General features: G+C 65.9%; 153 protein-coding genes and 2 pseudogenes (1 of these 155 running past the window's edge). 132 read left to right on the top strand and 23 right to left on the bottom strand.

Features of this window, described 5'->3' with window-relative positions; genetic code table 11:
- Positions 1-45 precede the first annotated feature (45 nt).
- Positions 46-906 (top strand): LysR family transcriptional regulator, encoded by an 861-nt coding sequence (locus BO226_RS19885; RefSeq protein ID WP_019290565.1) that lies wholly within the window; start codon positions 46-48, stop codon positions 904-906.
- Between the two features lie 70 nt (positions 907-976).
- A complete protein-coding gene (locus BO226_RS19880) occupies positions 977-1,471 on the top strand; it encodes a hemerythrin domain-containing protein (RefSeq protein WP_006550785.1) in 495 nt (164 codons plus the stop codon).
- Here BO226_RS19880 and BO226_RS19875 read toward each other — a convergent pair.
- Complete coding sequence (locus BO226_RS19875; protein WP_006550784.1) at positions 1,464-2,147, bottom strand: hypothetical protein; 684 nt, start codon at positions 2,145-2,147, stop codon at positions 1,464-1,466. The genes BO226_RS19880 and BO226_RS19875 overlap by 8 nt on opposite strands.
- Before the next feature lie 85 nt (positions 2,148-2,232).
- On the opposite strand from BO226_RS19875, the gene BO226_RS19870 reads away from it, so the two are divergent.
- A complete protein-coding gene (locus BO226_RS19870; protein WP_064256840.1) occupies positions 2,233-3,534 on the top strand; it encodes a glutaminase in 1,302 nt (433 codons plus the stop codon).
- A 180-nt stretch (positions 3,535-3,714) separates the two neighbouring features.
- The gene (locus tag BO226_RS19865) at positions 3,715-4,587 is read left to right on the top strand and encodes an alpha/beta fold hydrolase (RefSeq protein WP_041803497.1); all 873 of its coding nucleotides are present in this window, start codon (positions 3,715-3,717) and stop codon (positions 4,585-4,587) included.
- A gap of 301 nt (positions 4,588-4,888) precedes the next feature.
- On the opposite strand, the gene BO226_RS19860 is transcribed toward BO226_RS19865, so the two are convergent.
- The 8 genes from BO226_RS19860 to BO226_RS19825 form a co-directional block, all read right to left on the bottom strand.
- Positions 4,889-5,362, bottom strand: coding sequence for a hypothetical protein (locus BO226_RS19860; RefSeq protein WP_019290568.1), 474 nt, complete (start codon positions 5,360-5,362; stop codon positions 4,889-4,891).
- A gap of 95 nt (positions 5,363-5,457) precedes the next feature.
- Positions 5,458-6,132, bottom strand: a complete 675-nt coding sequence (locus BO226_RS19855) for an ABC transporter permease (RefSeq protein ID WP_006550780.1) — start codon at positions 6,130-6,132, stop codon at positions 5,458-5,460.
- Positions 6,129-6,773: an ABC transporter permease gene (locus BO226_RS19850; RefSeq protein ID WP_064256791.1), complete on the bottom strand. Its 645-nt coding sequence runs from the start codon at positions 6,771-6,773 to the stop codon at positions 6,129-6,131. The genes BO226_RS19855 and BO226_RS19850 overlap by 4 nt, the downstream gene beginning before the upstream one ends.
- A complete protein-coding gene (locus BO226_RS19845) occupies positions 6,770-7,879 on the bottom strand; it encodes an ABC transporter ATP-binding protein (protein ID WP_064256792.1) in 1,110 nt (369 codons plus the stop codon). The genes BO226_RS19850 and BO226_RS19845 overlap by 4 nt, the downstream gene beginning before the upstream one ends.
- A 16-nt stretch (positions 7,880-7,895) precedes the next feature.
- A complete protein-coding gene (locus tag BO226_RS19840) occupies positions 7,896-8,807 on the bottom strand; it encodes an ABC transporter substrate-binding protein (RefSeq protein WP_064256793.1) in 912 nt (303 codons plus the stop codon).
- Positions 8,808-8,890: 83 nt separating this feature from the next.
- Positions 8,891-9,391: a cysteine dioxygenase gene (locus tag BO226_RS19835; RefSeq protein WP_064256794.1), complete on the bottom strand. Its 501-nt coding sequence runs from the start codon at positions 9,389-9,391 to the stop codon at positions 8,891-8,893.
- Between the two features lie 206 nt (positions 9,392-9,597).
- Positions 9,598-10,491 (bottom strand): amidohydrolase family protein, encoded by an 894-nt coding sequence (locus tag BO226_RS19830; protein ID WP_064256795.1) that lies wholly within the window; start codon positions 10,489-10,491, stop codon positions 9,598-9,600.
- A gap of 48 nt (positions 10,492-10,539) precedes the next feature.
- The gene (locus BO226_RS19825) at positions 10,540-12,615 is read right to left on the bottom strand and encodes a sensor histidine kinase (RefSeq protein ID WP_064256796.1); all 2,076 of its coding nucleotides are present in this window, start codon (positions 12,613-12,615) and stop codon (positions 10,540-10,542) included.
- A 287-nt stretch (positions 12,616-12,902) separates the two neighbouring features.
- Here BO226_RS19825 and BO226_RS19820 point away from each other — a divergent pair, with 287 nt between their 5' ends.
- Entirely contained in the window at positions 12,903-13,826 is a 924-nt protein-coding gene (locus tag BO226_RS19820) for a LysR family transcriptional regulator (protein ID WP_064256797.1), read from the top strand.
- A 71-nt stretch (positions 13,827-13,897) separates the two neighbouring features.
- Here the strand turns inward: BO226_RS19820 and BO226_RS19815 are convergent, their stop codons facing one another.
- Genes BO226_RS19815 through BO226_RS19800 form a run of 4 tightly spaced genes read right to left on the bottom strand, consistent with a single transcriptional unit; the run spans position 13,898 to position 18,552 of the window.
- Positions 13,898-14,755: an SRPBCC family protein gene (locus BO226_RS19815; protein WP_064256798.1), complete on the bottom strand. Its 858-nt coding sequence runs from the start codon at positions 14,753-14,755 to the stop codon at positions 13,898-13,900.
- A 55-nt stretch (positions 14,756-14,810) separates the two neighbouring features.
- The gene (locus tag BO226_RS19810; RefSeq protein ID WP_064256799.1) at positions 14,811-15,665 is read right to left on the bottom strand and encodes an FAD binding domain-containing protein; all 855 of its coding nucleotides are present in this window, start codon (positions 15,663-15,665) and stop codon (positions 14,811-14,813) included.
- On the bottom strand, positions 15,662-18,061 hold the full coding sequence (locus BO226_RS19805) for a xanthine dehydrogenase family protein molybdopterin-binding subunit (protein ID WP_071935968.1): 2,400 nt from the start codon (positions 18,059-18,061) through the stop codon (positions 15,662-15,664). Before BO226_RS19805 ends, BO226_RS19810 begins: the two co-directional genes overlap by 4 nt.
- Before the next feature lie 2 nt (positions 18,062-18,063).
- Entirely contained in the window at positions 18,064-18,552 is a 489-nt protein-coding gene (locus BO226_RS19800; RefSeq protein ID WP_006550769.1) for a (2Fe-2S)-binding protein, read from the bottom strand.
- Positions 18,553-18,724: 172 nt separating this feature from the next.
- On the opposite strand from BO226_RS19800, the pseudogene BO226_RS27270 reads away from it, so the two are divergent.
- A pseudogene (locus BO226_RS27270) lies at positions 18,725-18,838 on the top strand (SDR family oxidoreductase); the annotation flags it as partial.
- A 38-nt stretch (positions 18,839-18,876) separates the two neighbouring features.
- Positions 18,877-20,265, top strand: coding sequence for a recombinase family protein (locus tag BO226_RS19790; protein WP_071935960.1), 1,389 nt, complete (start codon positions 18,877-18,879; stop codon positions 20,263-20,265).
- Here the strand turns inward: BO226_RS19790 and BO226_RS28770 are convergent.
- A complete protein-coding gene (locus BO226_RS28770; RefSeq protein ID WP_156895362.1) occupies positions 20,228-20,728 on the bottom strand; it encodes an ImmA/IrrE family metallo-endopeptidase in 501 nt (166 codons plus the stop codon). The genes BO226_RS19790 and BO226_RS28770 overlap by 38 nt on opposite strands.
- On the bottom strand, positions 20,682-21,104 hold the full coding sequence (locus BO226_RS19780; protein WP_071935958.1) for a helix-turn-helix domain-containing protein: 423 nt from the start codon (positions 21,102-21,104) through the stop codon (positions 20,682-20,684). The genes BO226_RS28770 and BO226_RS19780 overlap by 47 nt, the downstream gene beginning before the upstream one ends.
- A gap of 108 nt (positions 21,105-21,212) precedes the next feature.
- On the opposite strand from BO226_RS19780, the gene BO226_RS19775 reads away from it, so the two are divergent.
- The 66 genes and pseudogenes from BO226_RS19775 (at position 21,213) to BO226_RS19485 (ending at position 65,658) form a co-directional block, all read left to right on the top strand.
- On the top strand, positions 21,213-21,464 hold the full coding sequence (locus tag BO226_RS19775; protein ID WP_232238002.1) for an XRE family transcriptional regulator: 252 nt from the start codon (positions 21,213-21,215) through the stop codon (positions 21,462-21,464).
- A 233-nt stretch (positions 21,465-21,697) separates the two neighbouring features.
- The gene (locus BO226_RS19770) at positions 21,698-22,006 is read left to right on the top strand and encodes a hypothetical protein (protein ID WP_071935957.1); all 309 of its coding nucleotides are present in this window, start codon (positions 21,698-21,700) and stop codon (positions 22,004-22,006) included.
- Positions 22,003-22,215, top strand: a complete 213-nt coding sequence (locus BO226_RS19765; RefSeq protein WP_071935956.1) for a hypothetical protein — start codon at positions 22,003-22,005, stop codon at positions 22,213-22,215. Before BO226_RS19770 ends, BO226_RS19765 begins: the two co-directional genes overlap by 4 nt.
- A gap of 193 nt (positions 22,216-22,408) precedes the next feature.
- Positions 22,409-22,666, top strand: a complete 258-nt coding sequence (locus tag BO226_RS19760; RefSeq protein WP_071935955.1) for a hypothetical protein — start codon at positions 22,409-22,411, stop codon at positions 22,664-22,666.
- Entirely contained in the window at positions 22,663-22,851 is a 189-nt protein-coding gene (locus BO226_RS19755) for a hypothetical protein (RefSeq protein ID WP_071935954.1), read from the top strand. The genes BO226_RS19760 and BO226_RS19755 overlap by 4 nt, the downstream gene beginning before the upstream one ends.
- A complete protein-coding gene (locus BO226_RS19750; protein ID WP_071935953.1) occupies positions 22,848-23,078 on the top strand; it encodes a hypothetical protein in 231 nt (76 codons plus the stop codon). Before BO226_RS19755 ends, BO226_RS19750 begins: the two co-directional genes overlap by 4 nt.
- A 379-nt stretch (positions 23,079-23,457) precedes the next feature.
- Positions 23,458-23,631, top strand: coding sequence for a hypothetical protein (locus BO226_RS27265; protein WP_156895290.1), 174 nt, complete (start codon positions 23,458-23,460; stop codon positions 23,629-23,631).
- 48 nt (positions 23,632-23,679) lie between these two features.
- Positions 23,680-24,498 (top strand): hypothetical protein, encoded by an 819-nt coding sequence (locus BO226_RS19745; protein ID WP_071935952.1) that lies wholly within the window; start codon positions 23,680-23,682, stop codon positions 24,496-24,498.
- On the top strand, positions 24,495-24,875 hold the full coding sequence (locus tag BO226_RS19740; RefSeq protein WP_071935951.1) for a hypothetical protein: 381 nt from the start codon (positions 24,495-24,497) through the stop codon (positions 24,873-24,875). The genes BO226_RS19745 and BO226_RS19740 overlap by 4 nt, the downstream gene beginning before the upstream one ends.
- On the top strand, positions 24,872-25,651 hold the full coding sequence (locus BO226_RS19735; RefSeq protein ID WP_071935950.1) for a hypothetical protein: 780 nt from the start codon (positions 24,872-24,874) through the stop codon (positions 25,649-25,651). Before BO226_RS19740 ends, BO226_RS19735 begins: the two co-directional genes overlap by 4 nt.
- Entirely contained in the window at positions 25,648-25,893 is a 246-nt protein-coding gene (locus BO226_RS19730; protein ID WP_156895288.1) for a hypothetical protein, read from the top strand. Before BO226_RS19735 ends, BO226_RS19730 begins: the two co-directional genes overlap by 4 nt.
- Entirely contained in the window at positions 25,890-26,018 is a 129-nt protein-coding gene (locus tag BO226_RS28470) for a hypothetical protein (RefSeq protein ID WP_269666618.1), read from the top strand. Before BO226_RS19730 ends, BO226_RS28470 begins: the two co-directional genes overlap by 4 nt.
- The gene (locus tag BO226_RS19725; RefSeq protein ID WP_071935948.1) at positions 26,015-26,290 is read left to right on the top strand and encodes a hypothetical protein; all 276 of its coding nucleotides are present in this window, start codon (positions 26,015-26,017) and stop codon (positions 26,288-26,290) included. The genes BO226_RS28470 and BO226_RS19725 overlap by 4 nt, the downstream gene beginning before the upstream one ends.
- Complete coding sequence (locus tag BO226_RS19720; RefSeq protein ID WP_071935947.1) at positions 26,287-26,541, top strand: hypothetical protein; 255 nt, start codon at positions 26,287-26,289, stop codon at positions 26,539-26,541. The genes BO226_RS19725 and BO226_RS19720 overlap by 4 nt, the downstream gene beginning before the upstream one ends.
- Positions 26,538-26,750, top strand: a complete 213-nt coding sequence (locus tag BO226_RS19715; protein WP_071935946.1) for a hypothetical protein — start codon at positions 26,538-26,540, stop codon at positions 26,748-26,750. Before BO226_RS19720 ends, BO226_RS19715 begins: the two co-directional genes overlap by 4 nt.
- Positions 26,747-27,115, top strand: a complete 369-nt coding sequence (locus BO226_RS19710) for a hypothetical protein (RefSeq protein WP_071935945.1) — start codon at positions 26,747-26,749, stop codon at positions 27,113-27,115. The genes BO226_RS19715 and BO226_RS19710 overlap by 4 nt, the downstream gene beginning before the upstream one ends.
- On the top strand, positions 27,112-27,384 hold the full coding sequence (locus tag BO226_RS19705; RefSeq protein WP_071935944.1) for a hypothetical protein: 273 nt from the start codon (positions 27,112-27,114) through the stop codon (positions 27,382-27,384). The genes BO226_RS19710 and BO226_RS19705 overlap by 4 nt, the downstream gene beginning before the upstream one ends.
- On the top strand, positions 27,381-27,809 hold the full coding sequence (locus tag BO226_RS19700) for a hypothetical protein (RefSeq protein WP_232238001.1): 429 nt from the start codon (positions 27,381-27,383) through the stop codon (positions 27,807-27,809). Before BO226_RS19705 ends, BO226_RS19700 begins: the two co-directional genes overlap by 4 nt.
- The gene (locus BO226_RS19695) at positions 27,806-28,126 is read left to right on the top strand and encodes a glutaredoxin family protein (RefSeq protein WP_083543689.1); all 321 of its coding nucleotides are present in this window, start codon (positions 27,806-27,808) and stop codon (positions 28,124-28,126) included. The genes BO226_RS19700 and BO226_RS19695 overlap by 4 nt, the downstream gene beginning before the upstream one ends.
- Positions 28,123-28,245, top strand: a complete 123-nt coding sequence (locus BO226_RS28465) for a hypothetical protein (protein ID WP_269666617.1) — start codon at positions 28,123-28,125, stop codon at positions 28,243-28,245. Before BO226_RS19695 ends, BO226_RS28465 begins: the two co-directional genes overlap by 4 nt.
- Complete coding sequence (locus BO226_RS19690; protein WP_071935943.1) at positions 28,242-28,436, top strand: hypothetical protein; 195 nt, start codon at positions 28,242-28,244, stop codon at positions 28,434-28,436. The genes BO226_RS28465 and BO226_RS19690 overlap by 4 nt, the downstream gene beginning before the upstream one ends.
- A 41-nt stretch (positions 28,437-28,477) precedes the next feature.
- Positions 28,478-29,269, top strand: a complete 792-nt coding sequence (locus tag BO226_RS19685; RefSeq protein ID WP_071935942.1) for a phage antirepressor KilAC domain-containing protein — start codon at positions 28,478-28,480, stop codon at positions 29,267-29,269.
- Positions 29,266-29,493: a hypothetical protein gene (locus BO226_RS19680; RefSeq protein WP_071935941.1), complete on the top strand. Its 228-nt coding sequence runs from the start codon at positions 29,266-29,268 to the stop codon at positions 29,491-29,493. Before BO226_RS19685 ends, BO226_RS19680 begins: the two co-directional genes overlap by 4 nt.
- Positions 29,490-29,834 (top strand): hypothetical protein, encoded by a 345-nt coding sequence (locus tag BO226_RS19675; protein WP_071935940.1) that lies wholly within the window; start codon positions 29,490-29,492, stop codon positions 29,832-29,834. Before BO226_RS19680 ends, BO226_RS19675 begins: the two co-directional genes overlap by 4 nt.
- Positions 29,834-30,025 carry a hypothetical protein gene (locus tag BO226_RS19670; protein WP_071935939.1) on the top strand — a complete coding sequence of 64 codons (192 nt, stop codon included), beginning with the start codon at positions 29,834-29,836 and terminating at the stop codon, positions 30,023-30,025. The genes BO226_RS19675 and BO226_RS19670 overlap by 1 nt, the downstream gene beginning before the upstream one ends.
- A gap of 52 nt (positions 30,026-30,077) precedes the next feature.
- Entirely contained in the window at positions 30,078-30,992 is a 915-nt protein-coding gene (locus BO226_RS19665) for a hypothetical protein (protein WP_071935938.1), read from the top strand.
- Between the two features lie 38 nt (positions 30,993-31,030).
- A complete protein-coding gene (locus BO226_RS19660; RefSeq protein ID WP_071935967.1) occupies positions 31,031-31,954 on the top strand; it encodes an HNH endonuclease domain-containing protein in 924 nt (307 codons plus the stop codon).
- 314 nt (positions 31,955-32,268) lie between these two features.
- On the top strand, positions 32,269-32,997 hold the full coding sequence (locus tag BO226_RS19655; RefSeq protein ID WP_071935936.1) for a hypothetical protein: 729 nt from the start codon (positions 32,269-32,271) through the stop codon (positions 32,995-32,997).
- Complete coding sequence (locus tag BO226_RS19650; protein ID WP_071935935.1) at positions 32,994-33,440, top strand: DUF6221 family protein; 447 nt, start codon at positions 32,994-32,996, stop codon at positions 33,438-33,440. Before BO226_RS19655 ends, BO226_RS19650 begins: the two co-directional genes overlap by 4 nt.
- Complete coding sequence (locus BO226_RS19645; RefSeq protein ID WP_156895284.1) at positions 33,437-33,625, top strand: hypothetical protein; 189 nt, start codon at positions 33,437-33,439, stop codon at positions 33,623-33,625. The genes BO226_RS19650 and BO226_RS19645 overlap by 4 nt, the downstream gene beginning before the upstream one ends.
- Positions 33,615-33,980, top strand: a complete 366-nt coding sequence (locus tag BO226_RS19640) for a hypothetical protein (protein ID WP_071935933.1) — start codon at positions 33,615-33,617, stop codon at positions 33,978-33,980. The genes BO226_RS19645 and BO226_RS19640 overlap by 11 nt, the downstream gene beginning before the upstream one ends.
- Positions 33,981-34,107: 127 nt before the next feature.
- Positions 34,108-34,290: a hypothetical protein gene (locus tag BO226_RS19635; RefSeq protein ID WP_156895282.1), complete on the top strand. Its 183-nt coding sequence runs from the start codon at positions 34,108-34,110 to the stop codon at positions 34,288-34,290.
- Complete coding sequence (locus BO226_RS19630; RefSeq protein WP_071935931.1) at positions 34,290-34,652, top strand: hypothetical protein; 363 nt, start codon at positions 34,290-34,292, stop codon at positions 34,650-34,652. Before BO226_RS19635 ends, BO226_RS19630 begins: the two co-directional genes overlap by 1 nt.
- Positions 34,653-34,774: 122 nt before the next feature.
- The gene (locus BO226_RS19625) at positions 34,775-35,161 is read left to right on the top strand and encodes a hypothetical protein (RefSeq protein WP_071935930.1); all 387 of its coding nucleotides are present in this window, start codon (positions 34,775-34,777) and stop codon (positions 35,159-35,161) included.
- Between the two features lie 55 nt (positions 35,162-35,216).
- Entirely contained in the window at positions 35,217-36,638 is a 1,422-nt protein-coding gene (locus tag BO226_RS19620; protein ID WP_232238000.1) for a terminase, read from the top strand.
- Between the two features lie 14 nt (positions 36,639-36,652).
- Positions 36,653-38,053 (top strand): annotated as a pseudogene (locus BO226_RS28765) (phage portal protein family protein); the annotation flags it as partial.
- Positions 37,959-38,630, top strand: coding sequence for a head maturation protease, ClpP-related (locus BO226_RS26790; protein WP_156895296.1), 672 nt, complete (start codon positions 37,959-37,961; stop codon positions 38,628-38,630). The pseudogene BO226_RS28765 and the gene BO226_RS26790, both read left to right, overlap by 95 nt.
- Before the next feature lie 26 nt (positions 38,631-38,656).
- Positions 38,657-39,166 (top strand): phage protease, encoded by a 510-nt coding sequence (locus tag BO226_RS26785; protein ID WP_198040579.1) that lies wholly within the window; start codon positions 38,657-38,659, stop codon positions 39,164-39,166.
- 1 nt (position 39,167) lies between these two features.
- Positions 39,168-39,608: a hypothetical protein gene (locus tag BO226_RS19605; protein ID WP_071935927.1), complete on the top strand. Its 441-nt coding sequence runs from the start codon at positions 39,168-39,170 to the stop codon at positions 39,606-39,608.
- A gap of 28 nt (positions 39,609-39,636) precedes the next feature.
- On the top strand, positions 39,637-40,575 hold the full coding sequence (locus BO226_RS19600) for a phage major capsid protein (RefSeq protein WP_071935926.1): 939 nt from the start codon (positions 39,637-39,639) through the stop codon (positions 40,573-40,575).
- Positions 40,572-40,853, top strand: coding sequence for a hypothetical protein (locus tag BO226_RS28185; RefSeq protein WP_232238003.1), 282 nt, complete (start codon positions 40,572-40,574; stop codon positions 40,851-40,853). The genes BO226_RS19600 and BO226_RS28185 overlap by 4 nt, the downstream gene beginning before the upstream one ends.
- A 156-nt stretch (positions 40,854-41,009) precedes the next feature.
- The gene (locus BO226_RS19590; protein WP_156895280.1) at positions 41,010-41,363 is read left to right on the top strand and encodes a hypothetical protein; all 354 of its coding nucleotides are present in this window, start codon (positions 41,010-41,012) and stop codon (positions 41,361-41,363) included.
- A gap of 318 nt (positions 41,364-41,681) precedes the next feature.
- Positions 41,682-42,002: a hypothetical protein gene (locus BO226_RS19585; RefSeq protein WP_156895278.1), complete on the top strand. Its 321-nt coding sequence runs from the start codon at positions 41,682-41,684 to the stop codon at positions 42,000-42,002.
- The gene (locus tag BO226_RS19580; RefSeq protein WP_071935923.1) at positions 42,002-42,409 is read left to right on the top strand and encodes a hypothetical protein; all 408 of its coding nucleotides are present in this window, start codon (positions 42,002-42,004) and stop codon (positions 42,407-42,409) included. Before BO226_RS19585 ends, BO226_RS19580 begins: the two co-directional genes overlap by 1 nt.
- Before the next feature lie 76 nt (positions 42,410-42,485).
- Entirely contained in the window at positions 42,486-43,022 is a 537-nt protein-coding gene (locus tag BO226_RS19575; RefSeq protein WP_071935966.1) for a hypothetical protein, read from the top strand.
- Positions 43,023-43,034: 12 nt separating this feature from the next.
- A complete protein-coding gene (locus BO226_RS28760) occupies positions 43,035-43,556 on the top strand; it encodes an Ig domain-containing protein (protein WP_156895364.1) in 522 nt (173 codons plus the stop codon).
- 291 nt (positions 43,557-43,847) lie between these two features.
- Positions 43,848-44,219: a hypothetical protein gene (locus tag BO226_RS19565; RefSeq protein ID WP_071935920.1), complete on the top strand. Its 372-nt coding sequence runs from the start codon at positions 43,848-43,850 to the stop codon at positions 44,217-44,219.
- A 431-nt stretch (positions 44,220-44,650) separates the two neighbouring features.
- The gene (locus BO226_RS27250; protein ID WP_156895294.1) at positions 44,651-45,055 is read left to right on the top strand and encodes a hypothetical protein; all 405 of its coding nucleotides are present in this window, start codon (positions 44,651-44,653) and stop codon (positions 45,053-45,055) included.
- Positions 45,048-51,014, top strand: coding sequence for a hypothetical protein (locus tag BO226_RS19555; protein ID WP_071935918.1), 5,967 nt, complete (start codon positions 45,048-45,050; stop codon positions 51,012-51,014). The genes BO226_RS27250 and BO226_RS19555 overlap by 8 nt, the downstream gene beginning before the upstream one ends.
- Positions 51,011-51,838, top strand: a complete 828-nt coding sequence (locus BO226_RS19550; RefSeq protein ID WP_232237998.1) for a hypothetical protein — start codon at positions 51,011-51,013, stop codon at positions 51,836-51,838. Before BO226_RS19555 ends, BO226_RS19550 begins: the two co-directional genes overlap by 4 nt.
- Before the next feature lie 6 nt (positions 51,839-51,844).
- A complete protein-coding gene (locus tag BO226_RS19545; protein WP_071935917.1) occupies positions 51,845-53,422 on the top strand; it encodes a Gp37-like protein in 1,578 nt (525 codons plus the stop codon).
- 14 nt (positions 53,423-53,436) lie between these two features.
- On the top strand, positions 53,437-53,820 hold the full coding sequence (locus BO226_RS19540; protein WP_156895276.1) for a phage gene 29 protein family protein: 384 nt from the start codon (positions 53,437-53,439) through the stop codon (positions 53,818-53,820).
- Positions 53,817-55,346 carry an N-acetylmuramoyl-L-alanine amidase gene (locus BO226_RS19535; RefSeq protein ID WP_232237997.1) on the top strand — a complete coding sequence of 510 codons (1,530 nt, stop codon included), beginning with the start codon at positions 53,817-53,819 and terminating at the stop codon, positions 55,344-55,346. Before BO226_RS19540 ends, BO226_RS19535 begins: the two co-directional genes overlap by 4 nt.
- 1 nt (position 55,347) lies before the next feature.
- Positions 55,348-55,815 carry a hypothetical protein gene (locus BO226_RS19530; RefSeq protein WP_071935915.1) on the top strand — a complete coding sequence of 156 codons (468 nt, stop codon included), beginning with the start codon at positions 55,348-55,350 and terminating at the stop codon, positions 55,813-55,815.
- 3 nt (positions 55,816-55,818) lie between these two features.
- Positions 55,819-56,103, top strand: a complete 285-nt coding sequence (locus BO226_RS19525) for a hypothetical protein (RefSeq protein WP_071935914.1) — start codon at positions 55,819-55,821, stop codon at positions 56,101-56,103.
- Entirely contained in the window at positions 56,100-56,306 is a 207-nt protein-coding gene (locus BO226_RS28755) for a DUF7620 family protein (protein WP_442977164.1), read from the top strand. Before BO226_RS19525 ends, BO226_RS28755 begins: the two co-directional genes overlap by 4 nt.
- On the top strand, positions 56,303-56,686 hold the full coding sequence (locus BO226_RS19520) for a putative phage holin (RefSeq protein ID WP_071935913.1): 384 nt from the start codon (positions 56,303-56,305) through the stop codon (positions 56,684-56,686). Before BO226_RS28755 ends, BO226_RS19520 begins: the two co-directional genes overlap by 4 nt.
- Positions 56,683-57,759 carry a glycine-rich domain-containing protein gene (locus BO226_RS27245; RefSeq protein ID WP_156895274.1) on the top strand — a complete coding sequence of 359 codons (1,077 nt, stop codon included), beginning with the start codon at positions 56,683-56,685 and terminating at the stop codon, positions 57,757-57,759. Before BO226_RS19520 ends, BO226_RS27245 begins: the two co-directional genes overlap by 4 nt.
- 1 nt (position 57,760) lies before the next feature.
- Positions 57,761-58,750 (top strand): glycine-rich domain-containing protein, encoded by a 990-nt coding sequence (locus tag BO226_RS28750; RefSeq protein WP_442977165.1) that lies wholly within the window; start codon positions 57,761-57,763, stop codon positions 58,748-58,750.
- 125 nt (positions 58,751-58,875) lie between these two features.
- Positions 58,876-59,394: a hypothetical protein gene (locus BO226_RS19505; RefSeq protein WP_071935963.1), complete on the top strand. Its 519-nt coding sequence runs from the start codon at positions 58,876-58,878 to the stop codon at positions 59,392-59,394.
- Between the two features lie 667 nt (positions 59,395-60,061).
- Positions 60,062-60,523: an SGNH/GDSL hydrolase family protein gene (locus BO226_RS19500; protein WP_071935962.1), complete on the top strand. Its 462-nt coding sequence runs from the start codon at positions 60,062-60,064 to the stop codon at positions 60,521-60,523.
- Between the two features lie 4 nt (positions 60,524-60,527).
- Complete coding sequence (locus BO226_RS27235) at positions 60,528-60,683, top strand: hypothetical protein (protein ID WP_156895292.1); 156 nt, start codon at positions 60,528-60,530, stop codon at positions 60,681-60,683.
- Positions 60,684-60,687: 4 nt separating this feature from the next.
- Positions 60,688-63,297 (top strand): right-handed parallel beta-helix repeat-containing protein, encoded by a 2,610-nt coding sequence (locus BO226_RS19495; RefSeq protein ID WP_071935961.1) that lies wholly within the window; start codon positions 60,688-60,690, stop codon positions 63,295-63,297.
- Positions 63,298-63,496: 199 nt separating this feature from the next.
- Positions 63,497-64,393, top strand: a complete 897-nt coding sequence (locus BO226_RS19490; protein ID WP_071935908.1) for a hypothetical protein — start codon at positions 63,497-63,499, stop codon at positions 64,391-64,393.
- The gene (locus BO226_RS27230; protein WP_156895272.1) at positions 64,377-64,601 is read left to right on the top strand and encodes a hypothetical protein; all 225 of its coding nucleotides are present in this window, start codon (positions 64,377-64,379) and stop codon (positions 64,599-64,601) included. The genes BO226_RS19490 and BO226_RS27230 overlap by 17 nt, the downstream gene beginning before the upstream one ends.
- Before the next feature lie 139 nt (positions 64,602-64,740).
- Positions 64,741-65,658 (top strand): tyrosine-type recombinase/integrase, encoded by a 918-nt coding sequence (locus tag BO226_RS19485; protein WP_083543686.1) that lies wholly within the window; start codon positions 64,741-64,743, stop codon positions 65,656-65,658.
- 54 nt (positions 65,659-65,712) lie between these two features.
- Here BO226_RS19485 and BO226_RS19480 read toward each other — a convergent pair whose 3' ends face one another.
- The 6 genes from BO226_RS19480 to BO226_RS19460 all read right to left on the bottom strand — a co-directional run bounded on the left by BO226_RS19480 (position 65,713) and on the right by BO226_RS19460 (position 69,158).
- Entirely contained in the window at positions 65,713-66,540 is an 828-nt protein-coding gene (locus BO226_RS19480; RefSeq protein WP_071935906.1) for an acyltransferase, read from the bottom strand.
- Positions 66,541-66,691: 151 nt separating this feature from the next.
- Entirely contained in the window at positions 66,692-66,949 is a 258-nt protein-coding gene (locus BO226_RS19475; protein ID WP_156895271.1) for a hypothetical protein, read from the bottom strand.
- Positions 66,950-67,073: 124 nt separating this feature from the next.
- On the bottom strand, positions 67,074-67,871 hold the full coding sequence (locus BO226_RS19470; protein ID WP_071935904.1) for a helix-turn-helix domain-containing protein: 798 nt from the start codon (positions 67,869-67,871) through the stop codon (positions 67,074-67,076).
- Positions 67,868-68,197, bottom strand: a complete 330-nt coding sequence (locus BO226_RS19465; protein ID WP_071935903.1) for a hypothetical protein — start codon at positions 68,195-68,197, stop codon at positions 67,868-67,870. The genes BO226_RS19470 and BO226_RS19465 overlap by 4 nt, the downstream gene beginning before the upstream one ends.
- Complete coding sequence (locus tag BO226_RS27225; protein WP_156895270.1) at positions 68,194-68,367, bottom strand: hypothetical protein; 174 nt, start codon at positions 68,365-68,367, stop codon at positions 68,194-68,196. The genes BO226_RS19465 and BO226_RS27225 overlap by 4 nt, the downstream gene beginning before the upstream one ends.
- Positions 68,367-69,158 (bottom strand): replication protein, encoded by a 792-nt coding sequence (locus tag BO226_RS19460; protein ID WP_232237996.1) that lies wholly within the window; start codon positions 69,156-69,158, stop codon positions 68,367-68,369. Before BO226_RS19460 ends, BO226_RS27225 begins: the two co-directional genes overlap by 1 nt.
- 205 nt (positions 69,159-69,363) lie before the next feature.
- On the opposite strand from BO226_RS19460, the gene BO226_RS19455 reads away from it, so the two are divergent.
- The gene (locus BO226_RS19455; protein ID WP_071935960.1) at positions 69,364-70,752 is read left to right on the top strand and encodes a recombinase family protein; all 1,389 of its coding nucleotides are present in this window, start codon (positions 69,364-69,366) and stop codon (positions 70,750-70,752) included.
- On the opposite strand, the gene BO226_RS28745 is transcribed toward BO226_RS19455, so the two are convergent.
- Together BO226_RS28745 and BO226_RS19445 are read right to left on the bottom strand one after the other, a co-directional pair.
- Positions 70,715-71,215 carry an ImmA/IrrE family metallo-endopeptidase gene (locus BO226_RS28745; protein ID WP_156895362.1) on the bottom strand — a complete coding sequence of 167 codons (501 nt, stop codon included), beginning with the start codon at positions 71,213-71,215 and terminating at the stop codon, positions 70,715-70,717. The genes BO226_RS19455 and BO226_RS28745 overlap by 38 nt on opposite strands.
- Entirely contained in the window at positions 71,169-71,591 is a 423-nt protein-coding gene (locus BO226_RS19445; protein WP_071935958.1) for a helix-turn-helix domain-containing protein, read from the bottom strand. Before BO226_RS19445 ends, BO226_RS28745 begins: the two co-directional genes overlap by 47 nt.
- A 108-nt stretch (positions 71,592-71,699) precedes the next feature.
- On the opposite strand from BO226_RS19445, the gene BO226_RS19440 reads away from it, so the two are divergent.
- The 58 genes from BO226_RS19440 to BO226_RS27215 form a co-directional block, all read left to right on the top strand.
- On the top strand, positions 71,700-71,951 hold the full coding sequence (locus tag BO226_RS19440; protein ID WP_232238002.1) for an XRE family transcriptional regulator: 252 nt from the start codon (positions 71,700-71,702) through the stop codon (positions 71,949-71,951).
- A gap of 233 nt (positions 71,952-72,184) precedes the next feature.
- Positions 72,185-72,493: a hypothetical protein gene (locus BO226_RS19435; RefSeq protein ID WP_071935957.1), complete on the top strand. Its 309-nt coding sequence runs from the start codon at positions 72,185-72,187 to the stop codon at positions 72,491-72,493.
- A complete protein-coding gene (locus BO226_RS19430; protein WP_071935956.1) occupies positions 72,490-72,702 on the top strand; it encodes a hypothetical protein in 213 nt (70 codons plus the stop codon). Before BO226_RS19435 ends, BO226_RS19430 begins: the two co-directional genes overlap by 4 nt.
- Positions 72,703-72,895: 193 nt before the next feature.
- On the top strand, positions 72,896-73,153 hold the full coding sequence (locus tag BO226_RS19425; RefSeq protein ID WP_071935955.1) for a hypothetical protein: 258 nt from the start codon (positions 72,896-72,898) through the stop codon (positions 73,151-73,153).
- Positions 73,150-73,338, top strand: a complete 189-nt coding sequence (locus BO226_RS19420; RefSeq protein WP_071935954.1) for a hypothetical protein — start codon at positions 73,150-73,152, stop codon at positions 73,336-73,338. Before BO226_RS19425 ends, BO226_RS19420 begins: the two co-directional genes overlap by 4 nt.
- On the top strand, positions 73,335-73,565 hold the full coding sequence (locus BO226_RS19415) for a hypothetical protein (RefSeq protein ID WP_071935953.1): 231 nt from the start codon (positions 73,335-73,337) through the stop codon (positions 73,563-73,565). Before BO226_RS19420 ends, BO226_RS19415 begins: the two co-directional genes overlap by 4 nt.
- 379 nt (positions 73,566-73,944) lie before the next feature.
- Positions 73,945-74,118 carry a hypothetical protein gene (locus BO226_RS27220; RefSeq protein ID WP_156895290.1) on the top strand — a complete coding sequence of 58 codons (174 nt, stop codon included), beginning with the start codon at positions 73,945-73,947 and terminating at the stop codon, positions 74,116-74,118.
- A gap of 48 nt (positions 74,119-74,166) precedes the next feature.
- Positions 74,167-74,985 (top strand): hypothetical protein, encoded by an 819-nt coding sequence (locus BO226_RS19410; protein WP_071935952.1) that lies wholly within the window; start codon positions 74,167-74,169, stop codon positions 74,983-74,985.
- Positions 74,982-75,362: a hypothetical protein gene (locus BO226_RS19405; protein ID WP_071935951.1), complete on the top strand. Its 381-nt coding sequence runs from the start codon at positions 74,982-74,984 to the stop codon at positions 75,360-75,362. The genes BO226_RS19410 and BO226_RS19405 overlap by 4 nt, the downstream gene beginning before the upstream one ends.
- Entirely contained in the window at positions 75,359-76,138 is a 780-nt protein-coding gene (locus BO226_RS19400) for a hypothetical protein (RefSeq protein WP_071935950.1), read from the top strand. Before BO226_RS19405 ends, BO226_RS19400 begins: the two co-directional genes overlap by 4 nt.
- Entirely contained in the window at positions 76,135-76,380 is a 246-nt protein-coding gene (locus tag BO226_RS19395) for a hypothetical protein (RefSeq protein WP_156895288.1), read from the top strand. Before BO226_RS19400 ends, BO226_RS19395 begins: the two co-directional genes overlap by 4 nt.
- Positions 76,377-76,505: a hypothetical protein gene (locus BO226_RS28460; protein ID WP_269666618.1), complete on the top strand. Its 129-nt coding sequence runs from the start codon at positions 76,377-76,379 to the stop codon at positions 76,503-76,505. The genes BO226_RS19395 and BO226_RS28460 overlap by 4 nt, the downstream gene beginning before the upstream one ends.
- The gene (locus tag BO226_RS19390; RefSeq protein WP_071935948.1) at positions 76,502-76,777 is read left to right on the top strand and encodes a hypothetical protein; all 276 of its coding nucleotides are present in this window, start codon (positions 76,502-76,504) and stop codon (positions 76,775-76,777) included. Before BO226_RS28460 ends, BO226_RS19390 begins: the two co-directional genes overlap by 4 nt.
- The gene (locus BO226_RS19385; protein ID WP_071935947.1) at positions 76,774-77,028 is read left to right on the top strand and encodes a hypothetical protein; all 255 of its coding nucleotides are present in this window, start codon (positions 76,774-76,776) and stop codon (positions 77,026-77,028) included. Before BO226_RS19390 ends, BO226_RS19385 begins: the two co-directional genes overlap by 4 nt.
- Positions 77,025-77,237, top strand: coding sequence for a hypothetical protein (locus tag BO226_RS19380; protein ID WP_071935946.1), 213 nt, complete (start codon positions 77,025-77,027; stop codon positions 77,235-77,237). Before BO226_RS19385 ends, BO226_RS19380 begins: the two co-directional genes overlap by 4 nt.
- Positions 77,234-77,602, top strand: coding sequence for a hypothetical protein (locus BO226_RS19375; RefSeq protein ID WP_071935945.1), 369 nt, complete (start codon positions 77,234-77,236; stop codon positions 77,600-77,602). Before BO226_RS19380 ends, BO226_RS19375 begins: the two co-directional genes overlap by 4 nt.
- Positions 77,599-77,871: a hypothetical protein gene (locus BO226_RS19370; protein WP_071935944.1), complete on the top strand. Its 273-nt coding sequence runs from the start codon at positions 77,599-77,601 to the stop codon at positions 77,869-77,871. The genes BO226_RS19375 and BO226_RS19370 overlap by 4 nt, the downstream gene beginning before the upstream one ends.
- Positions 77,868-78,296: a hypothetical protein gene (locus tag BO226_RS19365; protein WP_232238001.1), complete on the top strand. Its 429-nt coding sequence runs from the start codon at positions 77,868-77,870 to the stop codon at positions 78,294-78,296. Before BO226_RS19370 ends, BO226_RS19365 begins: the two co-directional genes overlap by 4 nt.
- On the top strand, positions 78,293-78,613 hold the full coding sequence (locus BO226_RS19360) for a glutaredoxin family protein (RefSeq protein WP_083543689.1): 321 nt from the start codon (positions 78,293-78,295) through the stop codon (positions 78,611-78,613). Before BO226_RS19365 ends, BO226_RS19360 begins: the two co-directional genes overlap by 4 nt.
- On the top strand, positions 78,610-78,732 hold the full coding sequence (locus tag BO226_RS28455) for a hypothetical protein (RefSeq protein ID WP_269666617.1): 123 nt from the start codon (positions 78,610-78,612) through the stop codon (positions 78,730-78,732). Before BO226_RS19360 ends, BO226_RS28455 begins: the two co-directional genes overlap by 4 nt.
- On the top strand, positions 78,729-78,923 hold the full coding sequence (locus BO226_RS19355; RefSeq protein WP_071935943.1) for a hypothetical protein: 195 nt from the start codon (positions 78,729-78,731) through the stop codon (positions 78,921-78,923). Before BO226_RS28455 ends, BO226_RS19355 begins: the two co-directional genes overlap by 4 nt.
- 41 nt (positions 78,924-78,964) lie before the next feature.
- Positions 78,965-79,756, top strand: a complete 792-nt coding sequence (locus BO226_RS19350; RefSeq protein WP_071935942.1) for a phage antirepressor KilAC domain-containing protein — start codon at positions 78,965-78,967, stop codon at positions 79,754-79,756.
- Positions 79,753-79,980, top strand: coding sequence for a hypothetical protein (locus BO226_RS19345; protein ID WP_071935941.1), 228 nt, complete (start codon positions 79,753-79,755; stop codon positions 79,978-79,980). The genes BO226_RS19350 and BO226_RS19345 overlap by 4 nt, the downstream gene beginning before the upstream one ends.
- The gene (locus BO226_RS19340) at positions 79,977-80,321 is read left to right on the top strand and encodes a hypothetical protein (RefSeq protein WP_071935940.1); all 345 of its coding nucleotides are present in this window, start codon (positions 79,977-79,979) and stop codon (positions 80,319-80,321) included. The genes BO226_RS19345 and BO226_RS19340 overlap by 4 nt, the downstream gene beginning before the upstream one ends.
- The gene (locus tag BO226_RS19335) at positions 80,321-80,512 is read left to right on the top strand and encodes a hypothetical protein (protein ID WP_071935939.1); all 192 of its coding nucleotides are present in this window, start codon (positions 80,321-80,323) and stop codon (positions 80,510-80,512) included. The genes BO226_RS19340 and BO226_RS19335 overlap by 1 nt, the downstream gene beginning before the upstream one ends.
- Positions 80,513-80,564: 52 nt before the next feature.
- Complete coding sequence (locus BO226_RS19330) at positions 80,565-81,479, top strand: hypothetical protein (RefSeq protein WP_071935938.1); 915 nt, start codon at positions 80,565-80,567, stop codon at positions 81,477-81,479.
- Positions 81,480-81,517: 38 nt separating this feature from the next.
- Positions 81,518-82,768 (top strand): HNH endonuclease, encoded by a 1,251-nt coding sequence (locus tag BO226_RS19325; RefSeq protein ID WP_071935937.1) that lies wholly within the window; start codon positions 81,518-81,520, stop codon positions 82,766-82,768.
- Positions 82,758-83,486, top strand: a complete 729-nt coding sequence (locus BO226_RS19320) for a hypothetical protein (RefSeq protein WP_071935936.1) — start codon at positions 82,758-82,760, stop codon at positions 83,484-83,486. Before BO226_RS19325 ends, BO226_RS19320 begins: the two co-directional genes overlap by 11 nt.
- Positions 83,483-83,929, top strand: a complete 447-nt coding sequence (locus BO226_RS19315; protein WP_071935935.1) for a DUF6221 family protein — start codon at positions 83,483-83,485, stop codon at positions 83,927-83,929. The genes BO226_RS19320 and BO226_RS19315 overlap by 4 nt, the downstream gene beginning before the upstream one ends.
- The gene (locus tag BO226_RS19310) at positions 83,926-84,114 is read left to right on the top strand and encodes a hypothetical protein (RefSeq protein ID WP_156895284.1); all 189 of its coding nucleotides are present in this window, start codon (positions 83,926-83,928) and stop codon (positions 84,112-84,114) included. The genes BO226_RS19315 and BO226_RS19310 overlap by 4 nt, the downstream gene beginning before the upstream one ends.
- A complete protein-coding gene (locus BO226_RS19305) occupies positions 84,104-84,469 on the top strand; it encodes a hypothetical protein (protein ID WP_071935933.1) in 366 nt (121 codons plus the stop codon). The genes BO226_RS19310 and BO226_RS19305 overlap by 11 nt, the downstream gene beginning before the upstream one ends.
- A gap of 127 nt (positions 84,470-84,596) precedes the next feature.
- A complete protein-coding gene (locus BO226_RS19300; protein WP_156895282.1) occupies positions 84,597-84,779 on the top strand; it encodes a hypothetical protein in 183 nt (60 codons plus the stop codon).
- The gene (locus BO226_RS19295) at positions 84,779-85,141 is read left to right on the top strand and encodes a hypothetical protein (protein WP_071935931.1); all 363 of its coding nucleotides are present in this window, start codon (positions 84,779-84,781) and stop codon (positions 85,139-85,141) included. The genes BO226_RS19300 and BO226_RS19295 overlap by 1 nt, the downstream gene beginning before the upstream one ends.
- 122 nt (positions 85,142-85,263) lie before the next feature.
- Complete coding sequence (locus BO226_RS19290; protein ID WP_071935930.1) at positions 85,264-85,650, top strand: hypothetical protein; 387 nt, start codon at positions 85,264-85,266, stop codon at positions 85,648-85,650.
- 55 nt (positions 85,651-85,705) lie between these two features.
- Positions 85,706-87,127, top strand: a complete 1,422-nt coding sequence (locus BO226_RS19285; protein WP_232238000.1) for a terminase — start codon at positions 85,706-85,708, stop codon at positions 87,125-87,127.
- Between the two features lie 14 nt (positions 87,128-87,141).
- Positions 87,142-88,437, top strand: coding sequence for a phage portal protein family protein (locus BO226_RS19280; protein WP_071935928.1), 1,296 nt, complete (start codon positions 87,142-87,144; stop codon positions 88,435-88,437).
- 11 nt (positions 88,438-88,448) lie between these two features.
- On the top strand, positions 88,449-89,657 hold the full coding sequence (locus BO226_RS19275) for a head maturation protease, ClpP-related (protein WP_071936521.1): 1,209 nt from the start codon (positions 88,449-88,451) through the stop codon (positions 89,655-89,657).
- Between the two features lies 1 nt (position 89,658).
- Complete coding sequence (locus BO226_RS19270; protein WP_071935927.1) at positions 89,659-90,099, top strand: hypothetical protein; 441 nt, start codon at positions 89,659-89,661, stop codon at positions 90,097-90,099.
- Between the two features lie 28 nt (positions 90,100-90,127).
- On the top strand, positions 90,128-91,066 hold the full coding sequence (locus tag BO226_RS19265) for a phage major capsid protein (RefSeq protein ID WP_071935926.1): 939 nt from the start codon (positions 90,128-90,130) through the stop codon (positions 91,064-91,066).
- On the top strand, positions 91,063-91,485 hold the full coding sequence (locus BO226_RS19260; RefSeq protein WP_071935925.1) for a hypothetical protein: 423 nt from the start codon (positions 91,063-91,065) through the stop codon (positions 91,483-91,485). The genes BO226_RS19265 and BO226_RS19260 overlap by 4 nt, the downstream gene beginning before the upstream one ends.
- 14 nt (positions 91,486-91,499) lie before the next feature.
- Positions 91,500-91,853 (top strand): hypothetical protein, encoded by a 354-nt coding sequence (locus BO226_RS19255; protein ID WP_156895280.1) that lies wholly within the window; start codon positions 91,500-91,502, stop codon positions 91,851-91,853.
- Position 91,854: 1 nt separating this feature from the next.
- The gene (locus BO226_RS19250) at positions 91,855-92,178 is read left to right on the top strand and encodes a hypothetical protein (protein ID WP_071935924.1); all 324 of its coding nucleotides are present in this window, start codon (positions 91,855-91,857) and stop codon (positions 92,176-92,178) included.
- A complete protein-coding gene (locus BO226_RS19245) occupies positions 92,171-92,491 on the top strand; it encodes a hypothetical protein (protein ID WP_156895278.1) in 321 nt (106 codons plus the stop codon). The genes BO226_RS19250 and BO226_RS19245 overlap by 8 nt, the downstream gene beginning before the upstream one ends.
- Positions 92,491-92,898, top strand: a complete 408-nt coding sequence (locus tag BO226_RS19240) for a hypothetical protein (RefSeq protein WP_071935923.1) — start codon at positions 92,491-92,493, stop codon at positions 92,896-92,898. Before BO226_RS19245 ends, BO226_RS19240 begins: the two co-directional genes overlap by 1 nt.
- A gap of 76 nt (positions 92,899-92,974) precedes the next feature.
- Complete coding sequence (locus BO226_RS19235) at positions 92,975-93,907, top strand: Ig domain-containing protein (protein WP_071935922.1); 933 nt, start codon at positions 92,975-92,977, stop codon at positions 93,905-93,907.
- 131 nt (positions 93,908-94,038) lie between these two features.
- The gene (locus BO226_RS19230) at positions 94,039-94,347 is read left to right on the top strand and encodes a hypothetical protein (RefSeq protein WP_071935921.1); all 309 of its coding nucleotides are present in this window, start codon (positions 94,039-94,041) and stop codon (positions 94,345-94,347) included.
- Entirely contained in the window at positions 94,344-94,715 is a 372-nt protein-coding gene (locus BO226_RS19225; RefSeq protein ID WP_071935920.1) for a hypothetical protein, read from the top strand. Before BO226_RS19230 ends, BO226_RS19225 begins: the two co-directional genes overlap by 4 nt.
- Before the next feature lie 75 nt (positions 94,716-94,790).
- Entirely contained in the window at positions 94,791-95,552 is a 762-nt protein-coding gene (locus BO226_RS19220; RefSeq protein ID WP_232237999.1) for a hypothetical protein, read from the top strand.
- On the top strand, positions 95,545-101,511 hold the full coding sequence (locus BO226_RS19215; protein ID WP_071935918.1) for a hypothetical protein: 5,967 nt from the start codon (positions 95,545-95,547) through the stop codon (positions 101,509-101,511). Before BO226_RS19220 ends, BO226_RS19215 begins: the two co-directional genes overlap by 8 nt.
- Complete coding sequence (locus tag BO226_RS19210; RefSeq protein ID WP_232237998.1) at positions 101,508-102,335, top strand: hypothetical protein; 828 nt, start codon at positions 101,508-101,510, stop codon at positions 102,333-102,335. Before BO226_RS19215 ends, BO226_RS19210 begins: the two co-directional genes overlap by 4 nt.
- A 6-nt stretch (positions 102,336-102,341) precedes the next feature.
- Positions 102,342-103,919 carry a Gp37-like protein gene (locus BO226_RS19205; protein ID WP_071935917.1) on the top strand — a complete coding sequence of 526 codons (1,578 nt, stop codon included), beginning with the start codon at positions 102,342-102,344 and terminating at the stop codon, positions 103,917-103,919.
- 14 nt (positions 103,920-103,933) lie between these two features.
- Entirely contained in the window at positions 103,934-104,317 is a 384-nt protein-coding gene (locus tag BO226_RS19200) for a phage gene 29 protein family protein (RefSeq protein WP_156895276.1), read from the top strand.
- Positions 104,314-105,843, top strand: a complete 1,530-nt coding sequence (locus BO226_RS19195) for an N-acetylmuramoyl-L-alanine amidase (protein WP_232237997.1) — start codon at positions 104,314-104,316, stop codon at positions 105,841-105,843. The genes BO226_RS19200 and BO226_RS19195 overlap by 4 nt, the downstream gene beginning before the upstream one ends.
- A gap of 1 nt (position 105,844) precedes the next feature.
- Positions 105,845-106,312 (top strand): hypothetical protein, encoded by a 468-nt coding sequence (locus BO226_RS19190; protein WP_071935915.1) that lies wholly within the window; start codon positions 105,845-105,847, stop codon positions 106,310-106,312.
- 3 nt (positions 106,313-106,315) lie between these two features.
- Positions 106,316-106,600, top strand: a complete 285-nt coding sequence (locus BO226_RS19185) for a hypothetical protein (RefSeq protein ID WP_071935914.1) — start codon at positions 106,316-106,318, stop codon at positions 106,598-106,600.
- Positions 106,597-106,803, top strand: a complete 207-nt coding sequence (locus BO226_RS28740) for a DUF7620 family protein (RefSeq protein ID WP_442977164.1) — start codon at positions 106,597-106,599, stop codon at positions 106,801-106,803. Before BO226_RS19185 ends, BO226_RS28740 begins: the two co-directional genes overlap by 4 nt.
- The gene (locus tag BO226_RS19180) at positions 106,800-107,183 is read left to right on the top strand and encodes a putative phage holin (RefSeq protein ID WP_071935913.1); all 384 of its coding nucleotides are present in this window, start codon (positions 106,800-106,802) and stop codon (positions 107,181-107,183) included. The genes BO226_RS28740 and BO226_RS19180 overlap by 4 nt, the downstream gene beginning before the upstream one ends.
- On the top strand, positions 107,180-108,184 hold the 5' portion of the coding sequence (locus tag BO226_RS27215) for a glycine-rich domain-containing protein (protein WP_156895274.1). Its footprint extends 72 nt past the window's final position; only the first 1,005 of its 1,077 coding nucleotides appear in the window; it begins with the start codon at positions 107,180-107,182; its stop codon lies off the right edge, out of view. Before BO226_RS19180 ends, BO226_RS27215 begins: the two co-directional genes overlap by 4 nt.

The raw sequence follows: 108,184 nt of genomic DNA, 5'->3' as shown, positions 1-108,184 counted from the left end.
GACGGTCGCCACGTTTTCTGTAATCGCGATTCGTGATGAAATGGGATGGTGTTCGATCCGGTGCACCTACGGAGCTTCCTGGCCGTCGAGCGGGAGCGCAGCTTCACCGCGGCCGCCCAGCGGCTCGGCCTGCGGCAGTCGACGGTCAGTCAGCACGTCGCGCGACTCGAGAAGGAGATCGGGCGCCGCCTGTTCGTACGCGACACGCACAACGTCGAGCTCACGGCGGACGGCGCCGACATGGTCGCCTTCGCCCGCGAGATCCTCGATCGCCACGATGCCGCCCGCAGGCACTTCTCGGAGTCGCCGCTCAGCGGCCGGCTGCGTTTCGGGGTCTCCGAGGACCTGGTGCTCTACGAGCTGCCGTCGATCCTCGCCGAGTTCCGGCGTAGTCATCCCCGCATCGATCTCGAACTCACGGTGGATCTGAGCGAGGATCTGCAGCGCCGTCTCGACGACAACGAGCTCGATCTGGTCTTCGGCAAGCGTCGACCGGGCAGCCGCCACGGTGAAATGATCTTCAGCGAGCGTCTCGTCTTCCTGTCCGCCCCCGATTACGTCCTCGATCCGGACGAGCCGACACCGCTGGTGTCCTATCCGTCGCCGGCCCTGACCCGCGACATCGCGCTCGAGGTCCTCCAGCGCAGTGGGCGCGGTGTCCGCGTTGCGTGCACGACCGACAGTCTCAACGGTCTGCGCGCTGCAGCGCTCGCGGGACTGGGCGTGGTGCTGCACGCCGAGCGGCTTCCACCACCCGGTCTCGTCCCGGTGCGCGATCCCCAACGATTGCTTCCCGGTGCGGGTGAGATCGAGTTCGTGCTCATGGCGCGTCGTTCCGTACTCAACGGCCCGGAGGCGGCACTGCGGGCGGCCATCCTCGCGAATGCGGATCGTGTGCGCGTGTGACGGTGTCGCGGACGGGTATTCCTGTGCCACGCCCGCTGGGGGCGGCAATGTTCACGCCGCAGGAGGAACCGTGTCCACAGACGCGATCGTGTTGCTGAAGGAAGACCACAAGGAGATCAAGAAACTCTTCCGCGACTTCCGGAAGGCCGAGGGGGAGAAGGAGAAGGGCAAGATCGTCGACAAGATCATCGAAGCCCTCACCGTGCACACCTATCTCGAGAACGAGTGCATGTACCCCGAGGTGCGTTCCCTGCTCCCCGATCTCGAGGACGACATTCTCGAATCGTACGAGGAGCACCACGTCGCCGACGTGCTCGTCATCGAACTGGCCGGGATGAAGCCCGACGCAGAGCGTTTCGACGCGAAGACGACGGTCCTCATCGAGAACGTCGAGCATCACATCGACGAGGAGGAGGACGAGTGGTTCCCCAAGGTGCGCGAGGCGCTCGGCCGTAAGCAGTTGCAGGACATCGGTGCCCGCATGCTCGAGATGAAGGAGGGCGCCCCGCGGTCACCGGCGCAGCCGTCCGCGCTGAAGAAGACGATCGACGCGGTGATCAGCTGACGGTGTGCTGCGGCCGGGCGAGGAAGGCGCCTCGTCCGGCCCGGCTCGCCCGGTAGGCGTCGCGCCGCGTCTCGACGAGCCATCCCGGCCACGGATCGACGAATCCGGGGCAGTGGACGGTCGGATCGAATGACGGCTGCTCCGAATCCTTCTCGGGCAGGTGGCGAGTCAGCGTCAGACGTCCCGCCGCTTCCAGAGGCCCGCGGGCGGAACCCACCAGGAGAGAGAACTCGAGCGGTATCTCGAGTGCCTGCACGGAGGTCGTCGAGGACGGTTGTCGTCCGCGCGGAACGGCGGTGATCCACCGCGGCGCGGGGTCGCTGTCGGTCCGATAGGCCATGAGCGTGCTGTAGCGGGCACTCGACCACGAACGGGCCGGCAGCAGCGCCACCCGGGCCGGCAGATGAGCCGATGCGAGCAGGACGTCCCACGGGCCGGTCTTCGTGGCGAAGCGCACCGCGAGACCGAGCACGTCCGGCATGCCGTCCGGTGTGCCGATGGCCCGCGACACCCGGGCGACGACAGGAGTAGGGCGGGGAATCTGCCGCGGCCACCAGGACGACTCGAGTTCGGCAACCCCTTCGAAGGTCGCACCGCGCGGGTGGAACACGCGTGCTCCGCGCAGCGCGGATCCCACTCGGAACGGCACGGACAGCGCCGACGACAGAGCAGTCATGGGGATGGCATACCCGCGATCCGCCGGTTCAATCGCCTTCGTCACTCCTCACCCCGGCAGCGTCCGATTCGGTCACGATGAATACATGCGTTCACCGTTGCCGGATTATCTGACCGAAGTGCTCCGAGGATGCGCCGACAGTTCGGGCGCCCTCGCCGACTACATCCCGGAACTGGCGAGGGCCGACCCGGACCGGTTCGCCCTCACCCTCGTGACCGCCGAAGGTGCGGTGTACTCCGTGGGCGACGACCACACCGAGTTCACGATCCAGTCGATCTCGAAGCCCTTCGTCTACGGTCTTGCGCTGCAACAGAGAGGCTTCGACGCCGTGCTCGACGTGATCGATGTCGAACCCTCCGGGGAGGCGTTCAACGAGGTCTCGCTCGAACGCAACACAGGCCGTCCGCTCAACCCGATGATCAATGCCGGTGCGCTCGCCGCACACGCCCTGGTGCTCGACGGACGGCAACCCGAGGCCTCGGTGGAGGACATCCGTTCTCTGCTGTCGTCCCTGGCCGGTCGCGAGCTGACGATCGACGAGAAGGTCGCATCGTCGGAGCTCGAGAACTCCTATCGCAATGTCGCCATCGCCAATCTCCTTCGGGGGTACGAGGTTTTCGAGGACGATCCGGACGAGATCGTCGAGGGGTACATCCGGCAGTGTTCGGTGACGGTGACGACCAAGGATCTCGCGATGATGGCCGCGACGCTCGCGGCGGGCGGTGTGCAACCCGTGACGTGCGAGGAGATCTTCTCGCGGGACGTGGTGCGTCAGGTGCTGTCGGTGATGGCGACCTGTGGGATGTACGACGCGGCGGGGGACTGGCTCTCCACCGTCGGTATCCCCGCCAAGAGCGGCGTGTCCGGAGGAATCATAGGAATCCTACCGGGACAGTTGGGTATTGCCGCATACTCGCCGCGCCTCGACGACCACGGCACCAGCGTCCAGGGGGTCGCCGCCTTCGGTCGTCTCTCCCGCGACATGAACTTGCATCTGATGGACGCGCCGATGGTCGCACACTCGGTGTTACGCAGAAGACATGTCATCGGCGAGGGTGACGAGTCTCTCACCCTCCTCGAGTTGCAGGGCGACCTCCAGTTCACCAGTTCCGAGGGTCTCGTGACGGCCGTGGTCGACGAGCCTGTGGAGACGAAACGCCTGGTCTTCGACCTGTCCCTCGTCCGTACCATCCTGCCGGTCGGCCGAAGGATGTTGCTGGAGATGATCGGTCGGCTCCACCGGGACGGCGTGGAGGTCGTCGTGATCGACCCCGAAGGGCATCTGCCCGAACCCGACACCGGCTACGGCTTCCGACCGCAGGTTCACACCTCGTGGGAGACCTGGAGGCGCAGGGGTGAAAGGGCATTCGGCACGAAAGTGACGTGAGGGACGGCTGTGAAGTTTTCCGGAACCACGGGTGGCGTCCACACCGAGCACTGGGCTACGGTGTCGTGCGGTGTGCCCGAGGTTGGTCGGCGAAAGACGCTCGTACCCCACGAAAGAAGATCCATTCATGCCGTTCCGTGAATCCCTCGTCGTCCCCGGAATCGTCCGGGTAGGAGGATGATGGCGTTGCTGACACGTTCGCCCTACCGCTGCCCCGGAGACGGCAGCGTGATCCACCACGCGTGCGCAGGACTGCTGACCTACTGGGAGCGTCCCGTCGAGGAGCACGTCGCCCGCACCTCGCTGGGTGACACCTACGTGCTCACCACGGGTCCTGCGACCGCACCGCCGATCGTGGTGCTCGCGGGTGGCGATCTCCCGGCGGCGGGGCTGCGTCTGCTCGCCGAGCAGTTCGGCGAGCGCCACCGGGTGGTGCTCGTGGATGTCCCGGGCCTTCCCGGTGCGAGCGCGGGCAGCCGGCCCGACAGCCGGATCCACAGCGTCTACGGCCACTGGCTCGTCGAGGTGCTCGATGCACTCGGCGTCGAGCGGATTCCCGTGATCGGTCTCGGCTGGTCGGCCTCCGTGGCCGCTGCGGTGGAGGATCTTGACCGGATCGAGAAGCTGGTGATCGCGGCGCCGCTGGGTCTCGTCCCGCGCGTCCGGTGGAACCGCGCCCTCATCCCCGGCCTGCAGTGGCGCAACGAGCCCAACTTCGAGAACACCGAGCGGTACCTTCGAGCACTCGCGGGATACGACTACCGGCCCGACGAACAGACCCTGCGGTGGTCCTGCCGCGTCGGTGCGTATTGCACGTCGCTGACGAACATGCCCCGCATCGATCGGGCCGTGCTGCGCCGCTGGCGCGGGCGTCCGGTCGAGGTCGTCGTGGGAAGCAAGGACCCCCTCGTACAGGTGGACGCGCTGAACAAGCTGGCCGACGACATGGGTGCTCATTTCGTGGCGCTTCCCGAGGTGGGTCATCTCCTCGCGGTCGAGGCGCCGGCCGCTCTGGCGGCGACGGCCGCAGCCGCAGCGGTAACGGAGAACTGAGAACCGGGACTCGGAAGAGTCCGGTCCCGGAGAGTGTGGGTCGAAAGTGGCGGTGCCGGGCTGCCCCCGACGGGCGTAGCTGTCAGTCCGGCATCGCCACTTCCGGTCACCCTCCCAGTGGAACCCGAAGGCTTGAGTACCCACACCAGGGCTGCGATAATCCCCGAATTATTACGTTTTGGTCACGGGGACGCCTACGACCGTACCACCTGAATGCTGTGTCGTTGCAGATGTGTGTATCGGCGCGTCACACATCCGCGATTGCGGGGACGCGATCACATCACGCCACGGCTCTGTCGGATCACGCCACAGCGGGGCTCCAGTCGACCACCACCGACCGTGCTCCGATGTATTCCAGCAGGTCGCGGACCGGTCCGCCGAAGCGGAGCTGACGGGCGACCTCCAGTTCGTCGAGGTCGTCGTTCTCCGTGCCGACGAGGATCCCATCGATCATGCTGCGGGCCGCGGACACGACGAGCGTCTCTTCCTCGGCCACCCGGACCGGTACATCGTTCTCGCCCGCCACCGCGCCGACCGCCACGGCCACGTAGTCCCTGTCCTCGTCCGCGTCGTGATACGCGACCAGACGGCCATGCAGCACGGACTCGGGCAGGATGCGGTCGAGCGTTACGCCCGAGGGAACGCGCTCGTCCTCGGGACGGATGCTCGGGCCGGATGCGGCCGGTGTGGCCGGGGATGCCGTGGGCTGCGCGGCTGCGTACAGGGGTACGCGCCGAGACGTCCAGCCGAAGTAGGTTTCGCGTTGCGCATACATCGCACCTGCGCCTCCTCGATAGGACTTCGTCTCGACCTCCAGTGTGCTCCGGGCCACCGACACGTTTGTCGGTTCCGAAGGAGGGATCGTACGAGCTAGTCGCGCGAGGCCCGGACGCCGGGTGAGACGAGCAGTCGGCCGAGGACCGCGAAGAGCGCGAGGATCACCAGCGAGCAGATCCCGGCGAGGGCGGCACCGCCCACGACCAGGGCGTAGTCGCTGCGCGCGAGACCGTCCACGATGGGCCTTCCCACCCCGCCGAAGCTCACTGCCGCGGCGATCGTGGCGGTCGCGACGATCTGCACGGCGGCGGTGCGCAGGCCGACGAGGATCAGCGGCAGAGCCACCGGCAGCTGGGCCCGCAGCAGGATCTGGGACGAGGTCATCCCCATCCCGCGGGCGGCGTCGGTCAGCGCCGGGTCGATCCCGCGGATCCCTTCGTAGGAGTTCAACAGGATGGGTGGGATCGCGAGTGCCACCAGCGGCACCATCACCGGAACGAGCCCGATCCCGTACAGCACGACCAGCAACACGAGCAGGCCGTAGGTGGGGAGGGCGCGTGCGGCGTTCGCTGTGAGCGACACGAGCACACCGCCGCGGCCCGTGTGCCCGGTCCACAGGCCGAGCGGCAACGCGAGGAGCACGGAGATCACGAACGCGAGCAGGGTATAGCCGAAGTGCTGGGCCAGTCGCGTCGGGATCCCGGACGCGCCCGACCAGTTCGCGGAGTCGCCGAAGTATTCGGCCAGATAGTTCAGCAGCGTCGTCATCGGCGCACCTTCGAGGTGCGGTGCATCCACGGCGTGGCGAGACGCTGGACGAGCACGAGCACCGCGTCGACGACCAGTGCCATCACGACGGTCGCGATGATGCCGATGATCGCCAGACCGAGTCGGTTGAGCTGCACCGAGGCGGTGAACAACGCGCCGAAGGCACCCATGCCGATCAGCGCTCCGACGCTCACCATGCTGATGTTCGCGACCGTCGCGACCCGCAACCCCGCGATGACCGCCGGGATCGCCAGCGGCAGGTCGACGGTGAGCAACCGGCGCGGCGTCGAGAATCCCATCGCCACCGCCGACTGGCGGACACTGTCGGGCACAGCACGCAATCCGTCGACGACGTTCGGGACGAGGCCCGCCAGCGCGTAGACGGCCAGCGGGAGGATCACGGTCGTCCGGCTGATCCCGGTGAACGCGATGAGCAGGACGAAGAAGGCAAGCGACGGAATCGAATACAGGACACTGCAGACCGCGAGTACCGGGGCGTACACCCGCGGCCACCGCACGCACGCGAGGCCCAGCGGCAGAGCGAGGACGAGGCCGAGCAGCGACGCGCCGAGGGCCATGACGAGATGATCGCCGAGCAGTTCCCAGAACGTCCCGAGATAACCGGGAATCCGCAGGCTCACCGCAACTTCCGCATCGCGAGCGGAGACGGGGTGCCGGCCTCCCTGTGGTTGTGCGCCGCGCGGACCGCCGCGGTCACCTCTTCGCCACTGATCACCCCGAGCGCACGTCCGTCGTCGTCCACCGCCACGGCATGGCCCGACGGTGAGAGCACGGCCGCGTCGAGCACGACGCGCAGCGGATCCCGCCCGGGAACGAACGGCTTTCCGGCCGGCAGGAATTCCGCATCGGCACTGCCGTCGCGCCACCCCGTCGGGCGTCCGTCGTCGTCGACGACGAGAAGCCAGCCGTCGCCGACGGCGAGTTCGGCGGCATCGCGGGTGACGATCGGATCGGTTCGCAGCGGCAGGTCGGCGGACGAGAAGAACGACATGAGTCGCACACCGCGGTCGACGCCGAGGAATCCGGCGACGAAATCGTCGGCGGGGGAGGTGAGAAGATCCTCCGGAGTAGCGTACTGAGCGAGCGCCCCGCCCGGCCGCAGGACGGCCACGCGGTCGCCGAGCTTGATCGCCTCGTCGATGTCGTGGGTGACGAGCACGATCGTCTTGGCCAGCACCGATTGCAGGCGCAGGAGTTCGTCCTGCAGATCCTTGCGGACCACGGGATCGACCGCGGAGAACGGCTCGTCCATCAACAGGATCGGAGGATCGGCCGCCAGCGCACGTGCTACACCGACACGCTGCTGCTGCCCGCCGGACAGCTGAGCAGGATAGCGTTGCGCCAGTTCTTTTCCGAGGCCGACTCGGGTGAGCACGTCCATCGCGGTCGCGCGGGCCTCCTTACGGCTCGCGCCGAGCAACCGGGGCACGGTGGCGACGTTGTCGATCACTGTGCGATGGGGGAACAGCCCGGCGTGCTGGATGACGTATCCGATGCCCCGGCGCAGGATCCGGGGATCCTCGTCCCGGACGTCGCGGCCCCCGACGAGCACACGCCCGCTCGAGGGCTCGACCATCCGGTTGATCATGCGCAACGAGGTGGTCTTCCCACACCCCGACGGCCCGACGAACACCGTCAGGGTGCCCGTCGGGACTTCCAGCGAGAGTCCGTCGACGGCGACGGTCCCGTCGGGATAACGCTTCCCGACGTTGTCGAATGTGATCACGTGGCACCGACTTCCGTCAGTTCAGATCGTTCTGCTGCAGCCACTCCTCGGCGACGACGTCGATGTCGCGACCGTCGGTGACCACCTGTCCGACCAGGACGACGAGGGTGTCGGTGGTGAGCTTGTCGGACACGGCGTCGATCTTCGCGACGTGGTCGTCGTCGAGATCGGCGCGATGCGCCAGCGGGGTGACGTTCTGGGCTCCGAAGACCGATTCCGGGTCCTCCAGCGCAACAAACGGTTCGGTGCTCAGCGACGGATCGGTGGTGAAGATGTTCGCGGCCTGCACGGTGCCGTCCGAGAGCGCGCGGATGGTGATGGGGCCACCGGTGTCGGTGGGGACGAATTCGCGGAACTCGACCCCGTACACCTCACGCAGACCCACGACACCTTGCTGACGCGTCTCGAACTCCGGCGGTCCGCCGAGGACGAGTTCGCCGGCGACCGGCGCGAGATCGGCGATGCTCACGAGGTTGTAGCGCTGCGCGGTCTCCTCGGTGACGACGAGGGCGTCCTTGTTCTCACCGGGGGCGGAGGCCAGGATCTCGAGCCCGTCCGGAAGGGCTTCGGACAGGGCCGCATTGACGTCCTCCGTCGTCGAGGCGGTGCTGTCGGGGTCGACCCGCGCGAGCAGTGCGCCGTTGTACTCCGGGACGAGCGTGATGGCACCCGAGGCGACCTGGTCGTAGTAGATCTCGCGGCTGCCGATGTTGAACTGGCGGGTGACCTCGGCCCCCGTGCTCTCGAGCGCCTGCGAGTAGATCTCCGCGAGCAGGACGTTCTCCGGGAAGTTCGCCGAACCGACGACGATCGCGCCTCCGTCCGCTGTGTCTCCGGCGAGGGGATCCTCGTCTCCGCCGCCGGAACAGGCGGCCAGGGCGAATACGGACACGGCGAGAAGCGCGGTGGTGCGTGCGAAGCGTTTCACGGGTTGCTCCCTCGGATGCGGCACGGTCGGTTTTCGACTCTATCCCGGCGGATACCCACTGTGCCGGATTTGTCACGAGTGGATCACCAGTCGTCGCCGGCACGCTCCGAGGTCGTGAGGGCGAGGATGCCGCGCTCGAGACGGTATCGGCTCATCGAGTCCAGCGCGGGGGTATAGGCGTGCACGGTCACCGCCGGGACGGGACCGTCGTTGACGACCTCGTGCACGTGCCGACCGTCGAATCGACGCGTGACACCCGTCGACAGATGGGTGCGGGAGAGCGTCACGCGTTGCCCGGGAAGATCTTCCGACCACGGCTGGTCGACGGTGTCCTCCCGGACCTGTCCCTGCGCGACGGCGAACGCGCCGGCACTCCCACCGTGATCGTGGATCCCGGTGCGCTGCCCGGGAAGCCAGCTCAGCAACCACACCTCGTAGTCGCCGGCGACGGCGAGCCGGGTGTACCAGCGTTCGGTTTCGTCGAAGCGGACGAGCGGCCGCCAGCGGGAGACGTCCGCGGCGATGTCACGGACGATCTCGGCGAGATCGACGCGCACGGAGGGGGACAGAAGAGCAGCAGGCATCGTGGTTCCTCGGAACGGGAGCCGGACGGGATCGTAGGGCCGTCCGGGCAGGAGAAGTGGTTCGGGCCGGGATCAACGACAGGCGCGACAACCACAGAAACCACCGGCGATGCGGACGTAGTCCACATGAAGTCTGCGATGCCGCAGGGTCGCCGGAAGATGCATGCCGCTCACTTCAGCGGCCGGATGCGGCACTGTCAAGATTTTCACTCGTGTGACGTTCGGAACAACCGGGCCGGATTGCGTCGCCGTACGGGCTCGTCGCGCGCGTCGCCGAACAGCAACGGTGCTGCGTACGGGCGGTCCGAACCGAGCACGACGCGGTCGGGGCCGAGGCCGGACGCCACGGCCTCGACGATCTCGGGACCGTACGACGAGGTGTCGACGAACACTCCGGCCGACGGGACCGTCGCCGGTCCGCCGCGCGCGGCCATCCGGTCGGCGTGCAGCGGCGCGAGCCCGGCGAGCATCGCGAACCCCACGCGCAGTCCGGGGAGGCGAGGGGCCCCGTACTCGTGCCAGGCGAACCACGCGGTGTGCATCTGCGCCACGTACGACACCATCGCCGGCCACCACGGCGGAGCCGACGGATCGGCCGCGGCGGGCCCGGGATGCACGAACAGGGGAGCACCGACGCGGTCGAGTTCGTCGAGGAGCGGGGCGCACCGCGCGTAGCCGTCGGCATCCGCCAACGCGGTGGCGGGAAGCTGGAGACCGACGCATCCCGCCCCGAGCACCTCGCGCAGCGCCGCGGGATCGGGATCGTCGACCGACGCTGCCGCCCACGCCCCGAACGGGTGCGGCAGCGCGAGCACTCCCTCGTGGTAGGCGTCGAGCAGGCCGGCCCCGTCGGCTGCGGGAAGCGTTTCGATCCCCAGCGGGCTCGACAACGACACCAGCGCCAAGTCGATGCCGTCCTGCGCCGCGAGCTCGGCCCGCTGGGCGATCGAGTGATCCTCCGGTCGCACCTCGTACGGGGGTTCACCGCCGAGGTACAGCGTCCATCCGACGAGCCGCGGCGCACGGGTGCGTGCCCGTAACGCAGCGACGAGCGGTGCCGGCCAGACGTGCTGGTGGACGTCGACGCGGGGAACGGTCATGCCGTCAGGATGGCAGACCGCCCGCCCGCTGTCCGTTGTCCGCGTCGCCTACTGTCCCGCGCCGCGGGGAACCCATCGTTCGTGCAGCTGTCCGCGCCGGATACCCGGACTCGTCCCGGGCGTCGCGAGAGCGGGGGTGGGTGCCGAGTGACGGCTTCCGACCACCGGCTGCGATCCGGATGCCGGGTCGGCGTGGAACTGCTCGCCGTACTCCGACGGGGGATCGGGCAGGCGGCGCGGCCGATCGATCCGGTACGGATCGTCGTGGTTCCTGCCGGTTCCCTTGAGCAGGCTGGTCGGCAGGTAGATGCTCGCAGTGATGCCGGCATTGGTGGACGAGTCGAAGGTCGGACGCAGACGCACCGTGATGTCGTGACGCTCGGCGAGGCGCGCGACCACGAACAGACCCATTCGCCGTGCGGCGCCGGATCCGGCTTCGCCGTCCGAACCCAGCCGCATGTTGATGTCGGCGAGTTCATCTGCGGGAATACTGATTCCACGGTCGGCGATCTCGAGGAGGAGGCCGCCGTCGACGGCGCGGGAGAACGCGAACGCCACGGTGCTCTCGGGCGGTGAGGCGCGCAGTGCGTTGTCGAGGAGCTCGGCGATCATGTGGACGACGTCGGTGACGGCGCTGCCGACCAGATTGCCGTCCGGCGCATTTCCGATGTTCACGCGCTGGTAGTTCTCGACCTGCGAGAGGGATGCGCGCAGGACGTCGACGAGCGGTGTGTCGGGGACGCGGCCGAGGCGCTGGCGGGTACCGGCGAGGACGAGCAGCGAGTCGCCCGTGCGCCGCATGCGGGCGGCGAGGTGGTCGAGCGCGAACAGGTTCTGCAGACGCGTCGGGTCGCGCTCTTCGTGTTCGAGCGAATCGATCAGCGCCAGTTGCTGTTCCACGAGCGTCTTGTTGCGGCGGGCGAGCGTTTCGAGCATCTCGCTGACCTGCCGGCGCAGCTGGGCCTGCTCGCCGGCCAGACGTAGGGCGCCTTCGTTCATGCTGTCGACGGCGCGCGCCACCTCGCCGATCTCCTCGCGGGTGTAGACGCGGATCGGATCCAGTGTGACGGATTCGATCTCGGCGCCGTCCTTGATCGCAGCGAGTGCGGCGGGCAGATCCTGTTCGGCGGTGCGCAGGGTGTCGTCGCGCAGTCGGCGCAACGGCCGGACGAGCGACATCGCGATCACGATCGCCAGGGCGAGGGCGAGGGCGAGGATGATCGCGACACCGATGGCGTTCTTGAGGGCTTCGGTGCGTGCTCCGGCCGCGAGGTCGTCGAGGGCGGCCACGGCTCGGGTCGCGGAACCGGCGACCTCCTCCTGGTAGATCATGAGGCTCTCGAAGAGCGACCCGCGCAGAGCGGCGACGTTGCCCGCTTCGTTGTCGAGGTTGGCCGTGAGGCTGCGGCGATTCTCGAGCTGGGTCATCAGACCGTCGACCCGGGAGGAGTCGGCGGTCTCGTTCTCGACGAAGGTGTCACGGAGGACGGCCAGTCGCGCGGACTCGACACCGAGGGCGTTGTTCCACATGAGCAGGGCACCGTCGGTTCCGGCGCTCAGCGCGGAGTATGCGAGGACCTGGTCGAGCAGGGACCACTGGGTGTCCCACAGGTCGAGAAGTGTCGCGCTCTCGCGCTGGACGGTGGGGTCGTCCGTGGTGGTGGTGATGGCGCGGTAGGCAGCCTGGGCGCGGATGACGAATCCTTCGGCGCGCTCGCTGGCCACGGTCGGCGCCAGGGTTCCCGACGACGCGCTGTCGAGCAGGCTCTCGCCCTCGGCGAGCATGCGGTTGATCATCGCCGCGATCTGCGGATCGAGATCCTTCGCGTCGATGTGGTCGCGCAGCGTCGCGGCGGATTCGCGGGCGACCTGGGCGCCGTTGTCGACGGGCAGTGACAGGATCGTCGCTGCCGCGGCGCCGGTGACACTGGTGGCGTAGTCGGCGAGGGTCGGCAGGATGGAGACGTTCTCGGCGGCGGCGCTGTAGGCGTCGTTCTCCTGGTAGAGGTCGTAGACGCGGAGCGAGCCGTACAGGGTCGCTGCGACGATGGGGACGGCGACGACTGCGGTCATCCTGCGCCACAGACGCCAGTTGTCCGGCGTGTACTGCCGGAATTTCCTCATGACACTCACAACGTTTCGCCCCCCGAGCCTCTCTACCTGCCTGAGTCGGCGGCCGGCCGAAACTGGACTTCGGCAAGTAAAGAACTTCGCCTTGGAAATTCGGGCCAGGGCGAATCACGGTTCGCTGCCGTCAGGACGTGGGTCAGAGTAGGTAGTACTTCGCTGCGCTCACAAGATCGCCGTCCAAGTCCGATAGCTGGTATTCGATCTTGTGTATACATCACGGTCGTGCGCTACGATGCCGCCGGAATTTCCCGTTCCGCCGGGTTTCGATGTCAGGGGGGCGCATGGATCTGCGACGGGTCGATCTCAACCTGCTCGTCGTCCTCGAAGTCCTGCTCTCCGAACGCAATGTCACGCGCGCGGCGCGGCGACTGAACATGTCGCAACCGGCGACGAGTACGGCTCTCGCCCGGTTGCGCAAGCTATTCGACGATCCGCTTCTCGTGAAGAGCGGCCGCACACTGCGTCCCACCGTGCGTGCCCAGGCGATCGTCGAACCGCTCCGCGAGGTGCTGCGGACCCTCGAGCGCTCGGTACTGGCTGCGCCCGGCTTCGATCCCGCGACGGATTCACGCACCTTCACCATCATGACCGGCGACTACGCCGCGATCACCCTCCTGCGTCTGCTGGTCCGGGGGAGCACCCCGGCCGGCATCCGTTTCGATCTGCTGCCGTTCAACGGTGCCGGTCTCGATGCCTTCCGCCGGTTCGAGATCGATCTCGCGGTGCTACCGGAACACGTGCTCGAATCCCCGGAGTTCGAGAGCTGCCGGAGGCAGGTCGTGCTGACCGACAGACTCGTCGGGGCGGTCTGGTCCGGCCACCCGTACACCGGCACCAAGCTCACCCGCGAAGTGCTCGGCCGCTACCCGCTGCTGTCCTACGCGCAGTATTCCGACGACACCAACCTCGGCCGCGCTCTGCTGCGTGCGGGGGCGGTGGCCCAGGTCGGCGCGACCAGCGGCAACCTCGCGGTGCTTCCGTACGCCCTGGAGAACACCCGCATGGTCACGTTCCTGCCCGAGCGCTTGGCCCGGCACCTCGCCGAGATGGCGTTCCTGCGCATCCTGGAACCGACCTTCCAGTTGCCGCCCCTGCGCGAATTCGCGGTCTGGCACGCCGAGCGCGATGCGGATCCCGCGCACGCCTGGCTCCGTGCGCAGCTCGACCCGATCGGGCGTCGCCGCGTCGCAGCACAGGCAGGCTGACGACGACGAACGCTGCGGACCGGCCCGTTCGACGGGGTCCGATCCGCAGCGTTCGAGTGGATCCGACGAGGTCAGCGTCCCGATCGACGCTGGAGGATCACCGCGATGACCACGACGAGAATCGCGACCACTCCGACCGGCGCGACCCGCGTCGCGACCGATCCCTTCGCGTACTGCATGAGGTCGAGCGGTTCGGCCTCGGGCTGCGGGGGCGCGGCCGGGGCGGGAGTCGTCGATGGCGTGGGAGGCGTCGAGGTCATCGCCGGTGCCGGTGAGGCGCTCACCGGGCTGGGTGGAACCGACTCGTTCGGCCGCGTCTGCGCGGAGTCGTCATCCCCGGCACCGGCCCCGACGAATGCTCCACCGGCAGGCTCGTCGCCCGAACCCGAGGCGGTGAGCGGTGGGCTCGCCGGCACGGACTCGTTGGGCTGCGACTCGGCTGCCTCAGTGGCCGCCGCGGAGGAGGACACAGAAGAGGCCGTCGCTTCGGGTCCGAGCTTCTTCGACAGGCAGTCCGCGAACTGCTCGAGGATCTTCCCACCGACATCCGAGATCATCCCCCGCCCGAACTGGGCGGGCTTGCCGGTGATCTTCATGTCGGTGCTCACGATGCCGTCGGTGCGGTCGCCGTCGCCGGTGAGGGTGACGGTGATGGTCGCGGCCACCGTGCCGTTGCCTCGGGTGTCCTTCGCATTGGCCTCGATGACCGCCCGGCGGGCGGTCTCGTCCTTTTCGACGTACACGCCGGTGCCCTTGAACGTGAGCGCCACCGGTCCGAGCTTCACCTTGACGGTCCCGGTGAACGTGTCGCCGTCGACCCCGGTGAGCGTCGCACCCGGCATGCACGGCGCGACCTTCTCCGGATTCAGCAGGGCGGTCCACACCTCGTCGACCGGGGCGGGAACGGACAGTGTGTGTTCGAGTTGCATGGGGTCCTCAAGTTCGTAGGTGGTCCGGGATCTCGGTGTTCGGCGTGGAAAACGCCTAGACCCCGGAGGCAGTGGTGACCGCTCGTCGGGTGAGTACCCGGGCGAGGTGGCTCCGATACTCGGCGTCGGCATTCCCGTCGGTCATGGGAGCCGTGCCGTCGGTGGCGAGCTCGGCGGCCTCCCGGATCGTATCGACCGTCGCGGGCTTACCGATCAGCGATTCCTCGACGCCGCGTGCCCGGACCGGCACGGCCGCCATGTTGGTAAGCGCGATCCTCGCCCGTTCGATGGTGTCGCCGGACGCCTGTAGGGTCGCAGCGACCCCGACGATGGACCACTGCTGGGCCGCGCGATGGAACTTCTCGTAGCGCGCAGACCAGCCCGTGTGCTTGGGAATCCGGACCTCGACGAGGATCTCTCCGGGCTCGACCGCGGTCGTGAAGAAGTCCTGGAAGAAGTCGTCCGTCGCGATGGTGCGACGCCCGGACGGACCGGCCACGGTGAAGGTCGCCTCGAGCGCCACGGCAGGCGCCGCGAGATCCCCGGCCGGGTCGGCGTGCACGAGCGACCCGCCGAACGTGCCGCGGTGCCGGATCTGGGGATCGGCGACGGTCGCCGTCGCCTCGGCCAGCAACCGTGCGTGCTCCGCGACGAGCGGGTCGTGCAGCACATCGTGGTGGGTGGTGGTCGCGCCGATCACCAGGGCGTCGCCGTCGTCGCGGATGCCCCGCAGTTCGGGGATCCTGCCGAGGTCGACGAGCACGGTCGGTGCCGCCATCCGCAGGCGCAGGACGGGCATGAGGCTCTGCCCACCGGCGATGACCTTCGCGTCCTCACCGGCCTCGGTCAGTGCGGCGACCGCTTCGTCGACGCTCGACGGGGCGACGTAGTCGAACGGGGCCGGTATCATTGCGTGCCTCCTCGGGCGTCGCGGAGCGCGTGCCAGATCCGCATCGGTGTACAGGGCATCTCGACGTCGGTGACGCCGAACGGCCGGACCGCATCGAGTACGGCGTTGACGACGGCCGGGGTGGAGGCGATGGTTCCTGCCTCGCCGACACCCTTGACACCCAGCGGATTACCGGGTGCCGGAGTGTCGGTGCGATCGGTGACGAAGGGCGGCAGATCCACCGCGGTGGGTAGCAGATACTCGGCGAACGACGAACTCAGCAACGTGCCCGACTCGTCGTGCACCGCTTCCTCGTAGAGGGCCTGGGCGATACCCTGGGCGAGTCCGCCGTGCACCTGACCCTCGACGATGAGCGGATTCACGACGTGCCCGACGTCGTCGACGCACACGTACTTGCGGATCCGCGCGTGCCCCGTCTCGGTGTCGACCTCGATCACGCACAGGTGGGTGCCGTGCGGGAACGAGAAGTTGTCGGGATCGTAGGTCGCCTCGGAGTCGAGGTTCGGTTCGACACCGTCGGGCAGGTCGTGCGCGGCGAACACCGCGAGCGCGACGTCGGTGAGCCCGACGGACTTCGAGGTGCCCTTGACGCGGAACTGTCCTGCCTCGAAATCCAGATCGTCCTCGGAACATTCGAGCAGGTGTGCGGCGATCGGCCGGGCCTTGGCGACCACCTTCTCGGCGGCCTTCACGACCGCGATGCCGCCGACGGCGAGCGAGCGGGAGCCGTAGGTGTCGAGACCGCGCGGTGAACTCTGCGTATCGCCGTGCAGGATTTCGATGTCCTCGAACGGGATTCCGAGCCGGTCGGCGACGATCTGGCTCCACGCCGTCTCGTGGCCCTGACCGTGCGCGGACGAACCGGTGACGACCTCCACCTTGCCGGTGGGGAGCATGCGGATCGCGGCGTGCTCCCAGCCGCCGGCGCCGTAGGAGAGTGAACCGAGCACCCGCGACGGGGCCAGGCCGCACATCTCCGTGAACGTGGAGACACCGAGACCGAGCTGCACCGGGTCGTTGCGCTCGCGTCGTTCGGTCTGCTCGCGCCGTAATGCGTCGTAGTCGAACAACTCTCGGGCCTTGGCGGTCGCGGCCTCGTAGTTGCCCGAGTCGTAGGTCAGGCCCGCGACGGTGTCGAACGGGAACTCCTCGTGCTTGATCCAGTTCTTCTCGCGGAGCTCGAGGGGATCCATGGACAGTTCGACGGCGAGCTCGTCCATGATGCGTTCGATCGCGAAGGTGGCCTCGGGGCGTCCGGCGCCGCGGTAGGCGTCGGTGGGCACCTTGTTGGTGAACACGTTGGTGCAGGCGAACCGGTACGAGTCGAACTTGTAGATGCCGTTGAACATGAACGCGCCGAGGATCGGCACACCCGGGGTGACGAGACGCAGGTAGGCGCCCATATCGGCGAGCAGTTCCACCTTCAGGCCCGTGACGGTGCCGTCGCGGCGCGCGGCGAGGGTCAGCTTCTGGACCTGGTCGCGGCCGTGGTGCGCGGCGAGCATCGACTCGCTGCGCGTCTCGGTGTACTTGACGGGCTTGTGTAGGCGACGCGCGATGAGGAGCGTGAGCACCTCCTCCGGCGTGACCTGCAGCTTGCCGCCGAAACCACCGCCCACATCGGGGGCGATGACGCGCAGTTTGTGCTCGGGGAGACCGAGGGTCATCGCGAGCATCAGCTTCAGCACGTGCGGGACCTGGGTCGCCGACCACATGGTGATCTGCGAGGCGGTGGGGTCGACGACGACCGATCGCGGTTCCATGAAGGCCGGGATGAGCCGCTGCTGCCGGAAGGTCCGTTCGACGACCACCTCCGCGTCGCGGATCGCGTCCTCGACGTTGCCGCCGCTGCCGGCCTCGGCGGAGTCGAACACCCATGTCGCGCTGACGTTGGTGCCGAGATCGGGGTGGACGAGGTCGCCGTCCTGCGCCGCGCTCTCGAGATCGAGCACGACCGGCAGGTCCTCGTAGTCGACGTCGATCGCGTCGAGGGCATCGTGGGCCTCGTATGCGCTGCGGGCCACCACGACTGCGACGGCCTCACCCGCGAACCGCACGGTGTCGACGGCCAGGGCCGGGGCGTTCGGCGTCTTCATGTCCTCGGTGATCGGCCACGCGCACGGCAGGCTGCCCTGCTCCTCGGCGAGGTCGGCGCCCGTGTAGACGGCGACGACCCCCGGCTTGCCCCGGGCCTCGGAGACGTCGAGTCCGGTGATGCGGGCGTGCGCGATCGGGCTGCGCAGGATCGCGGCGTGCAGCATCCCAGGGAGCACGATATTGTCGGTCCAGCGCGTGCGGCCGGTGATGAGGTGCTCGTCCTCCTTGCGGCGGCGTGCCCGGCCGAGTTCGGATTCGCCGGTGCCCTCGTCGGTGGTGGGATCCACGGTGCTCGTCATCGTCATACCTCCTGCGTGGCGGCCGGGTTCTCGCGCAGTCGCTGAGCGGCGTCACGCGCAGCGGCCACGATGTTCTGGTATCCGGTGCAGCGGCACAGATTTCCTTCGAGACCGTGCCGTACGTCCTCGTCGCTCGGATCGGAGTTCTCGGAGAGCAGGTCGATGGTCGCCATGATCATCCCGGGCGTACAGAAGCCGCACTGCAGGGCGTGCTTCTCGCGGAACGCCTCCTGGACCGGATGCAGGCTGCCGTTCGTGGTGAGCCCTTCGACGGTGGTGACCGAGTGTCCGTCGGCCTGTACCGCGAGCATCGAGCACGACTTGACGCTGCGGTCGTCGAGCAACACGGTGCAGGCGCCGCAGTTGCTCGTGTCGCAGCCGACCACCGTGCCCACCTTCCCGAGTCGATCTCTGAGGTAGTGGACGAGAAGCAGTCGCGGTTCCACGTCGTCCGTGTACTGCGTTCCGTCTACGGTGACAGTGATGCGCATCGATCCTCCAAGTGCCTCGCGTAGCGCAGTGATACAGATCACTGACACTCTGCTGCATATCGCGCGTCGAAAGGACCCGAATCGCCGAAATCGCCTTTGGGCTCGCGTCGATCGGAGGCGGGATCGTCACGAGACACGCCGGCTGGTCGAGGCGGAGGGCGCCAAGGAACATCTGGTGCACTACACGACCAGCAAGCACGCCCTCGTCGGGATGGCGCGGGCCTTCGCCGCCGAACTCGGACAGCACGACATCCGGGTCGACAGCATCCACCCGGGCGCGGTGAACAATCTTAAGTGTCAATACAGGGATGTATTGTTTGGCTTGTGCGCGCCATCATCTACTGCCGAGTCAGCAGCGACCCAACAGGGCGAGGCCGCTCCGTCTCCGAGCAGGAAGCCGAGTGCCGTGCAGTGTGCGAACGTGAGGGCTGGGAGATCTCAGAAGTCCTTACAGACAACGACATCGGTGCATCGCGTTTCTCCGGGAAGGACCGCCCTGCGTGGCGCCGACTGCACGATACGCTCGGTGCCGGCGATGTTCTGGTCACGTGGGTTGCGAGCCGTGCACAGCGCGACCTCGAAGCGTACGTACAGTTACGGAACCTCTGCGCCGACCGTGGTGTCCTATGGTCGTACAGCGGCCGCACCTACGACCTGAACCGCGGTGACGACCGATTCACCACCGGACTGGACGCGCTCCTGTCCGAACGTGAAGCTGAGAACATCCGCGAGCATGTTCTCCGCGCGGCTCGGGCCTCCGCGCTCGCCGGACGACCCCACGGGAAGATCCCGTACGGATACCGAGCTGTGCGCGACCCAGAGACCGGTCGGATCGTTGAGCGAATTCCAGATGGAGCCGGGTCGCTGATTGTGCAGGAGGCGGCACGCCGAATCCTTGCGGGCGAGACACTGCATGCGATCACTCGCGACTTCCGGGAACGCGGCACTCCTCCTCCGCCCGGCGCCCAGACATGGCGGCCTCAGATGATCAAGAGAATGGTTCTCCGTCCGACATACGCTGGCATTCGCGTGCACCAGGGTGCCCCGGTCGGAAAGGGCAAATGGGAGCCACTCATTACGCCGGAGGACCAAGAGAAACTGACCGCGATTCTCACCGATCCGACGCGGGTGACCCACCGCGGGGTGGCGCCGCGGCACCTTCTGACAGGGATTGCGCTCTGCGGTGTCTGCGGAGAACAGTCCGGCAGCACCATGCGACGGATCAACAGGAAGGGCCACGAAGCCTATCACTGCAATGAAAACGGTTGCGTCACCAGGAAAATGAAGCCTCTCGATGAGTACGTCACAGCGGCTGTCATAGGTCGACTCGAGGAGCCATCGCTGATTGGTACGATCGGCGCAACAGGCACCGAAGCTGCTGACTTGTACGCCCAGGCTCGAGTGCTCCAGGCCCGACTTGACTCGTTCATCAAAGATGGGATCGAGGGTCTGGTTTCCTCCGCTGTCGTCGGGCAGGCGGAGAAAACCCTCGTCCCGCAAATCGAAGAACTTGAAGTCCGCGCTCGGAGAGCTGCATCGTCACCCATTGTGGGCGAGATGGCCGGCCCTCAAGCTGAGGCACGATGGTACGAAGCCAGCATCGAACACCGTCGCGAAGTAGTGCGCACACTCGTCAAGGTCGAGATCCTGCCTGTCAGGGGAACTCGTCGGGTGTTCAACCCCGAAGATGTTCGGTTGACCTGGCAGAAATGAGACGTCGCCCTGTGTACCGGCCTGCACGGTACATATTTCGCCACGCAAGAATGATCGGCTCTGTGACATCAAGTTCGTAGGCGAGCATTCTGACGTTTGGGCCGTGAATCTGTTCGGCGCGAGCGTACTCGTCCGCCGTGATCAGCAACCGCGCAGCGTACTCGTCGGCTTGTCGTTCCTGCCGTGCTTTCAGATAAGGATCGCAACTGCGGATGTGGCGATAGAAGGCATGGCCGAGCTCGTGAGCGAGGACGCCGCGTTTGCGCCGGCGAGTCAGCCCGGGTCTCAGGACGATAGTTCGCGTTTCATCGTCATAGTGCCCCGCGCGGCCCCGGAGGGGGCGACCCTCGACGACTGTCACGCCGAGGGTCGCTGCCACTGAAATCAACCTGCTCACCAACGAGATCGTGTCCTTTCTACGGGATGTACCCGTGATCGTCTTCCTCTCCGTCCTCGTAATCATGTTCATAAGAGACGGCCCGAAGGTGGAGATCGTCACGATTCGATGAAACGTTGCTTGGAGTCTCGGTGAACACCGACCCAGTGCCGGCGTTCATGCGCCGGTCGATCTCCGTGAGGAGCTGACCGTTCGTGGCACGGCGCAATGCCTCCTCCACGCCTAGGCCTTCTACATCTGCCCGTTTGAGGTATCCAGTGGCCACGAGTTCGTCTGCAGCCTTATGGCCATAGGCCCGGGCGAGCGCGATGACGTTCTCGGGGCGGATGCCTCCTCGCGAGAGCTGCTTGGTGATGGTGCTCTGATCAATGCCGATCTTGCGTGCGGCCGTTCGGATGGAATCGCCGTTGAGCAGCTTCTCGAGCCATTGCCTATGTTCCATGTGATGAATCCTGTCATCACGTGACCCCGATCGTCAATCCCTAGGCGTGGAAAAAATTCCTCAATTGTTGACACCAATCCTCAACTCGAGGCATACTGTCATCGTTCGATGACAAACGTCCTGGAGGCCAGAGTGAAGATGCGTGCAGAGCTTGAGCCCGGTCTGATCGATCGACTCAAGCGAGACCACAACTTCGGCACTGACGAGCAGCTCGCCGCAGCCATACGCTGCAATGTCGCCGACGTTGACGCACTCCGCAACGGATCCGAGCCGTCCTACGTGACGATCCTCGCCATTGCCACCATCACCGGCCGAGAGACATTCGATTTTGTTCGCCGTGTTAATTCGGACGCGGCATGACAGACGAGGAACTCGAACGCATTCGTTCAGCAGGTAGAGCGCAAGGCAGGTCCCAGTGGGGCAAGCCGCTCCCAACGCGGACGGTCCAGGTGTTGCGCCTTATTGCTGAGTCGATCTCAACAGCGTCAACCGACACTGCCGCTTAGTCCGTCCGGAACGAAGCAAACAAGAAAGAAGCCGCCAGCTGATACCGCAGCTGACGGCTACCGACACCGAACAGACAAGGAAGCCCGATGTCGAGCACCAACATTACCCGCCCCAACGTCGCCGTGCTCGAGCCGGTCGACACCCCGATCTTCGACGAGCTGACCGCCCACTTCTTCACTACGCCCGTCGACACCGCCTACTTCTTCACCACCCCCGCCAAGTCCGACGTTCTCGACGCCCAGGTCGTCGACGTCAACGACACCGAGCTCGTCGAGGACGTCATCGTCGACGGCCCCACTGGCATTGAAATGTGGCTGTGGATCCTTGCCCTCAGCGCAGTCATCTGCGGGATCGGATTCCTGTACATCATCGGCGCGACAGGACGCATCGCATGATCACCGACGACGCGACCGAACCGGTCATCTTCGACAGCCGGATCCTCTGGCACCTCGCCAAGGGCACCCGATTCGTCGAACTCGACTCCGGTCGCGTCTTCACCATCGGCGACCGGCCCGGACGACTGTGGCGCGGCAACACCCCCTGCACCGTCGAATCCCTCGACATGCCCGTGCAGATCCGCAGCCTGCCGGAGACCAAGAAGTGAGCGCCCGCCGGCGCAGGTGCCCAGGACACCCGCACAGACTCCTGCACGCGAACACCTTCGCCTGCTCCGAGTGCTGGAGACGGTTGCCCGACCACCTGCGCCGGCCCGTCCTCGCGACCCTCGGCAAGTCCGCGTCGCGAGGAAAGACCGAAGCCTGGAACAACGCAGCCGCCTACCTCGGAAGCCGATCATCATGACGACGAACGACCTCACCGACATCGATCTCCGCGCTGTAGCAAACGAACTCGGACCGCAGTACGCCATCCTGCACTGTCCGCCGATCACCCTGCCGTGGTTCTCGAGCGACGAGAGCGCCGTGATCGCCTTCGACGAGGCCACCGGCGTCCGTATCGCCACCACCGGCCCGCTGAGCCGCGCAACCCGCATCGAGCTGGCGACCGCACTCGTCGCCACGATCCTCGAAGACCCGGAGCAGGGGAGCGACCGATGAGCCACGGTCTCGAGAAGAAGCGTCAGGACGTCGGCGGATACCCGGCCGATGGCTACCCGCCCCCGGGTGTCGTTGTCGACCGGATTCAATCCCTGCTGCGTACGTGGAGCCAGTTCGGCACCGGCGGCGAGGACAACATGATCGCCGAGCTGCACGAGGCCCTCGGAACGGATGCGAACCGATGACCGACAACCTCGACGGGCCGCTGCCCAAGAAGACGCTCAACCTCTTCACGATCGCCGAGGTCCTCCTTGTCGTCGCCGTCCTGACCTTCGCTGCACTCGACTGGGGCTGGCTTGTCCTGCTCACCGGCTGGGCGCTGCTGAACGTCGCCTTCGTCCGCGCTCGTGTCCTCCGCGTCTACCGCCGCGAGCTCGTCGATGCAGCGAACAACGGAGCGAGAATCCAGTGACCAATACCTCGCCAATGTTCAGCGCATTCGCCCTGTGCCACCTGTGCGCCGGGGTCGTCGTCGACGAAGAACAACACCAACGCTTCCACGAAGGGATCGTGAAGGCGTTCGAGGACCGAGACAAAGCTGTTCAGAAGGGTTTCAAGCAGCATGCCGACGCGGTCCGACGAGTGCTGCGCAGAGCGGGATTAGTGAAGCCGGAACCGAAACCTCGACCACGGACACCGCCTACGGACGTGCAAGGCGGAATGTGCAGTAAGTGCGCTGGAGGGCTCGTCACCGCCGGCATCGACCCTCAGATCCCAACCCGGAAATCCGATGCGACCGTGCCGTATCTGGTCTGCGTCGGATGTCTTCGTGAGATCCGCCGGGGCTGACCGTGACCGACGATCCCCACGCGAAATACCGCGTCACAGACAGCGTTCCGGTTGCATCCGCGATCTTGTCAGCCGCGGCGAACGTGCCACCCGTCGTCCGGCTCTGCTCGGTCTGCGACGAGCAGCTGCCCGCCGGCGTCGTCAAGCACGTGCAGTGCCGGGCCTGGACTGCCTGAGATCCCCAGTCCCCTCGAAACGCCACACCCCGCACCGGAAGGACAGCAGTGACCACCATCTGCGTCTCCACCCACGACCTGCGACGCGCATGCACCGCAGTCGTCCCGCACGCCAACCCGAAGATCGAGATCCTTGACCGGGTGCGCTTCACCATCGACCCGCACAACATCACGCTCACCGCCACCGACGGCTGGACATCCGGACTTGCCATCGTCTCCATCTGGGAAACCGAGAACGACATCATCCCGATCCCCGAGGACGGCATTCTCGTCGATCTCGCGTCCGAGCAGATCCGCAAGATCCTTTCCGTCTTCAAGGCGCCGGCCGACAAGGGCGACGAGCCCGAAGCGATCCTGCAGATCGAGGTCGGCGACAACTACGTGAAGATCGCCGACGTCTCCGGCCTGCCCGGCATCGACGGCCAAGCCCTTGAGCTGCCCCGCATGGACACCTACACCGGGTTCGCGGACGTCGCCCACACCATCTCCCGCATCCGCTGCATGCCCGAAACTGCGCTCACCACCGTGAACATGAGTCCGAAGATCGTGTCCGCGTTCACCGCAGCCGCCAAGGCCTACAACGAAACGATCCAGATCACCGCACACTCCGAGTCCCGGACGCTCACCGTCGTCATCGGCGAATCGTTCCTCGGACTCCTCACCCCGGTGCAACTCACCGACGAAGAACGCGCGCGTCACCTGCAGTGGGCCGACGCGTGGGACGTCCGGCTGCCGGCGGCCGACTCGCTCCCACGCAATGCAACGAAGGACACCACCATCACCTCGGTGCTCAAGGAGGGTGCCGGGCTCCTGGTCGAGGCCGGCGTGACGTCGATCAGCTTCTCGGCGAAGGACGGCGACCAGTGAGCACCGAGACGTACATCCTCACCGGCACCGCCCGTGACGCACTCGAGTCGCTTCTCGACGGCCTTGACCCAATCACCGAAGCCACCCCTGCTCGCGAGCAGCCTGCCCGGCGCGAGCTGCAGCAAGTCCCCGTCCCGGTCCATGAGTTCGCCGCGGTCCGCAACCGGATGTGGGCGATGCGCGACTACCCGGACCCTCCGGAGGGCCTCGTGAAGATCCTCGCCGCGGCGATCGTCTCGTGGGAGCAGGAATCCTCCTCGCCCCACACGAGCGTCGAGGCCGCGACCACCTTCCGTGCGTGTGCCTGGGAACTCCGCCAGATCCTCAAGGACTTTCCCGAACAGACCGCTCAGATCACCAAGGAGCAGACCCGATGACCGACCGCCCGATCGTGTTCCTCGACACCGAGACCAACGGACTGCACGCCGACCGTCGGCCGTGGGAGATCGCGTGGATCCGCCGCGACGTAGACGGCACCGAAACCGAACAGTGCTTCCAGATCGCCGACGTCGACAACACCAATGCCGAACTGAAAGGCCTGCAGGTCGGTCGGTTCCACGAACGATTCAAGGGCGGACCGAAGGCATCGTGGTCGCTCACCATCGAGAGCGCTCTGGTGCCGCGCGATCAGCGGGCCATTCTCCTCGAGGTTGATGCCGCGATAGAGGTCGAGAAGGCAACCCGCGGCGCGATCATCGTCGGCGCGGTCCCGAACTTCGACACCGAGACCCTCGCCGCCATGCTCCGCCGACACAAGCTCTGCCCGTCCTGGCACTACCAGCTCGTCGACGTCGAAACCCTCGCCGCCGGATGGCTCGCTGTCAATTCCGCGCTGTGCCCCGCAGACTCACCCGCCCTCACCGAGAAGAGGACCCAGCGGTACGAGAAGGAACAGCAGCTCCGGGATGCCTACAAGGACGGCAACTTCGAGAAGATCCAAGCCGCAGAGAAGGCGGTCTGCGACGCGCAGGACGCCGAGAGTCGCGAGTGGGAGAAGTCTGCAGCCGAGTTCGTCGCCCCGCCGTGGCGCTCGGACGATCTCTCACGAGCCTGCGGAGTTGAACCACCAACCGAGGACGAACGGCACACCGCGCTCGGTGATGCCCGCTGGGTGAAGCGTTGGTACGACCACATCATGGGCGGTGCAGCATGACCATGTCCTCCACCCTCGAAGTCTGGGACTGCCGTAAGTGCGAGTCGATCCGCTCCGCCCCGTGCGGCGGCGTGTGCCTGCCCGCAGACAACGTCTCGCGCGAATCGACCCGGCCACTCGCCACGCACGGAGCGGCGCACCACGCCTGGGTCGCCTACGCCGAGTCCCAGGGATACGACCGCGCCGAAGCCGAAGCCATGACCACGCTCGAGCTGATCGCTGCGCTCGGAGTCGGACTGTGAACGCCGCGGCCGCCGCCGTCGTCGTCGCGTGCGTCGCCCTCGCGACCGGCACCGGCCTCGGCGTGTACCGCTTCGCGGTGTGGTTCGCCGGCACACAGGACGACCGGGAGCAGGTGTGGGGATGAGCGACTACAGGGGAGGGGATCCCGGTGCCGATCCCGCCGACGAATGGGATGCCTCAGATCGCGAATCGTATTCCGCCGGCGGATGGATTCCGGGCGGTCAGATCATTGTCGATCTGGACCCCGAGGAGTGCATCGTTGCTCGCCGCGAAGGGAAGTGGCAGTGCATCCGTGCCCACGACCACGGCGACCAGCCGGTCGTCAACACGCTCAACCTCTGTGAGACAGACCTGTTCGTAGAGGCGGCCAACCGCGACAGAGAAGAGAAGTCATGAGTGCCATCGACGACTACCGCAAGACCATCACAATCGGCCCCGACGGAATCCGCGTCGGCGACACGCTCCTGCCCGGATGTATCGGGCGCGACATCATCGTGCGACCGGACGCGGGACTCAAAGACCATTGGACCGTCGAACTAGTCCTCCTGACCGGAATGCCGCCCGTATTCGAAGGGGGCGTAACCCTCGGCCCCGACGACACCGTAATCAGCGCCGCCGAGACGGCACCTGAAGACGGTTCGCAGTGAAGAACCCCGACAAGGCCCGCGCACGCGAAGTGCGGATCAGCGGACAGCTCGCAGAGACGATCGCCGCGCACGCCGTCCGAGCGATCGGCCCCCAGGGAACCGTCCTGAAGGTCACCGACGAAGCGGATGCCTCGCTGATCCGAGCAACGTTCATCGCCCGGCTCGCCGAGACCGCAACGAAACTCGCGAACGGAGAACCCCTCAAATGAGCATCCGAGACGAATTCGCCCAGGAGTTCAAGAAGCACGCGATGCGCTCTTGGGACTCCAGGAAACCCGCCGAGGAACAGACGGTGTGCCAGTGCGGATGGGTGGGCGGTGACCTCCTGGGACACCAGCTCAACGAGGTCTCAAAACGATTCGGCATCGTCGAACTGCCCGAGCCGGAGAAGGACAAGTGGGGCAACCCCGACTTTTCCAACGAACACATTCGCCTGACCGTGTACTCGTACTCCCGCACTCAGCTCGAGGTTCCCGAGTACTTCGGCGTCAACGACGGCGTCAACTCATTCCAGTTGCGGGACCTGGCTGCTCGGTGTCTCGCAGCCGCGAACCGAGCGGAGGCACAGTCGTGAGCGATCCGACGACCCCCGAAACGCGCACGATCCGCGTCGAAGTCGCTATCAACACCGACAACCTGCGGAAGTGGGCCGAGTGGCACGCCGACCACCGCCACCCTGACGTCGCACACGCGCTCTACCGAGCGGCTGAACGCTACGACGACCAGGCATCCGCTCTTGACCGTGTCCGCGCGCTCACGGTCAACCCGGACGGCACCCCGCATGGAGCAAAAGCGCTGATCCCTCTGTGGAGGATCTGCAAAGCCTTGGACGGTGACGCATGAGCGATCCGACGACACCCGAAGGTCGCGCCGAACTTCGCGAGCAACTCGGTCTGTACATCCTCGACCTCGACTACACCGAACCGCCGCTGTCCATGAACAAGCGAATGCACTGGGCACCCCAGTCACGCATCATCCGCGAGATCCGCACGAAGGCATGGCTCCTCGCAATGCAAGCCAAGGTCCCCACGGGATGCGAACACGTCACCGTGTGCCTCCACTACCGGCCAAAGATCAACCGCCGGCAGGACGAGGACAACCTCGTGCCCATCCTCAAAGCCGCCTGCGACGGACTCGTCGACGCCGACGTCGTCCCGGACGACACACCGAAGTACATGCAGAAGCTGATGCCAGTGATCCACCCAGCCGAGAAGGGCCGCGCCGGCACGATCTGGCTGACCATTGCCCCGATTGGAGACTCCCAGTGACCAACCCTGTTCCCGTGACCCTGTTCGCGAAGACGACCGGCTGCCAGCAGTGCGTCGCCACGAAACGCCACCTCGACCGCCAGGGCACCCCGTACGAACTGCGCTACGTCGACCAGGACCCGGAGGCCGCCGCCGCGGTGAAACTCCTCGGCTACCAGGCCGCACCGGTCATCGTGGCCGGCGACATGCACTGGACCGGATTCCGACCGGACAAGCTCAACGCGCTCGGGCGCCTGCACACGATCGCCGCAGACATCGCCGAGCTGGACGCGACAGCCGAAGCCTGGCTCACCGAGCTCGAATCGAGCGCGGCATGAAGACACTCGCGACCATCGCCGGGATCGGAAACCTGTGCACCGCCGGCGTGCTGACCATGTCCGCCATCGTCTTCGACATGACCGGCACCGCCCTCATCCACCTCGGAGAAGACAAATGACCCCCGAAGAGAAGCGCGCAGTCGCCGCGCAGGTCCTCACTGAGCGCGCGGACGAATTGGAGGGCATGGCCACCCGATTCAAGGCCGAAGACCCCCTCGTGGGAGCGGCAGCGAGCGTCATCGTCGACCACCTACGGGGCTACATCAAGTACCGGCTGCCATACGACTTCGAAGACCTCGACCACGACTGACAACCCCCACCCGCCGAGACTCAGGAAGGACCGGAACCGACATGAGCACTCTCGACCTGTTCGCCCCCGTCGACGCGTTACCGTTCGACGCCATCCGCCAGGTCCGCGCCGACGGCACCGAGTTCTGGTCCGCTCGCGACCTCATGACCGCCATGGCGTACGGCCAGTGGAAGAACTTCCTCACTCCACTCACCCGCGCATGGAAGACGGTAGAGAACCAGGGGCACGACCCGGAGACCCACTTTTCCCGATCGGGAAAAGTCGCCCCGTCCGGACCCGCTGCCCAGGATTACGAACTCACCCGGTTCGCCGCCTACCTCATCGCGATGAACGGTGACCCGCACAAGCCGGAGGTCGCCGCGGCGCAGGCGTACTTCGCGATCCAGACCCGCATCGCCGAGACCACCCCGGCACGGCCCGCGGTCCCGCAGACGTACGCCCAGGCCCTCCGCGCGGCAGCCGACGAGGCAGAACGCGCGGAAGCCGCAGAACGGAAGGTCGCCGAACTCGAGCCTCGCGCGCAGGTCGCCGACGAACTGATGAACGCCGAAGGGCTCTACACACTCCAGGCCGCCGCGAAGGCCATGCACTGGGGTCCGAACGTGTTCTTCCGCGACCTACGTCGACTGGGGATCCTGCAGAGCAACAACCTGCCCTACCAGCGGTACGCACATCACTTCGAGGTGAAACTCGGCACCCGTCAGCACCCAAAGACGAAAGAGACGATCCCGACCACGCGCACGTTTGTGAAGCCATCTGCGCTGCCGTTCCTGCGGAAGAAGCTCCACGGCGTCGATGAGCCGGTGCAGTTCGTGAACGGAGCAGACGCATGACCCCGCCCCGCGACCTCGCCGACGCGCAGACCCGCATCGACCAGCTCGAACAGCAACTGTCTGAGATTCGCGTCTACGCCGAGCGAATCCGAACCGACGACATCAACGCGGTAGAGCTCCCCGGGGATCCCGACCGCATGATCGTGATCGTCGCGATCTTGGCCGCCATGACCGGCGTCGGTGACCGCATCCTGACGATCCTCGACGGGAAGGCTGACCGATGAGCAAGTACTGGATGGACACCTACTGCGCCGCGACCCTCGAAGCCGCACCCGGCCACAAATGCCTGTGTACGCACCACCGCCCCCTCCACCCCAGCCCGCACCGATGCGCCTGCGGACACCTGTGGGGCGACCCGTTCGTGGAGATGACCTACGACGAACAGCGCGCCTTCCTCGGCTTGAAGGACGTGCGGGGGGAACTGGCCTGGCAACGGATCGGTCGTCAGTTCAAGGGCATCGCGGCGGCATTCCAGAAGCTCGGAGAGGACATCCGTGTCAGCCTCAAGCTCGCCGGCGTCGACCCCGATGACCCGGACAGCTGGGCGTTGGCAGGGGAGAAGTAATGGCCATCGTCGATGCGCGAGCGCGCTTCCTCGCCGCAATGACCACTGAGTGCCCGGTGTGCTGGCGCGACTGCACTCTCACCGATGCCCGCAAGGTCCGGTTCCACCGCGACACCCGTGGCGAATCCTGCCCGATGTCCGGCAAGGAACTGCCGCCGCACCCGCTGGAACCGCTCACACCACGCCGCTGACCGACCGCCTCACCTCCCGATTCGCCGCCTGCCATCCCGAAGGACACCTCCGATGAACGAACGCCACCGCCCACGGATCTTTACCGCACCGAAGCTCTGGGATGAAGAATCGATGCTCGCCGCGGACTTTGCTTCGGTCAGCGAGGTCGCTGATCGGCCGCTCGATACGTGGCAGCACTTCGTGCTCGAGAAGGCCGCACGCATCATGCCCAGGCCTGCCGGTGTGCCCAGGCCTTCCCGACCCGCCTGGTCTGCATCTGAAGTCGGTGTCCTCGCCGGCCGACAGAACGGCATGACCGCTCTCGCCGAATCCCGCGAGCTCGGCGGCATGTACGTCCTCGGCGAGAACGTCGTCCACACCACCGTGAATCGTGAGTCAGCGCGCAATGCGATGATCCGGACAGCCCGGATCATCAAGTCCTGCCCTCACCTGGACCGCCTGGTAGAGACGATGTACTGGACTCGAGGTGAGGAAGAAATCAGGCTGGTCCTCGGCGGATCCATCAAGTTCCGTGCCCGCGGCAGCGCCCGTTCGATCGACAGCGCGCACGGTGCCGACCTGCTCGTCATCGATGACGCCACGGAGATCGATGACTTCTGGTGGATGAGCGCCGTCGGCGCCCGGCCTGAGAGCTGGCGTCGCACCGCGCAGCAGGTCTGGTACCTCGGCACCGCCGTCGACCGGACACGACACCCCCGCGGCCGGGTGTTCTCACGGATCCGGCATCGCGGCCTGACCCGAACCGACCCGTACCTGTGCTGGGTCGAATACTCCGCGCCCGACGACCGCCACGACGACGGGACGCTCCGGATCGACCCGATCGCCCGGTACCGGATCAACCAGGCCAACCCCAGCGCGCGTGCTCGCTACGAGGTGATTCAGCACCTCTACCACCTCCTGGACCTGCGTACCTACGAGACCGAGTTCCTCGGCATCGGCGATTGGCACACCCCCGAATCCGCCTGACCCGACGGTCCTCGATCTGAAACACACGAAGAGGTGCAGTGTTCTTCCAATGCGATGATCAGCTCCCGACATCCCGAAAACACCGGGAACTGATCGAACAAGTTCTCCACAACCGACTCGACGGCATCGCCGCGATCGGACTGTGGACGATGGCCGGCACCGACTGCCAGGCCGCAGGAGGCGACGGCGTCGTCAAACGCGCCGACACCATCCGGATCATGCTCGACCCCCGCGTCGCCGACCACCTCGCCGCGCAGCTCGTCGCCGTCGGACTCTGGCACGCACCCGGCCACGACTGCCCACGCTGTCCCCCCGTCGCCGACGGAACATACCTATTTCACGACTGGTTCGACCTCGGCTACGACCCCGCAGCGAAAGTCGACATCACCCGCCGCAAACGGAAGGAGCTGAAAGACGCCGTCATCCTGAACTCGGTCTGGGCACGCGACTGCATCGACCCTGCGAAGCCGAACGAAGCGAAGTGCCGCTACTGCGGCACCGTCGTCCGCCGCAAGGACACCCGATCGCAGACCGGCCGCCGACCCCAACTCGACCACGTCGACCCCACCCGCGCAGACGGCGCACGCAACATCGTCGTCTCCTGCGCGGACTGCAACGGCCGCAAAGGCAACCGCACCCCCGCCCAGGCGGACATGGTCCTGCTGCCACCGCCCCGTGCCAACGTCTCGCCGCAACCGACCGCTGCTGAGTCCGTCTCGCCGCACCACACCGACGCTGAGCCCGTCTCGCCGGCACCCGCCGCCGCAGAGACCAGCTCGCCGGTGAACCGCGCCGCAGAGACCACCTCGCCGGTCACACGCGCCGCTGAGAACATCCGCACGACCAGCAGTGACGCGACCAAATCCCGACCAAATCCGGACCACACACCCGACCACCCGAAACGAGGTGTCCCGCGCGGGCGACGCGCGCGGGCGCGGGCATGGAGGGTTAGGGCAGGGTAAGGGTTCTTGTACTGGGTTACCCGAGCAAGAACCTCACGTGAGATCTCCTCGCAAACGACGTCGACGCGGAAAAGGCAGATCCCACCACCAGACCGAGACTGCCTATCCCAGCCAGCAGGTCACCTCACCTCCCGTCATTCCCACACCCCAGTGGGATGCCGGCCCCGCACCCGAAGTCCCGACCCCAGGTCGGTTCGGATCCCCGTGGCACGGATGGACCGGACCCCCGTCGACCGTCGGCGACGAGACCGATTGCCCAACCCACCATCTGCCCGAGCCGTGCTGGAAGTGCGCACCGCCGGAAGGACACCCGCATGACCACTGACCAGACACCGACCCACGCCTGCCGCGCCGGCGGATTCTGCCGCGGCCGCACCCGCGACCCCGAGACCGGCCAGTGGATCCCGGCCCTGACCATCCGACCCCGGTTCCTGTGCGAGGGCTGCATCCGCGCCGTCACCGCCGCGGCCACCGCGCTGTGGCAGGACTACCTCGCCCTGTACCGAGCCTTCGGCGACACCAGCATCACCGGCCCGGCCACCGGACCGCGCGTCACCTCGCCGACACCCGCGGTCCCGGTGAACGTGCACACCGACGCACTCATGGGCGAGATCGCTGATACCGCACACCGATGCGCCACCGTCATCGCCGAACGCCTCGCACTCGACACCGATCCGGACGAACGCGCCGTCGGACACAACCTCGACCTGGTCGAGAAGAACATCGAGGTCCTGCTCATGGTCCCCGAGCACGACGCGATGGTCTGGCTGCCCGGTGGCGAACAGTGGGAGTCCACTACCCAGGACGGGGTGAGCCTCGCGCTGCGCCTGGTCGACCTGCACCGCCGCGCCTCGTCGACGCTCGGCGTGACCCGTGGTCGGGATCGGATGCCGTTGCCGTGCCCCCGCTGCGAAGAGTCTCAGCTCGGTCGCTGGCACGGCAGTGAGCTGATCGACTGCCTCGCGTGCGGATGCTCGTGGACCGAGTTCGACTACCGACGCATGACCACCATCCTCGCCACCGACTACCAGGAGTTCGCATGACGATCATCGAGTTCATTGAAGCCCGTATCGCCGAAGACGAGCAGATCGCAACCAAAGCCGGGACAGGCAAGTACGCCCGGTGGGATTACGCAGGTGACTGTGACTCCGCATCGAATGGCGAGGTGTACTACCCCGACACACGGACCGTCATCAGGCACATGAACGGCCACGAGTCGATCAGCTATGACTGCGTCACTTGTGACAGCGAGGGATTGACACCTTCGGTGACTGAGGAGATAGGCCCGCACATCGCTCGCCACGACCCGGCCCGCGTGCTGCATGAGGTTGAAGCGAAGCGAAAGCTGCTCGATCTCAGTCGCCGGTGGCTGGTGTCCCGTGGGGGTCAGGACGGTGAGATGAGCCGGAAGAACGCTCTCGACATCCTCCGCCTACTGGCTGCGCCGTACTCCGATCATCCCGACTACCAGAAGGAGTGGGCGTGAACATCCTCCACATCCCGCACCATTGCGAACTTCCGTCCATCAGTTCCTACCCGTACAACACCGTGATGGAGTGCGAGGACTGCAGCCAGATCTGGGTAAGGAAATACGGCGAGTGGGTTCGACTGAGTTGGTATCACTTCGAAGCCCGGCGACATCTGGTGAAGAAGCGGACCGATGAGCGCTGACCCGTGGCCATGGCCGGCCGACACCCAACTCGACCGCGCCCGCCGTATCGCCCAGTCCTACCGCGAGGCACTGCTCGAACTCGACGCCGCTCGGTGTATGCAGCTCGATGACCGTGCCCGATCACTGGGACAGCCGTGGGTCGTGCCCGAGTTGCTCACCATCGACCATGACACCGTGATGAATGCGACCGACCTCGCGGTCGAGCTCCACATCCCGGCCGCGACTATTCGAGGGTGGGCACACCGCGGCGAGTTACCCAAGATCCCGATGATCCGCGGTGTCGGATACCGGTTCGGTGACGTGCTCGAACTCATGGCAGCTCGTCGTCGATCCCGCATCGGCCGACGCAACTGACACGCGGAGAACGAACACTGGCTTGCACTCGTGAAGTGTTTCAGCAACACTGGTGCCAACGGCCGACGTGTATCTCGAACACGTCGGCCGAAGTGTTTTCCACAGCAGGCGAGCGGGGGTGAACCTCGTGAGCGATGAGGCGACCATCGAGCTGTGGCCGGTCAACATCCGAACCGGACTGTGGTGCACCACCTGTCACTTGCCGAGCATGGTCGAGTTCGACCTGGCAATGATCGGGAACGAAGGCGTGACCGTGATCGGTGAGACCAGCAGCGTGTGCACCGAGTGTCCGAGCGAAGGCCCCGACTGATGTCGACGACGACCGCCCGCGGATTGGGTTGGGATCACCAGAAGACCCGGGAACGACTGCTGCGTAACCACGTCGACGGCACACCGTGCTGGTGGTGCTCGCTGCCGATGTTCCGCAACCGCACCAACAACTGGGACCACGACCCGACATCGAACGATCCGGCCTCCGGATCGCTTGCCGCCGACCACAGTCAGGCGCGAGTGCACGGCGGAACCCAGGCCGATCGACTGCTCCACGGCACCTGCAACAAGGAGCGCCAGGACGGCCGGCGGGACCATCTTCGGCCTGCTGTCACCGGCCACCGAATCGGCGCCGAGGAGAGTGAAGAACCGCTCGGCATTAGGCTGCTTCCCTGGCCCTGACCTGCGGATATACCCCACCCCCGAAAATTATCGAGGGGGTGGGGGTCTCCTGACTGGCCTCTTCCTCAGTCAGGAATCTCTCTCCGACATTTTTTTCCACAGACCAAATCGGAGGTGAAAAAGTGACGACCGACACGCCTCCGGACGACGGCCTCGACGCCGAACCCACCCCCGAAAACGACGACGATCAGACCTTCGATCCCGACGTTCTGTCGGTGGCCGAGGCGGCGCGAAGCGGATCACGGCGCGCGCTGATGGTGGCGATTCGAGACCGGATCGCGGAAGCGGTGACGGACAGCGACTGCCCACCGCGAGATCTGGCGTCGCTGACGAAGCGACTGCAGGACACCGCGAACGAGATCGAGGCGATCGATGCGCGAGCTGCAGAGGACGTTGAGAACGACCCCGGTCGGATCCGGGAGTTGGAGGCAGCGTTGCGTGCGGTCGCTCCCGGTCACCCGCTACTGACAGGCAGTGTCGATGACAGGTTCGACGCGTCGACTCTCTGAGGTTGCACGTCATCTGGTGATCCCGGAGGGGATTGTCACCTCGAATTTCCCTCGGGTGTATCGCCGCCTGCAGGACGTCGGTGTCTCGTTCGATCGGTGGCAGGAAGGCTTCGGCCAGATCGCGCTCGGGTGCAACGCGGCGGGGAAGTACGCCGCATCGGTCGGCGGTGTGGTCGCCTCGATTCCGCGTCAGGTCGGCAAGACCTACACGGTGGGCAACCTGATCATCGGCATGTGCCTGGAGTTCCCAGGCCTGCGCGTGATCTGGACCTCGCACCACAACCGGACGACGACGAACACCTTCCGCTCGATGCAGTCGATGGTGCGCAAGAAGAAGATCTGGCCGTACGTCGCCGCGATCCGCACTGCCAACGGTGAACAGGAGATCGTCTTCACCAACGGGTCGATCATCATGTTCGGCGCTCGCGAGCAGGGCTTCGGTCGAGGCATGGAAGCCATCGACGTCGAGGTGTTCGACGAGGCGCAGATCCTCGGCGTGAAGGCGCTCGAGGACATGGTGCCGGCCACCAACGCGGCGAAGAATCCGCACGGTGGTCTGCTGTTCTTCATCGGCACACCACCGCGCCCGACCGACGACGGCGAATCGTTCACGAAGAAACGGAAGAAGGCGCTCGCCGGGCTGACAGACGGTCAGGTGTACGTGGAGATCTCCGCGGACCCGGACACCGACCCGGACGACCAGTCGAAGTTCGGCACGTTCAACCCGTCGTATCCGCACCGCACTCCGCTGGAGTCGATGCTGCGTATGCGGGAGAACATCCCGGATGACGAAGCCTGGCGCCGTGAGGCGATGGGCATCTGGCCGGATGACGACGACCAGGGCCCGCCCACATGGCAGCTCGTCACCGAGCTGCAGTGGCACGGACTCGTGGACTTCCCGGAACTGACCGGCACGATCGGCGCGGGCATCGCCCGCGTCGGCTCCCGGTGGGTGATCGCCGGTGCGCAACGCACCGTCGACGACCGGATCCACGTCGAGGTCGGCTACATGCGTACGGCAACCAACCCCGAGATCGTCGACCTGATCGGGCGGATCGACGACGTGCTCGAACCGTGCGCGATCGCCACTGACAGTCGTTCACCGGCCGCGGTGCTCGAACCGATGATGAAGACCGCCGGCATCGAACTGATCAAGTCCACAACGAACCAAGCGGCGCTGATGAGTCAGGGATTCGTCGACGACGCCGAGGACGGACTGATCAGCCACACCGGTCAGCGTGAACTCGGCTACGCGCTCGAACACGCAGCCAAACGGTCGCTGCCCCGCGGGGACTGGGTCGTTGACGCCGGGGGAGACCCCGAAGTCGCACCGATGCTGGCCGTGATCATCGCTCGATGGGCGCTGATCACCTTCGAATCCCGCGTGGCCGGCGCATCGGCCGCACCGACATTCGAGCGCACCAACCATGCCGGTGGACCGGTCGACTCGTTCGACCCGTTGACCGCCGCGTTCTAGACGAGGAGGTGACCATGGCTGAAACCGCACGTCCCTCAACAGAATTGGGATACGTACACGGTGGTGGAACCGAGTGGCAGCAGTGGGACCACACCGAGAAAGTCCCCGAGCTGCAGTGGCCCGAGTCGGTGAACGTCTTCAGCCGGATGGGCCGCGAGGACGGCCGAGCCTCCTCCCTGCTGCGAGCGATCGGTCTGCCGATCCGCCGCACCGGATGGCATCTCGACCCGAACGGCGCCCGTGACGAGGTCGTCGAGTTCGTCGCCCGCAACCTTCGGCTCGGGATCAAAGGCTCGGACTACCAGCCGACGACGCGCACGCGCGGACGCTTCTCGTGGCGTAGTCACCTGCAGCAGGCGCTCCTGATGCTGCAGTACGGGCACAGCTTCTTCGAGCAGGTCTATCAGTTCGACCAGGACGGAAGGATCAGTCTGCGCAAGCTCGCGCCCCGTCCGCAGCGCACGATCGCGAAGATCAACGTCGCGCTCGACGGTGGTCTCGAGTCGATCACGCAACAGCCGCCCGTCGGAAAGCTCACCGCAGCCTCGGCCATCCCGGACGGATTCACCATCCCCGTCTCGAGACTGGTCGCCTACGTGCACGAACCGGACCCCGGTCAGTGGCAGGGCAACTCGATCCTGCGGCCGGCCTACAAGCACTGGATCCTCAAGGACGAGTTCATGCGTACCCAGGCCGCCGCGGCCCGCCGCAACGGCATCGGCGTGCCGGTCGGTACCGCAGCCAGCGCCACCGACCAGGTCGAGGTCGATCACATGCGCGACCTGGCGTCGAACTTCAAGGGCGGCATGACCTCCGGCGTCGGTCTCGCCAATGGCCAGAAGCTCGAGCTGCTCAGCGTGCAAGGTGTGCTGCTCGACATTCAGAAAGCGATCGACTACCAGGACAAACAGATCGCTATCGCGGGCCTGGCGCACTTCCTGAACCTCGACACCGGTGGTTCGTTCGCAATGGCCAGCGTGCAGGAGGGCACGTTCACGCAGTCGGTGCAGACGCTCGGCGAGACCATCGCAGACGTCGGTACCGCTCACGTCGTCGAGGACCTCGTCGATCTGAACTGGGGCGAGGACGAGCCCGCACCGAAGATCGTGTTCGACGAGATCGGCTCGCGCCAGGACCTGACCGCATCCGCACTGAAGATGCTCATCGACGCCGGACTGATCCGCCTCGACCGGTCGCTCGAGGAGTACACGCGGCAGCAGTACGGACTGCCGGCCAAGGACACCCCGCCCCCATCCGAGCCGTGGACGCCCCCTTCCGGCCCGACCGAAACCGAGGGACGACCACGTGAAGGAGACGACCATGACCATCCGCAACGGTGCCGGAGCACCCGGACGATCACGCGAGTGGTGCCGGATCAACGCGAAGGCCGGCGCCGCCACCGAGATCCTGATCTACGACGTGATCGGCAGCTACTGGCTCGACACCGACGCGCAGACAATCGCCACCCAGATCAAGGAGCTCGACTCCGACGAGATCGTCGTCCGGATCAACTCGCCCGGCGGCGACGCGTTCGACGGCATCGCGATCATGAACGCGCTGCGCGCGCACTCGGCGAAGGTCACCGTCCGAATCGACGGCCTGGCCGCGTCGGCCGCGTCGGTCATCGCAATGGCCGGAGACGAGATCATCATGGGCGAAGGCTCGCAGATGATGATCCACGAAGCGTGGCTCTACACCTCCGGCACCGCCGACTACCTGCGCGCCGAGGCCGACCGTCTCGACAAGATGACCGACTCGATCACCGCGGTCTATGCCCGCCGGGCCGGTGGGGAGTTCGACGAGTGGCGCGCACTGGTCGCCGCCGAAACCTGGTTCACCGCGGACGAAGCAGTCGCCGCCGGCCTGGCCGACAAGGTCGGTGCCAGCGCACCCGCCAGCGGTGAACTGTCCGCAGCGTTCAACCTCTCGCAGTTCCGTTTCGCCGGCCGGGAACATGCCCCGGCCCCCGGATCCCCTCTGCCGAGGCGGTAGAGGACACCAACAGGAAGGAGGGCATCGTGCCCACCCTCAACGAAACTCTCGCCCAGCGCCTCGGCATCAACGCCGACGCCACCGACGAGACCATTCTGGCCGCCCTCGACGAGGCGCTCGCCGAGCAGGCACAGGAAACCGGAACCCAGGCATCCGCCGGCACCAGTGCCCCGACCGCCGAGCAGGTCGCTACCTACATGGAGCGCCACGGCCTCGTCGCCGTCGACCGTGCCCAGCACGAGGACTACATCGCCGCGGCCAACGAAGGCCGTGCAGCTCGCGCCCAGCAGCTCCGCGAAGCCGACGAGGCACTCGTCGACGGAGCGATCCGTGCCGGAAAGTTCGGGCCCGGCCGACGCGAGCACTGGCTCAACTCCTTGCAGCGCGACCGCGAGGGCGCCACCGAGGCCATCAACAGCCTCGCCGCCGGTCTCGTGCCGCTCGAGGAGGCCGGCCACGGCGTCGACCCGGAGCCCACCGGCGGTGCGGACTTCGCGGCCGTCGACAAGTTCAAGAACTGGATCGAGGAGAACTGACATGGCTGCAGTCACACAGGTCACCCAGGGTGGCCCCAAGAGTTTCATCCCGGCCGAGGTCATCCTCGGTGGCCAGCTCGTCGAGGCCCGCACCGGCGGCCGCGTCGGCGTCGCCACGGCCGACAGCGTGAAGGTGCTCGGCGTCGCACTCACCGACGGGCAGAGCCCGGAGACGGCGCAGGGCGGAACCACCGTCGACGCGATCGGACGCCCGATCATCAACGCGATGCCAATCCCCACCGTCGTCTCCGTCGCCTACGCAGGCACCGAAACGAAGGTGACCTACTCGGCCGCGGCCACGTTCGGCGACAAGCTGGTCTCGACTGGTTCCGGCAAGGTCGGTCCGGCCCCGGTCGATGCCACTGCCGCCGAGATCGTCGGCATCTGCACCCAGCCCCAGGGCGTGGCCGCCAACGCGGTCGGCCTCATCCGGATCGCCTGATCCCTCACTTCCCCAGGAGACAATCACCATGGCACCCAGGACCATTGTGAGCGGGTCGGACGGCGCGGCACTGGCCGTGGCCGACTTTCTCGCGAACCCGACGCTGATCCCGACCAAGCTCAAGAAGCTGCTTGAGAATCAGTTCATCGCCGAGGCGCTGCTGCGCAACGCTGGCGCCAACACCTCGGGCGTGTTCGCCTACCGCGAAGGCGATCCGGCCTTCCTCGCCGACGATATCGAGGAGCTGGCCGAGTTCGGCGAGATCACCGTCTCGAACGCGGCCCGCGGAATCCCGAAGGTCGTCTTCTCGACCAAGCGAGGCAAGGGCATTCGCGTCACCCTCGACATGATTCGGAAGAATCAGATCGACGACGTGAACAAGCAGATCACCGCGCTGAAGAACACCTTCATCCGGGCCAACGACCGTGCCGCGAAGGCGATCTTCAACTCCGTCCCTTCGTTCCCCGTCTCTACCGCGTGGGATGTGGCGAACTCGCGGCCGCGCCGCGACATCGCCGACGCGATCTTCGAGATCTCCCAGGCGGCCCCGACCGCCGAGCAGGGCGGCAGCGAGGACGAGGGATACGAGTTCGCTGCCGACACGATCGTTCTCAACCCCGCGTTGCTGCCGATCCTGATGGACAACGACGATCTGCTGAAGGTCTATCGCGGCAACATCGCCGACCAGAACATCGCCTATATCGGTGCGCTGCCGGAGACCATCCACAACCTTCGTGTCATCGTGTCGAAGGCGTGGCCGGCCGACCGGGCCCTGATCCTCGAGCGCGGCACGATCGGGTTCTACGGCGACGCTCGTCCGCTGACGTTCACCGAGCTCTACCCCGAGGGCAACGGCCCCAACGGTGGCCCGCGTGAGACCTGGCGCTCGGATGCCACGCAGGAACGTGGACTCGCCCTCGACCAGCCGCAGGCCGGTCTGTGGCTGACAGGACTGGTGACGCCGTGACCGACTACATCCTGACCGCACTGCGGTTCAACCAGGTACTCGAGCGCAACGATCAGGGCCGGCCGACGAAGGAGATCAGGCACCGTCGCGGTGCGCTGATCACCGATCTCGACGAGCTGGAAGCGCAGCGGCTTCTGCGTGCCGGCGCGATCCGGCCCGCCGACGAGGTCGCCGCCGAGGAAGCCGCAGCAGAACGAATTGCCGCCGCGGTGGTCGACCAGGTCCCGCCGCAGGGTGCCGAACCCCCGGCGGCTACGACCGGTGGTGGCGTCGGCTGAGAGGCCGCGCCGTCCTCGGGCGACTGCGACCGACGAGAAGTGGGTGGCGTACGCGGAAGCGATCGGCATCGACGCCGAGGATCTCGAGGGTAAGAACAAGGACGAGATCATCGCCCTCGTCGACGCTGCCGAAGAGAAGTGAGCTGAGGCAGCACTGTGGCTGACTTCGTCGACGTCACTGGTCTGATGAGGGGCTGGCGGCAGCTGTCGGCAACGGAGACGATCTGGGCCGAACAGCTCATCGCCTCTGCCTCGAAGTGGATCCGCAAGCACAAGCCCACCATCGATGACGACGACCCGGACGCCCGGTTCGTCGTCATCGAGGTGGTGCGGGCCGCGCTGACGGCTGCCAAGCACGCCGGTCACGTCTCCTACACGAAGACGGTGGGAGGGGTGACCCGGTCGGGGACCCTCGTCAACCCGGGCCGGTCGTTGGTGTTCACGCCGTACCACTACCAGTTGCTCAGCATCTCGCAGTCGGCGACACCGTCCTGGACGTTCGGAGACTGACATGGACGATCTCGGTAACCAGACCGTGCGGGTGATCGAACGCGTACCCGCCAAGCGAGGGGTGATGATCGAGCAAGCCGGGCCCGAGTATCCCGGCTGCTCAGTCCAACCTGTCGGGTCCATCGAGGGCCTACCGCTCGAGCGGTACGACCGGTGGGTGCTGTACGCGCCCCCGGGCTTTCCTGAGTCCACCGAGAACGTCCTCCGCGGTCGACGGCATCGGGCCACGGCTGCACGTCGATGGCGACCTGCAGACCTGGTACGACGACGACGGTGTCGCCGAGTACGTCACCGGCTATCTCGAAAGGTGGAGGGACAGTGCCTGATCCGAAACCCGGCACCTACCGATTCTCGTCGAAGGACGCGAAAGCGATCATGGCGTCGGCTGGCGTGCAGAGCGCGACCCGCCGCATGGCGCAGAACGGTCTCGCGGCGTTCCGCGCAGAAGCTCGCCGACACGCGAAAACCGGCCAGCTCGCAACTCGGGTGCGGATCGAACGAGCGCGAGGATGGGATGGGCGTCCCGGATACCGCATCGTTTCGTCACGTGTCGCCAACCAGCACGTCCTGTTCGGCACGAAGCGCTCGAAACCAGTGCGCGCAACGCAGGCTGCGATGCGCGCCATGCGGAGGAAATGATGGCAGTCGAACTCGACGAGACACTGTTCCCGGACATCCACGAGGTACTGATGGCGTACCTCGCTCCGATCGCCGAGACAGATACCGAGCCGCCCCACGAGGACGGCATCGGTATCCAGATCAACCGGGTCGGTGGCGCAAGCGACGGGATCAGCGACTATCCGCGGGTGCAGATCACCTGCCATCACCCCGATCCGCGCGGGGCGTCACTGCTCGCACGGAAGGTCGCGAACCGGATGGAGAACATCGCCGGGGAAGCGATCGAGGTCGAGGACGAGCCGAGACCGATCTGCATCGACTCGTGTCGGGTCGACACTCCACCGGAAGCCGAGCCATACGAGAACCCCGACGCTCGCCGTGAGGTTGCGTTCTACGCGCTGAGCTTGCAGAAGCCCTGGCGGCGCTGACACCTCACACGCTCACCATTCACTCCTGGCCCACGACATCACCGTCGTGGGCCTTTCTCATGCCCCAGGAGGCATCATGGCCACATCTGTTGGCGAACTCGAGGTCGCGCGGCACCAGCGTGAGCTCATTCTCAAGCCGAACCGCATGCACATCTTCGGGATGGGCATGGACGTCGACCCCATCGAGTACATCACCGAGGGGTCGAACTCTCAGCTCTCCGAATTGCCCGATGGTGCATGGGACTTCGGACTCCTGCTCAAGGACGATGCGGTCACGCTGACCCGCGAGCTCGAAAAGTCCGACATCATGGCGGTCGGTTACAACAACCCGATCCGATCGGACTTCACCTCGGACATCGCGGGCCTGCAGTTCACCGGACTCGAGGCGAACCGGTACAACATCGAGAACAACCTCGGCATGGACCTGTCGAACATGGTCGCCAATCCGGAGACCGGTGAGATCGCGTTCGATCAGTCGCCATCGCAGAGATCCGTCAGCAGCGGTACCTCTGCATCGCCCAGTTCAACTCCGGCGTGGACCGCATCTATCTGGGGCGCCTGTTCTACGCGGGTGAGGTCGCCGAGATCAGCGAGCAGACCCTCTCCGACGTGAGGGCTCGCTGACCTGGCCGACCACCGTCAACGCGATGGTCGACACCGAACACGGCGTGTCCGTGCGCCACTACTTCGGTGGCGAAGGCTGGAACCGTGTCCTCGAGGACGCCGGATTCAAGCGCGGCGGACTGTCGATCAGCACCGCGTCGCTGCCGCCGCCACCGTCGGCACGCCGTACACGCAGACCCTCGCGGCCTCGGGTGGCACCGGCACCAAGACGTGGACGGTCTCGACCGGCACTCTGCCGGCGGGGCTGACCCTCAACTCCGGCACCGGTGTCATCTCCGGTACCCGACCACGGCGGGCACGTCCGCCTTCACCGTTCAGGTCGTCGACAGTCGACGTCCGGCAGCGCGCTCAAGCCGCTGTCGATCACCGTCAGCGCCTGACCGCCGGCCCGGCCCCTCGTGCGTGCCGGGCCTCACCAACGCGTCGGGCAGGGGAGGGATTGGCGGTCGACTTCCCCTGCCCGGCGCATTCCAGACCGCCACACCGACCGTCGCAGAAAGAGGTTCTGTCATGGGACAGATGAAGACCATCCGCAAGGCCGACTGGGTAGCGCGCCCCCTGCTCGCTCCGGACGGCCGCAGCTACACCCCCGGATCGTTCCGGGAAGAACGCGAACTGCTCTCCTCCGGCTACGGATTTGCACCCGTCGACCAGCCCGCGGACACCGCGGCGCCGGACGCTGCCGCGGTACCGGCACCCGAGCTCGAGGCTCCGGTCGCCGACGCGCCGGTGCCCGACGACGAGACGCCCGCACCCGCGCCCACCCCCCAGACCACCAGCAAGGCCAAGGCCGCACGGAGCAACGAGAGAGCAAGTGAGCAAGGACACCCTCGACAACGTGACCCAGATCGACGAGCAGGACGTTCGGCGGTACGGCGGCGAAAAGCGAGAGTCGAAGAAGCCGTTCAAGTTCCAGATCGGTGAGTCCCCGACCTTCTACGTGCAGGAACCGGACGCCGACACGGTCATGGACATCGAGGAGGCACAGACCTCCCGGCGCGTCCTGAAACTGTTCCTTGGCGACCAGTTCGACGACGTGGCCGACTTCCTCGGCCCCGAGCACCCGGACACCCTGATCGATCTCGCGCGAGACCTGTCCAAGCACTTCGGTCTGTTCGACGCGGAGCAGGCGGTCAACCGCGCCGATCGGCGCAGCCGCGACCGTCGACGCAGCGGTCGCCGCTGATAGATGCGCGACGCCAACGGGTCGACGGCCTCCTTCTTTCGGGTACTCCTGAGTGAGGCTGTCGGCCCGTTCGTCGTGTCTCTGGACGAAGACGACGAGGACGGCCCCGAGCTCATCATCGAGGCACCCGACTCGCAGGACGTCGCCGACCTCGACACCACCGTCTCCGTCCACGACCAGCTCGATCTCCTCGTCGGCGAGGACCTGGCCGATGTCATCACCGAGCACTACGCCCGCCGGCCGTTCTCCGAACTCGCCGACCTCGTCGACGACATCCGCGAACACTTCGGGATCCTCGTCCCACCGGATACCGGATGGCCGTACCTGGTCGACGAGATCGACCGCTACGGCGCAGCGATCGAGAAGGACCTGTTCGCCATGCCGGGCGACGAACGTCTCTACGACTGGGTTCGCGACCACCTGAACAACCCGTGGAACCGGTTGATCCGGCTCCTGCCGGCACTGCCGAAGGTGGCTGGTACTACGCGGCGCTCGGCAACGACGACGAGCGTGCCCAGAAGATCCTCGAGATGGAGCAACGCGGCGAGCTGCCTCCTCCGTCCAAACGACCGTCGCTGGTGGGCTGGACACACGAACGGGCGCAACTCACCAACATGGTCGATTCGCTACGGCGCATCGAGCACGCCACGTGGGGTGCGTCCCCGAAGTTCAAGGGCAAGGGCGGCAAGCCGCCGCAGCCGTCCCCGCGTCCGCAGACTGCGCGCGATCGCGTCGAAGAGTTCCAGGCCCTCGTCGAGCACGACGACATCGCCTCGCAGCTCCTCGGCAGCCGCTACACGCGGCGCTACACCCCACCGGAGGTAAAAGATGGCTGACCTGCAGGGTGGGCAGACCTACATCAACGTCTTGCCCTCGATGTCCGGCTACTTCAAGCGGGTCCGCTCGGAGATCAAGGGACACCCGGTCAACCACAAGATCGACGTCGAGGTCGATCAGCGCAGGCTCGCCAAGGCGAAGGCGGACCTCGACAGCGCCACCAAGTCCGCCGCCGAGGCTCGCCGCAAGGAAGCCGCGGCGACGAAGGAAACCGCCGACGCCGAACGGCAACTGCAGTCGCTGCGCACCAAGGGTGTCACCGACGCCAAGCGGCTCGCGGACGCCGAAGCGAAGGTCGTCAAGGCCAAGCGGGACAGCCATGCCGCCGCAGCCGCACTCAACGCGGCCGAGTCCAAGCGCACGACCGCCGCGAACCGTGTCGTGCACATCGAGGCCCGGATCGACGACAAGCGCGCCGACGCCGACAGTGCCTCGTTCCTGCAGCGTCTGACCGGCCGGTTCGGTGCCGGCGGACGCGCGGCCGGTGCACAGTTCGCCAGCGGTGTCACCGCGGGCATGAACTCGCGTGCTCGAGGTAACGAAGAAGGCCGCAGCTTCGCGGCCGGATTCGTCTCCGCCATCGGCAACGGCATGCGCATGGCGGTTTCGGGATTCTCGTTGCTGAGCAATGCGGCGAACTCGGTCATCCGAAATGTCGGGACCGCCGCCACGGTGCTCAGCTTGGCCGCGCGTACTGTCCGGCACTTCAGCATCGGTCTGCTGGCCAGCACAACGTTGCTCAAGATGATGACCGGTGTCGGCGTGGCCAAGCTCGCCGGTGCGCTGCGGCTCGCCGCCGCTGCCGCCGGCATCCTGGCCCGCGACATCGGACGGGTCACCTCCGCTCTGCTGGTGATGGCCGCCGCGGCGAAGCTGGTCGGCATCCTCACCCGCATCGGCAAGGCCCTCGGCATGATCACCGTCGGCTCCGCCGCAGCGCTCGGTGCAGTCTCGGCACTCGGCTCGGTCGTCGGCTCCTTCATGGCCGGACCGATGGTGTCAGGGCTGACGTCGATCGCAGCGGCCATGGGTACCGTCGCCGCGGCTGCGGCCGGCATCCTCGGCCCCGCTATCGGCGTGGCGAAGCTGGCGTTCGCGGGACTGTCCGAAGGTGCGAAGGCGTGGACCGACTCGCAGAAGAACGTCGGCGCCACCGCATCGAAGAGCGCTGCGTCGCTCAAGGCCGTCGAGAACGCGAAGAAGTCGCAGGCTCGCACCGCCGAGCAGGGCAACCGGCAGATCATCTCCGCCGAGAAGCAGGTCGTCAAGGCTCAGGAGGCCGTCCAGGAAGCGCAGGACGAGGTCAACAAGGCACGGCAGGAAGCCAAGCGCGATGCCGAAGGCTACGCGCGGACCCTCGCCGGTCTGGCCCTCGACGAGGAAGGCGCCGCGCTGGCGCTGGCCGAAGCCAAGAAGACCCTGCGCGAGACCCGTGCGGATCCGGATGCGGACGGTCTCGACCGGTGGCGCGCCGAGCTCGGTGTCCGTGAGGCGAAGCAGGCCTACGAGGAGATCAAGGCCACGGCCAAGCAGGAACGTGCTGAGATCGCCGACGCGCAGGCCAAGGGCATCGAAGGCTCGGACCGGGTGGTCGAGGCCAAGGAACGCGAGGCCGACGCTCACGAGCAGCTCAAGGATGCTCAGGCGGATCTCACGCAGACGCAGAAGGATGTCGCCCAGGCCAACGCCGATGCGGCCGAGGCTGTTGCGGATGCCTACGAGAGCATGGCGGAGTCTGCGAACTCCTCGGCGTCCTCGATCGATCCGTTCGCCGCGAAGATCGGTCAGCGACTCGCGCCGCTGCTGCAGGCCTTCAAGAACCTTCGGGAGGAAATCACCGATCGATTCAGCCTGGCGATGGTCGACTCGTTCTCCGTGCTCGGGGGACTGCTCGACCGACTCTCGCCGAACCTCGGCATCCTGTCCACCACGCTCGGCAACATCGGAGCTCAGATCGCCACCTCGATCTCGAGTCCGGCGGCGGTGGCGGGCTGGGACCGGATGATCACGGGCTCGAACACCTTCTTCGCCAGCCTCGCCCAGGGCGAGAACGGAATCGGCTCGGTGTTCTCCGGACTGATCAGCGTCCTCGGCACCGCAGCGCAAACGTTCGCGCACACCGGTCAGTCCCTCAACGACTGGCTGCTCGGGATCGGGGACAAACTGCGGAACATCACCGCAGAGGATCTGCGGTCCTCGCTCGAGGGCGTTCGGCAGACGTTCGAGAACATCGGCAACGTTGTCGGACCACTGTTCTCGCTCATCCGCGGATTCGGCGCCGAATCGGCAGCAGGGCTGGCACCGGGATTCGCGGCCATGGGTCAGGCCATCGAGGACTCGATCCCCGGACTGATGGACATGGCGCGGGTGCTGATGCCGGCCCTCGGCGAAGCCCTGGCCAACCTGGCGCCGGTGCTGCCCGCACTCGTTGCCGCGTTCACCCCGTGGGCGGAGACCCTCGCGGTACTGGCACCGCACCTGGCGACCCTCATCGCCAATCTGGCGCCGATGGCACCGATCCTGCTCGCCGTCGTCACCATGGTGAAAGTCGCCGCCGTGACGATGACGCTGTGGAACGCGGCGATGTTCGCCTCGTCCGTGGCGCAGGGTGTATTCATCGCAGCGACCGGACGGTCGACTGCGAGCATCCGCCGCAACACGATCGCTCTGGCCGCGTACCGTGCGGCACTGATCGCCGGTGCGATCGCACAGGGTGCGCTCAACGCCGTGATGAGCGCGAACCCGATCACGCTCATCCTGATCGCGATCGCAGCCCTTGTGGCCGGCCTCGTGTGGTTCTTTACCCAGACCGAAGTCGGGAAGCGGATCTGGGAGTCGGTGTGGAACGGAATCAAGTCGGCGCTCGCGTCGGCGTGGGAGTTCATCAAGGGCGCACTCGACGCCATCGGTTCGGCATTCACGTGGCTGTGGGAGGAGGGGATCCGCCCGGCGTTCACGAAGATCGGTGAGATCTTCACCTGGCTGTACGAGACCATCGTGCAGCCGGTGTTCACCGCCATCAAGATCGCGCTCGCCATCGTGGCGGCCGCGTTCATCCTGATGGGCCAGATCGTGATGGGCGTCTGGAACACCCTCGTCACCTTCCTCAAGGCCTACTGGGAAAACGTCGGCTCGAAGATCTTCGACGCCATCAAGGTCGCCCTCCAGGCGGTCGGCTCGTTCTTCGGCTGGGTGTGGAGCTCGCTAATCAAACCGGCCTGGGAGGCAGTCGGCACCGGTATCTCGGCCGTCTACAACGGCGTGATCCTGCCGGTGTGGAACGCACTCAAGGCCGCGCTCGAGGCCGTCGGTTCGTTCTTCGGCTGGGTCTGGAACTCCGTCATCAAACCGGCCTGGGACGGACTCGGCGCCGGGATCCGGGCGGTGTGGGAGAACGTCATCCGCCCCGCCTGGGACGGACTGAAGACCGCACTCGCCGCCATCGGTGACTTCTTCACCTCCGTGTGGACGACCGTCATCAAGCCCATCTGGGACGCCCTCGGCGCCGGGATCAAGGCCGTGATCGACAACGTCGTCACCCCCGCATGGGAGGCGATGAAGACCGCCCTCGGTAAGGTGCGGGACTTCTTCAGCGAGGTCGTCGGGGGCATTCGGGACAAGTGGGACAGCCTCAAGGCCATCCTCGCGAAGCCGATCAACTTCCTGATCAATACGGTCTGGAACGAAGGTATCGCGAAGGCGTGGAACAAGGTCCGCGAGTTCATTCCCGGACTTCCGGAAGCACTGCCACTCAACGGTATTCCCGAGCACGCCACCGGTGGTCAGATCCGTGGCCCCGGCAGCGGCACGTCCGACGATGTGCTGATGTGGGGTTCGAACGGCGAGCACATGGTCACCGCCATGGAGGTCATCAAGGCCGGCGGCCACAACGTGCTGTACGCGATTCGCGACATGATCGCGCGCGGTGTCCCGTTCTCGTGGGACAACGGGCGGCTCGTGTCCGAGGTGGGTCGTGACAACCTCAGCCGCTACGGCGCCCAGGTGGCAGTGAAGGGACTGGGCAACGTCAACCCACAGGGCATGTTCGACCGGTTCCTGCCCGGCTACAAGGACGGCGGCGAGATCCGCCCGATGTGGCAGACGCAGCTCGAGAACGGCCACCGCGCAGCGATGAAGCGCGACGGCAACCCCTACACCTGGGGGTTCGAGGACTGCTCGGGCTACATGTCGATGATCGCCGACGCCATCATCAATGGCGGCGACGGGATTCGGCGCTGGGCAACCGGATCGTTCCCCGGTGGACAGCCGTGGAAGCCGGGTCTCGGTCAGGGCTTCTCGGTCGGCGTCTGGGATGATCCGGGCGGTCCGGGTGGTGGTCACACCGCCGGCACCCTCACTGGAGTCGGCGGATATTCGACAGTCAACGTCGAATCCAGTGGCTCGAACGGGGTCATGTACGGAGGCACCGCCATCGGTGCGGATTCCCCGTACTTCGCGGGCAAGCACCCCGGCCTGTTCCATCTCGCGATCGGGGCGGACGGCGCATTCGAATCCGGCGGTGTCGGCGGTGGACCGGCTCCGGAGCAGAAGCAGTCGTTCGTGCAGCGGAAGATCACCGATGTCCTCGACTTCTTCCTCAACCCGATCAAGTCGGGGATCGGCGCGGCGATTGGAACACCTCCGCCTGAATGGCTTGCCATTCCGCCGAAGTATCTCGATACGGGGCGGGACAAGGTGGCGGGCTTCCTCGCGGACAAGGTCAACGGTCTCGGGGATCTGCTCGGTTCGGTCTGGGACAAGGCCAAGGGCATCGGTGGCCTGTTCCGTGACAAGGGCGGTTGGATCCCGAATGGGCTCTCGATCGTCCGCAACGAAACCGGGCGACCGGAGGCGGTGCTGAACTGGGATCAGATCAAGCTCATCAAGGATCTGCTCCTCGGCGGCGACATCGCCGGGGCACTGTCCGCAATGGGCATGCTCAACAACGCACCGGCGGCCGAGTCCACTCCTGCAGCCGACTACAGCCAGTACGGCTACGAGCAGGAGAAGGACAAGGTCGAGGTCGGGCCGGCGGCTGCCGCGAAGTACGCGGCAGAGATCGACTGGCTGGGCGTCGGCGCACAGATCGGCACCTCGCTGCTCGCAGAGTGGGGTAACGATCTGCTCGGCATGGCGGGGTTCTCGAGCCAGTTCGAGGGTCTGAACCTGGTCGACGACCGGGGACGCTCGGACGAAGCGCAGGCGCGCAACGAAGCCACGTACGACGACTACAAGACCGACACGGAAACCGACACGGAAACCGACACCCCGGCCGCCACCGAATCCACGGTGCCGGCGACCACCTCCACACCCCCGGAGGCGGACACGGGAACCGGTCCGGAATCGGTCGTCGACGCGGTGAAGCGGGCCTTCGCACCGTCCGGCTGGAACCAGGGCGAACAGTGGGCCGCGGCCGACTGGATCATCGGGAAGGAATCGAGCTGGAATCCGCTTGCGCGCAACCCATCCAGTGGTGCGTTCGGGCTGTTCCAGTTCCTCGGGTCGACGAAGGATGCCTACCTTCCGGACGAGAATCCGGATGCGTACATCCAGGGTCTGGCCGGCGCGAAGTACATCCGCGACCGGTACGGCGATCCGCTCCGGGCGAAGTCGTTCTGGGAGAAGAACGGCTACTACGACCAGGGCGGTATCGCATCCGGCCGCGGCTTCATGCTCAAGGACGTCATCCGTCCCGAGCGTGTGCTCTCGCCCCGGCAGACCGAAGCGTTCGAGGCACTCATCCCGATGCTCGACCGAGTCCAGTCGGCAGCCTCGGCGCCGCGTGAGGCGATGTCGGCGGCCGATCGGTCGGCGCTCGAGCTGGCCCCGGTCGGTGGCGGAGACAACTTGAGCTTCGTCGGCGAACTGTCACCAGCGATGAGGAGGGAGGTCGAGATCATGATGAATCAGCGTGAACGCGGCCCTGGACGTAGCTCCGAGTCCAGGAGGCGTTGGTGATCGACTCGATCAGCATGGTCGGGTGGGACGGGTCGCGGCACAACTACGGCGGCCCGTCCCGCACGGCGCAGGACTCCTGGATCCAGGGCGGACTCGATGGTCTCTGGGTTCCTGCGCCCCGCACCCCGACGCGCACTTCTCGGGCGTACCAGCACGGCTCGACACCGCGAGTGACGAAGATCGAGGAACGTCTCCTCGACTTCCAACTCCGGATCGAGGGCCGCACCCGTCACGACTTCGAACGCGAGTTCGCGGCGCAGATGGCGGTGTGGTCGTTCGACCACGACAACGAGGTCACCACACGGACCTCGCACGGACTTCGGAAGATCCGACTTCGGCTCGACCGTGACCCGAAGATCGTCGGCCGGATGTCGATGCAGACCAGGCGTATCGACGTCGAAATGGTCGCGGTCGCGTGCTGGCCGTACCTCACGTCGGGAACGAAGGTCATCAAGTGGGAAGCCGGGACCGGTTCCCATGTCGGGACCTTCCAGGTATCGAACCCGACCGACGTGCCGTTGTGGCTCAAGTTCGAAGGCACACCGGCCGAGAAATGGATTCTGCCGGACGGGCTGTCCGGTCGTATGGTGCCGCTCCGCCCGCAGACCACAGGCTGGCGGGTGCAGACCCGTCAGGACTTCCAAACCATCCGGGCAGCCGGAGCTGGGTTCGAGGTGTGGAAGGCGATGCGGGGTGTGAACTTCCTGCACGAGATCCCACCGCGCACCCCGCCGGTCGATCTCCCTGTCGAGGTCCAAGGCGCCACGGTGCCGGCCGAACTTCGCATCCACATGCCGCGCTACCACGAGATGCCCTGGGGGTGATGGCTTGTGAGATACGACCTCGACGCTGACCTCGCAGCGATCGATGCCCAGGAGCACGAAGAGGCAGCGCTCGCACTGCTCCGGACCCGGGTCACCATCCACGACCTGAACCTCGAGCTCGTCGGGGACGTCGAGGGGGAGTACGACGCCGACTGGGAGACGATGTGCAACGAGGTCGGCGAGGCCTCGGTCGGTCTCGACGCGCAGGACGATCTAGCGCAGTGGGCGATCGACGGACAGCGCCTCGAGCAGGACATGTTCCTGGTGTTCCGCTCTCCGTGGAAGAAGGCGTGCTTCAAGGTCTTCGACATCGAGTACGACGAGGATGAACACGGCAACGCGATCGTCCGGCTGATGGCCCGTCACATCCTCGACGAGATGAAGCACCTGCAGTGCTGGCCCAACACCTTCGCTCCGCTCGCGGTGCAGGCACCGAAGATCGACTTCCAGTGGGGCAACTCGATCAAGGTGATCAAGGGGTACGCGCACCGGAACCTGCTCCGTGAGCAGCAACCGGGATGGGTGCCGTTCTTCGATATCTGGGATGCGGCGAACTGGCGGGACAACTTCGACAACGCCAAGTGGCCGATGGTGATGGTCCCGTACATCGAATCCCGCGACGGTGTCGGACCGTGGTGTGCGCTTGGTTCCCGCATGGACGACTTCTGGGACCTCGTCCACCCAACGCTCGAGGACGGCGGCCTGCAGCTGACCGGCGACATCTGGGAACCGGGGGACCCGCAGCCGTGCCCGTCGCACTTCATCCTCGACCGGCCGACGATGGTGTTCGACGTCAAGAAGCGTGCCACGATCCCCGGTATCACCGGGACCATCCTCGACCCCATCCGGGATCTGCTGCGCATCTTCGGATCCGACGGCACTTCCGACACGGTCACGATCGCTGATCCGAACGACGACCCCGACAATGCGGACCCGAACGGTCCGTGGGTCATCTTCCGTCGCGGGCAGCACCGCGGTCTGAAGTCGAAGATGGTGATCCACAAGCCGATCGAGCACACCATCATGACCGGCGGCAAGTCACCGGACGCGATCAACCAGGGCGCGAAGCTCCTGTCGAACATTCTGCTGGGACTCCTCGGCAGCCTCATCGGTATGCCGTGGCTGACCCTCGGCATCTTCGACAAGGCGGTCGAGGACGTCATCCTGGCATGGGCCAGCCTGACCAACTACCAGCGCAAAGCGAACATGGGCCGGTTCGCGCACAAGTCCGGATTCGAGGCCGGCGGCGGCGTCGCGGTGTCCCCGTCCGGGCTGCAGACCATTCGTGTCGGGCTGCATAAGGCTCGCGGCTATGTCAGCTTCGCATCGGAGGTCGACGACGCGAACCCGTATCGGGTGGGCCTGCACATCGACGACGGACTGCGCGCCGGATTCGAGATCGGTGACCGGATCTGGCTCTCCCATATCGCCTCGGTGCGCCAGTCCTGGTCGCGGGACAACCCGGACCAGCCCTGGGAGATCAACGTCGGCGACTACCGATCCGAAGAACTTGCAGGAACGCGAGCACTGCGCGCAGCTGAAGCGATCAGCGGCGCGCTGCGCCAGCACTCGAGCGCCATCTAGACCAGGAGATCGACGTGACACCCGAAGAACTACAGAGGGCACTACCGGAGGGGATGCACCCGTACGCGTACGTGTTCATGCACCCACCCACCAACGGCGAGATGTCGCCGGTGGCGACGTTCGAGCCGGACGAGATCAACTCGCTCGCCAAGCACATCGAGAATCTCGGCTTCCGGCCGGTAGAGGAATCTCGATCTCGCTACGACCCGCCGATCACCGGGCCGATCCACCCGCACAACCCGGGCCAGTGGAACTCGACGAAGCGGCCGGCGCCGAACCGTCCGGACCCGTACGCGCACATCCGCGCTCAGCTCGCTGAGCTGCCGGCCAGCGCGCTCGCCGAGATACTCGAGGACCCCCGCGGCGAGGCGAGCACCGCGTCAGGAGAAGACGGATGAGCAAGCGCGACGAGTACGCCCGCGAAGTCCTGCGCGCCGGCCGTGATCTCGGCATCACCCCGAAGGGCATCGTCATCGCGTTCGCGACCGTGTCCGTCGAATGCGACTGGATCATGCATGCCAACCGCGCCGATCCGGAGTCACTGAAGTTCCCGCACGAGCGGATCGGCAGCGACAGCAAGTCGAGTGGCCTGTTCCAGCAGCAACCCCCGTGGTGGGGCACCGTCGCCGACCGCATGGATCCGTACCGGTCGGCAGTCATGTTCTTCGAGGCCCTGAAGAAGCTGGACTACAACGACGAGGGCCGAAGCCCCGGCTGGTATGCGCAGGCCGTGCAGCGTTCGTCATTCCCCGATCGCTACGACACCCGCATCGACGAGGCACTCGAACTCTACGAGCGCCTCGCAGGTGACATCCCCGAACCCGCGGAAGGACAACCTGTGCCCGCGTACACCATGAACGAGATCGACCTGACCGGGTCGCACGCCAGCCACAGCGGACGCAACGGCGCGAAACCGTGGCTGTTCGTCCTCCACACCCAGGAAGGCGGAGGCAACGCCGAAGGCCTGCACAACTACTTCAAGCGCGCCCCGGTGTCGTATCACTACACCGTCGACAACGGCACGCTCATCGGCTCGGTGGACACCGACCGGGCGTCGTGGTCGGTGCTCGACGCGAACCCGTACACGATCAACCTGTGCTTCGCCGGATCCCGGGCCGCACAGTCCCGCGAGGAATGGATCGGCAAGTTCGGCAACGCCATCGACCTCGCTGCCCAGGTCGCGGTGCGTGACTGCCTCAAGTACGGCATCGACCCCCGCGTCCTCGCCCAGGACTACGCCGCGATCGGCCGGCGGACGCAGGGCATCTGCGACCACTCCGGCATCACCTTCGGGCTGAAGATCGGCGACCACACCGACGTCGGCAAGAACTTCCCGTGGGACGTGTTCACCGACCGGGTGAACCACTGGCTGCACGGCAGCGGATCGGCCACCCCGCCCGCACCCGTGGGCAACGCCATCGACGCCGAAGCCGAGGTCGCGAAGGACTGGATCGGTAAGCGCCTCACCGACGGCGAAGGCGACGCGATCGGCGGCGGCAAGTACGCGCACTTCGAGAACGGCTCGATCTACTGGCACCCCACCACCGGGGCCTGGGCGATCCCCGCCGCGATCATGGAACCCTACGCGGCGCTGCGGTGGGAGCAGTCCTACGTCGGCTTCCCGGTCGGCCGGCACACCGTGCTGGACGAGGGCGTGGTCCAGGGCTTCCAGGGTGGCGCCATCTACCGAAAGAACGGATACGGCGGTCACGTCGTCACCGGCATGATCCGCGCGTTCTGGAACCGCTCTGGCTACGAGAACGGACGGTTCGGCTGGCCCGTCTCCGACGAGATCTGGGCCAACGACGAAGGCACCGTCCGCTACCAGAACTTCGAAGGCGGACGCATCACCTGGTCCGCCGACGGAACTGTCGGCACACACGAGCGACCCGGCTTCGACGCCATCACCACCGAGGAGAACTGACATGGCCGACGCTATCGAACTCATCGCCCGCGAAGTCGCGGGGAAGCTGGGCGACCAGATCGAGTCCCGCATCCAGGAGGCGGTGAAGACCGTCTCTGATCGGGTGCAGGTCGAGGCTCAACGTCGCGTCGATGCTGTGGTCGCGGAGATCCCGCAGATAGCGATCCGGGTTGCAGATCAAGCAGCATCGAAGCCGGTGCCTGGGGAGCTCGTCGAGACTGGGCGGCCAGGTATGGACGCAAAGACCGATGCGAAGGACCGCGCGTGGCGCACCCTCGTACAGGGCATCGTCGTCACCGTCATCCTCGCTGTGATCACCGCGTTCGGCGCCGCCGTGGCAGCCCCAGACTTCGACCTCCTCACGTGGGACTCGTGGAAGGCTGCCGCGACAGCGGGCGGGACCGCGGCAGTGATGGCGATCGTCGCCTACTTCCAGCGACTGCTCAACCCTCCTCGTAACGGGGGGTAACGCGTGGAAGAGTTCGCGTCGTTCCTCTCCTCGGATATCGGTCTGGGAGGGATTCTCGGAACGGTCATCCTGCTCATCATCTTCGGTGGCCTTGTCCCTTGGAGGCAGCACCGGGCCGCCCTTGCGGAGAAGGATAAGCAGCTCGACGAGTTCCGTCAGGACAAGCTGGCGCAGCGTCAGATCATCGACGAGCAAGCGAACCAGATCTCGCTGCTCATCCCGAAGATCGAGTTGTCGGTGCATATTGCTGACGCCTTCAAGAAGTTCGGTGCGGGGGAGGGCCCGTGAAGTGGTTTCGAAGGAAGAAACGGCCCGACTCGACAGCAGTGGAACGAGCACGGGCGGAGCGGATTTTGACGGAGAAGCACCTCGAGGAGGTGCGGGCGCAACGCCAGTATGTCGATCATCTGGCCAACCGCGCAGAACGCGCGTTGCGGATCAATGGGTTCGGCGAAGACGCAGCCCGGGCAATGAAGCGGAGGCACGCATGATAGTGCGGCGAGGATTGTTGTGTGTAGGGGCACTGGCGTGCGCGGTAGTGGTCGTGCTGTTCGGTCCTCAGACCGAGGCACGGTTGCTGATCGGCGCGATGACGTTGTTCGCGTTGCTGTTCGCAGCCCTGTACACCCGATCCCCGTGGCGGTCGACCGAGGCCGGCAAGTCGCTGATGTTCACGGCTTTGGCGATCGCGGCAATCGGCCTGCAGCAGTTGATTTTCTGGTGGTTCGGTGACTACCCGGGCCGGGATGAGTTGCGCGCTGTCGCCTATTCCGCGTTGGCGTTGGCGATGCTGCACAGGGTGATCGTGCTCTGGGATTCGCAGCATTCGATCCCACCGGACCTCGAGCACGCAGAGGCAGGAGAGCGATGACCTCACCTGACGGATTCGTCCCCGGCGGACCAAATACCGGCTGGGGCGACATGTCCGAGATGGCCGAGGAATTCGTCGAGCAAGGGCTCCTCGGCTGGATACTTGGGCTGATCGGCGGCGCCATCGCGGCGATCCTTGGAGGATTCGCCTCGGTCGTTGACGCGATCTTCGGAACCGTCGACGACAACTACATCCGCGACATGCCCACCATCAACGATCACTCCCGCTCCATTGAAGAGCTGCGCGAGGCGTACGACCAGCTTGTCCTACAGGGCGTCGCGATCGTCTTCGAGTCCAACAACACCTACTACCCACCCGAAGGCATCACCAGCCTTGACGTCATCATTCTCGCCGCCGGCGGTGGAGCGGGCGCAGGGAAGTGGGATCTGACCGTGAACCGTTCCGGCGGGGGAGGCGGTGGAGGCGGTGGGGAAGTGCACACCACCATCACCGCGGCCTTGCTCGAGCGGAACGCGGAAGACACGGCTTATAAAGGCATCCCGATCACGATCGGAGCACCCGGCATCGGAGGAACATCTTCTGAACAGTCCGGAAGCGGCGGAGGAAACACAAGTTTCGGTGGCTACCTCACCGCCGGAGGCGGCAACGGAGGCGGGGGCGGACGAACCGCCGACGGCGGTCTAGGAGGAACCGGAGGCGCAGGGATGATCCCCGGCGGCACAGGAGGCCAAGGTTCCCCACTCGGAGGATGGGCGCAGCCGGCTAAACCCGGCGGGAATTCCACCAGCGCTTACTCCCTCCATGGGGGTGGCGGAGGCGGCGGAGGCGGCGCCTGCGCATCCACCGGAGCAGGTATTGGGGGAAACGGCGGAATCGGAGGCGTGTCTCCCGGCGGTTACGGCGGAGCAAGCACCCGGGACGGAAGCCCGCCCGCGGCCGTGGTCGCAACCGGCGGCGGGGGAGGCGGAGGCTCATCGTCCAACGATTTACGTGGCGGCGCCGGCGCGTACCCGTCCGGGGGTGGCGGAGGCGGCTACGGGGGAGGCACCACTATGACCGCCGGCGGAGACGGCGGAGCGGGCCGCCTGTATGTGATCGAACGAAGAAGCTGACATGCCCTCGAGCTCACGCATCCTCGTCTTCGACACCCCGGGCGTTTTCCAGTGGATTCCAGGCCCGCACGTCTACGCGTTCGAGCCGATCGTCAAGGCAGCTGGGGGCGGCGGAGCCTCTGGCATGTCGCACACCACCACGACCTCGAGACTGTGCGGACCAGGAGGTGGCGGCGGCGCCATCGCGGTCGGTGACCGCCGACTCAGTGCCCTCGACTTCCTACGCGGCGTTGAGATCACCGTCGGAGCAGGAGGCGCCGGAGGATCAGCACCGGCCGCCGTGAACGGGGCCTGGAACCCCGGTACATCAGGCGGATTCTCCGCATTCGGTGACGTACTCCGAGCCGAAGGCGGATTCGGCGGCGGCTGGGCACTCGGCATCGACCAGCCGGACATCTCCTTCGGCGGAGACGGCGGCCATGCCATTCTTCGCGGCGGCAAAGGTGGAAGCTTCGTCACCGACCCGGGAATAACCCATTCGGGGATTGTGCGACTCCTCGCAGCCGGCGGCGGGGTGGCCGAGGATCCGGCTATAACTCGTCCGGCGAAGTCCGCACCGCAACAAACGGCGGAAGTTCCGGCCCCAACAATATCGGCGCGGGCTGGCGAACACTACTCGGCCCCACACACACCGCAGGACACGGCGGCTCAGGAGCATTCTTCGCGGGCGCTGGCTACGACGGCCAATTCCCATGCGGAGGAGGCGGCGGAGGCGCCGGCGGAAACCCTGGCACCCCCGGCGGCCGTGGCGGAGACGGGCAGGTCGTTGTCATCGAATACATACGAGAACCAGAGGTGTAAGCAGTGCCTACCGCAACCATCATCGAAACCGGACTCACCAACTGGCCGTCGCCGGATGCTACTCGGTACCAACTCGATCCTCCGGTCGATGGTGTCGACCAGGTCGTGGTGTGGGTGTCGAAAGCGCAGCCGCACCTCCCCGCGCGCGCCGTCGCGGTACCGGTCGGCGAGCAGCAACCTTCGTCACTGAAGCCAATCGTCGAGTACGCGCATCCCGCGGGACCGAACCATTCGGGGCGCGCTGTGGCTGCTCGGTGGTTACGACATCGTCGAACCCGAGCTGGAACCGGAACCTGAGTCGGAAGGGAGGACAGCATGACGCGCATCACCGGCACTGTCGTCGACATCGCAGACCGTACCGCCGACGGCATCCTCACAGTCTCCGCACCCGCTCTCCGGCACAGTTCCGACGGCAAGGTCATCGACCGCATCCGCGTTGACATCGACATCAGCGCCGGCGTCATCGCCGCCAACACCCTCGACCCGGGCCCGGCGAAGCTCGTCCTCGAAACCGGTGGTGGGTGGCAGGAGTTCGATGTCAACATCCCGGACGTCCCCGAGATCGACCTGTACGAGCTGGTGAGCGACTACGTGCGCTACACCCCACCGGTGGTCGGTGCAGCGCAGAAAGCTCTCGCCGACGCACTCGCCGCCGCGAAGCGCGCGGAGGCTGCAGCGGCGTCTGCGAACCTGCTGCCGGACGGCGGCACGACGGTCAGATCCTCGCCAAGTCCGGTACCGGCCTGGCATGGATCGATCCACCCACCGGCGGCGGAAGCACCAGCGACGGACCACTTGCCATCGCCTCCGCCGCATACCGATCGACAGCGCTGACAGCCAAGGCCGGGACCGGGCAGCTGCGCATCCTGACGCTCGGCGACTCGACCTGCGACGGCTACGCCGGCGGTCTGTCCGGCGGTCCGACCAAGTGGTCGGGCACCTGGCCGAACCTGCTCGGCGCGAAGCTGCGGCAGTCGTGGGGGCTGCCCGCCGGTGGCGCGGGCTGGATTCCGCTGCAGAGCGCTGGGGAACAGACCCAGTACAGCTACCCGCTGCCGTCCCTCGACTCCGGCAACTGGTCCCCGATCGTCGGCGACACCGGCATCGACGGCTCACAGTGGATGATCCCCCCGGCCGAAGGCGGGCACGTCATCCGTATCCCTCTTGAGGCTGGCACCACCTCGGTCGACGTTCTGTCGACCGCGACGGGGCAGTACTGGGTGGGGCTGACCCGCCCGGACGACACTGAAGAATGGGCCGAGCACAGTGCCGATGTCATCGGGCACACGAGGGCGACGAGTCCGGGTGATCCTGTTCGGGTCGAGTCGTTCGGCGCCGGCTGGCAGGGTCTCGGCGCCGTCGCCTACTCCGGCGACGAGACCCGTGGGGTCGCCACCTACAACTGGGGCGTTGCCGGTATCTCCGCCGACGAGGTCGCGACTCGCCTGGTGAAGGAGGAAGCGCAGGACACTCTCGCCCGACATCGCTCCGCAGGTGGCGCTTGTGTGCCTGGGGTCCGAACGACTTCAGTGCCGGACGCACGGTCGCGCAACTGCGCACCTCGCTCGGCACGATCTACGCATCGTTGCGTGCGGCATCGCCGGGTGTGGTGGTCGTGTTCGTGGTGCGGGATCTGCCGGACGCCGGATGGGATGAGTTCGCCGATGCGATCGTTGCGGAAGCGGCGGTGCTCGGTGCGCACGCGTTGGATCTGCGGGCGGCCGTTCCGGCGTCTACTGCTGGTGCGTATCTCGCGGACGGGGTGCATCTGACCGTCGCCGGAAACGATCGGTTCGCGGACGCGGTCGCGGACTTCATGCGGGTCGGGGTAGCGGCCGGCGGCACCGGTGTCGGCGGCATCTTCCTCGACTCCGACGGCGTGCCCTACTTCGATACCTCGGCCACCGGTGGTGGCTCGATTGCTCTGGACGTCGACGGCGTCCCCTACGTGACGGGAGTCTGAATCCATGACATCACCAGGTACTCGGCCGGCGTCACAGCGCCTGGTCACCGAGGAGACCGTCGACGACCACATCACACGGGTCGGGAACGCCACTTACGAGCGGGTCTATCAGTACGACCTGCGGAGCTTCCTCACCCCTGGACAGCCGTTGCCGGAATGATGGTGTGCTCGACGCGGCTCCGCTGATCAATGAGGCGCTGGCCCAGTTGGCTGCCCTGGTCAAGACAGTCGACGGGGTGCACGAACTCGTGTTGCCGGACGGCAAGTTCCGGCTCAACAGTGCAATCAACCTCGTCGGCTCGAGCCCGTTCGCGGAACGTCTCGCGCTCCGTGGCGCGGGCCGTGCCTCCACAATCCTCCTGCCGTACGGCACAGCATCGGGCATCCACTCGCCCGGCGCTGCGATCAACCCGGATACGCCGACGGACTTCTTCTGGTTCCGTCACTGCCACTTCACCGACTTCACCATCAACTGCCGCAACACTTCCTTTCCGGAGACCGGTCCGCTGCAGAAGGCATTCCAGGGTGGCGGCTGGCTCGAATGCTCGTTCACCCGCGTCAATGCCGTGGGCACCACCGCGACGATGTTCGGCACCGACTATCCGGTGCGCTGCGTGTTCACCGACTGCCACGCCCTCGAGGCGGGCCGCGGCACTGTCACCACCGGGGATCCGACGAAGTTCGCGGAGATGCGGTCGGGGTTCGGGATCGGCTTCGGGCACTACGAGGACGAGTCGGCCACCTTCATCGGCTGCTCGGCGAACTACTGCTCGCGGTCCGGGTTCTTCTTCGAACGGCAGGACTCGCGAGGATCGCTCAAGCGCAACTCCGTCATTCGCCTGATCGGCTGCGAGGCATCGTTCAACGGCAACGGCATCACCGATGCCGGGTGCGGCGGTGTCGTGGTGGAGAACTGCAAGATCACCGACAACAAGGCTGCCGGGTTCTACGAAGGCCCGAACACGCAGGCGGTGCAGTCCGGCATCTACGGCCGCATCACCGGATCGACGATCCTGCGCAACGGCTACGGCATCTACATGACCGGATCGTTGCAGGCCAGCCCCGCAGACATCCCGGTCGGTTCCGGCGGCGGATATGTCGTGGAGAACAACCGCATCCAGGACAACATCCTCGACGGGTTCCTCGCGCACGACTTCGAACTCGAAGAAGGCGGCCTGACGGTGCGCGGCAACCAGTTCGTCCGCAATGGCGGCTACGGCCTGTGCGCCCGATTCGCGTCGAAGCCCCTGCGTGATCTCGTGATCTCGCAGAACTTCTTCGACGGCAACGGCAAGGTCGGCCTCGGTCTGCTGGTGCCGATGAACGCGCCTCGCATCACGGGCAACGACTTCGCGAACAGTGACGGCGTGGCACGGCAGCTCGATGCGATCATGTTCCACCCGGCCGAGCCTGTCTCTGTTCCTCGGGTGCAGGGCAACACGTGGCGGCGGCACGCTCGCGGCCTGGTCAACGCCGATCGGCTCGATCAGGACTTGATCACCGGAAACCTCGCGGTCGATGCCCCGGACGATCCGGATGCGCCGGAGTTGTTCGATGCGTATCTGTCGACGAAGCCGGACAACATCACCGCACCCACTCTCGGCGACGGCTGGACCGCTGCGGCGACCGGTGCGACCCCGGACTGGATCCGGTCGAGTGCCGGTGCACGCCCCTCGGGTGGCACCTGGGGTGCGCTGGCGATCCAGCAGCGCGATGTCGGCACCACAGGTGTGTATGCGGAGGTGCAGCTACCGGAGTCGGCGCAGGGTGCCGGCGCGAACAGGTTGCGTGGTGTCGCGATCTCCGTCAACGACGCAGACTCGATCGTGGCGGGTGTCGATGATGTGTCCAGCCAGTTCGGTGCGCGTCCGAACTACGCGATGTGGCAGGTAGTCGGTGGGACCGCGACCTTGCTGTGGGAGTCGGATGTGAGCGGCCTGGAAGGGCATCGGGTGGCTCTGGCCCGCGAGGCCGGATCGACGGTGACCACGATGTTCCTCGACGGTCTTCCCGTGCACACGGTGGATGTGCCCGCAGTCGCCGCGTCCGCCAATGCGGGTGTGGCCGGTGCAGGCGGTGTCGCAGGCACCACGGGTTCGACACCCTCGACCCGATCGATCCGCAAGGTCCGCATCCTCCCGGCAGGCGAGTTTGCTGCGGCTCCGGTGATCGTGCGGAACAAGGCGCTCAACCCGAGTTTCGAGGCGACCGGTGGTTTCACCTCCCAGTGGGGTACCGGTGGTGCAGGTTCGGCCACACGGCAGAGCGATGCGGGCGAGGCCCACTCGGGTACGTACTCGTACTTGATGACCTGGTCCACCGCGACCACGGACCCGTCCGGTGGCGGCTGCCGCCTCACCGCGATCGAGGATGTCGAGGTGGGTGCGGTCTACACGCTGTCGGTGTTCATCAAGTCGAGCGTGGCCCGCAAGTTCCGGCTGAACTCAACCTACTACAACGCGCCCAATGCGGGTGGCACGAGTACCGGGTTCAAGACAGGCACGTTCGTCGATGTTCCTGCCGGGGAGTGGACACGCCTGTCGGTGACGACGGATCCGATGCCAGCGAGCACGGTCAGTCTGCGGATCGATGTGTCAGCGGCCCCGACGTCGGGCGGTGGCACGGTGTTCGCGGTCGGGGACACCCTGCGGATCGATGACTACATGGTCACCAAGGGTTCGACGCTGACCGAGTACTTCAACGGCGACAGCCCTGGCGCTGTGTGGACGGGCACGCCTCACGCGTCGGCGTCCACGAAGGAACTCGTAGCCTGACCCGCTCGTAACGCATCCCGCGATGACAGTTACAGGGCGCCTTGAGCGATGAAGTGTCGGTGGCCTTCGCTAGCCTGGCGACCGCCTTCCCCGAGGCACGCGTCCAAGACGCAGATGCACCCCACCTCTTCGGAGGTGGGGTGCTTTCGTCGTCTTACCTCCGCGGGGCGAATGTGAGATCTGTCGCTACGATTCGCGAATGGCAGACACGCGTAAAGTTCTCGATTCGGTCACACTGCGCTTCGATGGGGACGAGAAGTCGGGTACCGACCTCCACGAACTGCGGGCAGCGGATGTCGCGCAGGTACTTCAAGGGTTGGCAAGCTTTGTCAGCGACTTCGACAAAGCTGGCGCCTTCCACGACGAGGGGCCCGCCGACTCTGTGATGTTGGTGCGGCCCCCGCAGGAGGGTTCGTTCATCATTGAAGCGATCCGTATGGCGGGTGAGAACTGGGAAGGTGTCGCTGCGGTGACTGGCATCCCGTCGGTGGCTACCCTCATCAGTTTGGCTACCAAGTCGATGCGAGCCGAGGTTCAGGACTTCGAGCACCTCGAGAACGGCAACGTCAAGATCATGTGGCAGGACGACACTGTCCAGGAGGTCTCGAGGCCGGTCTGGGAGGAGCTGAACAAGCGCAAGCATCGCCGCAAGAAGCAGTTGAGGGAGATCATGGCGCCTCTGGGTGATGATCGGGTGTCGACACTCGATGTCAGCGGAGCACCGTCGAGCGAGGACGAGCAGACGCCTCCCTCCGATGAGTTTGTCCTCACGCGCGCCGATTTCGACAGTGTTGCGCCGACCGACGAGGTCGAGGAGTCGGAGGAGACGTTTGAGGTTGACGGGCAGATGCAGGCGATCGACTTCGGTGACCCGACGAGGTGGAAGGTGAGGGCGGCCGGTCAGACACGGAAGGCTACAGTCGATGACGCGGATTTCCTTCGACGTGTTGCTGAAGGACTCGCGATCAGCAGCAGCGACATCTTTCAGCTGCGGATCCGCGCCGATAAAATCGTGAAGAACGGGCGCACACGTACTACATGGACTGTACTGAAGGTTGAGAACCATAGGAGGAGGGCAGGTGACGGCACCTCTTAAGCCACAGTCGCGGCGCCGCCTCGACGTCTTCAGCCTCGTTCTGATGGTGATCGGGCTGCTGTTCGGCACCATCTCGTACGTCCTGGTCACGTACTCCGATACCAATGTCTTGGTCATCGTTCCGTCCGTCGTCGCGGTCACCATCGGTGCGATGAATCTTGTCAAGCACGAGGCCCCACGCGATGGGCGCCACATGTCGAGTAAGTAAGACAGCACCCGCGATAGCGGTTACAAGGTTGCTCTCAGGAACCGCGGGTAGCTTCCGGAAGCGTCAAACAAGATCGGCCCCGAACCGGTGATTCGAGCACCGGCCGGGGCCTTGCCACCACGCCACCCGTAATGGAGTGATGACCGTGCATGACGCTACCCCGACAGAGGTTCTCCCGCCCCGCTCGATGACCAAGCACGACCTGCTGGTGGCGGGATTCCTCGCTCGCTACACCGGACAGTCCTTCACCGCCTACGAGACCGACATGCGCCTGTGGTTCCAGTGGTGTCGCGGCTACGGCCTCGACCCGATCTTCGGCATCGAACGCGCGCACATCGAGCTCTGGGCGCGCTACCTCGAGATCGAACGCGGCAACGCGCCGGCGACCGTGCACCGTCGCCTGGTGTGCCTGCGCGTGTTCTTCTGGCTCATGCAGGAAGACGGCCTCATCCCGAAGTCCCCGGCGGTCAACGTGAAGATGCCTCGGTGGACGACGGACCTGACGAAGAAGATCGGACTCGAGCGGCAGGACTTCCAGTCGCTGATGTTCACGGCGCGGCAGTCCACGCCGGCCGATGAGGCTCTCGTCGCGATGCTCGGTCTGCTCGGTCTCCGTGTCTCGGAAGCCTGCTCGATCAACGTCGAGGACTTCCAGGACACCGAACGCGGACACCGCGTCGTGCGCTTCACCGGCAAGGGCACCAAGTCCGCTTCGATCCCGCTACCCGTTCCGGTGCTGCGCTCGATGGAGCGCGCCGCCGGCGAACGTCGTCGCGGTCCGCTGCTGTTGCGACGCGACGGCTCGCGTATGACGCGACGATCCGCGGATCGTGTCGTGAAGCGTCTCGCGCGACACGCTGGGATCGCCAAGCCTGTCTCGTGTCACACGTTGCGACACACCTTCGTTGTCGCGGCCCTGGATGCGAAGGTTCCTTTGCGACAGGTGCAGCTCGCAGCGCGACACTCCGACATCCGGCAGACCTTGGCTTACGACCGCGGCCGGGTCAGTCTCGACAACCATGCCGCGTACGTCGTGTCGACGTTCATGGCCGCGTAGCGCCTGCGACAGCAAAGCGCCCCACCTCTTTCGAGGTGGGGCGCTTTCGTCGCGTCAGGAGGTCCACTGGTCGGCGCACTCCTGCGTCCAGCCAGTGGTGCCGTCGGTGAACTGCGTCGTGCCGGTCTGCGACACCGACGGATCCATGCAGTAGTCGATGACCTTCCCGACGAGCGGCTGCGGATCACCGATCGGAGCTCCGGTGTACCCGACGGGCGGCTGCTCGGCGGCCGGCGCTTCAACGGCCGGTGCAGACACCTCCTCCGACGTGGTGGTGGGCGCGTTGTCCGCGGCCGCTTCGTCTAGCTGCTCTTCCGGAAGAGTCCATTCGATGCGGATGTCGTTGCCACCCTGGGTTGTGTGGTAGCCGATGGACCGGGACGCGTTGGGCACGTCGAGCGTGACTCGTCCGTCCGCTGATGAGTTCGGCGGCAGGTCTATGAATGCCCCGCTACCTCCGCCAGTGCACGGCGTCGCGTCCGACGTATCGGTGTTCTTCGCGATCTTGCCGTTCTCGTCCACATAGTAGAAGTCGGACTGCCACAGCCACTCCGGGATGGACTCTGGTCCGACCGCGATGGTCGCACGGAACGACTGCTTCGTCACCTCACCAGGCAGCGTGGTGTTCTCGGCGCATTCGTCGGTGGACAGCGACGTGTCGGACACCTCGAGTACCGTGACGCCGTTCTGCACCACGGTGGCCGTCTCACCGAGTGCGACCTCAACTGCGCCGCGGACGTTGAGGTCGGGTGTCTCGCTGCCGACCTCAACGGAGCCGGAAGCCGTAGTGCTCGTCTCGGGCTCATCGGCGGTGTCGGAGCTGCCGCACGCGGCGAGTAGGAGAGCGACGGATCCGAGGGCGGATGCAGCGCGGAGTTTCACAGGGCGTGCCTTCCAGGTTGGTTTCGAGTCCCGGATGACAGTAGTGCCGAGGACGTGAAAGTGACGGACATTGTCGCGTCGCGGTCCCGATTGTGTGCGGGACCGCGACGGGTTCGGGTCAGACTGCGACTGTCTCGCGATGGGGTAAAAGTCAATCCTTGAGGTAGCGCGCGTTCTGCTCGTCCTCTCGCGTGGGGATTGGCGTTTTCGCCGCCACGGCCGATCGCCGCTTCGCTACAAGCAGGTACCACACCGCCCCGCAACCCACGAGTATCCACACGAGGGTACCGACGACAGGGTCGTACGCCATGCCGTCCCTCACACCCATCGTCACGCCGCCGAGTATGCCCAGAGCTGCCAATACGATCAGGAGCCAGGCGGCCCCCACCTTCAATTTCGGTAGATTCATCTCGGTGCTTCCTGATTAGCTGCCACGTCGGCGCATGTCCGCTTCATGCCCGGATCATCCTCTTCGGGGCGTTCAGTGTTACGGCGTCGGGGCCCGCACACCAGCGGGGCCCCGACGGGTGCGGTCAGACTGCGACTGTCTCGCGTTGGAGTGTCTCGCGGCTCGCGGTGACCCACCGTTGCACCTTGTCTTTTGAGACACCGAGCTCTGCTGCGACGTCGCGCCGCGTTCGGCCCTCTGCGACGAGCTGCAGCGCGCGACGCTTGACCGCGTCGTCTGTATCGGACATCGGTGCGACGGTGGGTGTCGTTCGCGGTGCGACGATTGTGGTCTCGCGTTGTGGTGCTGCTGGTCGTGTCGCGACCGGTGGTGTCGCAGCAGGTCGCGGCGTTGTCGCGGACGCGACACGGAGCCGGGTTACTGGCCGCGGTGTCGCGTCCTGCTCGCTTTCGTTGGTGACTGTCGCGCGGATCGGTTCGGGCCCGGTGTCGCAGACCGGTGCTGTCGCGGTGTCGCTGTCCTGTCGCGCGAGCAGGATTGTCAGGTGCACGGCGGCGAGCGTGACGAGCGGTGGGATGACGGCGATGCCGACACCGATCGGGGATTCGGTGAGCTGCCAGGCGTGGATGCCGTTGCCTGCGACAGAGACGATGGTGCCCGCGACGAGCAGCGCCCACGAGTACGCCCGTGCGACGCGGTGTCGTGCGACGGCGGCTGCGACGGTCGCGACAACGACCAGGCCGTCGACTGCGACGGGGATCATCCACGCCTGATCGGCCGGCACCTTGTAGTCGACGGCGAGTTCGGCGATCGAGGTGAAGGAACGCCAGAAGCTGGTGACCGCGACGGCGACGGCCGCGACAGCGGCGAGTGTGACCGCGATGGTGGCGCGCGTCGGAAGGTGCTTGCGGATCTCAGTCACTGGGTGTCTCCGTTCGCGTTCTCAAGAAGGCGTGCAGCAGCAAGGCGGTGTGCGGCGTCGCTGATAAGTTCCCAGGAAGCTGTTTCGACCTCCCCGATGTAGACCTCGGGGCCGTGCTGGCCGGTCATGTCGACGCGAATGAAATCGTTCAGCCCGAGGTATCGCTGTCCGTCGTCGTCCTCGTCGGTCGCTTCGGGAAGATCTACGACGACGTAGCGGTCGAGAATCGCGTCGATGACGGCACGCACAACGGTGACGGTGTCGTCGGAGTCGGTTTCGGCAATGACTCGCGCAGCGAACATGTGGAGGGTGTTGGGGGCGATCATGCGGTTCTCCCGGTGATGTCGTAGATGCCGGCGCACAGCGTGGTGAACGCGTCGCGGTATGCGTCGGCGAAGGTGTCGACGCCGTCCTCGAGCAGGCGGTTGTGGGCGGTGTCGATGAGGATCTGGGCTTCGGAGACGAGCTCGATGAGCGCGCGGTCGTTGGTTCGCATCACGCGACTCCTCGGCATTCGCAGCGAGCGATCGGATCGCGATCCTCATTCTCGATCCAGCCGTTCACACATCCACCGCAGTACGGAATCGCAGTGCTCTGTGCGGTGCCGCTTCCGGAGGACATTGCCTTCCAGAGGCGTATCCAGCCCTGCGCGTACAAGGTCGGGTTGTCGTCGCGATGCATGGACTTTGCGCGGTCAGCCAGCGCCTGGATGCCGTGCCGGTCGATGAGTTCGAGGATCTGGGCCTTCTGCTCGGGCTTGACGTGTTCGAACGATCCAGGCAGTCCGGCATCAGCGCATGCCTTGATGAGCAAGGCGTAGTTGGTATCGAGCCTCTCCAATTCCTTGCGGGCATCTTCCGACAACGACACGGTTACTCCCGCGAGAGTGGCACGTGACGTGTCTGCCTGGCTGGTGTTGTTGTTGGTTTCAGTACTTAGTGATCCGGACTTTGTAAAAGCACCCGTTCGTCCGTCTCGCGGCTGACCGGGATTCGATTTCCTGGTCTTCGGCTCAGGATGCGGGTTTCCGCTGGTGGCAGGCTCTTCATAGACAGTTTGGATGGTTGCCCACTGGCCCAGTTCGTTTTGGATCTTCTCGCGAACAAGGTAGCCCTGCTCTTCGAGTTCACGCATCGCCGTACGTACAGCTGTGCGGCCTTCGCTTGGGGACTGTGCGGCGATCGCTTCGGATCGAATGGACCAGTCAGCTGGCTTGGACAGCAGCCAAACGAGGATCCCGCGTGCACGAAACGACAGGTTTTCATCGTTGAGTACACGGTTGGACATGACGGTGTAATTGTCAGCAAGTCTCGGTCCGCGACGTATTCCGCCCGGGGTGTGAGCACGGGTATGCTGGGACATGTTCGACTCCCTTTCAGTCGGACATCCAGCCCGTTCGCGACTGCCATCGCGGCGGGCTTCTTTTTCTTTATCCCCGGTATTGAACCGTGAACAATCTTAAGTGTCAATACAGGGATGTATTGTTTGGCTTGTGCGCGCCATCATCTACTGCCGAGTCAGCAGCGACCCAACAGGGCGAGGCCGCTCCGTCTCCGAGCAGGAAGCCGAGTGCCGTGCAGTGTGCGAACGTGAGGGCTGGGAGATCTCAGAAGTCCTTACAGACAACGACATCGGTGCATCGCGTTTCTCCGGGAAGGACCGCCCTGCGTGGCGCCGACTGCACGATACGCTCGGTGCCGGCGATGTTCTGGTCACGTGGGTTGCGAGCCGTGCACAGCGCGACCTCGAAGCGTACGTACAGTTACGGAACCTCTGCGCCGACCGTGGTGTCCTATGGTCGTACAGCGGCCGCACCTACGACCTGAACCGCGGTGACGACCGATTCACCACCGGACTGGACGCGCTCCTGTCCGAACGTGAAGCTGAGAACATCCGCGAGCATGTTCTCCGCGCGGCTCGGGCCTCCGCGCTCGCCGGACGACCCCACGGGAAGATCCCGTACGGATACCGAGCTGTGCGCGACCCAGAGACCGGTCGGATCGTTGAGCGAATTCCAGATGGAGCCGGGTCGCTGATTGTGCAGGAGGCGGCACGCCGAATCCTTGCGGGCGAGACACTGCATGCGATCACTCGCGACTTCCGGGAACGCGGCACTCCTCCTCCGCCCGGCGCCCAGACATGGCGGCCTCAGATGATCAAGAGAATGGTTCTCCGTCCGACATACGCTGGCATTCGCGTGCACCAGGGTGCCCCGGTCGGAAAGGGCAAATGGGAGCCACTCATTACGCCGGAGGACCAAGAGAAACTGACCGCGATTCTCACCGATCCGACGCGGGTGACCCACCGCGGGGTGGCGCCGCGGCACCTTCTGACAGGGATTGCGCTCTGCGGTGTCTGCGGAGAACAGTCCGGCAGCACCATGCGACGGATCAACAGGAAGGGCCACGAAGCCTATCACTGCAATGAAAACGGTTGCGTCACCAGGAAAATGAAGCCTCTCGATGAGTACGTCACAGCGGCTGTCATAGGTCGACTCGAGGAGCCATCGCTGATTGGTACGATCGGCGCAACAGGCACCGAAGCTGCTGACTTGTACGCCCAGGCTCGAGTGCTCCAGGCCCGACTTGACTCGTTCATCAAAGATGGGATCGAGGGTCTGGTTTCCTCCGCTGTCGTCGGGCAGGCGGAGAAAACCCTCGTCCCGCAAATCGAAGAACTTGAAGTCCGCGCTCGGAGAGCTGCATCGTCACCCATTGTGGGCGAGATGGCCGGCCCTCAAGCTGAGGCACGATGGTACGAAGCCAGCATCGAACACCGTCGCGAAGTAGTGCGCACACTCGTCAAGGTCGAGATCCTGCCTGTCAGGGGAACTCGTCGGGTGTTCAACCCCGAAGATGTTCGGTTGACCTGGCAGAAATGAGACGTCGCCCTGTGTACCGGCCTGCACGGTACATATTTCGCCACGCAAGAATGATCGGCTCTGTGACATCAAGTTCGTAGGCGAGCATTCTGACGTTTGGGCCGTGAATCTGTTCGGCGCGAGCGTACTCGTCCGCCGTGATCAGCAACCGCGCAGCGTACTCGTCGGCTTGTCGTTCCTGCCGTGCTTTCAGATAAGGATCGCAACTGCGGATGTGGCGATAGAAGGCATGGCCGAGCTCGTGAGCGAGGACGCCGCGTTTGCGCCGGCGAGTCAGCCCGGGTCTCAGGACGATAGTTCGCGTTTCATCGTCATAGTGCCCCGCGCGGCCCCGGAGGGGGCGACCCTCGACGACTGTCACGCCGAGGGTCGCTGCCACTGAAATCAACCTGCTCACCAACGAGATCGTGTCCTTTCTACGGGATGTACCCGTGATCGTCTTCCTCTCCGTCCTCGTAATCATGTTCATAAGAGACGGCCCGAAGGTGGAGATCGTCACGATTCGATGAAACGTTGCTTGGAGTCTCGGTGAACACCGACCCAGTGCCGGCGTTCATGCGCCGGTCGATCTCCGTGAGGAGCTGACCGTTCGTGGCACGGCGCAATGCCTCCTCCACGCCTAGGCCTTCTACATCTGCCCGTTTGAGGTATCCAGTGGCCACGAGTTCGTCTGCAGCCTTATGGCCATAGGCCCGGGCGAGCGCGATGACGTTCTCGGGGCGGATGCCTCCTCGCGAGAGCTGCTTGGTGATGGTGCTCTGATCAATGCCGATCTTGCGTGCGGCCGTTCGGATGGAATCGCCGTTGAGCAGCTTCTCGAGCCATTGCCTATGTTCCATGTGATGAATCCTGTCATCACGTGACCCCGATCGTCAATCCCTAGGCGTGGAAAAAATTCCTCAATTGTTGACACCAATCCTCAACTCGAGGCATACTGTCATCGTTCGATGACAAACGTCCTGGAGGCCAGAGTGAAGATGCGTGCAGAGCTTGAGCCCGGTCTGATCGATCGACTCAAGCGAGACCACAACTTCGGCACTGACGAGCAGCTCGCCGCAGCCATACGCTGCAATGTCGCCGACGTTGACGCACTCCGCAACGGATCCGAGCCGTCCTACGTGACGATCCTCGCCATTGCCACCATCACCGGCCGAGAGACATTCGATTTTGTTCGCCGTGTTAATTCGGACGCGGCATGACAGACGAGGAACTCGAACGCATTCGTTCAGCAGGTAGAGCGCAAGGCAGGTCCCAGTGGGGCAAGCCGCTCCCAACGCGGACGGTCCAGGTGTTGCGCCTTATTGCTGAGTCGATCTCAACAGCGTCAACCGACACTGCCGCTTAGTCCGTCCGGAACGAAGCAAACAAGAAAGAAGCCGCCAGCTGATACCGCAGCTGACGGCTACCGACACCGAACAGACAAGGAAGCCCGATGTCGAGCACCAACATTACCCGCCCCAACGTCGCCGTGCTCGAGCCGGTCGACACCCCGATCTTCGACGAGCTGACCGCCCACTTCTTCACTACGCCCGTCGACACCGCCTACTTCTTCACCACCCCCGCCAAGTCCGACGTTCTCGACGCCCAGGTCGTCGACGTCAACGACACCGAGCTCGTCGAGGACGTCATCGTCGACGGCCCCACTGGCATTGAAATGTGGCTGTGGATCCTTGCCCTCAGCGCAGTCATCTGCGGGATCGGATTCCTGTACATCATCGGCGCGACAGGACGCATCGCATGATCACCGACGACGCGACCGAACCGGTCATCTTCGACAGCCGGATCCTCTGGCACCTCGCCAAGGGCACCCGATTCGTCGAACTCGACTCCGGTCGCGTCTTCACCATCGGCGACCGGCCCGGACGACTGTGGCGCGGCAACACCCCCTGCACCGTCGAATCCCTCGACATGCCCGTGCAGATCCGCAGCCTGCCGGAGACCAAGAAGTGAGCGCCCGCCGGCGCAGGTGCCCAGGACACCCGCACAGACTCCTGCACGCGAACACCTTCGCCTGCTCCGAGTGCTGGAGACGGTTGCCCGACCACCTGCGCCGGCCCGTCCTCGCGACCCTCGGCAAGTCCGCGTCGCGAGGAAAGACCGAAGCCTGGAACAACGCAGCCGCCTACCTCGGAAGCCGATCATCATGACGACGAACGACCTCACCGACATCGATCTCCGCGCTGTAGCAAACGAACTCGGACCGCAGTACGCCATCCTGCACTGTCCGCCGATCACCCTGCCGTGGTTCTCGAGCGACGAGAGCGCCGTGATCGCCTTCGACGAGGCCACCGGCGTCCGTATCGCCACCACCGGCCCGCTGAGCCGCGCAACCCGCATCGAGCTGGCGACCGCACTCGTCGCCACGATCCTCGAAGACCCGGAGCAGGGGAGCGACCGATGAGCCACGGTCTCGAGAAGAAGCGTCAGGACGTCGGCGGATACCCGGCCGATGGCTACCCGCCCCCGGGTGTCGTTGTCGACCGGATTCAATCCCTGCTGCGTACGTGGAGCCAGTTCGGCACCGGCGGCGAGGACAACATGATCGCCGAGCTGCACGAGGCCCTCGGAACGGATGCGAACCGATGACCGACAACCTCGACGGGCCGCTGCCCAAGAAGACGCTCAACCTCTTCACGATCGCCGAGGTCCTCCTTGTCGTCGCCGTCCTGACCTTCGCTGCACTCGACTGGGGCTGGCTTGTCCTGCTCACCGGCTGGGCGCTGCTGAACGTCGCCTTCGTCCGCGCTCGTGTCCTCCGCGTCTACCGCCGCGAGCTCGTCGATGCAGCGAACAACGGAGCGAGAATCCAGTGACCAATACCTCGCCAATGTTCAGCGCATTCGCCCTGTGCCACCTGTGCGCCGGGGTCGTCGTCGACGAAGAACAACACCAACGCTTCCACGAAGGGATCGTGAAGGCGTTCGAGGACCGAGACAAAGCTGTTCAGAAGGGTTTCAAGCAGCATGCCGACGCGGTCCGACGAGTGCTGCGCAGAGCGGGATTAGTGAAGCCGGAACCGAAACCTCGACCACGGACACCGCCTACGGACGTGCAAGGCGGAATGTGCAGTAAGTGCGCTGGAGGGCTCGTCACCGCCGGCATCGACCCTCAGATCCCAACCCGGAAATCCGATGCGACCGTGCCGTATCTGGTCTGCGTCGGATGTCTTCGTGAGATCCGCCGGGGCTGACCGTGACCGACGATCCCCACGCGAAATACCGCGTCACAGACAGCGTTCCGGTTGCATCCGCGATCTTGTCAGCCGCGGCGAACGTGCCACCCGTCGTCCGGCTCTGCTCGGTCTGCGACGAGCAGCTGCCCGCCGGCGTCGTCAAGCACGTGCAGTGCCGGGCCTGGACTGCCTGAGATCCCCAGTCCCCTCGAAACGCCACACCCCGCACCGGAAGGACAGCAGTGACCACCATCTGCGTCTCCACCCACGACCTGCGACGCGCATGCACCGCAGTCGTCCCGCACGCCAACCCGAAGATCGAGATCCTTGACCGGGTGCGCTTCACCATCGACCCGCACAACATCACGCTCACCGCCACCGACGGCTGGACATCCGGACTTGCCATCGTCTCCATCTGGGAAACCGAGAACGACATCATCCCGATCCCCGAGGACGGCATTCTCGTCGATCTCGCGTCCGAGCAGATCCGCAAGATCCTTTCCGTCTTCAAGGCGCCGGCCGACAAGGGCGACGAGCCCGAAGCGATCCTGCAGATCGAGGTCGGCGACAACTACGTGAAGATCGCCGACGTCTCCGGCCTGCCCGGCATCGACGGCCAAGCCCTTGAGCTGCCCCGCATGGACACCTACACCGGGTTCGCGGACGTCGCCCACACCATCTCCCGCATCCGCTGCATGCCCGAAACTGCGCTCACCACCGTGAACATGAGTCCGAAGATCGTGTCCGCGTTCACCGCAGCCGCCAAGGCCTACAACGAAACGATCCAGATCACCGCACACTCCGAGTCCCGGACGCTCACCGTCGTCATCGGCGAATCGTTCCTCGGACTCCTCACCCCGGTGCAACTCACCGACGAAGAACGCGCGCGTCACCTGCAGTGGGCCGACGCGTGGGACGTCCGGCTGCCGGCGGCCGACTCGCTCCCACGCAATGCAACGAAGGACACCACCATCACCTCGGTGCTCAAGGAGGGTGCCGGGCTCCTGGTCGAGGCCGGCGTGACGTCGATCAGCTTCTCGGCGAAGGACGGCGACCAGTGAGCACCGAGACGTACATCCTCACCGGCACCGCCCGTGACGCACTCGAGTCGCTTCTCGACGGCCTTGACCCAATCACCGAAGCCACCCCTGCTCGCGAGCAGCCTGCCCGGCGCGAGCTGCAGCAAGTCCCCGTCCCGGTCCATGAGTTCGCCGCGGTCCGCAACCGGATGTGGGCGATGCGCGACTACCCGGACCCTCCGGAGGGCCTCGTGAAGATCCTCGCCGCGGCGATCGTCTCGTGGGAGCAGGAATCCTCCTCGCCCCACACGAGCGTCGAGGCCGCGACCACCTTCCGTGCGTGTGCCTGGGAACTCCGCCAGATCCTCAAGGACTTTCCCGAACAGACCGCTCAGATCACCAAGGAGCAGACCCGATGACCGACCGCCCGATCGTGTTCCTCGACACCGAGACCAACGGACTGCACGCCGACCGTCGGCCGTGGGAGATCGCGTGGATCCGCCGCGACGTAGACGGCACCGAAACCGAACAGTGCTTCCAGATCGCCGACGTCGACAACACCAATGCCGAACTGAAAGGCCTGCAGGTCGGTCGGTTCCACGAACGATTCAAGGGCGGACCGAAGGCATCGTGGTCGCTCACCATCGAGAGCGCTCTGGTGCCGCGCGATCAGCGGGCCATTCTCCTCGAGGTTGATGCCGCGATAGAGGTCGAGAAGGCAACCCGCGGCGCGATCATCGTCGGCGCGGTCCCGAACTTCGACACCGAGACCCTCGCCGCCATGCTCCGCCGACACAAGCTCTGCCCGTCCTGGCACTACCAGCTCGTCGACGTCGAAACCCTCGCCGCCGGATGGCTCGCTGTCAATTCCGCGCTGTGCCCCGCAGACTCACCCGCCCTCACCGAGAAGAGGACCCAGCGGTACGAGAAGGAACAGCAGCTCCGGGATGCCTACAAGGACGGCAACTTCGAGAAGATCCAAGCCGCAGAGAAGGCGGTCTGCGACGCGCAGGACGCCGAGAGTCGCGAGTGGGAGAAGTCTGCAGCCGAGTTCGTCGCCCCGCCGTGGCGCTCGGACGATCTCTCACGAGCCTGCGGAGTTGAACCACCAACCGAGGACGAACGGCACACCGCGCTCGGTGATGCCCGCTGGGTGAAGCGTTGGTACGACCACATCATGGGCGGTGCAGCATGACCATGTCCTCCACCCTCGAAGTCTGGGACTGCCGTAAGTGCGAGTCGATCCGCTCCGCCCCGTGCGGCGGCGTGTGCCTGCCCGCAGACAACGTCTCGCGCGAATCGACCCGGCCACTCGCCACGCACGGAGCGGCGCACCACGCCTGGGTCGCCTACGCCGAGTCCCAGGGATACGACCGCGCCGAAGCCGAAGCCATGACCACGCTCGAGCTGATCGCTGCGCTCGGAGTCGGACTGTGAACGCCGCGGCCGCCGCCGTCGTCGTCGCGTGCGTCGCCCTCGCGACCGGCACCGGCCTCGGCGTGTACCGCTTCGCGGTGTGGTTCGCCGGCACACAGGACGACCGGGAGCAGGTGTGGGGATGAGCGACTACAGGGGAGGGGATCCCGGTGCCGATCCCGCCGACGAATGGGATGCCTCAGATCGCGAATCGTATTCCGCCGGCGGATGGATTCCGGGCGGTCAGATCATTGTCGATCTGGACCCCGAGGAGTGCATCGTTGCTCGCCGCGAAGGGAAGTGGCAGTGCATCCGTGCCCACGACCACGGCGACCAGCCGGTCGTCAACACGCTCAACCTCTGTGAGACAGACCTGTTCGTAGAGGCGGCCAACCGCGACAGAGAAGAGAAGTCATGAGTGCCATCGACGACTACCGCAAGACCATCACAATCGGCCCCGACGGAATCCGCGTCGGCGACACGCTCCTGCCCGGATGTATCGGGCGCGACATCATCGTGCGACCGGACGCGGGACTCAAAGACCATTGGACCGTCGAACTAGTCCTCCTGACCGGAATGCCGCCCGTATTCGAAGGGGGCGTAACCCTCGGCCCCGACGACACCGTAATCAGCGCCGCCGAGACGGCACCTGAAGACGGTTCGCAGTGAAGAACCCCGACAAGGCCCGCGCACGCGAAGTGCGGATCAGCGGACAGCTCGCAGAGACGATCGCCGCGCACGCCGTCCGAGCGATCGGCCCCCAGGGAACCGTCCTGAAGGTCACCGACGAAGCGGATGCCTCGCTGATCCGAGCAACGTTCATCGCCCGGCTCGCCGAGACCGCAACGAAACTCGCGAACGGAGAACCCCTCAAATGAGCATCCGAGACGAATTCGCCCAGGAGTTCAAGAAGCACGCGATGCGCTCTTGGGACTCCAGGAAACCCGCCGAGGAACAGACGGTGTGCCAGTGCGGATGGGTGGGCGGTGACCTCCTGGGACACCAGCTCAACGAGGTCTCAAAACGATTCGGCATCGTCGAACTGCCCGAGCCGGAGAAGGACAAGTGGGGCAACCCCGACTTTTCCAACGAACACATTCGCCTGACCGTGTACTCGTACTCCCGCACTCAGCTCGAGGTTCCCGAGTACTTCGGCGTCAACGACGGCGTCAACTCATTCCAGTTGCGGGACCTGGCTGCTCGGTGTCTCGCAGCCGCGAACCGAGCGGAGGCACAGTCGTGAGCGATCCGACGACCCCCGAAACGCGCACGATCCGCGTCGAAGTCGCTATCAACACCGACAACCTGCGGAAGTGGGCCGAGTGGCACGCCGACCACCGCCACCCTGACGTCGCACACGCGCTCTACCGAGCGGCTGAACGCTACGACGACCAGGCATCCGCTCTTGACCGTGTCCGCGCGCTCACGGTCAACCCGGACGGCACCCCGCATGGAGCAAAAGCGCTGATCCCTCTGTGGAGGATCTGCAAAGCCTTGGACGGTGACGCATGAGCGATCCGACGACACCCGAAGGTCGCGCCGAACTTCGCGAGCAACTCGGTCTGTACATCCTCGACCTCGACTACACCGAACCGCCGCTGTCCATGAACAAGCGAATGCACTGGGCACCCCAGTCACGCATCATCCGCGAGATCCGCACGAAGGCATGGCTCCTCGCAATGCAAGCCAAGGTCCCCACGGGATGCGAACACGTCACCGTGTGCCTCCACTACCGGCCAAAGATCAACCGCCGGCAGGACGAGGACAACCTCGTGCCCATCCTCAAAGCCGCCTGCGACGGACTCGTCGACGCCGACGTCGTCCCGGACGACACACCGAAGTACATGCAGAAGCTGATGCCAGTGATCCACCCAGCCGAGAAGGGCCGCGCCGGCACGATCTGGCTGACCATTGCCCCGATTGGAGACTCCCAGTGACCAACCCTGTTCCCGTGACCCTGTTCGCGAAGACGACCGGCTGCCAGCAGTGCGTCGCCACGAAACGCCACCTCGACCGCCAGGGCACCCCGTACGAACTGCGCTACGTCGACCAGGACCCGGAGGCCGCCGCCGCGGTGAAACTCCTCGGCTACCAGGCCGCACCGGTCATCGTGGCCGGCGACATGCACTGGACCGGATTCCGACCGGACAAGCTCAACGCGCTCGGGCGCCTGCACACGATCGCCGCAGACATCGCCGAGCTGGACGCGACAGCCGAAGCCTGGCTCACCGAGCTCGAATCGAGCGCGGCATGAAGACACTCGCGACCATCGCCGGGATCGGAAACCTGTGCACCGCCGGCGTGCTGACCATGTCCGCCATCGTCTTCGACATGACCGGCACCGCCCTCATCCACCTCGGAGAAGACAAATGACCCCCGAAGAGAAGCGCGCAGTCGCCGCGCAGGTCCTCACTGAGCGCGCGGACGAATTGGAGGGCATGGCCACCCGATTCAAGGCCGAAGACCCCCTCGTGGGAGCGGCAGCGAGCGTCATCGTCGACCACCTACGGGGCTACATCAAGTACCGGCTGCCATACGACTTCGAAGACCTCGACCACGACTGACAACCCCCACCCGCCGAGACTCAGGAAGGACCGGAACCGACATGAGCACTCTCGACCTGTTCGCCCCCGTCGACGCGTTACCGTTCGACGCCATCCGCCAGGTCCGCGCCGACGGCACCGAGTTCTGGTCCGCTCGCGACCTCATGACCGCCATGGCGTACGGCCAGTGGAAGAACTTCCTCACTCCACTCACCCGCGCATGGAAGACGGTAGAGAACCAGGGGCACGACCCGGAGACCCACTTTTCCCGATCGGGAAAAGTCGCCCCGTCCGGACCCGCTGCCCAGGATTACGAACTCACCCGGTTCGCCGCCTACCTCATCGCGATGAACGGTGACCCGCACAAGCCGGAGGTCGCCGCGGCGCAGGCGTACTTCGCGATCCAGACCCGCATCGCCGAGACCACCCCGGCACGGCCCGCGGTCCCGCAGACGTACGCCCAGGCCCTCCGCGCGGCAGCCGACGAGGCAGAACGCGCGGAAGCCGCAGAACGGAAGGTCGCCGAACTCGAGCCTCGCGCGCAGGTCGCCGACGAACTGATGAACGCCGAAGGGCTCTACACACTCCAGGCCGCCGCGAAGGCCATGCACTGGGGTCCGAACGTGTTCTTCCGCGACCTACGTCGACTGGGGATCCTGCAGAGCAACAACCTGCCCTACCAGCGGTACGCACATCACTTCGAGGTGAAACTCGGCACCCGTCAGCACCCAAAGACGAAAGAGACGATCCCGACCACGCGCACGTTTGTGAAGCCATCTGCGCTGCCGTTCCTGCGGAAGAAGCTCCACGGCGTCGATGAGCCGGTGCAGTTCGTGAACGGAGCAGACGCATGACCCCGCCCCGCGACCTCGCCGACGCGCAGACCCGCATCGACCAGCTCGAACAGCAACTGTCTGAGATTCGCGTCTACGCCGAGCGAATCCGAACCGACGACATCAACGCGGTAGAGCTCCCCGGGGATCCCGACCGCATGATCGTGATCGTCGCGATCTTGGCCGCCATGACCGGCGTCGGTGACCGCATCCTGACGATCCTCGACGGGAAGGCTGACCGATGAGCAAGTACTGGATGGACACCTACTGCGCCGCGACCCTCGAAGCCGCACCCGGCCACAAATGCCTGTGTACGCACCACCGCCCCCTCCACCCCAGCCCGCACCGATGCGCCTGCGGACACCTGTGGGGCGACCCGTTCGTGGAGATGACCTACGACGAACAGCGCGCCTTCCTCGGCTTGAAGGACGTGCGGGGGGAACTGGCCTGGCAACGGATCGGTCGTCAGTTCAAGGGCATCGCGGCGGCATTCCAGAAGCTCGGAGAGGACATCCGTGTCAGCCTCAAGCTCGCCGGCGTCGACCCCGATGACCCGGACAGCTGGGCGTTGGCAGGGGAGAAGTAATGGCCATCGTCGATGCGCGAGCGCGCTTCCTCGCCGCAATGACCACTGAGTGCCCGGTGTGCTGGCGCGACTGCACTCTCACCGATGCCCGCAAGGTCCGGTTCCACCGCGACACCCGTGGCGAATCCTGCCCGATGTCCGGCAAGGAACTGCCGCCGCACCCGCTGGAACCGCTCACACCACGCCGCTGACCGACCGCCTCACCTCCCGATTCGCCGCCTGCCATCCCGAAGGACACCTCCGATGAACGAACGCCACCGCCCACGGATCTTTACCGCACCGAAGCTCTGGGATGAAGAATCGATGCTCGCCGCGGACTTTGCTTCGGTCAGCGAGGTCGCTGATCGGCCGCTCGATACGTGGCAGCACTTCGTGCTCGAGAAGGCCGCACGCATCATGCCCAGGCCTGCCGGTGTGCCCAGGCCTTCCCGACCCGCCTGGTCTGCATCTGAAGTCGGTGTCCTCGCCGGCCGACAGAACGGCATGACCGCTCTCGCCGAATCCCGCGAGCTCGGCGGCATGTACGTCCTCGGCGAGAACGTCGTCCACACCACCGTGAATCGTGAGTCAGCGCGCAATGCGATGATCCGGACAGCCCGGATCATCAAGTCCTGCCCTCACCTGGACCGCCTGGTAGAGACGATGTACTGGACTCGAGGTGAGGAAGAAATCAGGCTGGTCCTCGGCGGATCCATCAAGTTCCGTGCCCGCGGCAGCGCCCGTTCGATCGACAGCGCGCACGGTGCCGACCTGCTCGTCATCGATGACGCCACGGAGATCGATGACTTCTGGTGGATGAGCGCCGTCGGCGCCCGGCCTGAGAGCTGGCGTCGCACCGCGCAGCAGGTCTGGTACCTCGGCACCGCCGTCGACCGGACACGACACCCCCGCGGCCGGGTGTTCTCACGGATCCGGCATCGCGGCCTGACCCGAACCGACCCGTACCTGTGCTGGGTCGAATACTCCGCGCCCGACGACCGCCACGACGACGGGACGCTCCGGATCGACCCGATCGCCCGGTACCGGATCAACCAGGCCAACCCCAGCGCGCGTGCTCGCTACGAGGTGATTCAGCACCTCTACCACCTCCTGGACCTGCGTACCTACGAGACCGAGTTCCTCGGCATCGGCGATTGGCACACCCCCGAATCCGCCTGACCCGACGGTCCTCGATCTGAAACACACGAAGAGGTGCAGTGTTCTTCCAATGCGATGATCAGCTCCCGACATCCCGAAAACACCGGGAACTGATCGAACAAGTTCTCCACAACCGACTCGACGGCATCGCCGCGATCGGACTGTGGACGATGGCCGGCACCGACTGCCAGGCCGCAGGAGGCGACGGCGTCGTCAAACGCGCCGACACCATCCGGATCATGCTCGACCCCCGCGTCGCCGACCACCTCGCCGCGCAGCTCGTCGCCGTCGGACTCTGGCACGCACCCGGCCACGACTGCCCACGCTGTCCCCCCGTCGCCGACGGAACATACCTATTTCACGACTGGTTCGACCTCGGCTACGACCCCGCAGCGAAAGTCGACATCACCCGCCGCAAACGGAAGGAGCTGAAAGACGCCGTCATCCTGAACTCGGTCTGGGCACGCGACTGCATCGACCCTGCGAAGCCGAACGAAGCGAAGTGCCGCTACTGCGGCACCGTCGTCCGCCGCAAGGACACCCGATCGCAGACCGGCCGCCGACCCCAACTCGACCACGTCGACCCCACCCGCGCAGACGGCGCACGCAACATCGTCGTCTCCTGCGCGGACTGCAACGGCCGCAAAGGCAACCGCACCCCCGCCCAGGCGGACATGGTCCTGCTGCCACCGCCCCGTGCCAACGTCTCGCCGCAACCGACCGCTGCTGAGTCCGTCTCGCCGCACCACACCGACGCTGAGCCCGTCTCGCCGGCACCCGCCGCCGCAGAGACCAGCTCGCCGGTGAACCGCGCCGCAGAGACCACCTCGCCGGTCACACGCGCCGCTGAGAACATCCGCACGACCAGCAGTGACGCGACCAAATCCCGACCAAATCCGGACCACACACCCGACCACCCGAAACGAGGTGTCCCCGCGCGGGCGACGCGCGCGGGCGCGGGCATGGGAGGGTTAGGGCAGGGTAAGGGTTCTTGTACTGGGTTACCCGAGCAAGAACCTCACGTGAGATCTCCTCGCAAACGACGTCGACGCGGAAAAGGCAGATCCCACCACCAGACCGAGACTGCCTATCCCAGCCAGCAGGTCACCTCACCTCCCGTCATTCCCACACCCCAGTGGGATGCCGGCCCCGCACCCGAAGTCCCGACCCCAGGTCGGTTCGGATCCCCGTGGCACGGATGGACCGGACCCCCGTCGACCGTCGGCGACGAGACCGATTGCCCAACCCACCATCTGCCCGAGCCGTGCTGGAAGTGCGCACCGCCGGAAGGACACCCGCATGACCACTGACCAGACACCGACCCACGCCTGCCGCGCCGGCGGATTCTGCCGCGGCCGCACCCGCGACCCCGAGACCGGCCAGTGGATCCCGGCCCTGACCATCCGACCCCGGTTCCTGTGCGAGGGCTGCATCCGCGCCGTCACCGCCGCGGCCACCGCGCTGTGGCAGGACTACCTCGCCCTGTACCGAGCCTTCGGCGACACCAGCATCACCGGCCCGGCCACCGGACCGCGCGTCACCTCGCCGACACCCGCGGTCCCGGTGAACGTGCACACCGACGCACTCATGGGCGAGATCGCTGATACCGCACACCGATGCGCCACCGTCATCGCCGAACGCCTCGCACTCGACACCGATCCGGACGAACGCGCCGTCGGACACAACCTCGACCTGGTCGAGAAGAACATCGAGGTCCTGCTCATGGTCCCCGAGCACGACGCGATGGTCTGGCTGCCCGGTGGCGAACAGTGGGAGTCCACTACCCAGGACGGGGTGAGCCTCGCGCTGCGCCTGGTCGACCTGCACCGCCGCGCCTCGTCGACGCTCGGCGTGACCCGTGGTCGGGATCGGATGCCGTTGCCGTGCCCCCGCTGCGAAGAGTCTCAGCTCGGTCGCTGGCACGGCAGTGAGCTGATCGACTGCCTCGCGTGCGGATGCTCGTGGACCGAGTTCGACTACCGACGCATGACCACCATCCTCGCCACCGACTACCAGGAGTTCGCATGACGATCATCGAGTTCATTGAAGCCCGTATCGCCGAAGACGAGCAGATCGCAACCAAAGCCGGGACAGGCAAGTACGCCCGGTGGGATTACGCAGGTGACTGTGACTCCGCATCGAATGGCGAGGTGTACTACCCCGACACACGGACCGTCATCAGGCACATGAACGGCCACGAGTCGATCAGCTATGACTGCGTCACTTGTGACAGCGAGGGATTGACACCTTCGGTGACTGAGGAGATAGGCCCGCACATCGCTCGCCACGACCCGGCCCGCGTGCTGCATGAGGTTGAAGCGAAGCGAAAGCTGCTCGATCTCAGTCGCCGGTGGCTGGTGTCCCGTGGGGGTCAGGACGGTGAGATGAGCCGGAAGAACGCTCTCGACATCCTCCGCCTACTGGCTGCGCCGTACTCCGATCATCCCGACTACCAGAAGGAGTGGGCGTGAACATCCTCCACATCCCGCACCATTGCGAACTTCCGTCCATCAGTTCCTACCCGTACAACACCGTGATGGAGTGCGAGGACTGCAGCCAGATCTGGGTAAGGAAATACGGCGAGTGGGTTCGACTGAGTTGGTATCACTTCGAAGCCCGGCGACATCTGGTGAAGAAGCGGACCGATGAGCGCTGACCCGTGGCCATGGCCGGCCGACACCCAACTCGACCGCGCCCGCCGTATCGCCCAGTCCTACCGCGAGGCACTGCTCGAACTCGACGCCGCTCGGTGTATGCAGCTCGATGACCGTGCCCGATCACTGGGACAGCCGTGGGTCGTGCCCGAGTTGCTCACCATCGACCATGACACCGTGATGAATGCGACCGACCTCGCGGTCGAGCTCCACATCCCGGCCGCGACTATTCGAGGGTGGGCACACCGCGGCGAGTTACCCAAGATCCCGATGATCCGCGGTGTCGGATACCGGTTCGGTGACGTGCTCGAACTCATGGCAGCTCGTCGTCGATCCCGCATCGGCCGACGCAACTGACACGCGGAGAACGAACACTGGCTTGCACTCGTGAAGTGTTTCAGCAACACTGGTGCCAACGGCCGACGTGTATCTCGAACACGTCGGCCGAAGTGTTTTCCACAGCAGGCGAGCGGGGGTGAACCTCGTGAGCGATGAGGCGACCATCGAGCTGTGGCCGGTCAACATCCGAACCGGACTGTGGTGCACCACCTGTCACTTGCCGAGCATGGTCGAGTTCGACCTGGCAATGATCGGGAACGAAGGCGTGACCGTGATCGGTGAGACCAGCAGCGTGTGCACCGAGTGTCCGAGCGAAGGCCCCGACTGATGTCGACGACGACCGCCCGCGGATTGGGTTGGGATCACCAGAAGACCCGGGAACGACTGCTGCGTAACCACGTCGACGGCACACCGTGCTGGTGGTGCTCGCTGCCGATGTTCCGCAACCGCACCAACAACTGGGACCACGACCCGACATCGAACGATCCGGCCTCCGGATCGCTTGCCGCCGACCACAGTCAGGCGCGAGTGCACGGCGGAACCCAGGCCGATCGACTGCTCCACGGCACCTGCAACAAGGAGCGCCAGGACGGCCGGCGGGACCATCTTCGGCCTGCTGTCACCGGCCACCGAATCGGCGCCGAGGAGAGTGAAGAACCGCTCGGCATTAGGCTGCTTCCCTGGCCCTGACCTGCGGATATACCCCACCCCCGAAAATTATCGAGGGGGTGGGGGTCTCCTGACTGGCCTCTTCCTCAGTCAGGAATCTCTCTCCGACATTTTTTTCCACAGACCAAATCGGAGGTGAAAAAGTGACGACCGACACGCCTCCGGACGACGGCCTCGACGCCGAACCCACCCCCGAAAACGACGACGATCAGACCTTCGATCCCGACGTTCTGTCGGTGGCCGAGGCGGCGCGAAGCGGATCACGGCGCGCGCTGATGGTGGCGATTCGAGACCGGATCGCGGAAGCGGTGACGGACAGCGACTGCCCACCGCGAGATCTGGCGTCGCTGACGAAGCGACTGCAGGACACCGCGAACGAGATCGAGGCGATCGATGCGCGAGCTGCAGAGGACGTTGAGAACGACCCCGGTCGGATCCGGGAGTTGGAGGCAGCGTTGCGTGCGGTCGCTCCCGGTCACCCGCTACTGACAGGCAGTGTCGATGACAGGTTCGACGCGTCGACTCTCTGAGGTTGCACGTCATCTGGTGATCCCGGAGGGGATTGTCACCTCGAATTTCCCTCGGGTGTATCGCCGCCTGCAGGACGTCGGTGTCTCGTTCGATCGGTGGCAGGAAGGCTTCGGCCAGATCGCGCTCGGGTGCAACGCGGCGGGGAAGTACGCCGCATCGGTCGGCGGTGTGGTCGCCTCGATTCCGCGTCAGGTCGGCAAGACCTACACGGTGGGCAACCTGATCATCGGCATGTGCCTGGAGTTCCCAGGCCTGCGCGTGATCTGGACCTCGCACCACAACCGGACGACGACGAACACCTTCCGCTCGATGCAGTCGATGGTGCGCAAGAAGAAGATCTGGCCGTACGTCGCCGCGATCCGCACTGCCAACGGTGAACAGGAGATCGTCTTCACCAACGGGTCGATCATCATGTTCGGCGCTCGCGAGCAGGGCTTCGGTCGAGGCATGGAAGCCATCGACGTCGAGGTGTTCGACGAGGCGCAGATCCTCGGCGTGAAGGCGCTCGAGGACATGGTGCCGGCCACCAACGCGGCGAAGAATCCGCACGGTGGTCTGCTGTTCTTCATCGGCACACCACCGCGCCCGACCGACGACGGCGAATCGTTCACGAAGAAACGGAAGAAGGCGCTCGCCGGGCTGACAGACGGTCAGGTGTACGTGGAGATCTCCGCGGACCCGGACACCGACCCGGACGACCAGTCGAAGTTCGGCACGTTCAACCCGTCGTATCCGCACCGCACTCCGCTGGAGTCGATGCTGCGTATGCGGGAGAACATCCCGGATGACGAAGCCTGGCGCCGTGAGGCGATGGGCATCTGGCCGGATGACGACGACCAGGGCCCGCCCACATGGCAGCTCGTCACCGAGCTGCAGTGGCACGGACTCGTGGACTTCCCGGAACTGACCGGCACGATCGGCGCGGGCATCGCCCGCGTCGGCTCCCGGTGGGTGATCGCCGGTGCGCAACGCACCGTCGACGACCGGATCCACGTCGAGGTCGGCTACATGCGTACGGCAACCAACCCCGAGATCGTCGACCTGATCGGGCGGATCGACGACGTGCTCGAACCGTGCGCGATCGCCACTGACAGTCGTTCACCGGCCGCGGTGCTCGAACCGATGATGAAGACCGCCGGCATCGAACTGATCAAGTCCACAACGAACCAAGCGGCGCTGATGAGTCAGGGATTCGTCGACGACGCCGAGGACGGACTGATCAGCCACACCGGTCAGCGTGAACTCGGCTACGCGCTCGAACACGCAGCCAAACGGTCGCTGCCCCGCGGGGACTGGGTCGTTGACGCCGGGGGAGACCCCGAAGTCGCACCGATGCTGGCCGTGATCATCGCTCGATGGGCGCTGATCACCTTCGAATCCCGCGTGGCCGGCGCATCGGCCGCACCGACATTCGAGCGCACCAACCATGCCGGTGGACCGGTCGACTCGTTCGACCCGTTGACCGCCGCGTTCTAGACGAGGAGGTGACCATGGCTGAAACCGCACGTCCCTCAACAGAATTGGGATACGTACACGGTGGTGGAACCGAGTGGCAGCAGTGGGACCACACCGAGAAAGTCCCCGAGCTGCAGTGGCCCGAGTCGGTGAACGTCTTCAGCCGGATGGGCCGCGAGGACGGCCGAGCCTCCTCCCTGCTGCGAGCGATCGGTCTGCCGATCCGCCGCACCGGATGGCATCTCGACCCGAACGGCGCCCGTGACGAGGTCGTCGAGTTCGTCGCCCGCAACCTTCGGCTCGGGATCAAAGGCTCGGACTACCAGCCGACGACGCGCACGCGCGGACGCTTCTCGTGGCGTAGTCACCTGCAGCAGGCGCTCCTGATGCTGCAGTACGGGCACAGCTTCTTCGAGCAGGTCTATCAGTTCGACCAGGACGGAAGGATCAGTCTGCGCAAGCTCGCGCCCCGTCCGCAGCGCACGATCGCGAAGATCAACGTCGCGCTCGACGGTGGTCTCGAGTCGATCACGCAACAGCCGCCCGTCGGAAAGCTCACCGCAGCCTCGGCCATCCCGGACGGATTCACCATCCCCGTCTCGAGACTGGTCGCCTACGTGCACGAACCGGACCCCGGTCAGTGGCAGGGCAACTCGATCCTGCGGCCGGCCTACAAGCACTGGATCCTCAAGGACGAGTTCATGCGTACCCAGGCCGCCGCGGCCCGCCGCAACGGCATCGGCGTGCCGGTCGGTACCGCAGCCAGCGCCACCGACCAGGTCGAGGTCGATCACATGCGCGACCTGGCGTCGAACTTCAAGGGCGGCATGACCTCCGGCGTCGGTCTCGCCAATGGCCAGAAGCTCGAGCTGCTCAGCGTGCAAGGTGTGCTGCTCGACATTCAGAAAGCGATCGACTACCAGGACAAACAGATCGCTATCGCGGGCCTGGCGCACTTCCTGAACCTCGACACCGGTGGTTCGTTCGCAATGGCCAGCGTGCAGGAGGGCACGTTCACGCAGTCGGTGCAGACGCTCGGCGAGACCATCGCAGACGTCGGTACCGCTCACGTCGTCGAGGACCTCGTCGATCTGAACTGGGGCGAGGACGAGCCCGCACCGAAGATCGTGTTCGACGAGATCGGCTCGCGCCAGGACCTGACCGCATCCGCACTGAAGATGCTCATCGACGCCGGACTGATCCGCCTCGACCGGTCGCTCGAGGAGTACACGCGGCAGCAGTACGGACTGCCGGCCAAGGACACCCCGCCCCCATCCGAGCCGTGGACGCCCCCTTCCGGCCCGACCGAAACCGAGGGGACGACCACGTGAAGGAGACGACCATGACCATCCGCAACGGTGCCGGAGCACCCGGACGATCACGCGAGTGGTGCCGGATCAACGCGAAGGCCGGCGCCGCCACCGAGATCCTGATCTACGACGTGATCGGCAGCTACTGGCTCGACACCGACGCGCAGACAATCGCCACCCAGATCAAGGAGCTCGACTCCGACGAGATCGTCGTCCGGATCAACTCGCCCGGCGGCGACGCGTTCGACGGCATCGCGATCATGAACGCGCTGCGCGCGCACTCGGCGAAGGTCACCGTCCGAATCGACGGCCTGGCCGCGTCGGCCGCGTCGGTCATCGCAATGGCCGGAGACGAGATCATCATGGGCGAAGGCTCGCAGATGATGATCCACGAAGCGTGGCTCTACACCTCCGGCACCGCCGACTACCTGCGCGCCGAGGCCGACCGTCTCGACAAGATGACCGACTCGATCACCGCGGTCTATGCCCGCCGGGCCGGTGGGGAGTTCGACGAGTGGCGCGCACTGGTCGCCGCCGAAACCTGGTTCACCGCGGACGAAGCAGTCGCCGCCGGCCTGGCCGACAAGGTCGGTGCCAGCGCACCCGCCAGCGGTGAACTGTCCGCAGCGTTCAACCTCTCGCAGTTCCGTTTCGCCGGCCGGGAACATGCCCCGGCCCCCCGGATCCCCTCTGCCGAGGCGGTAGAGGACACCAACAGGAAGGAGGGCATCGTGCCCACCCTCAACGAAACTCTCGCCCAGCGCCTCGGCATCAACGCCGACGCCACCGACGAGACCATTCTGGCCGCCCTCGACGAGGCGCTCGCCGAGCAGGCACAGGAAACCGGAACCCAGGCATCCGCCGGCACCAGTGCCCCGACCGCCGAGCAGGTCGCTACCTACATGGAGCGCCACGGCCTCGTCGCCGTCGACCGTGCCCAGCACGAGGACTACATCGCCGCGGCCAACGAAGGCCGTGCAGCTCGCGCCCAGCAGCTCCGCGAAGCCGACGAGGCACTCGTCGACGGAGCGATCCGTGCCGGAAAGTTCGGGCCCGGCCGACGCGAGCACTGGCTCAACTCCTTGCAGCGCGACCGCGAGGGCGCCACCGAGGCCATCAACAGCCTCGCCGCCGGTCTCGTGCCGCTCGAGGAGGCCGGCCACGGCGTCGACCCGGAGCCCACCGGCGGTGCGGACTTCGCGGCCGTCGACAAGTTCAAGAACTGGATCGAGGAGAACTGACATGGCTGCAGTCACACAGGTCACCCAGGGTGGCCCCAAGAGTTTCATCCCGGCCGAGGTCATCCTCGGTGGCCAGCTCGTCGAGGCCCGCACCGGCGGCCGCGTCGGCGTCGCCACGGCCGACAGCGTGAAGGTGCTCGGCGTCGCACTCACCGACGGGCAGAGCCCGGAGACGGCGCAGGGCGGAACCACCGTCGACGCGATCGGACGCCCGATCATCAACGCGATGCCAATCCCCACCGTCGTCTCCGTCGCCTACGCAGGCACCGAAACGAAGGTGACCTACTCGGCCGCGGCCACGTTCGGCGACAAGCTGGTCTCGACTGGTTCCGGCAAGGTCGGTCCGGCCCCGGTCGATGCCACTGCCGCCGAGATCGTCGGCATCTGCACCCAGCCCCAGGGCGTGGCCGCCAACGCGGTCGGCCTCATCCGGATCGCCTGATCCCTCACTTCCCCAGGAGACAATCACCATGGCACCCAGGACCATTGTGAGCGGGTCGGACGGCGCGGCACTGGCCGTGGCCGACTTTCTCGCGAACCCGACGCTGATCCCGACCAAGCTCAAGAAGCTGCTTGAGAATCAGTTCATCGCCGAGGCGCTGCTGCGCAACGCTGGCGCCAACACCTCGGGCGTGTTCGCCTACCGCGAAGGCGATCCGGCCTTCCTCGCCGACGATATCGAGGAGCTGGCCGAGTTCGGCGAGATCACCGTCTCGAACGCGGCCCGCGGAATCCCGAAGGTCGTCTTCTCGACCAAGCGAGGCAAGGGCATTCGCGTCACCCTCGACATGATTCGGAAGAATCAGATCGACGACGTGAACAAGCAGATCACCGCGCTGAAGAACACCTTCATCCGGGCCAACGACCGTGCCGCGAAGGCGATCTTCAACTCCGTCCCTTCGTTCCCCGTCTCTACCGCGTGGGATGTGGCGAACTCGCGGCCGCGCCGCGACATCGCCGACGCGATCTTCGAGATCTCCCAGGCGGCCCCGACCGCCGAGCAGGGCGGCAGCGAGGACGAGGGATACGAGTTCGCTGCCGACACGATCGTTCTCAACCCCGCGTTGCTGCCGATCCTGATGGACAACGACGATCTGCTGAAGGTCTATCGCGGCAACATCGCCGACCAGAACATCGCCTATATCGGTGCGCTGCCGGAGACCATCCACAACCTTCGTGTCATCGTGTCGAAGGCGTGGCCGGCCGACCGGGCCCTGATCCTCGAGCGCGGCACGATCGGGTTCTACGGCGACGCTCGTCCGCTGACGTTCACCGAGCTCTACCCCGAGGGCAACGGCCCCAACGGTGGCCCGCGTGAGACCTGGCGCTCGGATGCCACGCAGGAACGTGGACTCGCCCTCGACCAGCCGCAGGCCGGTCTGTGGCTGACAGGACTGGTGACGCCGTGACCGACTACATCCTGACCGCACTGCGGTTCAACCAGGTACTCGAGCGCAACGATCAGGGCCGGCCGACGAAGGAGATCAGGCACCGTCGCGGTGCGCTGATCACCGATCTCGACGAGCTGGAAGCGCAGCGGCTTCTGCGTGCCGGCGCGATCCGGCCCGCCGACGAGGTCGCCGCCGAGGAAGCCGCAGCAGAACGAATTGCCGCCGCGGTGGTCGACCAGGTCCCGCCGCAGGGTGCCGAACCCCCGGCGGCTACGACCGGTGGTGCGTCGGCTGAGAGGCCGCGCCGTCCTCGGGCGACTGCGACCGACGAGAAGTGGGTGGCGTACGCGGAAGCGATCGGCATCGACGCCGAGGATCTCGAGGGTAAGAACAAGGACGAGATCATCGCCCTCGTCGACGCTGCCGAAGAGAAGTGAGCTGAGGCAGCACTGTGGCTGACTTCGTCGACGTCACTGGTCTGATGAGGGGCTGGCGGCAGCTGTCGGCAACGGAGACGATCTGGGCCGAACAGCTCATCGCCTCTGCCTCGAAGTGGATCCGCAAGCACAAGCCCACCATCGATGACGACGACCCGGACGCCCGGTTCGTCGTCATCGAGGTGGTGCGGGCCGCGCTGACGGCTGCCAAGCACGCCGGTCACGTCTCCTACACGAAGACGGTGGGAGGGGTGACCCGGTCGGGGACCCTCGTCAACCCGGGCCGGTCGTTGGTGTTCACGCCGTACCACTACCAGTTGCTCAGCATCTCGCAGTCGGCGACACCGTCCTGGACGTTCGGAGACTGACATGGACGATCTCGGTAACCAGACCGTGCGGGTGATCGAACGCGTACCCGCCAAGCGAGGGGTGATGATCGAGCAAGCCGGGCCCGAGTATCCCGGCTGCTCAGTCCAACCTGTCGGGTCCATCGAGGGCCTACCGCTCGAGCGGTACGACCGGTGGGTGCTGTACGCGCCCCCGGGCTTTCCTGAGTCCACCGAGAACGTCCTCGCGGTCGACGGCATCGGGCCACGGCTGCACGTCGATGGCGACCTGCAGACCTGGTACGACGACGACGGTGTCGCCGAGTACGTCACCGGCTATCTCGAAAGGTGGAGGGACAGTGCCTGATCCGAAACCCGGCACCTACCGATTCTCGTCGAAGGACGCGAAAGCGATCATGGCGTCGGCTGGCGTGCAGAGCGCGACCCGCCGCATGGCGCAGAACGGTCTCGCGGCGTTCCGCGCAGAAGCTCGCCGACACGCGAAAACCGGCCAGCTCGCAACTCGGGTGCGGATCGAACGAGCGCGAGGATGGGATGGGCGTCCCGGATACCGCATCGTTTCGTCACGTGTCGCCAACCAGCACGTCCTGTTCGGCACGAAGCGCTCGAAACCAGTGCGCGCAACGCAGGCTGCGATGCGCGCCATGCGGAGGAAATGATGGCAGTCGAACTCGACGAGACACTGTTCCCGGACATCCACGAGGTACTGATGGCGTACCTCGCTCCGATCGCCGAGACAGATACCGAGCCGCCCCACGAGGACGGCATCGGTATCCAGATCAACCGGGTCGGTGGCGCAAGCGACGGGATCAGCGACTATCCGCGGGTGCAGATCACCTGCCATCACCCCGATCCGCGCGGGGCGTCACTGCTCGCACGGAAGGTCGCGAACCGGATGGAGAACATCGCCGGGGAAGCGATCGAGGTCGAGGACGAGCCGAGACCGATCTGCATCGACTCGTGTCGGGTCGACACTCCACCGGAAGCCGAGCCATACGAGAACCCCGACGCTCGCCGTGAGGTTGCGTTCTACGCGCTGAGCTTGCAGAAGCCCTGGCGGCGCTGACACCTCACACGCTCACCATTCACTCCTGGCCCACGACATCACCGTCGTGGGCCTTTCTCATGCCCCAGGAGGCATCATGGCCACATCTGTTGGCGAACTCGAGGTCGCGCGGCACCAGCGTGAGCTCATTCTCAAGCCGAACCGCATGCACATCTTCGGGATGGGCATGGACGTCGACCCCATCGAGTACATCACCGAGGGGTCGAACTCTCAGCTCTCCGAATTGCCCGATGGTGCATGGGACTTCGGACTCCTGCTCAAGGACGATGCGGTCACGCTGACCCGCGAGCTCGAAAAGTCCGACATCATGGCGGTCGGTTACAACAACCCGATCCGATCGGACTTCACCTCGGACATCGCGGGCCTGCAGTTCACCGGACTCGAGGCGAACCGGTACAACATCGAGAACAACCTCGGCATGGACCTGTCGAACATGGTCGCCAATCCGGAGACCGGTGAGATCGCGTTCGATCAGTCGGCCATCGCAGAGATCCGTCAGCAGCGGTACCTCTGCATCGCCCAGTTCAACTCCGGCGTGGACCGCATCTATCTGGGGCGCCTGTTCTACGCGGGTGAGGTCGCCGAGATCAGCGAGCAGACCCTCTCCGACGGTGAGGGCTCGCTGACCTGGCCGACCACCGTCAACGCGATGGTCGACACCGAACACGGCGTGTCCGTGCGCCACTACTTCGGTGGCGAAGGCTGGAACCGTGTCCTCGAGGACGCCGGATTCAAGCGCGGCGGACTGTCGATCAGCACCGCGTCGCTGCCCGCCGCCACCGTCGGCACGCCGTACACGCAGACCCTCGCGGCCTCGGGTGGCACCGGCACCAAGACGTGGACGGTCTCGACCGGCACTCTGCCGGCGGGGCTGACCCTCAACTCCGGCACCGGTGTCATCTCCGGTACCCCGACCACGGCGGGCACGTCCGCCTTCACCGTTCAGGTCGTCGACAGTGCGACGTCCGGCAGCGCGCTCAAGCCGCTGTCGATCACCGTCAGCGCCTGACCGCCGGCCCGGCCCCTCGTGCGTGCCGGGCCTCACCAACGCGTCGGGCAGGGGAGGGGATTGGCGGTCGACTTCCCCTGCCCGGCGCATTCCAGACCGCCACACCGACCGTCGCAGAAAGAGGTTCTGTCATGGGACAGATGAAGACCATCCGCAAGGCCGACTGGGTAGCGCGCCCCCTGCTCGCTCCGGACGGCCGCAGCTACACCCCCGGATCGTTCCGGGAAGAACGCGAACTGCTCTCCTCCGGCTACGGATTTGCACCCGTCGACCAGCCCGCGGACACCGCGGCGCCGGACGCTGCCGCGGTACCGGCACCCGAGCTCGAGGCTCCGGTCGCCGACGCGCCGGTGCCCGACGACGAGACGCCCGCACCCGCGCCCACCCCCCAGACCACCAGCAAGGCCAAGGCCGCACGGAGCAACGGAGAGAGCAAGTGAGCAAGGACACCCTCGACAACGTGACCCAGATCGACGAGCAGGACGTTCGGCGGTACGGCGGCGAAAAGCGAGAGTCGAAGAAGCCGTTCAAGTTCCAGATCGGTGAGTCCCCGACCTTCTACGTGCAGGAACCGGACGCCGACACGGTCATGGACATCGAGGAGGCACAGACCTCCCGGCGCGTCCTGAAACTGTTCCTTGGCGACCAGTTCGACGACGTGGCCGACTTCCTCGGCCCCGAGCACCCGGACACCCTGATCGATCTCGCGCGAGACCTGTCCAAGCACTTCGGTCTGTTCGACGCGGAGCAGGCGGTCAACCGCGCCGATCGGCGCAGCCGCGACCGTCGACGCAGCGGTCGCCGCTGATAGATGCGCGACGCCAACGGGTCGACGGCCTCCTTCTTTCGGGTACTCCTGAGTGAGGCTGTCGGCCCGTTCGTCGTGTCTCTGGACGAAGACGACGAGGACGGCCCCGAGCTCATCATCGAGGCACCCGACTCGCAGGACGTCGCCGACCTCGACACCACCGTCTCCGTCCACGACCAGCTCGATCTCCTCGTCGGCGAGGACCTGGCCGATGTCATCACCGAGCACTACGCCCGCCGGCCGTTCTCCGAACTCGCCGACCTCGTCGACGACATCCGCGAACACTTCGGGATCCTCGTCCCACCGGATACCGGATGGCCGTACCTGGTCGACGAGATCGACCGCTACGGCGCAGCGATCGAGAAGGACCTGTTCGCCATGCCGGGCGACGAACGTCTCTACGACTGGGTTCGCGACCACCTGAACAACCCGTGGAACCGGTTGATCCGGCTCCTGCCGGCACTGCCCGAAGGTGGCTGGTACTACGCGGCGCTCGGCAACGACGACGAGCGTGCCCAGAAGATCCTCGAGATGGAGCAACGCGGCGAGCTGCCTCCTCCGTCCAAACGACCGTCGCTGGTGGGCTGGACACACGAACGGGCGCAACTCACCAACATGGTCGATTCGCTACGGCGCATCGAGCACGCCACGTGGGGTGCGTCCCCGAAGTTCAAGGGCAAGGGCGGCAAGCCGCCGCAGCCGTCCCCGCGTCCGCAGACTGCGCGCGATCGCGTCGAAGAGTTCCAGGCCCTCGTCGAGCACGACGACATCGCCTCGCAGCTCCTCGGCAGCCGCTACACGCGGCGCTACACCCCACCGGAGGTAAAAGATGGCTGACCTGCAGGGTGGGCAGACCTACATCAACGTCTTGCCCTCGATGTCCGGCTACTTCAAGCGGGTCCGCTCGGAGATCAAGGGACACCCGGTCAACCACAAGATCGACGTCGAGGTCGATCAGCGCAGGCTCGCCAAGGCGAAGGCGGACCTCGACAGCGCCACCAAGTCCGCCGCCGAGGCTCGCCGCAAGGAAGCCGCGGCGACGAAGGAAACCGCCGACGCCGAACGGCAACTGCAGTCGCTGCGCACCAAGGGTGTCACCGACGCCAAGCGGCTCGCGGACGCCGAAGCGAAGGTCGTCAAGGCCAAGCGGGACAGCCATGCCGCCGCAGCCGCACTCAACGCGGCCGAGTCCAAGCGCACGACCGCCGCGAACCGTGTCGTGCACATCGAGGCCCGGATCGACGACAAGCGCGCCGACGCCGACAGTGCCTCGTTCCTGCAGCGTCTGACCGGCCGGTTCGGTGCCGGCGGACGCGCGGCCGGTGCACAGTTCGCCAGCGGTGTCACCGCGGGCATGAACTCGCGTGCTCGAGGTAACGAAGAAGGCCGCAGCTTCGCGGCCGGATTCGTCTCCGCCATCGGCAACGGCATGCGCATGGCGGTTTCGGGATTCTCGTTGCTGAGCAATGCGGCGAACTCGGTCATCCGAAATGTCGGGACCGCCGCCACGGTGCTCAGCTTGGCCGCGCGTACTGTCCGGCACTTCAGCATCGGTCTGCTGGCCAGCACAACGTTGCTCAAGATGATGACCGGTGTCGGCGTGGCCAAGCTCGCCGGTGCGCTGCGGCTCGCCGCCGCTGCCGCCGGCATCCTGGCCCGCGACATCGGACGGGTCACCTCCGCTCTGCTGGTGATGGCCGCCGCGGCGAAGCTGGTCGGCATCCTCACCCGCATCGGCAAGGCCCTCGGCATGATCACCGTCGGCTCCGCCGCAGCGCTCGGTGCAGTCTCGGCACTCGGCTCGGTCGTCGGCTCCTTCATGGCCGGACCGATGGTGTCAGGGCTGACGTCGATCGCAGCGGCCATGGGTACCGTCGCCGCGGCTGCGGCCGGCATCCTCGGCCCCGCTATCGGCGTGGCGAAGCTGGCGTTCGCGGGACTGTCCGAAGGTGCGAAGGCGTGGACCGACTCGCAGAAGAACGTCGGCGCCACCGCATCGAAGAGCGCTGCGTCGCTCAAGGCCGTCGAGAACGCGAAGAAGTCGCAGGCTCGCACCGCCGAGCAGGGCAACCGGCAGATCATCTCCGCCGAGAAGCAGGTCGTCAAGGCTCAGGAGGCCGTCCAGGAAGCGCAGGACGAGGTCAACAAGGCACGGCAGGAAGCCAAGCGCGATGCCGAAGGCTACGCGCGGACCCTCGCCGGTCTGGCCCTCGACGAGGAAGGCGCCGCGCTGGCGCTGGCCGAAGCCAAGAAGACCCTGCGCGAGACCCGTGCGGATCCGGATGCGGACGGTCTCGACCGGTGGCGCGCCGAGCTCGGTGTCCGTGAGGCGAAGCAGGCCTACGAGGAGATCAAGGCCACGGCCAAGCAGGAACGTGCTGAGATCGCCGACGCGCAGGCCAAGGGCATCGAAGGCTCGGACCGGGTGGTCGAGGCCAAGGAACGCGAGGCCGACGCTCACGAGCAGCTCAAGGATGCTCAGGCGGATCTCACGCAGACGCAGAAGGATGTCGCCCAGGCCAACGCCGATGCGGCCGAGGCTGTTGCGGATGCCTACGAGAGCATGGCGGAGTCTGCGAACTCCTCGGCGTCCTCGATCGATCCGTTCGCCGCGAAGATCGGTCAGCGACTCGCGCCGCTGCTGCAGGCCTTCAAGAACCTTCGGGAGGAAATCACCGATCGATTCAGCCTGGCGATGGTCGACTCGTTCTCCGTGCTCGGGGGACTGCTCGACCGACTCTCGCCGAACCTCGGCATCCTGTCCACCACGCTCGGCAACATCGGAGCTCAGATCGCCACCTCGATCTCGAGTCCGGCGGCGGTGGCGGGCTGGGACCGGATGATCACGGGCTCGAACACCTTCTTCGCCAGCCTCGCCCAGGGCGAGAACGGAATCGGCTCGGTGTTCTCCGGACTGATCAGCGTCCTCGGCACCGCAGCGCAAACGTTCGCGCACACCGGTCAGTCCCTCAACGACTGGCTGCTCGGGATCGGGGACAAACTGCGGAACATCACCGCAGAGGATCTGCGGTCCTCGCTCGAGGGCGTTCGGCAGACGTTCGAGAACATCGGCAACGTTGTCGGACCACTGTTCTCGCTCATCCGCGGATTCGGCGCCGAATCGGCAGCAGGGCTGGCACCGGGATTCGCGGCCATGGGTCAGGCCATCGAGGACTCGATCCCCGGACTGATGGACATGGCGCGGGTGCTGATGCCGGCCCTCGGCGAAGCCCTGGCCAACCTGGCGCCGGTGCTGCCCGCACTCGTTGCCGCGTTCACCCCGTGGGCGGAGACCCTCGCGGTACTGGCACCGCACCTGGCGACCCTCATCGCCAATCTGGCGCCGATGGCACCGATCCTGCTCGCCGTCGTCACCATGGTGAAAGTCGCCGCCGTGACGATGACGCTGTGGAACGCGGCGATGTTCGCCTCGTCCGTGGCGCAGGGTGTATTCATCGCAGCGACCGGACGGTCGACTGCGAGCATCCGCCGCAACACGATCGCTCTGGCCGCGTACCGTGCGGCACTGATCGCCGGTGCGATCGCACAGGGTGCGCTCAACGCCGTGATGAGCGCGAACCCGATCACGCTCATCCTGATCGCGATCGCAGCCCTTGTGGCCGGCCTCGTGTGGTTCTTTACCCAGACCGAAGTCGGGAAGCGGATCTGGGAGTCGGTGTGGAACGGAATCAAGTCGGCGCTCGCGTCGGCGTGGGAGTTCATCAAGGGCGCACTCGACGCCATCGGTTCGGCATTCACGTGGCTGTGGGAGGAGGGGATCCGCCCGGCGTTCACGAAGATCGGTGAGATCTTCACCTGGCTGTACGAGACCATCGTGCAGCCGGTGTTCACCGCCATCAAGATCGCGCTCGCCATCGTGGCGGCCGCGTTCATCCTGATGGGCCAGATCGTGATGGGCGTCTGGAACACCCTCGTCACCTTCCTCAAGGCCTACTGGGAAAACGTCGGCTCGAAGATCTTCGACGCCATCAAGGTCGCCCTCCAGGCGGTCGGCTCGTTCTTCGGCTGGGTGTGGAGCTCGCTAATCAAACCGGCCTGGGAGGCAGTCGGCACCGGTATCTCGGCCGTCTACAACGGCGTGATCCTGCCGGTGTGGAACGCACTCAAGGCCGCGCTCGAGGCCGTCGGTTCGTTCTTCGGCTGGGTCTGGAACTCCGTCATCAAACCGGCCTGGGACGGACTCGGCGCCGGGATCCGGGCGGTGTGGGAGAACGTCATCCGCCCCGCCTGGGACGGACTGAAGACCGCACTCGCCGCCATCGGTGACTTCTTCACCTCCGTGTGGACGACCGTCATCAAGCCCATCTGGGACGCCCTCGGCGCCGGGATCAAGGCCGTGATCGACAACGTCGTCACCCCCGCATGGGAGGCGATGAAGACCGCCCTCGGTAAGGTGCGGGACTTCTTCAGCGAGGTCGTCGGGGGCATTCGGGACAAGTGGGACAGCCTCAAGGCCATCCTCGCGAAGCCGATCAACTTCCTGATCAATACGGTCTGGAACGAAGGTATCGCGAAGGCGTGGAACAAGGTCCGCGAGTTCATTCCCGGACTTCCGGAAGCACTGCCACTCAACGGTATTCCCGAGCACGCCACCGGTGGTCAGATCCGTGGCCCCGGCAGCGGCACGTCCGACGATGTGCTGATGTGGGGTTCGAACGGCGAGCACATGGTCACCGCCATGGAGGTCATCAAGGCCGGCGGCCACAACGTGCTGTACGCGATTCGCGACATGATCGCGCGCGGTGTCCCGTTCTCGTGGGACAACGGGCGGCTCGTGTCCGAGGTGGGTCGTGACAACCTCAGCCGCTACGGCGCCCAGGTGGCAGTGAAGGGACTGGGCAACGTCAACCCACAGGGCATGTTCGACCGGTTCCTGCCCGGCTACAAGGACGGCGGCGAGATCCGCCCGATGTGGCAGACGCAGCTCGAGAACGGCCACCGCGCAGCGATGAAGCGCGACGGCAACCCCTACACCTGGGGGTTCGAGGACTGCTCGGGCTACATGTCGATGATCGCCGACGCCATCATCAATGGCGGCGACGGGATTCGGCGCTGGGCAACCGGATCGTTCCCCGGTGGACAGCCGTGGAAGCCGGGTCTCGGTCAGGGCTTCTCGGTCGGCGTCTGGGATGATCCGGGCGGTCCGGGTGGTGGTCACACCGCCGGCACCCTCACTGGAGTCGGCGGATATTCGACAGTCAACGTCGAATCCAGTGGCTCGAACGGGGTCATGTACGGAGGCACCGCCATCGGTGCGGATTCCCCGTACTTCGCGGGCAAGCACCCCGGCCTGTTCCATCTCGCGATCGGGGCGGACGGCGCATTCGAATCCGGCGGTGTCGGCGGTGGACCGGCTCCGGAGCAGAAGCAGTCGTTCGTGCAGCGGAAGATCACCGATGTCCTCGACTTCTTCCTCAACCCGATCAAGTCGGGGATCGGCGCGGCGATTGGAACACCTCCGCCTGAATGGCTTGCCATTCCGCCGAAGTATCTCGATACGGGGCGGGACAAGGTGGCGGGCTTCCTCGCGGACAAGGTCAACGGTCTCGGGGATCTGCTCGGTTCGGTCTGGGACAAGGCCAAGGGCATCGGTGGCCTGTTCCGTGACAAGGGCGGTTGGATCCCGAATGGGCTCTCGATCGTCCGCAACGAAACCGGGCGACCGGAGGCGGTGCTGAACTGGGATCAGATCAAGCTCATCAAGGATCTGCTCCTCGGCGGCGACATCGCCGGGGCACTGTCCGCAATGGGCATGCTCAACAACGCACCGGCGGCCGAGTCCACTCCTGCAGCCGACTACAGCCAGTACGGCTACGAGCAGGAGAAGGACAAGGTCGAGGTCGGGCCGGCGGCTGCCGCGAAGTACGCGGCAGAGATCGACTGGCTGGGCGTCGGCGCACAGATCGGCACCTCGCTGCTCGCAGAGTGGGGTAACGATCTGCTCGGCATGGCGGGGTTCTCGAGCCAGTTCGAGGGTCTGAACCTGGTCGACGACCGGGGACGCTCGGACGAAGCGCAGGCGCGCAACGAAGCCACGTACGACGACTACAAGACCGACACGGAAACCGACACGGAAACCGACACCCCGGCCGCCACCGAATCCACGGTGCCGGCGACCACCTCCACACCCCCGGAGGCGGACACGGGAACCGGTCCGGAATCGGTCGTCGACGCGGTGAAGCGGGCCTTCGCACCGTCCGGCTGGAACCAGGGCGAACAGTGGGCCGCGGCCGACTGGATCATCGGGAAGGAATCGAGCTGGAATCCGCTTGCGCGCAACCCATCCAGTGGTGCGTTCGGGCTGTTCCAGTTCCTCGGGTCGACGAAGGATGCCTACCTTCCGGACGAGAATCCGGATGCGTACATCCAGGGTCTGGCCGGCGCGAAGTACATCCGCGACCGGTACGGCGATCCGCTCCGGGCGAAGTCGTTCTGGGAGAAGAACGGCTACTACGACCAGGGCGGTATCGCATCCGGCCGCGGCTTCATGCTCAAGGACGTCATCCGTCCCGAGCGTGTGCTCTCGCCCCGGCAGACCGAAGCGTTCGAGGCACTCATCCCGATGCTCGACCGAGTCCAGTCGGCAGCCTCGGCGCCGCGTGAGGCGATGTCGGCGGCCGATCGGTCGGCGCTCGAGCTGGCCCCGGTCGGTGGCGGAGACAACTTGAGCTTCGTCGGCGAACTGTCACCAGCGATGAGGAGGGAGGTCGAGATCATGATGAATCAGCGTGAACGCGGCCCTGGACGTAGCTCCGAGTCCAGGAGGCGTTGGTGATCGACTCGATCAGCATGGTCGGGTGGGACGGGTCGCGGCACAACTACGGCGGCCCGTCCCGCACGGCGCAGGACTCCTGGATCCAGGGCGGACTCGATGGTCTCTGGGTTCCTGCGCCCCGCACCCCGACGCGCACTTCTCGGGCGTACCAGCACGGCTCGACACCGCGAGTGACGAAGATCGAGGAACGTCTCCTCGACTTCCAACTCCGGATCGAGGGCCGCACCCGTCACGACTTCGAACGCGAGTTCGCGGCGCAGATGGCGGTGTGGTCGTTCGACCACGACAACGAGGTCACCACACGGACCTCGCACGGACTTCGGAAGATCCGACTTCGGCTCGACCGTGACCCGAAGATCGTCGGCCGGATGTCGATGCAGACCAGGCGTATCGACGTCGAAATGGTCGCGGTCGCGTGCTGGCCGTACCTCACGTCGGGAACGAAGGTCATCAAGTGGGAAGCCGGGACCGGTTCCCATGTCGGGACCTTCCAGGTATCGAACCCGACCGACGTGCCGTTGTGGCTCAAGTTCGAAGGCACACCGGCCGAGAAATGGATTCTGCCGGACGGGCTGTCCGGTCGTATGGTGCCGCTCCGCCCGCAGACCACAGGCTGGCGGGTGCAGACCCGTCAGGACTTCCAAACCATCCGGGCAGCCGGAGCTGGGTTCGAGGTGTGGAAGGCGATGCGGGGTGTGAACTTCCTGCACGAGATCCCACCGCGCACCCCGCCGGTCGATCTCCCTGTCGAGGTCCAAGGCGCCACGGTGCCGGCCGAACTTCGCATCCACATGCCGCGCTACCACGAGATGCCCTGGGGGTGATGGCTTGTGAGATACGACCTCGACGCTGACCTCGCAGCGATCGATGCCCAGGAGCACGAAGAGGCAGCGCTCGCACTGCTCCGGACCCGGGTCACCATCCACGACCTGAACCTCGAGCTCGTCGGGGACGTCGAGGGGGAGTACGACGCCGACTGGGAGACGATGTGCAACGAGGTCGGCGAGGCCTCGGTCGGTCTCGACGCGCAGGACGATCTAGCGCAGTGGGCGATCGACGGACAGCGCCTCGAGCAGGACATGTTCCTGGTGTTCCGCTCTCCGTGGAAGAAGGCGTGCTTCAAGGTCTTCGACATCGAGTACGACGAGGATGAACACGGCAACGCGATCGTCCGGCTGATGGCCCGTCACATCCTCGACGAGATGAAGCACCTGCAGTGCTGGCCCAACACCTTCGCTCCGCTCGCGGTGCAGGCACCGAAGATCGACTTCCAGTGGGGCAACTCGATCAAGGTGATCAAGGGGTACGCGCACCGGAACCTGCTCCGTGAGCAGCAACCGGGATGGGTGCCGTTCTTCGATATCTGGGATGCGGCGAACTGGCGGGACAACTTCGACAACGCCAAGTGGCCGATGGTGATGGTCCCGTACATCGAATCCCGCGACGGTGTCGGACCGTGGTGTGCGCTTGGTTCCCGCATGGACGACTTCTGGGACCTCGTCCACCCAACGCTCGAGGACGGCGGCCTGCAGCTGACCGGCGACATCTGGGAACCGGGGGACCCGCAGCCGTGCCCGTCGCACTTCATCCTCGACCGGCCGACGATGGTGTTCGACGTCAAGAAGCGTGCCACGATCCCCGGTATCACCGGGACCATCCTCGACCCCATCCGGGATCTGCTGCGCATCTTCGGATCCGACGGCACTTCCGACACGGTCACGATCGCTGATCCGAACGACGACCCCGACAATGCGGACCCGAACGGTCCGTGGGTCATCTTCCGTCGCGGGCAGCACCGCGGTCTGAAGTCGAAGATGGTGATCCACAAGCCGATCGAGCACACCATCATGACCGGCGGCAAGTCACCGGACGCGATCAACCAGGGCGCGAAGCTCCTGTCGAACATTCTGCTGGGACTCCTCGGCAGCCTCATCGGTATGCCGTGGCTGACCCTCGGCATCTTCGACAAGGCGGTCGAGGACGTCATCCTGGCATGGGCCAGCCTGACCAACTACCAGCGCAAAGCGAACATGGGCCGGTTCGCGCACAAGTCCGGATTCGAGGCCGGCGGCGGCGTCGCGGTGTCCCCGTCCGGGCTGCAGACCATTCGTGTCGGGCTGCATAAGGCTCGCGGCTATGTCAGCTTCGCATCGGAGGTCGACGACGCGAACCCGTATCGGGTGGGCCTGCACATCGACGACGGACTGCGCGCCGGATTCGAGATCGGTGACCGGATCTGGCTCTCCCATATCGCCTCGGTGCGCCAGTCCTGGTCGCGGGACAACCCGGACCAGCCCTGGGAGATCAACGTCGGCGACTACCGATCCGAAGAACTTGCAGGAACGCGAGCACTGCGCGCAGCTGAAGCGATCAGCGGCGCGCTGCGCCAGCACTCGAGCGCCATCTAGACCAGGAGATCGACGTGACACCCGAAGAACTACAGAGGGCACTACCGGAGGGGATGCACCCGTACGCGTACGTGTTCATGCACCCACCCACCAACGGCGAGATGTCGCCGGTGGCGACGTTCGAGCCGGACGAGATCAACTCGCTCGCCAAGCACATCGAGAATCTCGGCTTCCGGCCGGTAGAGGAATCTCGATCTCGCTACGACCCGCCGATCACCGGGCCGATCCACCCGCACAACCCGGGCCAGTGGAACTCGACGAAGCGGCCGGCGCCGAACCGTCCGGACCCGTACGCGCACATCCGCGCTCAGCTCGCTGAGCTGCCGGCCAGCGCGCTCGCCGAGATACTCGAGGACCCCCGCGGCGAGGCGAGCACCGCGTCAGGAGAAGACGGATGAGCAAGCGCGACGAGTACGCCCGCGAAGTCCTGCGCGCCGGCCGTGATCTCGGCATCACCCCGAAGGGCATCGTCATCGCGTTCGCGACCGTGTCCGTCGAATGCGACTGGATCATGCATGCCAACCGCGCCGATCCGGAGTCACTGAAGTTCCCGCACGAGCGGATCGGCAGCGACAGCAAGTCGAGTGGCCTGTTCCAGCAGCAACCCCCGTGGTGGGGCACCGTCGCCGACCGCATGGATCCGTACCGGTCGGCAGTCATGTTCTTCGAGGCCCTGAAGAAGCTGGACTACAACGACGAGGGCCGAAGCCCCGGCTGGTATGCGCAGGCCGTGCAGCGTTCGTCATTCCCCGATCGCTACGACACCCGCATCGACGAGGCACTCGAACTCTACGAGCGCCTCGCAGGTGACATCCCCGAACCCGCGGAAGGACAACCTGTGCCCGCGTACACCATGAACGAGATCGACCTGACCGGGTCGCACGCCAGCCACAGCGGACGCAACGGCGCGAAACCGTGGCTGTTCGTCCTCCACACCCAGGAAGGCGGAGGCAACGCCGAAGGCCTGCACAACTACTTCAAGCGCGCCCCGGTGTCGTATCACTACACCGTCGACAACGGCACGCTCATCGGCTCGGTGGACACCGACCGGGCGTCGTGGTCGGTGCTCGACGCGAACCCGTACACGATCAACCTGTGCTTCGCCGGATCCCGGGCCGCACAGTCCCGCGAGGAATGGATCGGCAAGTTCGGCAACGCCATCGACCTCGCTGCCCAGGTCGCGGTGCGTGACTGCCTCAAGTACGGCATCGACCCCCGCGTCCTCGCCCAGGACTACGCCGCGATCGGCCGGCGGACGCAGGGCATCTGCGACCACTCCGGCATCACCTTCGGGCTGAAGATCGGCGACCACACCGACGTCGGCAAGAACTTCCCGTGGGACGTGTTCACCGACCGGGTGAACCACTGGCTGCACGGCAGCGGATCGGCCACCCCGCCCGCACCCGTGGGCAACGCCATCGACGCCGAAGCCGAGGTCGCGAAGGACTGGATCGGTAAGCGCCTCACCGACGGCGAAGGCGACGCGATCGGCGGCGGCAAGTACGCGCACTTCGAGAACGGCTCGATCTACTGGCACCCCACCACCGGGGCCTGGGCGATCCCCGCCGCGATCATGGAACCCTACGCGGCGCTGCGGTGGGAGCAGTCCTACGTCGGCTTCCCGGTCGGCCGGCACACCGTGCTGGACGAGGGCGTGGTCCAGGGCTTCCAGGGTGGCGCCATCTACCGAAAGAACGGATACGGCGGTCACGTCGTCACCGGCATGATCCGCGCGTTCTGGAACCGCTCTGGCTACGAGAACGGACGGTTCGGCTGGCCCGTCTCCGACGAGATCTGGGCCAACGACGAAGGCACCGTCCGCTACCAGAACTTCGAAGGCGGACGCATCACCTGGTCCGCCGACGGAACTGTCGGCACACACGAGCGACCCGGCTTCGACGCCATCACCACCGAGGAGAACTGACATGGCCGACGCTATCGAACTCATCGCCCGCGAAGTCGCGGGGAAGCTGGGCGACCAGATCGAGTCCCGCATCCAGGAGGCGGTGAAGACCGTCTCTGATCGGGTGCAGGTCGAGGCTCAACGTCGCGTCGATGCTGTGGTCGCGGAGATCCCGCAGATAGCGATCCGGGTTGCAGATCAAGCAGCATCGAAGCCGGTGCCTGGGGAGCTCGTCGAGACTGGGCGGCCAGGTATGGACGCAAAGACCGATGCGAAGGACCGCGCGTGGCGCACCCTCGTACAGGGCATCGTCGTCACCGTCATCCTCGCTGTGATCACCGCGTTCGGCGCCGCCGTGGCAGCCCCAGACTTCGACCTCCTCACGTGGGACTCGTGGAAGGCTGCCGCGACAGCGGGCGGGACCGCGGCAGTGATGGCGATCGTCGCCTACTTCCAGCGACTGCTCAACCCTCCTCGTAACGGGGGGTAACGCGTGGAAGAGTTCGCGTCGTTCCTCTCCTCGGATATCGGTCTGGGAGGGATTCTCGGAACGGTCATCCTGCTCATCATCTTCGGTGGCCTTGTCCCTTGGAGGCAGCACCGGGCCGCCCTTGCGGAGAAGGATAAGCAGCTCGACGAGTTCCGTCAGGACAAGCTGGCGCAGCGTCAGATCATCGACGAGCAAGCGAACCAGATCTCGCTGCTCATCCCGAAGATCGAGTTGTCGGTGCATATTGCTGACGCCTTCAAGAAGTTCGGTGCGGGGGAGGGCCCGTGAAGTGGTTTCGAAGGAAGAAACGGCCCGACTCGACAGCAGTGGAACGAGCACGGGCGGAGCGGATTTTGACGGAGAAGCACCTCGAGGAGGTGCGGGCGCAACGCCAGTATGTCGATCATCTGGCCAACCGCGCAGAACGCGCGTTGCGGATCAATGGGTTCGGCGAAGACGCAGCCCGGGCAATGAAGCGGAGGCACGCATGATAGTGCGGCGAGGATTGTTGTGTGTAGGGGCACTGGCGTGCGCGGTAGTGGTCGTGCTGTTCGGTCCTCAGACCGAGGCACGGTTGCTGATCGGCGCGATGACGTTGTTCGCGTTGCTGTTCGCAGCCCTGTACACCCGATCCCCGTGGCGGTCGACCGAGGCCGGCAAGTCGCTGATGTTCACGGCTTTGGCGATCGCGGCAATCGGCCTGCAGCAGTTGATTTTCTGGTGGTTCGGTGACTACCCGGGCCGGGATGAGTTGCGCGCTGTCGCCTATTCCGCGTTGGCGTTGGCGATGCTGCACAGGGTGATCGTGCTCTGGGATTCGCAGCATTCGATCCCACCGGACCTCGAGCACGCAGAGGCAGGAGAGCGATGACCTCACCTGACGGATTCGTCCCCGGCGGACCAAATACCGGCTGGGGCGACATGTCCGAGATGGCCGAGGAATTCGTCGAGCAAGGGCTCCTCGGCTGGATACTTGGGCTGATCGGCGGCGCCATCGCGGCGATCCTTGGAGGATTCGCCTCGGTCGTTGACGCGATCTTCGGAACCGTCGACGACAACTACATCCGCGACATGCCCACCATCAACGATCACTCCCGCTCCATTGAAGAGCTGCGCGAGGCGTACGACCAGCTTGTCCTACAGGGCGTCGCGATCGTCTTCGAGTCCAACAACACCTACTACCCACCCGAAGGCATCACCAGCCTTGACGTCATCATTCTCGCCGCCGGCGGTGGAGCGGGCGCAGGGAAGTGGGATCTGACCGTGAACCGTTCCGGCGGGGGAGGCGGTGGAGGCGGTGGGGAAGTGCACACCACCATCACCGCGGCCTTGCTCGAGCGGAACGCGGAAGACACGGCTTATAAAGGCATCCCGATCACGATCGGAGCACCCGGCATCGGAGGAACATCTTCTGAACAGTCCGGAAGCGGCGGAGGAAACACAAGTTTCGGTGGCTACCTCACCGCCGGAGGCGGCAACGGAGGCGGGGGCGGACGAACCGCCGACGGCGGTCTAGGAGGAACCGGAGGCGCAGGGATGATCCCCGGCGGCACAGGAGGCCAAGGTTCCCCACTCGGAGGATGGGCGCAGCCGGCTAAACCCGGCGGGAATTCCACCAGCGCTTACTCCCTCCATGGGGGTGGCGGAGGCGGCGGAGGCGGCGCCTGCGCATCCACCGGAGCAGGTATTGGGGGAAACGGCGGAATCGGAGGCGTGTCTCCCGGCGGTTACGGCGGAGCAAGCACCCGGGACGGAAGCCCGCCCGCGGCCGTGGTCGCAACCGGCGGCGGGGGAGGCGGAGGCTCATCGTCCAACGATTTACGTGGCGGCGCCGGCGCGTACCCGTCCGGGGGTGGCGGAGGCGGCTACGGG

Source organism: Rhodococcus sp. 2G, assembly GCF_001886355.1.
Taxonomy (GTDB): Bacteria; Actinomycetota; Actinomycetes; order Mycobacteriales; family Mycobacteriaceae; genus Rhodococcus; species Rhodococcus pyridinivorans.
Note: the sequence above shows the minus strand (reverse complement) of the source record. Positions and strands in the feature narration are given on the sequence as shown.

What these genes read in the sequence shown, in the direction of transcription:
- BO226_RS19240 (WP_071935923.1), top strand. Translation starts at nt 92,491, where the DNA reads ATGGCAGTCGAACTCGACGAGACACTGTTCCCGGACATCCACGAGGTA.
- BO226_RS19530 (WP_071935915.1), top strand. Translation starts at nt 55,348, where the DNA reads ATGGCCGACGCTATCGAACTCATCGCCCGCGAAGTCGCGGGGAAGCTG.
- BO226_RS19465 (WP_071935903.1), bottom strand. Translation starts at nt 68,197, where the DNA reads ATGATCGCCCCCAACACCCTCCACATGTTCGCTGCGCGAGTCATTGCC.
- BO226_RS19725 (WP_071935948.1), top strand. Translation starts at nt 26,015, where the DNA reads ATGAGCGACTACAGGGGAGGGGATCCCGGTGCCGATCCCGCCGACGAA.
- BO226_RS19630 (WP_071935931.1), top strand. Translation starts at nt 34,290, where the DNA reads ATGTCGACGACGACCGCCCGCGGATTGGGTTGGGATCACCAGAAGACC.
- BO226_RS19215 (WP_071935918.1), top strand. Translation starts at nt 95,545, where the DNA reads ATGGCTGACCTGCAGGGTGGGCAGACCTACATCAACGTCTTGCCCTCG.
- BO226_RS19750 (WP_071935953.1), top strand. Translation starts at nt 22,848, where the DNA reads ATGACCGACAACCTCGACGGGCCGCTGCCCAAGAAGACGCTCAACCTC.
- BO226_RS19655 (WP_071935936.1), top strand. Translation starts at nt 32,269, where the DNA reads ATGACCACTGACCAGACACCGACCCACGCCTGCCGCGCCGGCGGATTC.
- BO226_RS19770 (WP_071935957.1), top strand. Translation starts at nt 21,698, where the DNA reads ATGTCGAGCACCAACATTACCCGCCCCAACGTCGCCGTGCTCGAGCCG.
- BO226_RS19265 (WP_071935926.1), top strand. Translation starts at nt 90,128, where the DNA reads ATGGCACCCAGGACCATTGTGAGCGGGTCGGACGGCGCGGCACTGGCC.
- BO226_RS19415 (WP_071935953.1), top strand. Translation starts at nt 73,335, where the DNA reads ATGACCGACAACCTCGACGGGCCGCTGCCCAAGAAGACGCTCAACCTC.
- BO226_RS19485 (WP_083543686.1), top strand. Translation starts at nt 64,741, where the DNA reads ATGACCGTGCATGACGCTACCCCGACAGAGGTTCTCCCGCCCCGCTCG.
- BO226_RS27235 (WP_156895292.1), top strand. Translation starts at nt 60,528, where the DNA reads ATGACATCACCAGGTACTCGGCCGGCGTCACAGCGCCTGGTCACCGAG.
- BO226_RS19350 (WP_071935942.1), top strand. Translation starts at nt 78,965, where the DNA reads ATGAGCACTCTCGACCTGTTCGCCCCCGTCGACGCGTTACCGTTCGAC.
- BO226_RS19865 (WP_041803497.1), top strand. Translation starts at nt 3,715, where the DNA reads ATGGCGTTGCTGACACGTTCGCCCTACCGCTGCCCCGGAGACGGCAGC.
- BO226_RS19460 (WP_232237996.1), bottom strand. Translation starts at nt 69,158, where the DNA reads ATGTCCAACCGTGTACTCAACGATGAAAACCTGTCGTTTCGTGCACGC.
- BO226_RS19180 (WP_071935913.1), top strand. Translation starts at nt 106,800, where the DNA reads ATGATAGTGCGGCGAGGATTGTTGTGTGTAGGGGCACTGGCGTGCGCG.
- BO226_RS19385 (WP_071935947.1), top strand. Translation starts at nt 76,774, where the DNA reads ATGAGTGCCATCGACGACTACCGCAAGACCATCACAATCGGCCCCGAC.
- BO226_RS19250 (WP_071935924.1), top strand. Translation starts at nt 91,855, where the DNA reads ATGGACGATCTCGGTAACCAGACCGTGCGGGTGATCGAACGCGTACCC.
- BO226_RS19235 (WP_071935922.1), top strand. Translation starts at nt 92,975, where the DNA reads ATGGCCACATCTGTTGGCGAACTCGAGGTCGCGCGGCACCAGCGTGAG.
- BO226_RS19685 (WP_071935942.1), top strand. Translation starts at nt 28,478, where the DNA reads ATGAGCACTCTCGACCTGTTCGCCCCCGTCGACGCGTTACCGTTCGAC.
- BO226_RS19230 (WP_071935921.1), top strand. Translation starts at nt 94,039, where the DNA reads ATGGGACAGATGAAGACCATCCGCAAGGCCGACTGGGTAGCGCGCCCC.
- BO226_RS19665 (WP_071935938.1), top strand. Translation starts at nt 30,078, where the DNA reads ATGAACGAACGCCACCGCCCACGGATCTTTACCGCACCGAAGCTCTGG.
- BO226_RS19425 (WP_071935955.1), top strand. Translation starts at nt 72,896, where the DNA reads ATGACGACGAACGACCTCACCGACATCGATCTCCGCGCTGTAGCAAAC.
- BO226_RS19720 (WP_071935947.1), top strand. Translation starts at nt 26,287, where the DNA reads ATGAGTGCCATCGACGACTACCGCAAGACCATCACAATCGGCCCCGAC.
- BO226_RS19320 (WP_071935936.1), top strand. Translation starts at nt 82,758, where the DNA reads ATGACCACTGACCAGACACCGACCCACGCCTGCCGCGCCGGCGGATTC.
- BO226_RS19820 (WP_064256797.1), top strand. Translation starts at nt 12,903, where the DNA reads ATGGATCTGCGACGGGTCGATCTCAACCTGCTCGTCGTCCTCGAAGTC.
- BO226_RS19305 (WP_071935933.1), top strand. Translation starts at nt 84,104, where the DNA reads ATGAGCGCTGACCCGTGGCCATGGCCGGCCGACACCCAACTCGACCGC.
- BO226_RS19335 (WP_071935939.1), top strand. Translation starts at nt 80,321, where the DNA reads ATGGCCATCGTCGATGCGCGAGCGCGCTTCCTCGCCGCAATGACCACT.
- BO226_RS19315 (WP_071935935.1), top strand. Translation starts at nt 83,483, where the DNA reads ATGACGATCATCGAGTTCATTGAAGCCCGTATCGCCGAAGACGAGCAG.
- BO226_RS19870 (WP_064256840.1), top strand. Translation starts at nt 2,233, where the DNA reads ATGCGTTCACCGTTGCCGGATTATCTGACCGAAGTGCTCCGAGGATGC.
- BO226_RS19825 (WP_064256796.1), bottom strand. Translation starts at nt 12,615, where the DNA reads ATGAGGAAATTCCGGCAGTACACGCCGGACAACTGGCGTCTGTGGCGC.
- BO226_RS28770 (WP_156895362.1), bottom strand. Translation starts at nt 20,728, where the DNA reads ATGATTACGAGGACGGAGAGGAAGACGATCACGGGTACATCCCGTAGA.
- BO226_RS19755 (WP_071935954.1), top strand. Translation starts at nt 22,663, where the DNA reads ATGAGCCACGGTCTCGAGAAGAAGCGTCAGGACGTCGGCGGATACCCG.
- BO226_RS19505 (WP_071935963.1), top strand. Translation starts at nt 58,876, where the DNA reads ATGACGCGCATCACCGGCACTGTCGTCGACATCGCAGACCGTACCGCC.
- BO226_RS19535 (WP_232237997.1), top strand. Translation starts at nt 53,817, where the DNA reads ATGAGCAAGCGCGACGAGTACGCCCGCGAAGTCCTGCGCGCCGGCCGT.
- BO226_RS19710 (WP_071935945.1), top strand. Translation starts at nt 26,747, where the DNA reads ATGAGCATCCGAGACGAATTCGCCCAGGAGTTCAAGAAGCACGCGATG.
- BO226_RS19195 (WP_232237997.1), top strand. Translation starts at nt 104,314, where the DNA reads ATGAGCAAGCGCGACGAGTACGCCCGCGAAGTCCTGCGCGCCGGCCGT.
- BO226_RS19330 (WP_071935938.1), top strand. Translation starts at nt 80,565, where the DNA reads ATGAACGAACGCCACCGCCCACGGATCTTTACCGCACCGAAGCTCTGG.
- BO226_RS19575 (WP_071935966.1), top strand. Translation starts at nt 42,486, where the DNA reads ATGGCCACATCTGTTGGCGAACTCGAGGTCGCGCGGCACCAGCGTGAG.
- BO226_RS19365 (WP_232238001.1), top strand. Translation starts at nt 77,868, where the DNA reads ATGAGCGATCCGACGACACCCGAAGGTCGCGCCGAACTTCGCGAGCAA.
- BO226_RS19855 (WP_006550780.1), bottom strand. Translation starts at nt 6,132, where the DNA reads ATGACGACGCTGCTGAACTATCTGGCCGAATACTTCGGCGACTCCGCG.
- BO226_RS19375 (WP_071935945.1), top strand. Translation starts at nt 77,234, where the DNA reads ATGAGCATCCGAGACGAATTCGCCCAGGAGTTCAAGAAGCACGCGATG.
- BO226_RS19830 (WP_064256795.1), bottom strand. Translation starts at nt 10,491, where the DNA reads ATGACCGTTCCCCGCGTCGACGTCCACCAGCACGTCTGGCCGGCACCG.
- BO226_RS19775 (WP_232238002.1), top strand. Translation starts at nt 21,213, where the DNA reads ATGACAAACGTCCTGGAGGCCAGAGTGAAGATGCGTGCAGAGCTTGAG.
- BO226_RS19670 (WP_071935939.1), top strand. Translation starts at nt 29,834, where the DNA reads ATGGCCATCGTCGATGCGCGAGCGCGCTTCCTCGCCGCAATGACCACT.
- BO226_RS19810 (WP_064256799.1), bottom strand. Translation starts at nt 15,665, where the DNA reads ATGATACCGGCCCCGTTCGACTACGTCGCCCCGTCGAGCGTCGACGAA.
- BO226_RS19780 (WP_071935958.1), bottom strand. Translation starts at nt 21,104, where the DNA reads ATGGAACATAGGCAATGGCTCGAGAAGCTGCTCAACGGCGATTCCATC.
- BO226_RS19445 (WP_071935958.1), bottom strand. Translation starts at nt 71,591, where the DNA reads ATGGAACATAGGCAATGGCTCGAGAAGCTGCTCAACGGCGATTCCATC.
- BO226_RS19680 (WP_071935941.1), top strand. Translation starts at nt 29,266, where the DNA reads ATGACCCCGCCCCGCGACCTCGCCGACGCGCAGACCCGCATCGACCAG.
- BO226_RS19435 (WP_071935957.1), top strand. Translation starts at nt 72,185, where the DNA reads ATGTCGAGCACCAACATTACCCGCCCCAACGTCGCCGTGCTCGAGCCG.
- BO226_RS19345 (WP_071935941.1), top strand. Translation starts at nt 79,753, where the DNA reads ATGACCCCGCCCCGCGACCTCGCCGACGCGCAGACCCGCATCGACCAG.
- BO226_RS19805 (WP_071935968.1), bottom strand. Translation starts at nt 18,061, where the DNA reads ATGACGAGCACCGTGGATCCCACCACCGACGAGGGCACCGGCGAATCC.
- BO226_RS19860 (WP_019290568.1), bottom strand. Translation starts at nt 5,362, where the DNA reads ATGTATGCGCAACGCGAAACCTACTTCGGCTGGACGTCTCGGCGCGTA.
- BO226_RS19270 (WP_071935927.1), top strand. Translation starts at nt 89,659, where the DNA reads ATGGCTGCAGTCACACAGGTCACCCAGGGTGGCCCCAAGAGTTTCATC.
- BO226_RS28750 (WP_442977165.1), top strand. Translation starts at nt 57,761, where the DNA reads ATGCCCTCGAGCTCACGCATCCTCGTCTTCGACACCCCGGGCGTTTTC.
- BO226_RS27245 (WP_156895274.1), top strand. Translation starts at nt 56,683, where the DNA reads ATGACCTCACCTGACGGATTCGTCCCCGGCGGACCAAATACCGGCTGG.
- BO226_RS19815 (WP_064256798.1), bottom strand. Translation starts at nt 14,755, where the DNA reads ATGCAACTCGAACACACACTGTCCGTTCCCGCCCCGGTCGACGAGGTG.
- BO226_RS19295 (WP_071935931.1), top strand. Translation starts at nt 84,779, where the DNA reads ATGTCGACGACGACCGCCCGCGGATTGGGTTGGGATCACCAGAAGACC.
- BO226_RS19675 (WP_071935940.1), top strand. Translation starts at nt 29,490, where the DNA reads ATGAGCAAGTACTGGATGGACACCTACTGCGCCGCGACCCTCGAAGCC.
- BO226_RS19640 (WP_071935933.1), top strand. Translation starts at nt 33,615, where the DNA reads ATGAGCGCTGACCCGTGGCCATGGCCGGCCGACACCCAACTCGACCGC.
- BO226_RS19800 (WP_006550769.1), bottom strand. Translation starts at nt 18,552, where the DNA reads ATGCGCATCACTGTCACCGTAGACGGAACGCAGTACACGGACGACGTG.
- BO226_RS19390 (WP_071935948.1), top strand. Translation starts at nt 76,502, where the DNA reads ATGAGCGACTACAGGGGAGGGGATCCCGGTGCCGATCCCGCCGACGAA.
- BO226_RS19555 (WP_071935918.1), top strand. Translation starts at nt 45,048, where the DNA reads ATGGCTGACCTGCAGGGTGGGCAGACCTACATCAACGTCTTGCCCTCG.
- BO226_RS19440 (WP_232238002.1), top strand. Translation starts at nt 71,700, where the DNA reads ATGACAAACGTCCTGGAGGCCAGAGTGAAGATGCGTGCAGAGCTTGAG.
- BO226_RS27225 (WP_156895270.1), bottom strand. Translation starts at nt 68,367, where the DNA reads ATGCGAACCAACGACCGCGCGCTCATCGAGCTCGTCTCCGAAGCCCAG.
- BO226_RS19190 (WP_071935915.1), top strand. Translation starts at nt 105,845, where the DNA reads ATGGCCGACGCTATCGAACTCATCGCCCGCGAAGTCGCGGGGAAGCTG.
- BO226_RS19355 (WP_071935943.1), top strand. Translation starts at nt 78,729, where the DNA reads ATGACCCCCGAAGAGAAGCGCGCAGTCGCCGCGCAGGTCCTCACTGAG.
- BO226_RS19650 (WP_071935935.1), top strand. Translation starts at nt 32,994, where the DNA reads ATGACGATCATCGAGTTCATTGAAGCCCGTATCGCCGAAGACGAGCAG.
- BO226_RS19520 (WP_071935913.1), top strand. Translation starts at nt 56,303, where the DNA reads ATGATAGTGCGGCGAGGATTGTTGTGTGTAGGGGCACTGGCGTGCGCG.
- BO226_RS19605 (WP_071935927.1), top strand. Translation starts at nt 39,168, where the DNA reads ATGGCTGCAGTCACACAGGTCACCCAGGGTGGCCCCAAGAGTTTCATC.
- BO226_RS19875 (WP_006550784.1), bottom strand. Translation starts at nt 2,147, where the DNA reads ATGACTGCTCTGTCGTCGGCGCTGTCCGTGCCGTTCCGAGTGGGATCC.
- BO226_RS19600 (WP_071935926.1), top strand. Translation starts at nt 39,637, where the DNA reads ATGGCACCCAGGACCATTGTGAGCGGGTCGGACGGCGCGGCACTGGCC.
- BO226_RS19275 (WP_071936521.1), top strand. Translation starts at nt 88,449, where the DNA reads ATGACCATCCGCAACGGTGCCGGAGCACCCGGACGATCACGCGAGTGG.
- BO226_RS19835 (WP_064256794.1), bottom strand. Translation starts at nt 9,391, where the DNA reads ATGCCTGCTGCTCTTCTGTCCCCCTCCGTGCGCGTCGATCTCGCCGAG.
- BO226_RS19395 (WP_156895288.1), top strand. Translation starts at nt 76,135, where the DNA reads ATGACCATGTCCTCCACCCTCGAAGTCTGGGACTGCCGTAAGTGCGAG.
- BO226_RS19280 (WP_071935928.1), top strand. Translation starts at nt 87,142, where the DNA reads ATGGCTGAAACCGCACGTCCCTCAACAGAATTGGGATACGTACACGGT.
- BO226_RS19700 (WP_232238001.1), top strand. Translation starts at nt 27,381, where the DNA reads ATGAGCGATCCGACGACACCCGAAGGTCGCGCCGAACTTCGCGAGCAA.
- BO226_RS19765 (WP_071935956.1), top strand. Translation starts at nt 22,003, where the DNA reads ATGATCACCGACGACGCGACCGAACCGGTCATCTTCGACAGCCGGATC.
- BO226_RS19420 (WP_071935954.1), top strand. Translation starts at nt 73,150, where the DNA reads ATGAGCCACGGTCTCGAGAAGAAGCGTCAGGACGTCGGCGGATACCCG.
- BO226_RS19760 (WP_071935955.1), top strand. Translation starts at nt 22,409, where the DNA reads ATGACGACGAACGACCTCACCGACATCGATCTCCGCGCTGTAGCAAAC.
- BO226_RS19430 (WP_071935956.1), top strand. Translation starts at nt 72,490, where the DNA reads ATGATCACCGACGACGCGACCGAACCGGTCATCTTCGACAGCCGGATC.
- BO226_RS19885 (WP_019290565.1), top strand. Translation starts at nt 46, where the DNA reads ATGGTGTTCGATCCGGTGCACCTACGGAGCTTCCTGGCCGTCGAGCGG.
- BO226_RS19490 (WP_071935908.1), top strand. Translation starts at nt 63,497, where the DNA reads ATGGCAGACACGCGTAAAGTTCTCGATTCGGTCACACTGCGCTTCGAT.
- BO226_RS19475 (WP_156895271.1), bottom strand. Translation starts at nt 66,949, where the DNA reads ATGAATCTACCGAAATTGAAGGTGGGGGCCGCCTGGCTCCTGATCGTA.
- BO226_RS19340 (WP_071935940.1), top strand. Translation starts at nt 79,977, where the DNA reads ATGAGCAAGTACTGGATGGACACCTACTGCGCCGCGACCCTCGAAGCC.
- BO226_RS28745 (WP_156895362.1), bottom strand. Translation starts at nt 71,215, where the DNA reads ATGATTACGAGGACGGAGAGGAAGACGATCACGGGTACATCCCGTAGA.
- BO226_RS19580 (WP_071935923.1), top strand. Translation starts at nt 42,002, where the DNA reads ATGGCAGTCGAACTCGACGAGACACTGTTCCCGGACATCCACGAGGTA.
- BO226_RS19730 (WP_156895288.1), top strand. Translation starts at nt 25,648, where the DNA reads ATGACCATGTCCTCCACCCTCGAAGTCTGGGACTGCCGTAAGTGCGAG.
- BO226_RS26790 (WP_156895296.1), top strand. Translation starts at nt 37,959, where the DNA reads ATGACCATCCGCAACGGTGCCGGAGCACCCGGACGATCACGCGAGTGG.
- BO226_RS19400 (WP_071935950.1), top strand. Translation starts at nt 75,359, where the DNA reads ATGACCGACCGCCCGATCGTGTTCCTCGACACCGAGACCAACGGACTG.
- BO226_RS19690 (WP_071935943.1), top strand. Translation starts at nt 28,242, where the DNA reads ATGACCCCCGAAGAGAAGCGCGCAGTCGCCGCGCAGGTCCTCACTGAG.
- BO226_RS28465 (WP_269666617.1), top strand. Translation starts at nt 28,123, where the DNA reads ATGAAGACACTCGCGACCATCGCCGGGATCGGAAACCTGTGCACCGCC.
- BO226_RS28455 (WP_269666617.1), top strand. Translation starts at nt 78,610, where the DNA reads ATGAAGACACTCGCGACCATCGCCGGGATCGGAAACCTGTGCACCGCC.
- BO226_RS19735 (WP_071935950.1), top strand. Translation starts at nt 24,872, where the DNA reads ATGACCGACCGCCCGATCGTGTTCCTCGACACCGAGACCAACGGACTG.